The sequence below is a fragment of the Microbacterium sp. K24 genome (assembly GCF_004794465.1).
In the GTDB taxonomy this organism is placed as follows: Bacteria; Actinomycetota; Actinomycetes; order Actinomycetales; family Microbacteriaceae; genus Microbacterium.
The window spans coordinates 1-92,829 of sequence record NZ_SSDJ01000146.1; the positions used below are offsets into that span (position 1 = coordinate 1).

General features: G+C 69.1%; 89 protein-coding genes and 1 pseudogene. 47 read left to right on the forward strand and 43 right to left on the reverse strand.

Annotated features, from left to right (window positions below; all coding sequences use genetic code 11):
* Positions 1 to 54 precede the first annotated feature (54 nt).
* Positions 55 to 1,248, forward strand: coding sequence for a DUF4185 domain-containing protein (locus tag DW306_RS17770; RefSeq protein ID WP_240747260.1), 1,194 nt, complete (start codon positions 55 to 57; stop codon positions 1,246 to 1,248).
* Complete coding sequence (locus DW306_RS17775) at positions 1,245 to 1,973, forward strand: SGNH/GDSL hydrolase family protein (RefSeq protein ID WP_136056918.1); 729 nt, start codon at positions 1,245 to 1,247, stop codon at positions 1,971 to 1,973. The genes DW306_RS17770 and DW306_RS17775 overlap by 4 nt, the downstream gene beginning before the upstream one ends.
* Here DW306_RS17775 and DW306_RS17780 read toward each other — a convergent pair whose 3' ends face one another.
* The 5 genes from DW306_RS17780 to DW306_RS17800 all read right to left on the reverse strand — a co-directional run bounded on the left by DW306_RS17780 (position 1,974) and on the right by DW306_RS17800 (position 6,857).
* Positions 1,974 to 3,185 carry an MFS transporter gene (locus DW306_RS17780; protein ID WP_136056919.1) on the reverse strand — a complete coding sequence of 404 codons (1,212 nt, stop codon included), beginning with the start codon at positions 3,183 to 3,185 and terminating at the stop codon, positions 1,974 to 1,976.
* A gap of 141 nt (positions 3,186 to 3,326) precedes the next feature.
* Positions 3,327 to 4,691 (reverse strand): NAD-dependent succinate-semialdehyde dehydrogenase, encoded by a 1,365-nt coding sequence (locus DW306_RS17785; RefSeq protein ID WP_136056920.1) that lies wholly within the window; start codon positions 4,689 to 4,691, stop codon positions 3,327 to 3,329.
* Positions 4,692 to 4,732: 41 nt separating this feature from the next.
* A complete protein-coding gene (locus DW306_RS17790; protein ID WP_136056921.1) occupies positions 4,733 to 5,857 on the reverse strand; it encodes a Zn-dependent alcohol dehydrogenase in 1,125 nt (374 codons plus the stop codon).
* A 196-nt stretch (positions 5,858 to 6,053) separates the two neighbouring features.
* Complete coding sequence (locus DW306_RS17795) at positions 6,054 to 6,512, reverse strand: VOC family protein (protein ID WP_136056922.1); 459 nt, start codon at positions 6,510 to 6,512, stop codon at positions 6,054 to 6,056.
* 78 nt (positions 6,513 to 6,590) lie between these two features.
* Entirely contained in the window at positions 6,591 to 6,857 is a 267-nt protein-coding gene (locus DW306_RS17800) for a peptide methionine sulfoxide reductase (protein ID WP_240747261.1), read from the reverse strand.
* A gap of 105 nt (positions 6,858 to 6,962) precedes the next feature.
* Between DW306_RS17800 and DW306_RS17805 the strand changes: the two genes are divergently transcribed.
* The 5 genes from DW306_RS17805 (at position 6,963) to DW306_RS17825 (ending at position 13,050) form a co-directional block, all read left to right on the forward strand.
* Entirely contained in the window at positions 6,963 to 8,084 is a 1,122-nt protein-coding gene (locus DW306_RS17805; protein WP_136056923.1) for an epoxide hydrolase family protein, read from the forward strand.
* A gap of 39 nt (positions 8,085 to 8,123) precedes the next feature.
* On the forward strand, positions 8,124 to 9,080 hold the full coding sequence (locus DW306_RS17810; protein WP_136056924.1) for a WYL domain-containing protein: 957 nt from the start codon (positions 8,124 to 8,126) through the stop codon (positions 9,078 to 9,080).
* A gap of 108 nt (positions 9,081 to 9,188) precedes the next feature.
* Complete coding sequence (locus tag DW306_RS17815) at positions 9,189 to 10,157, forward strand: ATP-binding protein (protein WP_168429368.1); 969 nt, start codon at positions 9,189 to 9,191, stop codon at positions 10,155 to 10,157.
* Positions 10,158 to 10,295: 138 nt separating this feature from the next.
* Entirely contained in the window at positions 10,296 to 12,530 is a 2,235-nt protein-coding gene (locus DW306_RS17820; RefSeq protein ID WP_136056926.1) for a S8 family peptidase, read from the forward strand.
* 325 nt (positions 12,531 to 12,855) lie between these two features.
* Positions 12,856 to 13,050, forward strand: a complete 195-nt coding sequence (locus DW306_RS17825; RefSeq protein WP_136056927.1) for a PIN domain-containing protein — start codon at positions 12,856 to 12,858, stop codon at positions 13,048 to 13,050.
* 2 nt (positions 13,051 to 13,052) lie between these two features.
* Here the strand turns inward: DW306_RS17825 and DW306_RS21385 are convergent, their stop codons facing one another.
* Positions 13,053 to 13,208, reverse strand: coding sequence for a hypothetical protein (locus tag DW306_RS21385; protein ID WP_168429369.1), 156 nt, complete (start codon positions 13,206 to 13,208; stop codon positions 13,053 to 13,055).
* 118 nt (positions 13,209 to 13,326) lie between these two features.
* Here DW306_RS21385 and purL point away from each other — a divergent pair, with 118 nt between their 5' ends.
* The 3 genes from purL to DW306_RS17835 all read left to right on the forward strand — a co-directional run bounded on the left by purL (position 13,327) and on the right by DW306_RS17835 (position 16,761).
* Complete coding sequence (gene purL, locus DW306_RS17830; RefSeq protein ID WP_136056928.1) at positions 13,327 to 15,663, forward strand: phosphoribosylformylglycinamidine synthase subunit PurL; 2,337 nt, start codon at positions 13,327 to 13,329, stop codon at positions 15,661 to 15,663.
* A 14-nt stretch (positions 15,664 to 15,677) separates the two neighbouring features.
* Complete coding sequence (locus DW306_RS21390; RefSeq protein ID WP_168429370.1) at positions 15,678 to 15,824, forward strand: hypothetical protein; 147 nt, start codon at positions 15,678 to 15,680, stop codon at positions 15,822 to 15,824.
* Between the two features lie 220 nt (positions 15,825 to 16,044).
* Complete coding sequence (locus tag DW306_RS17835) at positions 16,045 to 16,761, forward strand: DUF2786 domain-containing protein (RefSeq protein WP_136056929.1); 717 nt, start codon at positions 16,045 to 16,047, stop codon at positions 16,759 to 16,761.
* Between the two features lie 197 nt (positions 16,762 to 16,958).
* Here the strand turns inward: DW306_RS17835 and DW306_RS17840 are convergent, their stop codons facing one another.
* Complete coding sequence (locus DW306_RS17840; RefSeq protein WP_136056930.1) at positions 16,959 to 17,555, reverse strand: TetR/AcrR family transcriptional regulator; 597 nt, start codon at positions 17,553 to 17,555, stop codon at positions 16,959 to 16,961.
* 68 nt (positions 17,556 to 17,623) lie between these two features.
* Here DW306_RS17840 and DW306_RS17845 point away from each other — a divergent pair, with 68 nt between their 5' ends.
* The 4 genes from DW306_RS17845 to DW306_RS17860 all read left to right on the forward strand — a co-directional run bounded on the left by DW306_RS17845 (position 17,624) and on the right by DW306_RS17860 (position 21,523).
* Positions 17,624 to 20,248 (forward strand): MMPL family transporter, encoded by a 2,625-nt coding sequence (locus tag DW306_RS17845; RefSeq protein ID WP_136056999.1) that lies wholly within the window; start codon positions 17,624 to 17,626, stop codon positions 20,246 to 20,248.
* Positions 20,249 to 20,298: 50 nt separating this feature from the next.
* The gene (locus DW306_RS17850) at positions 20,299 to 20,649 is read left to right on the forward strand and encodes a TraR/DksA C4-type zinc finger protein (RefSeq protein WP_136056931.1); all 351 of its coding nucleotides are present in this window, start codon (positions 20,299 to 20,301) and stop codon (positions 20,647 to 20,649) included.
* A 68-nt stretch (positions 20,650 to 20,717) separates the two neighbouring features.
* Positions 20,718 to 21,041 carry a cupin domain-containing protein gene (locus DW306_RS17855; RefSeq protein ID WP_136056932.1) on the forward strand — a complete coding sequence of 108 codons (324 nt, stop codon included), beginning with the start codon at positions 20,718 to 20,720 and terminating at the stop codon, positions 21,039 to 21,041.
* A gap of 44 nt (positions 21,042 to 21,085) precedes the next feature.
* Positions 21,086 to 21,523: a VOC family protein gene (locus DW306_RS17860; protein WP_136056933.1), complete on the forward strand. Its 438-nt coding sequence runs from the start codon at positions 21,086 to 21,088 to the stop codon at positions 21,521 to 21,523.
* Positions 21,524 to 21,532: 9 nt separating this feature from the next.
* On the opposite strand, the gene DW306_RS17865 is transcribed toward DW306_RS17860, so the two are convergent.
* From DW306_RS17865 to DW306_RS17920, 12 genes are all read right to left on the reverse strand, one after another.
* Positions 21,533 to 22,177 carry a TetR/AcrR family transcriptional regulator gene (locus DW306_RS17865; RefSeq protein ID WP_136056934.1) on the reverse strand — a complete coding sequence of 215 codons (645 nt, stop codon included), beginning with the start codon at positions 22,175 to 22,177 and terminating at the stop codon, positions 21,533 to 21,535.
* A gap of 5 nt (positions 22,178 to 22,182) precedes the next feature.
* Positions 22,183 to 22,950: a tyrosine-protein phosphatase gene (locus DW306_RS17870; RefSeq protein ID WP_136056935.1), complete on the reverse strand. Its 768-nt coding sequence runs from the start codon at positions 22,948 to 22,950 to the stop codon at positions 22,183 to 22,185.
* Positions 22,947 to 23,798 (reverse strand): phosphonate ABC transporter, permease protein PhnE, encoded by an 852-nt coding sequence (gene phnE, locus DW306_RS17875; RefSeq protein ID WP_136056936.1) that lies wholly within the window; start codon positions 23,796 to 23,798, stop codon positions 22,947 to 22,949. The genes DW306_RS17870 and phnE overlap by 4 nt, the downstream gene beginning before the upstream one ends.
* Entirely contained in the window at positions 23,782 to 24,534 is a 753-nt protein-coding gene (gene phnC, locus DW306_RS17880) for a phosphonate ABC transporter ATP-binding protein (RefSeq protein ID WP_136056937.1), read from the reverse strand. The genes phnE and phnC overlap by 17 nt, the downstream gene beginning before the upstream one ends.
* 95 nt (positions 24,535 to 24,629) lie before the next feature.
* Entirely contained in the window at positions 24,630 to 25,532 is a 903-nt protein-coding gene (phnD, locus tag DW306_RS17885) for a phosphate/phosphite/phosphonate ABC transporter substrate-binding protein (RefSeq protein ID WP_136056938.1), read from the reverse strand.
* A 155-nt stretch (positions 25,533 to 25,687) separates the two neighbouring features.
* The gene (locus tag DW306_RS17890) at positions 25,688 to 26,773 is read right to left on the reverse strand and encodes a tartrate dehydrogenase (protein WP_136056939.1); all 1,086 of its coding nucleotides are present in this window, start codon (positions 26,771 to 26,773) and stop codon (positions 25,688 to 25,690) included.
* A 134-nt stretch (positions 26,774 to 26,907) separates the two neighbouring features.
* Positions 26,908 to 27,900, reverse strand: coding sequence for an oligopeptide/dipeptide ABC transporter ATP-binding protein (locus tag DW306_RS17895; protein WP_168429372.1), 993 nt, complete (start codon positions 27,898 to 27,900; stop codon positions 26,908 to 26,910).
* Positions 27,897 to 28,862 (reverse strand): ABC transporter ATP-binding protein, encoded by a 966-nt coding sequence (locus DW306_RS17900; RefSeq protein ID WP_205814207.1) that lies wholly within the window; start codon positions 28,860 to 28,862, stop codon positions 27,897 to 27,899. Before DW306_RS17900 ends, DW306_RS17895 begins: the two co-directional genes overlap by 4 nt.
* A 38-nt stretch (positions 28,863 to 28,900) precedes the next feature.
* Entirely contained in the window at positions 28,901 to 29,803 is a 903-nt protein-coding gene (locus tag DW306_RS17905) for an ABC transporter permease (protein WP_136056942.1), read from the reverse strand.
* Positions 29,800 to 30,765 carry an ABC transporter permease gene (locus DW306_RS17910; protein ID WP_136056943.1) on the reverse strand — a complete coding sequence of 322 codons (966 nt, stop codon included), beginning with the start codon at positions 30,763 to 30,765 and terminating at the stop codon, positions 29,800 to 29,802. Before DW306_RS17910 ends, DW306_RS17905 begins: the two co-directional genes overlap by 4 nt.
* A 56-nt stretch (positions 30,766 to 30,821) precedes the next feature.
* Positions 30,822 to 32,534 carry an ABC transporter substrate-binding protein gene (locus DW306_RS17915; RefSeq protein WP_136056944.1) on the reverse strand — a complete coding sequence of 571 codons (1,713 nt, stop codon included), beginning with the start codon at positions 32,532 to 32,534 and terminating at the stop codon, positions 30,822 to 30,824.
* Positions 32,535 to 32,640: 106 nt separating this feature from the next.
* Positions 32,641 to 34,500 carry a prolyl oligopeptidase family serine peptidase gene (locus tag DW306_RS17920; RefSeq protein WP_136056945.1) on the reverse strand — a complete coding sequence of 620 codons (1,860 nt, stop codon included), beginning with the start codon at positions 34,498 to 34,500 and terminating at the stop codon, positions 32,641 to 32,643.
* A gap of 167 nt (positions 34,501 to 34,667) precedes the next feature.
* Here DW306_RS17920 and DW306_RS17925 point away from each other — a divergent pair, with 167 nt between their 5' ends.
* Positions 34,668 to 35,384, forward strand: a complete 717-nt coding sequence (locus tag DW306_RS17925) for a TetR/AcrR family transcriptional regulator (protein ID WP_136056946.1) — start codon at positions 34,668 to 34,670, stop codon at positions 35,382 to 35,384.
* Positions 35,385 to 35,490: 106 nt separating this feature from the next.
* Here DW306_RS17925 and DW306_RS17930 read toward each other — a convergent pair whose 3' ends face one another.
* From DW306_RS17930 to DW306_RS17940, 3 genes are all read right to left on the reverse strand, one after another.
* The gene (locus DW306_RS17930) at positions 35,491 to 36,588 is read right to left on the reverse strand and encodes a M20 family metallopeptidase (RefSeq protein ID WP_136056947.1); all 1,098 of its coding nucleotides are present in this window, start codon (positions 36,586 to 36,588) and stop codon (positions 35,491 to 35,493) included.
* Positions 36,585 to 37,463 carry an alpha/beta hydrolase gene (locus DW306_RS17935; protein ID WP_136056948.1) on the reverse strand — a complete coding sequence of 293 codons (879 nt, stop codon included), beginning with the start codon at positions 37,461 to 37,463 and terminating at the stop codon, positions 36,585 to 36,587. The genes DW306_RS17930 and DW306_RS17935 overlap by 4 nt, the downstream gene beginning before the upstream one ends.
* Before the next feature lie 100 nt (positions 37,464 to 37,563).
* Positions 37,564 to 38,505, reverse strand: a complete 942-nt coding sequence (locus DW306_RS17940; protein WP_136056949.1) for an AraC family transcriptional regulator — start codon at positions 38,503 to 38,505, stop codon at positions 37,564 to 37,566.
* A gap of 81 nt (positions 38,506 to 38,586) precedes the next feature.
* Here DW306_RS17940 and DW306_RS17945 point away from each other — a divergent pair, with 81 nt between their 5' ends.
* On the forward strand, positions 38,587 to 39,054 hold the full coding sequence (locus DW306_RS17945) for an anthrone oxygenase family protein (protein ID WP_136056950.1): 468 nt from the start codon (positions 38,587 to 38,589) through the stop codon (positions 39,052 to 39,054).
* Here DW306_RS17945 and DW306_RS17950 read toward each other — a convergent pair.
* The gene (locus DW306_RS17950; protein ID WP_136056951.1) at positions 39,035 to 39,550 is read right to left on the reverse strand and encodes a hypothetical protein; all 516 of its coding nucleotides are present in this window, start codon (positions 39,548 to 39,550) and stop codon (positions 39,035 to 39,037) included. The two genes, DW306_RS17945 and DW306_RS17950, sit on opposite strands and share 20 nt — an antisense overlap.
* A 112-nt stretch (positions 39,551 to 39,662) precedes the next feature.
* Between DW306_RS17950 and DW306_RS17955 the strand changes: the two genes are divergently transcribed.
* The 4 genes from DW306_RS17955 (at position 39,663) to DW306_RS17970 (ending at position 42,745) form a co-directional block, all read left to right on the forward strand.
* Positions 39,663 to 40,178, forward strand: a complete 516-nt coding sequence (locus DW306_RS17955) for a gluconokinase (RefSeq protein ID WP_136056952.1) — start codon at positions 39,663 to 39,665, stop codon at positions 40,176 to 40,178.
* A gap of 12 nt (positions 40,179 to 40,190) precedes the next feature.
* Positions 40,191 to 41,027: a hypothetical protein gene (locus DW306_RS17960; protein ID WP_136056953.1), complete on the forward strand. Its 837-nt coding sequence runs from the start codon at positions 40,191 to 40,193 to the stop codon at positions 41,025 to 41,027.
* Entirely contained in the window at positions 41,024 to 41,884 is an 861-nt protein-coding gene (locus DW306_RS17965) for an SDR family NAD(P)-dependent oxidoreductase (protein ID WP_136056954.1), read from the forward strand. The genes DW306_RS17960 and DW306_RS17965 overlap by 4 nt, the downstream gene beginning before the upstream one ends.
* A gap of 66 nt (positions 41,885 to 41,950) precedes the next feature.
* The gene (locus DW306_RS17970) at positions 41,951 to 42,745 is read left to right on the forward strand and encodes an SDR family oxidoreductase (protein ID WP_136056955.1); all 795 of its coding nucleotides are present in this window, start codon (positions 41,951 to 41,953) and stop codon (positions 42,743 to 42,745) included.
* A 4-nt stretch (positions 42,746 to 42,749) separates the two neighbouring features.
* Here DW306_RS17970 and DW306_RS17975 read toward each other — a convergent pair whose 3' ends face one another.
* Positions 42,750 to 43,097, reverse strand: a complete 348-nt coding sequence (locus tag DW306_RS17975; RefSeq protein ID WP_136056956.1) for a hypothetical protein — start codon at positions 43,095 to 43,097, stop codon at positions 42,750 to 42,752.
* 361 nt (positions 43,098 to 43,458) lie between these two features.
* Here DW306_RS17975 and DW306_RS17980 point away from each other — a divergent pair, with 361 nt between their 5' ends.
* Positions 43,459 to 44,460 carry a magnesium and cobalt transport protein CorA gene (locus DW306_RS17980; RefSeq protein ID WP_136056957.1) on the forward strand — a complete coding sequence of 334 codons (1,002 nt, stop codon included), beginning with the start codon at positions 43,459 to 43,461 and terminating at the stop codon, positions 44,458 to 44,460.
* Positions 44,461 to 44,610: 150 nt separating this feature from the next.
* Here the strand turns inward: DW306_RS17980 and DW306_RS17985 are convergent, their stop codons facing one another.
* Both DW306_RS17985 and DW306_RS17990 read right to left on the reverse strand, forming a co-directional pair.
* Positions 44,611 to 45,183, reverse strand: a complete 573-nt coding sequence (locus DW306_RS17985) for a dihydrofolate reductase family protein (RefSeq protein ID WP_136056958.1) — start codon at positions 45,181 to 45,183, stop codon at positions 44,611 to 44,613.
* 39 nt (positions 45,184 to 45,222) lie between these two features.
* Positions 45,223 to 45,723, reverse strand: a complete 501-nt coding sequence (locus DW306_RS17990; RefSeq protein WP_136056959.1) for a cytochrome C5 — start codon at positions 45,721 to 45,723, stop codon at positions 45,223 to 45,225.
* An 88-nt stretch (positions 45,724 to 45,811) separates the two neighbouring features.
* Here DW306_RS17990 and DW306_RS17995 point away from each other — a divergent pair, with 88 nt between their 5' ends.
* A complete protein-coding gene (locus DW306_RS17995) occupies positions 45,812 to 46,204 on the forward strand; it encodes a VOC family protein (RefSeq protein WP_136056960.1) in 393 nt (130 codons plus the stop codon).
* Between the two features lie 10 nt (positions 46,205 to 46,214).
* Here DW306_RS17995 and DW306_RS18000 read toward each other — a convergent pair whose 3' ends face one another.
* From DW306_RS18000 to DW306_RS18025, 6 genes are read right to left on the reverse strand one after another with little or no spacing between them, the layout of a single operon-like run.
* Positions 46,215 to 47,180, reverse strand: a complete 966-nt coding sequence (locus DW306_RS18000; RefSeq protein WP_136056961.1) for an acetylxylan esterase — start codon at positions 47,178 to 47,180, stop codon at positions 46,215 to 46,217.
* Positions 47,181 to 47,212: 32 nt separating this feature from the next.
* Positions 47,213 to 48,364, reverse strand: a complete 1,152-nt coding sequence (locus DW306_RS18005; protein ID WP_136056962.1) for an ROK family transcriptional regulator — start codon at positions 48,362 to 48,364, stop codon at positions 47,213 to 47,215.
* Between the two features lie 4 nt (positions 48,365 to 48,368).
* On the reverse strand, positions 48,369 to 49,226 hold the full coding sequence (locus DW306_RS18010) for a carbohydrate ABC transporter permease (RefSeq protein ID WP_136056963.1): 858 nt from the start codon (positions 49,224 to 49,226) through the stop codon (positions 48,369 to 48,371).
* A complete protein-coding gene (locus DW306_RS18015) occupies positions 49,219 to 50,154 on the reverse strand; it encodes a sugar ABC transporter permease (protein WP_136056964.1) in 936 nt (311 codons plus the stop codon). Before DW306_RS18015 ends, DW306_RS18010 begins: the two co-directional genes overlap by 8 nt.
* Positions 50,151 to 51,410 carry a sugar ABC transporter substrate-binding protein gene (locus DW306_RS18020; protein WP_136056965.1) on the reverse strand — a complete coding sequence of 420 codons (1,260 nt, stop codon included), beginning with the start codon at positions 51,408 to 51,410 and terminating at the stop codon, positions 50,151 to 50,153. The genes DW306_RS18015 and DW306_RS18020 overlap by 4 nt, the downstream gene beginning before the upstream one ends.
* Before the next feature lie 43 nt (positions 51,411 to 51,453).
* A complete protein-coding gene (locus tag DW306_RS18025; protein ID WP_168429373.1) occupies positions 51,454 to 53,889 on the reverse strand; it encodes a glycoside hydrolase family 97 catalytic domain-containing protein in 2,436 nt (811 codons plus the stop codon).
* Between the two features lie 66 nt (positions 53,890 to 53,955).
* Here DW306_RS18025 and DW306_RS18030 point away from each other — a divergent pair, with 66 nt between their 5' ends.
* Positions 53,956 to 56,121, forward strand: coding sequence for an alpha-galactosidase (locus DW306_RS18030; protein ID WP_136056967.1), 2,166 nt, complete (start codon positions 53,956 to 53,958; stop codon positions 56,119 to 56,121).
* Positions 56,122 to 56,187: 66 nt separating this feature from the next.
* Here DW306_RS18030 and DW306_RS18035 read toward each other — a convergent pair whose 3' ends face one another.
* Positions 56,188 to 58,899 carry a glycoside hydrolase family 97 catalytic domain-containing protein gene (locus DW306_RS18035; RefSeq protein ID WP_168429374.1) on the reverse strand — a complete coding sequence of 904 codons (2,712 nt, stop codon included), beginning with the start codon at positions 58,897 to 58,899 and terminating at the stop codon, positions 56,188 to 56,190.
* A 203-nt stretch (positions 58,900 to 59,102) separates the two neighbouring features.
* Between DW306_RS18035 and DW306_RS18040 the strand changes: the two genes are divergently transcribed.
* The 4 genes from DW306_RS18040 to DW306_RS18055 are packed head-to-tail and all read left to right on the forward strand — an operon-like array spanning position 59,103 to position 61,367.
* Entirely contained in the window at positions 59,103 to 59,459 is a 357-nt protein-coding gene (locus DW306_RS18040) for a PadR family transcriptional regulator (RefSeq protein ID WP_136056969.1), read from the forward strand.
* A 2-nt stretch (positions 59,460 to 59,461) separates the two neighbouring features.
* Positions 59,462 to 59,827: a DUF1048 domain-containing protein gene (locus DW306_RS18045; RefSeq protein WP_136056970.1), complete on the forward strand. Its 366-nt coding sequence runs from the start codon at positions 59,462 to 59,464 to the stop codon at positions 59,825 to 59,827.
* Between the two features lie 2 nt (positions 59,828 to 59,829).
* Positions 59,830 to 60,603, forward strand: a complete 774-nt coding sequence (locus tag DW306_RS18050; protein ID WP_136056971.1) for an ATP-binding cassette domain-containing protein — start codon at positions 59,830 to 59,832, stop codon at positions 60,601 to 60,603.
* Positions 60,600 to 61,367 (forward strand): ABC transporter permease, encoded by a 768-nt coding sequence (locus tag DW306_RS18055; protein WP_136056972.1) that lies wholly within the window; start codon positions 60,600 to 60,602, stop codon positions 61,365 to 61,367. The genes DW306_RS18050 and DW306_RS18055 overlap by 4 nt, the downstream gene beginning before the upstream one ends.
* Positions 61,368 to 61,532: 165 nt before the next feature.
* On the opposite strand, the gene DW306_RS18060 is transcribed toward DW306_RS18055, so the two are convergent.
* The 4 genes from DW306_RS18060 to DW306_RS18075 are packed head-to-tail and all read right to left on the reverse strand — an operon-like array spanning position 61,533 to position 65,264.
* The gene (locus DW306_RS18060) at positions 61,533 to 62,741 is read right to left on the reverse strand and encodes an ABC transporter permease (RefSeq protein WP_136056973.1); all 1,209 of its coding nucleotides are present in this window, start codon (positions 62,739 to 62,741) and stop codon (positions 61,533 to 61,535) included.
* Positions 62,738 to 63,448: an ABC transporter ATP-binding protein gene (locus DW306_RS18065; protein WP_275092157.1), complete on the reverse strand. Its 711-nt coding sequence runs from the start codon at positions 63,446 to 63,448 to the stop codon at positions 62,738 to 62,740. The genes DW306_RS18060 and DW306_RS18065 overlap by 4 nt, the downstream gene beginning before the upstream one ends.
* Entirely contained in the window at positions 63,445 to 64,488 is a 1,044-nt protein-coding gene (locus DW306_RS18070) for a peptidoglycan-binding protein (RefSeq protein ID WP_136056974.1), read from the reverse strand. The genes DW306_RS18065 and DW306_RS18070 overlap by 4 nt, the downstream gene beginning before the upstream one ends.
* Positions 64,489 to 64,496: 8 nt before the next feature.
* The gene (locus DW306_RS18075; RefSeq protein WP_136056975.1) at positions 64,497 to 65,264 is read right to left on the reverse strand and encodes a hypothetical protein; all 768 of its coding nucleotides are present in this window, start codon (positions 65,262 to 65,264) and stop codon (positions 64,497 to 64,499) included.
* A 137-nt stretch (positions 65,265 to 65,401) separates the two neighbouring features.
* Between DW306_RS18075 and DW306_RS18080 the strand changes: the two genes are divergently transcribed.
* The 3 genes from DW306_RS18080 (at position 65,402) to DW306_RS18090 (ending at position 67,890) form a co-directional block, all read left to right on the forward strand.
* A complete protein-coding gene (locus DW306_RS18080; RefSeq protein ID WP_136056976.1) occupies positions 65,402 to 66,067 on the forward strand; it encodes a response regulator transcription factor in 666 nt (221 codons plus the stop codon).
* Positions 66,068 to 66,072: 5 nt separating this feature from the next.
* Positions 66,073 to 67,356: an ATP-binding protein gene (locus DW306_RS18085; protein WP_168429375.1), complete on the forward strand. Its 1,284-nt coding sequence runs from the start codon at positions 66,073 to 66,075 to the stop codon at positions 67,354 to 67,356.
* 90 nt (positions 67,357 to 67,446) lie between these two features.
* Positions 67,447 to 67,890: a hypothetical protein gene (locus DW306_RS18090; protein WP_136056978.1), complete on the forward strand. Its 444-nt coding sequence runs from the start codon at positions 67,447 to 67,449 to the stop codon at positions 67,888 to 67,890.
* 106 nt (positions 67,891 to 67,996) lie between these two features.
* On the opposite strand, the gene DW306_RS18095 is transcribed toward DW306_RS18090, so the two are convergent.
* From DW306_RS18095 to DW306_RS18110, 4 genes are all read right to left on the reverse strand, one after another.
* Positions 67,997 to 68,917 carry a glycine betaine ABC transporter substrate-binding protein gene (locus DW306_RS18095; RefSeq protein WP_136056979.1) on the reverse strand — a complete coding sequence of 307 codons (921 nt, stop codon included), beginning with the start codon at positions 68,915 to 68,917 and terminating at the stop codon, positions 67,997 to 67,999.
* Positions 68,910 to 69,872 (reverse strand): ABC transporter permease subunit, encoded by a 963-nt coding sequence (locus DW306_RS18100; protein WP_136056980.1) that lies wholly within the window; start codon positions 69,870 to 69,872, stop codon positions 68,910 to 68,912. The genes DW306_RS18095 and DW306_RS18100 overlap by 8 nt, the downstream gene beginning before the upstream one ends.
* Positions 69,872 to 71,206, reverse strand: coding sequence for a glycine betaine/L-proline ABC transporter ATP-binding protein (locus DW306_RS18105; protein ID WP_240747262.1), 1,335 nt, complete (start codon positions 71,204 to 71,206; stop codon positions 69,872 to 69,874). Before DW306_RS18105 ends, DW306_RS18100 begins: the two co-directional genes overlap by 1 nt.
* A 287-nt stretch (positions 71,207 to 71,493) precedes the next feature.
* A complete protein-coding gene (locus DW306_RS18110) occupies positions 71,494 to 72,606 on the reverse strand; it encodes a methyltransferase (protein ID WP_136056982.1) in 1,113 nt (370 codons plus the stop codon).
* A 90-nt stretch (positions 72,607 to 72,696) separates the two neighbouring features.
* On the opposite strand from DW306_RS18110, the gene DW306_RS18115 reads away from it, so the two are divergent.
* The 12 genes from DW306_RS18115 to DW306_RS18170 all read left to right on the forward strand — a co-directional run bounded on the left by DW306_RS18115 (position 72,697) and on the right by DW306_RS18170 (position 86,529).
* The gene (locus tag DW306_RS18115) at positions 72,697 to 73,686 is read left to right on the forward strand and encodes an ABC transporter ATP-binding protein (protein WP_136056983.1); all 990 of its coding nucleotides are present in this window, start codon (positions 72,697 to 72,699) and stop codon (positions 73,684 to 73,686) included.
* Positions 73,686 to 75,308, forward strand: a complete 1,623-nt coding sequence (locus tag DW306_RS18120) for a polyketide antibiotic transporter (RefSeq protein WP_136057001.1) — start codon at positions 73,686 to 73,688, stop codon at positions 75,306 to 75,308. The genes DW306_RS18115 and DW306_RS18120 overlap by 1 nt, the downstream gene beginning before the upstream one ends.
* A 23-nt stretch (positions 75,309 to 75,331) precedes the next feature.
* Positions 75,332 to 75,838: a helix-turn-helix domain-containing protein gene (locus tag DW306_RS18125; protein ID WP_136056984.1), complete on the forward strand. Its 507-nt coding sequence runs from the start codon at positions 75,332 to 75,334 to the stop codon at positions 75,836 to 75,838.
* A 116-nt stretch (positions 75,839 to 75,954) separates the two neighbouring features.
* Positions 75,955 to 76,734: a carbon-nitrogen hydrolase family protein gene (locus DW306_RS18130; RefSeq protein WP_136056985.1), complete on the forward strand. Its 780-nt coding sequence runs from the start codon at positions 75,955 to 75,957 to the stop codon at positions 76,732 to 76,734.
* 49 nt (positions 76,735 to 76,783) lie between these two features.
* Entirely contained in the window at positions 76,784 to 78,241 is a 1,458-nt protein-coding gene (locus DW306_RS18135) for an APC family permease (RefSeq protein WP_136056986.1), read from the forward strand.
* A 27-nt stretch (positions 78,242 to 78,268) separates the two neighbouring features.
* Entirely contained in the window at positions 78,269 to 78,979 is a 711-nt protein-coding gene (locus DW306_RS18140) for an FCD domain-containing protein (RefSeq protein WP_136056987.1), read from the forward strand.
* Positions 78,980 to 79,143: 164 nt separating this feature from the next.
* Positions 79,144 to 79,533 carry a GntR family transcriptional regulator gene (locus tag DW306_RS18145; protein WP_136056988.1) on the forward strand — a complete coding sequence of 130 codons (390 nt, stop codon included), beginning with the start codon at positions 79,144 to 79,146 and terminating at the stop codon, positions 79,531 to 79,533.
* Positions 79,530 to 80,459 (forward strand): ABC transporter ATP-binding protein, encoded by a 930-nt coding sequence (locus DW306_RS18150; RefSeq protein ID WP_136056989.1) that lies wholly within the window; start codon positions 79,530 to 79,532, stop codon positions 80,457 to 80,459. The genes DW306_RS18145 and DW306_RS18150 overlap by 4 nt, the downstream gene beginning before the upstream one ends.
* A complete protein-coding gene (locus tag DW306_RS18155; protein WP_136056990.1) occupies positions 80,459 to 81,145 on the forward strand; it encodes a hypothetical protein in 687 nt (228 codons plus the stop codon). Before DW306_RS18150 ends, DW306_RS18155 begins: the two co-directional genes overlap by 1 nt.
* Positions 81,146 to 81,362: 217 nt before the next feature.
* Positions 81,363 to 83,975, forward strand: a complete 2,613-nt coding sequence (locus DW306_RS18160) for a PKD domain-containing protein (RefSeq protein ID WP_168429376.1) — start codon at positions 81,363 to 81,365, stop codon at positions 83,973 to 83,975.
* Positions 83,976 to 84,056: 81 nt separating this feature from the next.
* Positions 84,057 to 85,142 (forward strand): aromatic acid exporter family protein, encoded by a 1,086-nt coding sequence (locus tag DW306_RS18165; protein ID WP_136056992.1) that lies wholly within the window; start codon positions 84,057 to 84,059, stop codon positions 85,140 to 85,142.
* Between the two features lie 52 nt (positions 85,143 to 85,194).
* Positions 85,195 to 86,529 carry a low temperature requirement protein A gene (locus DW306_RS18170; RefSeq protein ID WP_240747263.1) on the forward strand — a complete coding sequence of 445 codons (1,335 nt, stop codon included), beginning with the start codon at positions 85,195 to 85,197 and terminating at the stop codon, positions 86,527 to 86,529.
* On the opposite strand, the gene DW306_RS18175 is transcribed toward DW306_RS18170, so the two are convergent.
* Positions 86,526 to 87,116 (reverse strand): helix-turn-helix domain-containing protein, encoded by a 591-nt coding sequence (locus DW306_RS18175; RefSeq protein WP_136056993.1) that lies wholly within the window; start codon positions 87,114 to 87,116, stop codon positions 86,526 to 86,528. The two genes, DW306_RS18170 and DW306_RS18175, sit on opposite strands and share 4 nt — an antisense overlap.
* Before the next feature lie 74 nt (positions 87,117 to 87,190).
* Here DW306_RS18175 and DW306_RS18180 point away from each other — a divergent pair, with 74 nt between their 5' ends.
* Entirely contained in the window at positions 87,191 to 88,489 is a 1,299-nt protein-coding gene (locus DW306_RS18180; protein WP_136056994.1) for an MFS transporter, read from the forward strand.
* 103 nt (positions 88,490 to 88,592) lie between these two features.
* Here DW306_RS18180 and DW306_RS18185 read toward each other — a convergent pair whose 3' ends face one another.
* Positions 88,593 to 88,811, reverse strand: a complete 219-nt coding sequence (locus tag DW306_RS18185) for a hypothetical protein (protein WP_136056995.1) — start codon at positions 88,809 to 88,811, stop codon at positions 88,593 to 88,595.
* Between the two features lie 90 nt (positions 88,812 to 88,901).
* Here DW306_RS18185 and DW306_RS18190 point away from each other — a divergent pair, with 90 nt between their 5' ends.
* The 4 genes and pseudogenes from DW306_RS18190 to DW306_RS18205 all read left to right on the forward strand — a co-directional run.
* Positions 88,902 to 89,525 carry a sigma-70 family RNA polymerase sigma factor gene (locus DW306_RS18190; protein ID WP_240747264.1) on the forward strand — a complete coding sequence of 208 codons (624 nt, stop codon included), beginning with the start codon at positions 88,902 to 88,904 and terminating at the stop codon, positions 89,523 to 89,525.
* Entirely contained in the window at positions 89,522 to 89,977 is a 456-nt protein-coding gene (locus tag DW306_RS18195; RefSeq protein ID WP_136056996.1) for a hypothetical protein, read from the forward strand. Before DW306_RS18190 ends, DW306_RS18195 begins: the two co-directional genes overlap by 4 nt.
* A gap of 57 nt (positions 89,978 to 90,034) precedes the next feature.
* Entirely contained in the window at positions 90,035 to 91,594 is a 1,560-nt protein-coding gene (locus DW306_RS18200) for a S8/S53 family peptidase (RefSeq protein WP_136056997.1), read from the forward strand.
* A gap of 204 nt (positions 91,595 to 91,798) precedes the next feature.
* Positions 91,799 to 92,829 (forward strand): annotated as a pseudogene (locus DW306_RS18205) (hypothetical protein); the annotation flags it as partial.

The following is a 92,829-nucleotide window of genomic DNA, read 5'->3' on the forward strand; positions in this document are numbered from 1 at the left end:
CGACCAGTTGCGCGATTCGAAAGCCGGACACACGAACACGAAGGAGTGATCGAGATGAGAAGAAGGACAATCACCGCAGGGCTGGCCGCCGCCGGAGTGGCTGCCGCCCTCCTCGCTGCCGCGCCGGCGACAGCATCCGTCCCCATGGGCGGCGGACAGGGCGGCGGACACGGCGGCGGACACGGCGGCGGGCCCGGCCACTGCTCGCTGGTCGACAAAACGCTCACGGCGACGGCATCCGTGAATCAAGGGCTGACCGACACCTTCACGACCTACGGCAACACCGGCGGCGCGTGGACCGGCGGCGACAGCACGTATTCGCTGCCGCTCGGCAAGGGCGAGACCGGGTGGTTCTTCTCGGACACGTTCCTCGGCACGGTGAACTCCGACGGCTCGCGTCCGACCGACTCGCCGTTCGTGAACAACTCCGTGGTCGTGCAGGATCGCCGCGGCGGCCTGACGACGATCACCGGCGGCACTCCCGAGGCTCCGGCTGGCATCATCCCGCCCGAGGCCGACGGCAGCTGGTACTGGATCGGCGATCCGACGCCCGCGAAGCACGGCGACGTGCAGGTGCCGCTGCTGCAGTTCGAGCGCACCGGCACCGGCAGCTTCGACTTCCAGTGGGTGGCGAACCGCCTCGCCACCCTCGACGGCGACACCCTGCAGCTCGAATCGATCACCGACTCGCCCTCGGCGACCGGCATCAACTGGGGTTCGTGGACGCTCGAGGAGGGCCGCACGACGTACATCTACGGCGTCGCCGACCCTGGCGGTGTGCGCTCCGGGTACGTCGCGAAGGTGGAGGGACGCGACGGCATCGCCGGGGCGTGGACGTTCTGGAACGGCTCCGGCTGGTCGGCGGCCGAAGCGGATGCCGTGCCGGTCGTGCCGTACGTGGCGAACGAGTTCAGCGTCGCGAAGTTCAGAGACGGCTACCTGCTCGTGACGCAGGACACGTCTGAGCTGTTCAGCACGCGCATCGTGGCGCGCACGTCGTGCTCGCCCACGGGTCCGTTCACCGAGCCGGTCGAGCTGTACCGCACGCCCGAGACGGGTGCCGCGGGCTCGTACGGCGACCCCGACGTCTTCACCTACAACGCGCACGAGCACCCGAACCTGCGTCAGGGCAACCGGATCCTCGTGTCGTACAACGTGAACACCTTCGACAACGTCGGCGATGTCTACGACGACGCCTCGATCTACCGCCCGCGGTTCGTCGACGTGCAGCTGACGGTGGGGCATTGAGCGATGACCGCTCGGTGCTCCGGGGGCTGCTGGCCTCCGGAGCGCCGGTCACGTGGGTGCTGACCGGCGACTCGATCACGCACGGGCTCATCCACACTCGCGGCGCGCGCAACTACGTCGATCACCTGCACGAGCTGATCCGCGGCGACCTGGGGCGCGTGCAGGATGCCGTGATCAACACCGCCGTCACGGGGTGGCGGGCCGACCTGATCCTCGACGACTTCGAGCGTCGCGTGGCCGTCTGGCGCCCGGATGTCGTCACGCTCATGATCGGCACGAACGACTGCACGACCGAGTGGCTCGACCCTCCGATCGAGGTGGCGGCGTTCGCGGCTTCGATCACGGAGTTCGCGCGGCGGGTGCGAGCGCTCGGCGCGATCCCCGTGCTGCAGACCCCGCCGACCGTCGACCTGCTGCATGCGCCGGACCGGGCGCGGATCGGAGAGTTCGCGCAGGCGATCCGCGACGCGGCCGAGCGGGAGGGCGTGATCCTCGTCGATCAGCACGCCCGCTTCGAGGAGTTCTCGGTGGGCACGGGCCCGGGGAACGAGCGGATGCCGTGGGGCCTGCTCGATGACGCGTTCCACCCCGGCGCCGCAGGTCACGCCCTCCTGGCGCTCGGTCTGGCCGAGGGTCTGGGCCTCGACGCCCCCGGTTCCCGCGTGCTGACGGCCCTGTCGGCCCAGGTCGCCGTGGCGCGGCATCCGTCCTGGCCGCCGCACTGATCACATGCGCGAGTCCGGCGTGAACGACTCCTCACGCCCGTACCGGGGGGCCTTCAGGAAGCTCGTGGCCCACGCCACGGCGATCGCGAGCACGGCGATACCCATACCGGTGAAGACCGCGAAGCCGACGCCGCGCTGATCGAGCGCGATGCCGCCGGCCAGTGATCCGCACGCGATGCCGGCGTTCACGGCGGATGCCGGCAGCGACGCGGCCAGCGGAGCGCCAGGGCCTGCCAGGCTCACGACCCGGTGCTGGATCGAGGGCGCCGTCCCCATCCCCAGCATCCCGATGCCGAGCACGGCGAACCCGGCGACCCAGGCGTTCCCGCCGAACGCGAGCAGGATGCCGAGCGAGATGAGCACGCCGATGGCGCCGATGATCAGCATCCGGGCGGCGTTCGCATCGGCGAACCGTCCGCCGAGTGCGGAGCCGACCGTGGTCGAGACACCGTAGACGAGCAGGTACAGGGTGACGAGCGGTCCGCTCAGGCCGGTGACCTGGTCGAGGAACGGCACGAGATAGGTGATGGCCGCCAGCATCGCCGCGAAGGTGAGGAAGCTCACGCTCAACACGGCGAGCACGCGCGGGGCGAACGCATGTCGGGCCTGGCCGAGGGCGCCGCTGCCGGCGTCCGTCGGGACCGACGGCAGCACGAAGACGAGCAGCACGAGCACGACCGCGGCGCCGCCCACCACGGCGACGAAGGATCCGCGCCAGCCGACCGCCTGGCCGATCAGCGTCCCCAGCGGAAGCCCGAGCGCGCTCGCCGTCGCGAAGCCCGAGATCACGACCGACATCGCGCGGCCGGTGCGTTCGGGCGGAACGATCGACGTCGCCGTGACCATGGCGGCCGCGATGAACAGTCCCTGGGCCGCGCCGATCACGACACGCGCGACGAGGAACACCGGGTAGTCCGCGACGAGCGCGGGCAGCAGGTTCGCGACCAGGAAGACGGATGCCGTGGCCAGCAGCACGTGGCGCCGGTCGAAGCGCGTGGTGAGGAAGGTGAGCAGCGGTCCGCCGAGCGCGAGGCCGAGCGCGTTCGCGGTGACGAGCGCACCGGCCGCCGCGAGCGACACGGACAGGTCGTCGGCGATGAGGTCGATCATCCCGACGACCAGCATCTCGGCGCAGCCCATCACGAAGGCTCCGGCGAACAGCACCGTCAGGACGGCGGCGGGACGGACACGGGTTCGGGTCGTCGTGGTCATGATCTCTCCTCCGGTTATGTGCAACTCCAGAGTTGCACAGTTACGAAAGACGTGCAACCCGTAAGTTGCACCAATGGAGAGTAAGCCGGACACGACGATGCCGGCCCCGAACTCGTCGGGGCCGGCATCGTCGGACGGCACTCAGGCCTTGCGGATCAGCTTCTTGTTCACGAACTCATCCGCGCCGAGGAAGCCGAGCTCGCGCCCGATACCGCTGCGCTTGACACCGCCGAACGGCAGCTCGGGGCTGTCGGCGAGCACGAGGTTGACGTAGACCATGCCCGCCTCGATGAGGTCGGCCACCCGCTCCGCCTGCGCGGGATCGGTCGTGAACAGGTACGACCCGAGGCCGAATCCGGTGCCGTTCGCGATGCGCACGGCATCCGCCTCGTCAGCAGCCCGGTAGACCGCGGCGACCGGGCCGAAGAACTCCTCGCCCCACGCCGCCATGTCCTCGGTGACGCCGGTCAGGACCGTCGGCTCGAAGAACGCGCCGCGACGACCGCCGCCGAGCGCGACCGTGGCGCCGTCGGCGATGGCCGTCGCGACCTGCTTCTCCAGCGCCTCTGCCGCTCCCTCCGACGAGAGCGGGCCGAGGACGGCGTCGTCGGCGAGCGGCTCGACCGCCGCATGCGCCCCCATCCCGGCCACGAACTTCGCGAGGAACTCCTCGTACAGGTCGTCGGCGATGATGAAGCGCTTCGCGCCGTTGCACGACTGTCCGCTGTTGTCGAGGCGGGCATCGACCGCCGACTGCACGGCGGCATCGAGGTCGGTGGTCGAGAGCAGGATGAACGGGTCGGATCCGCCGAGCTCGAGCACCACCTTCTTGAGATGCCGGCCGGCGACCTCGGCGACACTCGATCCCGCACGCTCGGATCCCGTCAGCGAGACGCCCTGCACCCGCGGGTCCGCGATGATGTCGGCGGCCTGATCGTTCGAGATGTAGAGGTTGGTGTAGGCGCCGGCGGGGAAGCCCGCGTCGTGGAAGATCTGCTCGATCGCCGCCGCCGACTCGGGGCACTGTCGGGCGTGCTTCAGGAGGATCGGATTGCCGATGAGCAGGTTCGGTGCGGCGAAGCGGGCGACCTGGTAGTACGGGAAGTTCCACGGCATGATCCCGAGAAGCGGCCCGAGAGCGGAACGACGGATGACGGCCGTGCCGTCTCCCTGGATCGCGAGCTGCTGGTCGCGGAGGATCTCCTCGGCGTTGTCGGCGTAGTACTCGATGATGTCGGCCGCGAAGTCGACCTCGCCGAGTGCGCCCTCGAGGACCTTGCCCATCTCGCTGACGATCAGCCGCGCGAGCTCCTCGCGGCGCTCACGGTGCAGTCGTGCGACCTCGCGGAGCAGTGCGGCACGCTCACCGACCGTGCTCGTGCGGGACCAGCCGCGGAATGCGGCATCCGCGGCTGCCACCGCCTCTCCGACCTGCGCGTCGGTGATCTCGTCGTAGGTGCGGAGCTCGGTTCCCGTCGAGGGATCGGTCACGGAGTAAACGGCCATGTCGTGATGCCTGCTTTCGTCGTTCGGTGGGAGGTCTCTGGTCACGCCGCGCCGGAGGGGCGCAGCCCGGGGATGAGGAGCTGCCGGAGGGCGTCGCCCGACGCGAGCAGGTCGAGGCTCGCCTCTGCCTCCTCCAGCGGTCGATGCGCGCTGATCATCTCGTCGACGAGCAGGTTGCCCTCCATGTACTGGTCGACCAGCCAGGGGATGTCGCGCGAGGGCTTGATGCCGCCGTAGTTGGAGCCGATGATCCGCTGGTCCAGGTCGACGAGCGTCTGCGGTTCGAACGACACCTGCGAACCGGCCGGCGGGATGCCGACGACGACAGCGCTTCCTCCGATCGCGAGGCTGCGGATGCACTGGTCGGTGACCGCCCCCTTGCCGATCGCGTCGAACGCGTAGTCGACGCCGTCGGAGCTCAGCCGTCGGATCTCGGCCACGACATCGGTTCCCGACGCGACCAGGATCGTGTCGGTCGCGCCCATGCGTCGCGCGAGAGCGAGCTTGTCGTCGCGCACGTCGACCGCGATGATCTGCGCGGCCCCGGCCAGGCGGGCGCCCTGCACGATCGAGAGGCCGACGCCGCCGCACCCGATCACGGCGACGGTGGCTCCGGCCGGCACCTGCGCCGAGTTGACGACCGCTCCGACACCGGTCGCGATGGCGCAGCCGATGATCGAGATCGCCTCGAGCGGAGCGTCGTCGCGCACCTTGATAGCCCCGGATGCCGGAACGACGGCGCGTTCAGCGAAAGCAGAGGTGCCGAGATAGTGATGGATGGTCTCGTCGCCGATGCGGAGACGGGAGGTGCCGTCGTTGAGGGTGCCGCCGAGGGCGACGATCCCGGCCGCGACCTCGCAGCGCACCTCGCGGCCCAGCAGACAGTTGCGGCACTCGCCGCACGGCGCGACCCACGAGAGCACCACGTGGTCTCCGACGGCGAGGTCGGTGACGCCCTCGCCGACCGCGGAGATCGTGCCGCTGCCCTCGTGGCCGAGGACGAGCGGGAGCGGCAGGTCCCAGTCCCCCTTCCGCACGTGCAGGTCGGAGTGGCAGACCCCCGCGGCCGCGATCGTGACCTCGACCTCGTTCGGTCCCGGCGCCTGCAGCTGCACGTCTTCGACGCTGATCGGGGTGGCGCTGTCTCTCAGGACGACTGCTCTCATGGTGGCGTCATCTCGCTGTCTCTCGTTGGGACGGAGCGGGCTGATCGACCGGGTCGGTCGGACGCCCCTGCGATCAGACCGTCAGGCAGTCGTCGCCCGTGAGAGCCGAGCCTAGGGAGGCGCCTGACAGAGGACAAGCGTGGTACTCCCGTTGTCTTCCATCGGCTCTCCCTATGGCTCGGATACGCCCCGCGCGTCAGCCCGCCTGCACGTCGGCCACCCAGGTCACGCCGAAGCGGTCGGTGAGCATGCCGAAGCCGGCGGACCAGGCCGAGGCCGCCAGCGGCTCGACGACCTCGGCACCCTCGGCGAGGCGCGTCCAGTAGCGGGCGAGCTCGTCGAGCGACTCCGCCTGCAGCGACTGGAAGAACGTGCGGTCGGTGATCGTGGCGCCGTTCTCGCGTCGGGTCGATCCGGCGGTGGCGGCGGCATCCGCCTCATCCGTCCCGGGGATGTCGTACGCCATCAGACGGATGCCGGACGGGCTCGCGATCTGCCCGAAGACGACCTTGTCGGCGCCGGGGACGCCGGCCGGCATGCCGAAGTCCCCGTAGGTGGCGATCGTGACCTCGCCGCCGAAGACGGACTGGTAGAACTCGAGCGCCTGCCGTGCGGTGCCGCGGAAGTTGAGGTGGGTCGTGGTCGTGATGGTCATGCTGTTCTCCCTGATTCCTGACGGCTGGAAGCGCCGCCGGAATCAACGATCACAGGGGTAGAGGTCAGATTCGGTCCGCTACTTCCACCCGTGCAGAAACGCGAGCACCTTCGCATCGGGCATCTCGCACGCCCGCAGATGATCGGCGTTCGAGGTGCGGTACACGTTCGCGCTGACGAGGTCGGTGCCGCCCAACTCTTCGGCAGTGATCGTGATGACCCGCCCGCCGAGCCGCGTGGTGCGAGACAGCCCGTACGGCCGCCCTTCGTAGGTCACGCGCGTCCACCCCTCGGGCACACGCTCGACCAGAGCCGACAGGCTCTCCGATGCTGTTCTCCGGTCCATGATGTCCTCGACGTTCACTAGGCTCGACCCGGATCGGATCCGGGAGGCTCACATGACAGCATCGTGCATCTCATCTCGAGTGGGCCTGCCGACCGGAGGGCGAGCATGACCGCGCCGTACGAACTCTCCGATTCTCCGCGCGAGGTCGACGCGCTCCGCGACCGTGTGCGGCAGACGCGCTGGGCCCCCGACTGGCCGGTGGACGACTGGCAGGCGGGCACGAGCGCGTCCGAGTTGCGGCGCCTGGCCGCCTACTGGGTTGACGGTTTCGATTGGGCGGCGAGCGCGCGCAGCATCCGTGCCCTGCCGTGGGCGAGCGCCACGATCGACGGGACGCCCCTCAGCTATCTCCGCTTCGACGCCGAGCGCCCGGGCGGTCTGCCGATCGTGCTCACGAACGGCTGGCCCAGCTCCGCGCTGGAACTCGTGGACCTCGCCCGCCGCCTCATCGCGACACCGCCCGACGACAGCACGCCGGCGGCCTCGACCGTCATCATCCCTGCTCTTCCCGGCTTCCCGTTCTCACCGCAGCGGCCCACCCTGCGAGAGCACACGCACGAGCTGTGGCACCGGCTGATGACCGACGAGCTGGGATTCGCGCGCTACGCCGCGCACGGGGGCGACCTCGGCGCCGGCATCACCTCACGGCTGGCAGAGGCGCATCCCGAGGCCGTCGCGGGCGTGCACCTCCTCGCGGTCGCCTCGCCGCAGGAGTTCGACGAGGACACCATTACCGAAGAGGAGCGGGCCTACCTCGACGACGTCGCATCCTGGTCGGCGAGTGAGGGGGCGTATCAGCACCAGCAGCAGACACGGCCGCTCACCCTCGCGCCCGCGCTCGCGGACTCTCCGGTCGGGCTCCTGTCGTGGATCCTCGAGAAGCATCGTGCATGGAGCGACTGCGGAGGTGACGTGTCGCGGAGGTTCTCCGACGACTATCTCCTCACCCTCGCCTCGCTCTACTGGTTCACGAATTCCATATCCACGTCGTTCCGCCCGTACTACGAGTACGCATCAGGACGGACCCCGCGGGTGACCCGCGTCGAGGTGCCGACAGCGGTCGCGATCTTCCCCGCCGATCTGACCCACCCGCCGCGGAGCTGGGCCGAACGCACGTACAACGTGGTGCGGTACACCGTCATGCCGCGCGGCGGGCACTTCGCTCCGCACGAGGAGACGGAACTGCTCGCAGGCGACATCGACGCGTTCCTCCGTTCGCTCCCGTAGAGGTCAGTATCCGTCCTCTTCTCGGGCCACAATGAGGGCATGACCGGAAGCTCCGCGCGCATGCTCGCGCTGCTGTCGCTGCTGCAGACGCCGCGGGACTGGCCGGGCCACGTGCTCGCCGAGCGGCTGGACGTCAGTCCCCGCACGGTACGCCGCGACGTCGACCGCCTGCGCGAGCTCGGGTACCGGATCGGCGCGGTCAAGGGACCCGACGGCGGCTACCGGCTCGCGGCTGGGTCGGAGCTTCCGCCGCTGCTGTTCGACGACGACCAGGCCGTGGCGATCGCCGTCGCGCTGCAGAGCGTGCCGTCGAGCGGCGTCGACCTGGATGAGGCGGCGGCACGGGCGCTCGCGACCGTGCGGCAGGTGATGCCGTCCCGGTTGCGGCACCGGGTCGACGGCATCCGCTTCTCGGGAACGGAGAACGCGACCCGGGTCGATCCGGCGGTGCTCGAGGCGGTGAGCGCCGCCGTGCGGGAGAAGCGGATGCTGCGCTTCGACTACGGCAGCGCGAGTGATCCACCCGCCCGTCGGACGGAGCCGCACGCGATCGTCGCCCGCGAGGGGCGGTGGTACCTGATCGCCTGGGACCTGGAGGCCGACGACTGGCGCATCTTCCGGTTGGACCGGCTGCGCCCCCGCATCCCGACCGGTCCTTCGTTCACGCCGCGCGAGCTGCCGGCAGCGGATGCTACGACCTACCTCGCGGCACGGTCGAAGGGTTCCGTCTCCGAGGACCGCTGGCCGTGCGTCGGCGAGGTGATCATCCGGATGCCGTCGCGCGCGGTCGCGCCCTTCATCGGCGACGGCACGCTCGAGGAGATCGATGCCGAGTCGTGCAGGATCACGGTGGGCGCGTGGTCGTGGGTCGGGGTGGTCGCCTCGGTCGCACGGTTCGATGCGCCGTTCGAGATCGTGGGGCCGGAGGAGCTGCGGGCGGCGGCGGGAGCGTTGGCCGGGCGCTTGGCCGGAGCGACCCGCGACCTCCCCTTCTGAAACGTCCTCGGATGTTTGCCATCGTGGACTACCGCTTTGCAATCGCGGCGACCAAATGCCGTTTGTCGCCTACGCGGAACGTCCGATACCGCGGATATGATCGAAAGTATGGCAGGACGACAGTTGAAGGACGTCGTGCGCGCGTTCCAAGCGCGTGACGAGTTGGCCTTTCGTCGAGCAGTGAACGAGATTATCGAGGAAGAAGAGGCTCGCCACCATTTCGCGATCGCGCGAGATCTTCGGGCCCTGCTGGCCATCAACGGGGCCCCACGGGCGTCGGACGAGCTCTTCACCCTGCCGCCGTCTCCCAAGTCCCGTGACAATGAATGGGATCTCATCGATGTCCGGGTTCCCGAGGTCGAACTCGGCGATCTCGTACTCGAACCAGCCGTCCTCACCACTCTTGAAGAGACATCGCTCGAGACGGCCCATTGGGAGGAGACCGACAGCGCTGGCCTTCCGAGGCGACAAAAACTCCTATTCACCGGCCCAGCGGGTACGGGCAAGACCAGCGCCGCCGAAGGACTGGCCACCGCCCTGGGGTGGCCCCTTGGACTCGTGAGTGTCGATACCGTCGTTTCTTCATACCTCGGCGAAACCGCAACGAACTTACGTCGCGTGTTTGAGTTTGCGCAGAGCCACCGCATGGTTCTCGTGTTCGATGAGTTCGACGCATTGGGCCGGATGCGAGATGACTCATCGGAGCATGGCGAGATGAAGCGCGTCGTGTCGTCTTTCTTGCAGTTCCTCGATCAGTACTCAGGGCCGAGCATTTTGGTCGCGATCACCAACTACCCCGGCATACTTGATTTCGCCCTCTGGCGGCGATTCGACCATATCGCTGAATTTAGTCTTCCAAGCGTGCATGCTATACGGCGGCTTCTGCGGCTACGAGCGCGAAACATGTCCGCAAAACCCTTCACTGTGGATACGGCCGCGTCTCAGTTGCGCGGATTGCCGCACGCCGCCGTGGAGCGCTTCATCCTGGATGTCCGGCGCGAGCAATTACTCAAAGGCATGGTCACCGAGAATCGAGTTGCGGAGCTGCTCCGACAAATCAAACATCGGCCATGGTAAGAATGCCAGGTGGCGAGTCATCCGATCCTCCCTCCCCGTCGCGAGCTTTCATCTAGACGCGTCTCGCCGGGTTATGGGCAGACACCCTCACGGAATCCGAGGCAACACGGACGGAAGTTGCGCGATCAACTCGCGTCGATGCCCGTCGTTCGAACGCGCCAAGCGGCGACCGACGGCGTAGACGCCCGATTCGTCTTCAAGATCAGGTCTGAAGCGGGGTTCCCAGACGATCAGATACTCAGCCTCCGCGAGCTTGAGGTCCTCGGTACCGACGACCAGGCAACGTACTTCGTACTGGCCGAAGATGGCGGTAGGTCTTTCGCTGAGGCACTCGACCGTTACGGTCAGGGCGACGACGTCGAGGGTGGTTCCGGGCCTTTGAAAACGCTCTATAACAAGATCGACTCGATCGACCTGTATGGGCGGGACGATCGCAGCGGACCCGGTATCGACGAATTGCCTGCATCGGGGGCCGTAGTCGTGGACGTCACTATCTGGCCGTCTAACGACATGGACGAGGCCCGTCACCGCTTGTCACTCCTCGAACTTCGAGTCAACGAGCTTCATGGTGAGATTACCGCGCGGTCCGTGCTTCCTCGGTTCACCATTGCCCGCGTAGCCATCGATGCGTCGGTGCTTCTCCAGCTCTTGGACCTCTACGTGATCGAAAGTGCGCGCACTCCACCCGTGCCATACATTGATCCGAGCGACTGGCGGGAAGCCGATGCCGACAATTTCTCCTTCGTTCACACGGATTCCGCGCCGATTGGAGTACTCGACGATCTCCCCTCGGTCGCGCACCCCGCTCTCGCGGGACGGGTGACTATCCATCCAACGCCGGTCAGCTTGCCCCGATCGTGGGAACCGCCGGGCCCACACGGGACGATGGTGGCGGGTATAGCGCTGGCGCCGGACCTCGCCGGTGACCTAATCCGAGGTGCCGTCATTCGTGTGGAGGGTCGCGTTGAGGCAATACGAGTCCTCGAACCGATCAGCGGCACCGTTGACGCGACCCAGTTCCCTCCAGAGTTTCTGCCGGGTCAATTGGTAGCCGATTCGATTCGAAAGCTGCATTCCGAGCAAAACGTGCGTGTCTTCAACCTCAGCTTCGGGTTCGACCGCGACTTCGGCGCGTCGCACGTTGGCGAGTTCTCCGAAATGCTGGACGAGCTCGCTCGCGAGCTGGACATCGTGGTGGTTGTCGCTGCTGGCAACATCTCAATCCCATACAACGGAATCTTGGCTAACGGTCAGCATGTCAGGCACGACTACCCAGACCACCTGCACGACGTGAGCAGCAGGCTGGCACAGCCAGCGAATGCGGCGAACCTCCTCACCGTCGGCGGAATCGCGATCAGCGCCGCTCCCGCTCCAAGGTTCCCCCCAAGGCTCGGCGACCGCGCGGTTGCGCCGGTGGGTCACATCTCCCCGTTCAGTCGAACGGGCCCTGGGCACGGCCGTCTCACCTCAAGAATCAACAAACCAGATTTCGTGGCGCCCGCCGGGAACGTCATCATTGATGATACGGACATGGCCAACGTTCGGGATCAAGGCACTGGCGTGCTGGGTCCTGCCACGAACCCCGCTGGTGGACTGTTCCGGATGGGGCATGGGACGAGCTTCGCAGCCCCGTCTGTCTCACGATCCGCCGCGGCTGTCTTGTATGAGTACCCCGATGCCTCAGCTAATCTCATCCGCGCCTTGCTGGCGTCGTCGGCGACCCTACCAATTGGCGCAAACGCCCTTGACCACGGAATACGCCATGCCCGCTACGGCTTTGGCATCGTTCGGCATCAAGACGCGGTCGCGAGCGGGCCCCAGCGCGTCACGATGACCTTCCAAGGCGACCTCGCCGTCGACACTTCCGTAATTCACCCCGTTCCGATCCCGCGAGGATTCTCGCTACCGCGGAGTAGTTCGCGAACGATTCGGATTGCGCTCGCCTTCGATCCGCCGGTCCGACGTACAAGACGCGAGTACACCGCCGCCACGATGGTGACGGATGCTTACCGCGCAGTGAGTATTGAGGCACTCGAAGAGAGACTGCGCCAGCAAGACCCTGACGACCCGCAGCCGCTTTACAACGACCGGCGTCGCCTCACCAAGTTCAAGCCGCCGCATACTGCCCATCGCGAGTCCACCCTTCAGGTGAAGGACTGGACTCCAACGGTGCTGGATCCTGACGACGGAGACGCCTACTTCGTCGTAGTCACACATAAGACTCGCACTTGGTTCCGCGAGCGCCCGGACTACGAGACGCAATCCTACGCACTCGCGGTCTCGTTGTTCGATGAGGCGAGGACCGAACTCGACCTGTCGATCGCGGTAACTCAAACTGTCTCGGTACAGGCAAGATCCCGCGCTCGGGTGTAGGTCGCTGAGCCGCCTGCCTGGTCGAGTGATCTAGTAGATCTAGTACCGACGTCGCGGCATCTAGATATGGAGACTGTGACGAGGACTGAACTCAATCAGCAGACTGCGCGCGTGCTGGCGCGGTCGTAGCTGGCGAGCATCTTGCGGTGACGGACCGCGGGCGACCGACCGCCGAGCTGTCGCCTCCAGCGGCCACAGCTTGGAAACGCATGATCGCCGGCGATCGCGTGAAGTTGCCCACCAGGGCCGGGGCTCTCACTCACTCGCCGATTTCCGACACCCTGTCGACCGCCGAGATCCTCGACGATTTCCGTGCGGACCGCGTGTGATCTATTTCGACACCTCAGCGGCCGGTAAGGCCCTCATCGACGAAGAAGGAACCGACGTGGTCCGAGGCGCCTTCGCAGACGGCTCGGAACTCGTCTCGTCACAGCTTCTCGCCATCGAGCTCCACGCCGCCCTGGACCGGCGACCGATCGACCGCGATGCCGTGGAAGAGCCTCTCAGGGTCTCGCGCTGATCTCACTCGACGGTGACAGGGGGACCCGCGCCGTCGACCTGCACAGCGGCCTGAGTGCGCTGGATGCCCTCCACCTCGCGACCGCTCTGAAACTCGGTGATGTGGTCAGCGGCATCCTCCCGTTCGATCGCGAGTTCGCCGCCGTGGCGGCACAGCATGGCCTGCCGGCGGCGGACCTGAGTCGAGGCCGAGCAGGTACCACCCTCCCCGAATCCGGCCGAACGCGACCGCCGGTAGACTGGAACCGCCCCGCCGGCCCCTTCCTTTGGAGTGCGCGTGACCACCGCCCCTGCACCTGTCCACAAGCACGTCCCCGACTCGGTCGAGAACGCGACCGCGACGCCCGAGAAGGAGCAGCCGTACGGCGCCCTCGGACTCAAGGACGACGAGTACGCGCGCATCAAGGAGATCCTCGGCCGCCGCCCCACCTCGGGCGAGCTGGCGATGTACTCCGTCATGTGGTCCGAGCACTGCTCCTACAAGTCGTCGAAGAACTACCTGCGCCGCTTCGGCCAGAAGGTCTCCGACGAGATGAAGGAACGCCTCATGGTCGGCATGGGCCAGAACGCGGGCGTCATCGACGTCGGTGAGGGCTGGGCCGTCACCTTCAAGGCCGAGTCGCACAACCACCCGTCGTTCATCGAGCCCTTCCAGGGCGCGGCGACGGGCGTCGGCGGCATCGTCCGCGACATCATCTCGATGGGCGCCCGCCCGGTCGCGGTCATGGATGCCCTGCGCTTCGGCGCGATCGACCACCCCGACACCGCCCGCGTCGTGCACGGCGTGACCAGCGGCATCAGCTTCTACGGAAACTGCCTCGGCCTGCCGAACATCGGCGGCGAGACCGTGTTCGACGCCGTCTACCAGGCCAACCCGCTCGTGAACGCGCTCGCAGTGGGCGTGCTCCGCCACGAAGACCTCAAGCTCGCCAACGCGACCGGCGTCGGCAACAAGGTCGTGCTCTTCGGCGCCCGCACGGGCGGCGACGGCATCGGCGGCGCGAGCATCCTGGCATCCGATTCCTTCGATTCCACCGGCCCGACCAAGCGCCCCGCCGTGCAGGTCGGCGACCCCTTCGCCGAGAAGGTGCTCATCGAGTGCTGCCTCGAGCTGTACCGCGGCGAGCTCGTCGAGGCGATCCAGGACCTCGGTGCCGCCGGCATCTCCTGCGCGACCAGCGAGCTGGCGGCCAACGGCAACAGCGGCATGAAGGTCTCGCTCGACAACGTGCTCCTGCGCGACCCCACGCTCACGGCAGAGGAGATCCTCATGTCGGAGTCGCAGGAGCGCATGATGGCGATCGTCGCCCCCGAGAAGCTCGACGCCTTCATGGAGGTCGTGAACAAGTGGGAGGTCGAGACCTCCGTGCTCGGCGAGGTCACCGGTGACGGACGCCTCGTCATCGACTGGCAGGGCGAGCGCATCGTCGACGTCGACCCGTCGACGGTCGCGGTCGACGGCCCGGTCTACGACCGTCCGGTCGCGTACCCGTCGTGGATCGACGCACTGCAGGCGGATGCCGCGGAGAACCTGCCGCGCTCGTCGGAGCCCGAGGTCCTGCGTCAGCAGTTCCTCGATCTGGTCGCTTCGCCGAACCTGGCCGACACGAGCTGGATCACGAACCAGTACGACTACTACGTGCTCGGCAACACCGCGCTGAGCTTCCCCGACGACGCCGGTATGATCCGCGTCGACGAGGAGTCCGGCCTCGGCTTCGCGATCTCGACCGACGCGAACGGCCGGTACAGCCAGCTCGACCCGTACGCGGGTGCGCAGATCGCCCTGGCCGAGGCGTACCGCAACGTCGCCGTCACGGGCGCCGTGCCGACCGCCATCACCGACTGCCTGAACTTCGGCTCTCCCGAGAACCCCGAGGTCATGTGGCAGTTCGGCCAGACGGTCGACGGCCTGGCCGACGGATGCTACGAGCTCGGCACCCCGGTCACCGGCGGCAACGTCTCGTTCTACAACCAGACCGGCGACGTGCCGATCCACCCGACCCCGCTCGTGGGCGTGCTCGGCATCATCGACGACGTCTCGCGCCGCATCCCGTCGGGCTGGCAGGACATCGGCCAGAACATCTACCTGCTCGGCACCACCTCGACCGAGCTCTCGGGTTCGGCGTGGGCCGAGGTCGTGCACCAGCACCTCGGCGGACGGCCCCCGAAGGTCGACCTGGCGGGCGAGAAGCGCCTCGCGGGTCTGCTCTCGGCCGCCCGTGACGAGTGGCTGATCTCCTCGGCGCACGACCTCTCCGAGGGCGGCCTCGGTCAGGCCCTCGCCGAGGGCGTGTCCCGCTTCGGTGTCGGCGCCCGCGTGTGGCTGAACGAGATCATCGAACGCGACGGCGTCGATGCGGCATCCGCTCTGTTCTCGGAGTCGACCGGTCGCGTCATCGTGACCGTCCCGCGCGAGGACGACGTGAAGTTCCGCGGCCTGTGCGAGGGCCGCGACTACCCGGTGATCCGCATCGGCGTGACCGACAGCGAGCCGCAGCTCGAGGTGCAGGACGTCTTCACCGTCACGGTCGACGAGCTGCGCGAGCGCTCGAACGCCACCCTGCCGTCGTACTTCGGACCCACCGTCACGGAGCCGGCAGACGCCGGTCGCTGAGCGAGACGAAGCGCATGAGTGAACTGAGCAGGCCCGACGACGACTACGGCGACCTCGGCGAGAAGCGCAGCCGCCGTCTGCGGATCGTCGCGTGGACGGTCATCGTCGCGCTGATCCTCGGCGGTGGCGGGGCGACCGTGCTGACGATCCTGCTGGGCTGAGGGGCCGCGGCGGCGACGCACGAACTTCGCAGAACGACACGAACGTCGCAGGAATCCGGCCGATTCCTGCGACGTTTCTGTCGTTCTGCGAGGTTTGATCGCGGGCGACCCCTCCTCCACAGCACGCGCCAAGACAGACTTCCCCTCAGGCCTTGAAAATCGCCCCTCGAATGTAGGCGCCCCCGCGCACCATGCAATCACCACGAACAAAGGGGATGGCATGACCGACGCGAAACTCGATCTGATCGCCAAGCTGCTGGCGAAGGCCGAGAGCACCACACCGGAAGAGGCTGAGGCTCTCACCGAGCACGCCGAGCGCCTGATGGTGAAGTACGGCATCGAACAGGCGCGCATCGATGAGCGACGCGGGCGCCTGGGGCAGGAGCGCGAAGAGATCGTCCAGGAGCGCATCCTCTTCACGGGAACATACTCCCGCGACATGCGTGAGCTCGGCGCCGGCGTCGCCCTGGCACTCGGTACGGTGTGCCCGCTCCACGCCGAGGGCACGGGATCCCTGCTCTACCTCGTCGGCCATACGTCCGACGTGCAGCAGGCCCGCACGCTCACGGCGAGCCTCGAGGTCCAGGCGATGGTGGCGATGCGCGCGTGGTGGGCGCATCATCGTGACGGCTATCGCCTGTGCAGCGAGAGCGACCGGCGTCGTGCGCGCAGCGGCTTCATCCGGGGATTCGCCGCCGGTGCCGCCGGTCGCATCCGCGACAGCCGGCAGGCGATCGTCGACGAGGCCGGCAGCGGCACGGCGCTCGTGCTGGCCTCTCGCCGCGATCGCGTGGAGGCGGCTGTCGACCGGATGACGACGCGACGCGGACGCGCCCGTCACGGAGCGGATGCCGGGGCGTTCATGCACGGCCACCGCTCGGGCAGCCAGGCGCAGACCGGGACTCGGGCCGAGGCCGTGAGCGGGGCTGCGCGGTGAGCCGGGCCGGCGGAGCGCCCTGCAGAAGGGAACCCCGGCCGCCGAGGGAGCATGGCGACGCGACGCGCCTCACCCCAGCCGGAGGCGTCTCGCGGCCACACTTCTCGCTCGACGACCGGGGGTGGGATGGAGCGACCCTCCCCAGCGTCGCCGGGCACGAAGGTAGCCCGGGCGTGACGATACCTCCATGGGGAGAACTACCCACGTCCGGGCGAAGCGTCGCCACCGGGAGCGAAGAGAAAGCGGACGAGGCTCTCCAGGGTTCCGGCCTCGCCCGATCTCCGGCCGAGGGACTGCACGATGATGGCGCCCAGGATGGCGGCGCCGATCTGATCGACCGGCGCGTCCGCGGGCAGCTGGCCGTCGCGGATGCCGGCGCGAAGGCGCTCGGACAGATGCGCTTCGACGCCGAGACTCTCGGTGAGGTGCGTGCCGACGCCGACGTCTTCCGTCGCGGCGGAGACCAGGGAGCGCAGGAGCGCGCCACCCTCCGGCGCATCGACCAACGACATGACCGTGTGCAGCCAGGCGGCGACGTCGGCGCGCAGATCGCCGGTGTCGGGCACCACGAAGTCGACCGGGATCAGGCGCCCCTCCGCCAGACACTCCCCGATCAACGCGCCGCGGGACGGCCACCAGCGATAGATGGTCTGCTTGCCGACTCCGGCCTCTTTCGCGATGCCCTCGATCGTGAGGCGGTCGTAGCCCTGATTGTGGAACAGGCGCGCGGTGGCGTCGAGGATCGCCTCGCGGGCAGCGGTGCTGCGAACGGGTCCGCTCCGATGCTCGTTCACCGTCTCAGGATAGCCACAGTTCCCTAGACGAGACGTACCGTATGATCACTTCGACCGAGGGAGAAACATTGGCTTCGCTGCTGTACCGGCTGGGTTCGTTCGCTGCGCGCAGGGCATGGACCGTGATCGTCTCGTGGATCGTGATCCTCGGGCTCGGCGTCGGTGCGTTCCTCACCCTGGGCGGCACGCTGAGCAACAGCTTCGACATCCCCGGCACCGCCTCCGGGGCCGTGACCGACGAGCTCGCCGAGAAGCTGCCCGACACCGCCGGCGGCACCGGCACGGTCGTGTACCGGACCGAAGACGGCTCCGCGTTCACCGATGAGCAGAAGCAGGCCATCTCCGAACTCGCCGTGAGCGCCGAAGGCCTCGACGGCGTCGCGTCCGTGATCGACCCGTTCGATGCACAGCAGCAGCAGGCCGCCCAGGCGCAGGAGCTCGCCGACGGCGAAGCGAAGATCGCCGACGGCCGCACCCAGCTCGAGGCCGGCCAGACCCAGCTCGACGACGGGCGGGCACAGCTCGACGCGGCGCTCACTCAGCTCACCGCGGCACGCACCCAGGCCGAACAGGCCGGCGCCGGTGCCGCGCAGCTGGCCGAACTCGACGCACAGCTCGCCGCCCTCAATGCGCAGCTCGCCGAACTCGACGCGCAGCAGGCGACGATCGACTCCAACCGCATCGAACTCGACGACAACAGCACGCAGGTCGAACTCGGCTCCACGCTCCTCGACCTGTCCGACGGCATCGGCGTCGTATCGGACGACGACTCGACCGCGATCGTCAACATCTCGTTCGTCGACCCCCGACTCGAGCTCTCCGAAGAGGTCAAGCAGGGCGCGATCGACCACTTCGCATCGGCTCCCATCGACGGCCTCGAGGTCGACTTCGGCACCGACATCGCCCAGGGCGTCCCCGAGATCTTCGGCATCGGAGAAGCCGTCGGTCTCGCCTTCGCAGCGATCGTCCTCATCGTGATGCTCGGCTCGCTGATCGCTGCGGCGCTCCCGATCGTCACGGCGATCGTCGGCGTGGGCGTCGGCGTCACGGCATCCCTCGCCTTCTCGGGCGTCGTCGACATGGCCTCGGTCACACCCGTGCTCGGCGTGATGCTCGGGCTCGCCGTCGGCATCGACTATTCGCTGTTCATCGTCAACCGCCACCGAAAGCAACTGCTCGCCGGCGTGCCGGTGCGGGAGTCCATCGGCCTCGCGACCGGCACCTCCGGCACGGCGGTCGTGTTCGCCGGAACCACGGTCATCGTCGCACTCTTCGCCCTGAACGTCACCGGCGTGCCCTTCCTCGGCCTCATGGGAACAGTCGGCGCGGTCTGCGTCGCCGTCGCCGTCCTCGTGGCGATCACCCTCGCCCCCGCGATCCTCGGACTCGTCGGCACGCGACTGCTGCGGCGCAAGACCCGTGGGACGATCGGCGAGGAGCACGCCGCCGGCACGCCGGTGAAGCGGATGTCGACGCTCCGCGCCGTCGTCACCGCCGTGGTCAGCGTCGCCGCGCTCCTGATCATCGCGGTCCCCTCGATGTCGATGCGGCTCGGGCTGCCCGACGGGTCGAGCGAACCGAGCGACTCCACCAGCTACCGCGCGTTCCAGGCCGTCGACGAGCAGTTCGGAGAGGGCGCGAACGGTCCGCTCCTCGTGACCGCGACCCTCGACGAGGCGATCAGCGACGACGATCTGCTGGCCACCCAGGTCACCGTCGCGCAGGCGATCGCCGATCAGGACGACGTCGTCGCGGTCGCCCCGATCGCGGCATCCGACGACAACACGCTCCTCGCGTTCCAGGTGCTCCCCGCCGAGGGTCCCAACAGCGCATCCACCGAGCGACTCGTGCAGGACCTCCGCTCGATGCCCGCGATCGGCGATGGGATCGTGGTGGGCGTCGCCGGCCAGGCCGCGACCAACATCGACATCTCCGAAGCGCTGGCCGGAGTGCTGCCCCTCTACCTGACCGTCGTGGTCGGACTGTCGCTGCTGATCATGATCGTCGTGTTCCGCTCGCTGCTGGTGCCGCTGATCGCGACTGGAGGGTTCGTGCTCTCCCTCTTCGCGACGTACGGTCTGATCGTCGCCGTGTTCCAGTTCGGCTGGGGCGCCGACCTCATCGGCCTGCACAGCACCGGGCCCATCCTGAGCTTCCTGCCGGTGATCCTCGTCGGCATCCTGTTCGGCCTCGCGATGGACTACCAGCTGTTCCTCGCGTCCGGGATGCGCGAGGCGTACGTGCACGGCGCCTCGGCGAAGGATGCCGTCGCGCAGGGCTTCCGTGCCGGCCGTTCGGTCGTCATCGCCGCGGCACTCATCATGGTGTCGGTCTTCGGCGGGTTCATCTTCTCGGAGTCGACGATCATCCGCTCGATCGGGTTCGGCCTCGCGTTCGGCGTGCTGCTCGACGCGTTCGTGGTGCGGATGCTGCTCATGCCGTCGCTCATGCACCTGCTCGGACGCTCCGCCTGGTGGCTTCCGCGCTGGCTCGACCGTCTCCTCCCGAACGTCGACATGGAGGGTGCCGCACTCGAGCGCGATCATCCGGGCATGAAGGCCGTCGCGATCCCGACCGGCGACTCCGCTGCCGGCGACTCCCCCGCTGGAGACGCCTCTGCCGGAGACGCCTCGTCGGCCTCCGATGTCGAGACCATCGACCGACCGCTGCTGCGTCGGGATCTCAAGCACTGAGGCTCGCCGCTTCGGGGCCGCCTGTCGCACCCCCTGCCTAAAGTGGGCACATGACCACCGACCTGCGCGCGCTGCTGGAAGAGCTGCGCGCGCAGGCAACAGCACGTGTCGCGTCCACGTCCGCCGCGCTGGCCGAGCTCACTCACGACCGCGAAGGCTCGAACGACGACGACGAGCACGACCCCGAAGGCGTCACCCTGTCGTCGGAGTGGTCGCGGCTGACCGGTCTCGCCGAGGCCGCGGCATCCGAACTCCGGCAGGTCGACGAGGCGCTGGCCCGAATGGACGCCGGCACCTACGGCATCTGCGCGAACTGCGGACGACCCATCCCGCCGGAGCGCCTCGAAGTGCGCCCGTTCGCCGAGTACTGCGTCGCCTGCGCCGAGAAGCTCGGTCGCTGAAGCTCGGTCGGCGGTGCTCGGACGCTGAATCCGGGCGGCGTACCCTGGTGGCGAGAATCGGAGGCACCATGACCATCCAACCGCGAGACGTCAGCCGCGACGAAGACATCGAGGGGTACCTGCTCGGCTCTCCGGTGAGCATCATGCGTGAGTACATCACGACTCCGGGGAGAGGGCCGCGGCTGCACCGGCATCCGTACGCCGAGACCTTCGTGATCCATCACGGCCGCGCGCTGTTCACGGTCGGCGACGAACAGGTCGTCGGCGTCGGAGGCCAGATCCTCGTCGTGCCGTCGCTCGTCTCGCACCGCTTCGAGGTGCTCGACGGCGGCACCTACGAGGCCACGCACGTGCACGCGAGCGACCGCTTCGTCACCGAATGGCTGGAGTAGGCGCGGCCGAACCCGACGTCGGGGGAGGCGAGTAGCATCCCCCCATGACCATCAGACTTGAGAACATCGGCATCGCCGTGCGCGACCTCGAAGCGACCATCTCGTTCTTCACCGACCTCGGTCTCACCGTGCTCGGACGCGACGAGGTCAGCGGCGAATGGGCCGACACGGCGGTCGGCCTCGACGGCAACCACGCCAAGATCGCCGTGCTGCAGACGCCCGACGGTCAGGGGCAGATCGAGCTCTTCGAGTACATCCACCCCGACGCGATCGAGACCGAGCCGACGCTCCCGAACGAGATCGGCATGCACCGCATCGCCTTCGCCGTCGACGACATCGACGAGTCGCTGGCGATCGCCGCGCGGCACGGATTCCACCCGCTCCGCGGGGTCGCGAACTATCAGGACATCTACAAGCTCACCTACCTCCGCGGACCGAGCGGCATCCTCGTGATGTTCGCGCAAGACCTGACGAAGAGCTGATCACCGTCCTCACGCGACCATCCCGCGCCAGATCACCTCGATCGCGGCCCGCAGGCGTGCGGCGACGGCCGGGTCGCTGATCCGATCGCCGCGCACCACCAGCTGGTAGTACGCCGCCCCCGCGATCGCATCGAAGCATGCCTCGACGTCGACGTCCTCACGCAGCTCGCCGCGGGCGATGCCGGCGCGCAGGGCGTTCTGCAGAGGCACCCGTCGTCGCGACACGTGCGACTCCCAGTACGCCTTCTGCAGCGCCCGGTCCGACATGACGAGGCGGATCCGCTGCCGGAACCGCTCCTCGGAGTACCCGGGTGCCGACGGCGCCACCGCATCGGCGCCGAGCCCCAGCCCGGTGAGCAGGATCTCGTGCAGGTCGGCATCCGCAGGGTACTCCGGCGGCACCTCACGCCCGACGTCGAGCGCCGCTGCGATGAGAGTGGTGAGCGACGGCCACCTCCGATACAGCGCGGCACGACTCACCCCGCTGCGAGCGACCACCCGCGAGACGGTCACCTCTTCGCCCGAGTCGATGACCTCCAGCGTCGCCTCGACGATCTGGCCGTCGATCTCCTCGTCGCGCGGGCGACCGGGACGGCGGCGCACCGCCGCCGCCCCGGCATCCGGTGCCCCGGCATCCGCCGTCGGAGACGTCACCAGGCTCATGCGGCCAACGCCCGCTCGCGCAACCGCGCGATCGTGGCATCCGACAGCCCCGCGGTGCGCAGCGGCGTCAGCGGATCGCCGTACTGCTGTCGCAGCGTGTCGAGCAGGCTGCGCATCGACACGTCCATCGACCCTTCGAGCAGCGACGACGAGGTCGAGAGCATGTCGGAGTCGAAACCCAGCGCCTTCCACATCGCCCCCATGACCGGGGCCGTGCGCTTCATGATCGCGACCATGTTGGCGCCGGTGAGCGCGTAGTCGGTCACGATGTCGTCGTCGGCTGCTCCCAGTGCGAGCAGCAGCATCGCCGCCAGCACGCCGGTGCGATCCCGCCCCGCGGCGCAGTGGAACGCGGATGCTCCGGGAGTGTGTGCGATCACGTTGAGCGCGGTGACGAGCTGCGGGGCGGCGCTCTCGACCATCCGCAGGTACATCAGCCCCATGGCCTCGTGACTGAACGCGGGAGCATCACGATCCATCGACTCGCCGACGTTCGCGATGAGCGGGAGGTGGTGGTACGAGATCGGATGCTCGCCGAGCGGGCCACGTCCCGTCACCGACACCTCGGCGGGCGAGCGCAGGTCGATGATCGCCGTGAGACCGTCGGCGACGAGCTGCGCGGCGACGTCCTCGGTCACGTACGCGAGGTCGTCGGTGCGGATGGCGAGCCCCGGCCGGAGCACGCCGCCGTCGATCGCGATGCCGCCGAGGTCGCGCAGATTGACGGGCGCGCTGAGCACGAGGTCGGTGTCGATGATGGTCATGTGATTCTCCTTCGGATGAGGGCGCTGCCCTGGTCGATCACCGTGACGAGCACGATGATGCAGATGATGATGGCGCTGAGGTGGCCGTAGTCGTACATGCGCATCGCGGTCGTCAGCTCCAGACCGATACCACCCGCGCCGACAAGGCCGAGGATGGTCGCGCCGCGCACGTTCCCCTCGAACAGCAGCAGCGTGTATGAGGTGAGCAGGGGCGCCGCCTGCGGCAGGATGCCGTACTGGATGACCTGCCGCTTCGATGCGCCCACGGCCTCCATCGCGACGACGGGCCCCCGATCGACCTGCTCCATCGCCTCGGCGAAGATCTTGCCGATCGAGCCGATGGAACCGAGCGTCATGGCGAGGATGCCGGCGAACGGACCGAGTCCGACCGCGGAGACGAACATCAGAGCGAAAACCAGGTCGGGCACCGAGCGGATGATGTTCATCACCCAGCGCGTCGGGTAGTACAGCCACCTCGGCGCGATGGTCGAAGATGCCCCGAACGCGACGATCAGCGAAAGCACGGCGCCGAGCACCGTCCCGACCACGGCCATCTGGAAGGTCTCGAGCAGCAGAGCGAGGATCGTGCCGATCTTCGAGAAGTCCGGCGGGAACAGGCGCGACAGGAATTCACCCATGTTGACCGCGCCGTCGCCGAGCTTCACGAAGTTGAACTCCGCGCCGTTGAACGACCACAGCAGCACGAGGAACGCGACCGGCAGACCGATCAGGAAGCGGGCGCGCGGCACCCGGAACGCGCTCTCGAGGCGTGCGCGTTCGGCGGCATCGAGGGCAGGTCTGGTCGTCGAGGCCGACCGTCCGGTGCGGGGTTCAGTGGTGGTCGTCATCGCCGTGCTCCTCATCGTCGTAGAGGGGCGCCAGAGCCGCGGCATCCAGCTGGGAGGTCGCGCCGGAGACGAGCATCTCGCCGTGCCGCAACCCGACGATGCGATCGCTGTGCGCGAGCGCCAGCGGGAGCACGTGCAGACTCACCAGCACCGGGATGCCGTCCTCGGTCGCGATCTCGCGCAGGAGCTCCAGCACCGAGTCGGCCAGCTTCGGGTCGAGCGACGCGACCGGCTCGTCGGCGAGGATCACCTGGGGCTGCTGCATCAGCGCCCGAGCGATCGCGACCCGCTGCTGCTGCCCGCCCGAGAGCGACCGCGCCGGAGCCGTCGCCTTGTGCGCGATGCCGACGCGGTCGAGCAGTTCGAGCGCACGACGGCGGTGCGCGCTCGAGAACCCGCCGGCGACGTTGATCGCGCCGGCGCCGCGCAGAGCGCCGGTGAGCACGTTGGTCATGACGCTCAGCCGTGGGATCAGGTTGAACTGCTGGAACACCTGCCCGACCTCCGACCGCAGGGTGCGCAGCTCGCCACGACGGAGGTTCGTCACGTCGTGACCCGCGACCCGCACCGAGCCGGCGGAGATCGGGGCGAACCCGGTGAGGCTGCGCATGAGGGTCGACTTGCCCGACCCCGAGGCGCCGAGCAGAGCGACCATCTCGCCGGGGAACAGGTCGAGATCGACACCGTCGAGCACGTTCTGCCCGTCGTAGGCGACCTCGAGTCCGCGCACGGACACGAGCGGGAGCGTCTGACGGAGCGACGCGGGCGTGGGCGTTTCGGTCGTCGAGAGAGCCGAGCGAGACGAAGCGCCCTCCGCTACCGCGACTCTCGTCACTTCAAGTCCTTGAGCTCGACGCCCGCGACGGCCGCGATCTCGGCGAAGGACTCGAACTCCGAGGTCTTCGGATCGACGGTCTGCGGGGCGGCCGCGAACGCTCCGTAGGCGCCCAGCTTCTCGGCGTTCGCGGGCGAGAACACCTCGGCGATGCCCTTCTGGATGAGCTTCCGCGTGTCGTCGTCGAGCGACTGCCGGCCGAGCACGGCGCCCTGAATGCTCATCGCCGGGCTCTCTCCGACCGCGCGCCACTCGCCATCGGCGAAGGGGAACATCGGGGCGCCCAGCTCGGTGAGCATGATCGCCGTGCACGCGGCATCCACCTGTCCCTGCTCGAGAGCGGCGAAGCTGCCCTCGTGACCGCCGGCGAAGATCGCTTCATAGTCCGTTCCCTGCTCGAGGCCCGCCTCGTGCAGCATGTACACCGGCATGAAGTAGCCCGAGCTCGAGGCCTGGTCGGCGAACGCGACCGTCTTGCCCTCGAGATCCTCGACGGTCTGGACCGGCGAGTCCTCCAGCACCACGCAGGTGGAGACCGGCTTGCCGTCGCCCTGGAAGGCGACGAGCGCGTCGACCTCGCCGGTGTTCACGGCCAGCGCCGAGGGGAAACCGCTCATGATGCCGATGTCGACGTGATCGGCCCGGATCGCCTCGACGACGCTGAGGTAGTCGGGCACATCCGTGATCTCGACCGTGCGACCGGTGGCCTCTTCGAGCAGCTCGGCGAAGACCTCGATCGGGTTCTCGGCGGTGGGGTCGTCGCCGACGGGGAGGGTGGCGATGGTGATGGGGGCGTCGGGGTCGGCGGGGGCCGCCTCGGCGGTGGGGCTCTGGCATCCGGTGAGCGCGAGGGCGGCGACGCCCAGGAGGCCGACGGCGGGCAGGGTGAAGCGGCGCATGATGACCTTTCGGGAGGGATGTTCCCGAATTCCGAGAACACCGGTATTCCAACTCCCGAAGGTGACAGGCAATTACGAGACCGCCGTACTCCGAATGGAACGCTTCGTGAACGGCGGGTGACGAGGCCGCGTCGGCGCCCCGGACTTCGCAGCCGTCACACCGCCGCGACAGCCTCCGCGATCGCGGCGCCGAGCTCGACCGTCGTGGCCGAGCCGCCGAGGTCGGGGGTGAACGGCGCGGCATCCGCTCCCCGGGCGAGCACCGACTCGATCGCGGCGAGCACGGCGGCACCGGCATCCGCATACCCGAGGTGATCGAGCATCATCGCGCCGCACCAGATCTGTCCGATCGGGTTCGCGATGCCGCGACCGGCGATGTCGGGCGCCGAGCCGTGCACCGGCTCGAACAGGCTCGGGAAGTCGCCCTCGGGGTTGATGTTCGCGCTCGGAGCGATGCCGATCGTGCCCGTGCAGGCCGGACCGAGGTCGGACAGGATGTCGCCGAACAGGTTGCTCGCCACGACCACGTCGAACCAGTCGGGGTGCAGCACGAAGTTCGCGGTGAGGATGTCGATGTGGAACTGGTCGCGCCGCACGTCGGGGTAGTCGGCGCCGACCGCCGCGACGCGCTCGTCCCAGTAGGGCATCGAGATCGAGATGCCGTTGCTCTTGGTGGCCGAGGTGAGGTGCTTCGCCTCGCGGCGCTGCGCGAGGTCGTAGGCGTACCGCAGCACCCGGTCGACGCCGGTGCGCGTCATCACGGTCTCCTGCAGCACGAACTCGCGGTCGGTGCCCTCGAACATCCGGCCGCCGATCGAGGAGTACTCCCCCTCGGTGTTCTCGCGCACGACCCAGAAGTCGATGTCGCCGGGCGCCCGTCCGGCGAGCGGCGAGACCACACCGGGCATGAGCCTGACCGGCCGGAGGTTCACGTACTGGTCGAACGCGCGGCGGAACTGGATCAGGCTTCCCCACAGGCTCACGTGGTCGGGGACGACGTCGGGCCAGCCGACCGCACCGAAGTAGATCGCGTCGAAGCCGCGCAGCGTCTCGAACCAGTCGTCGGGCAGCATCTGCCCGTGCTGCTGCCAATATGCCGCGCTGGCGAAGTCGAACTCGGTGAATTCGAGCGAGATGTCGAAGACGGATGCCGCGGCTTTCAGCACCCGCAGCCCTTCCGGCATCACCTCGGTGCCGATGCCGTCGCCGGCGATCACGGCGATGCGGTGCGTGGTTGTCATGGGGTTCCTTCCGGTTGCCGGTCGTTCCGGTCGCAGTTTCTGCCAGCGCCGGGTACTCCGGTCGCAGTTCGTGCCGGTTGCCGCGGGTTCGAGCGGCAGGAAGTGCGACCGGAACGCGGGCGGGGCGGGCGGGGCTAGAGCACGTCGAGCTCGGCGGGGTGGTGGCACGCGACGCGGTGGGCGCCGTCGGCGGGAACGGTGGCGACGAGCTCCGGAACCACCTCGGCGCAGACCTCGGTGGCCTTCCAGCAACGCGTACGGAAGCGGCATCCGCTCGGCGGCGAGACCGGACTCGGCACGTCGCCGGTCAGCACGATGCGCTCGCGCGCCCGCTCGGCCCGCGGGTCGGGAACCGGGATCGCTGACAGCAGCGCCTGCGTGTACGGATGCCGCGGCCGCTCGTACAGCTCGTCGACGGGCCCTTCCTCCACGAGCTTTCCGAGGTACATCACGCCGACGCGGTCGCTGAGGTGTCGCACGACCGACAGGTCGTGCGCGATGAACAGATACGTGAGCCCGAGATCGCGCTGCAGGTCGTCGAGCAGGTTCAGCACCCCGGCCTGCACACTCACGTCGAGGGCGCTGACCGGCTCGTCGAGCACGATCACCTCGGGCTCGACGGCGAGCGCCCGCGCGATGCCGAGCCGCTGGCGCTGTCCGCCGGAGAACTCGTGCGGGAACCGGTCGGCGTGCGCGGGATTCAGTCCGACCTGCGCGAGCAGCTCCTCCACCCGGCGCTCGTGCTGACCCCGGTGCAGCCCGTGGATCACGAGCGGTTCGGTCAACGTCGCCCGCACGGACTTCCGCGGGTTCAGCGAGGCATACGGATCCTGGAACACGAACTGCACGCGACGACGCAGCGCCCGCAGCCGCCCTCCCTCGACGCTCGTGACGTCGTCGTCGCCGAGCCGGATCGAGCCTCCGTCGCTGGACTGCAGCCGTGCCACGCTGCGGCCGAGCGAGGACTTGCCGCAGCCGCTCTCGCCGACCAGGCCGAACGTGTGCCCGCCCTCGATCGAGAGGCTGACGTCCGACACCGCCTGCACGACATCGCGCGTGCGGCCGAAGAGTCCCCCGCCGACCTTGTACTCCTTGACGAGGTTCTGCACGGTCAATCCGGTGCTCATGACGCCGCCTCCTTCTGCCATTCGCCGACCCGCACGCAGGCCGCCGTGTGCCCGGAACCCACCACGACGGCCGGCGGCACGACGGCGTCGCACAATCCGGCCACCGCGTGCGCGCAGCGCGGGGCGAAGCGGCATCCGTCGGGCCATGCCGTCGCCACCGGCGGCTGCCCCGCGATCTGGTACAGCCTTTCGTCGCGCGAGGCACGCCGGTCGATGCGCGGCAGCGACGCCAGCAGCCCCGCCGTGTACGGGTGCGCGGTCTCGTAGAAGAGCGGATCGACGTCGGCCGTCTCGACCAGCCCGCCCGCGTACATGACCATGACCCGGTCGGCGGTGCCCGCGACGACGCCGAGGTCGTGCGTGATGAGCAGCACGGTCGTGCCGGTGCGGCGCTGCACCTCGCGCAGCACCTCGAGCACCTGCGCCTGCACGGTCACGTCGAGGGCGGTCGTGGGTTCGTCGGCGATCAGCAGGTCGGGTTCGTTGGCGATGCTCATCGCGATCATCACGCGCTGCCGCATGCCGCCGGAGAACTCGTGCGGGTAGCGATCCACGCGCAGCTCGGGCGAGGGGATGCCGACGATGTCGAGCAACTCGATCGCCCGGGCGCGCTGCTCCGCCGAGGTGGTGTCGGGCCGGTGCACGCGCACGGCCTCGACCAGCTGTTCGCCGACGCGCATGACCGGGTTCAGCGCGGTCAGCGCGTCCTGGAACACGACGGCGATGTCCTTGCCGCGGATCTCGCGCAGCGCGGCATCCGACATGCCGACGAGCTCCTGACCACGGAACCGGATCGACCCCGTCACCACGGCCTTCTTCGGCAGCAGCCCCATGATCGCCATCGCGGTCATCGACTTGCCCGAGCCGGACTCCCCGACGATCCCGACGGTCTCTCCCTCGCGCAGCACGAACGAGACGCCCTCGATCGCGCGGGCGAGCCCGGCATCCGTCGGGAAGCTCACCGACAGATCCTCGACTTCCAAGAGGACCTCCCGCCCGCTCACAGGTTCTTCCCCTGCGGGTCGAGCGCATCGCGCAGTCCGTCGCCGATGAAGTTCACGCACAGCACCGTCACGAGGATGAACAAGCCGGGGAAGTACAGCAGGTACACCTGCGGGGTGCCGACGTAGCCGGCGGCCTGGCTGAGCATCGAGCCCCAGCTGGTCTGCGGCGGCTGCACGCCGAACCCGAGGAAGCTCAGCGTCGACTCCGCGATGATCGAGGATGCCACGGCCAGGCTCATCGCCACCACGATCACGCCGGCGAGATTCGGCAGCAGGTGCGAGACGACGATGCGGAGTCCGGATGCTCCGATGCCGCGTGCCGCGTCGATGAAGTCCTTCTCCCGCAGCGACAGCACCTGTGAGCGCACGACGCGGGCGATGTAGGTCCAGCCGAGGGCGGTGAGGGCCAGCACGATCGTGGTGGGCGACGGCCCGAGCCCCTGCAGGATGACGGCCAGAAGGGCGATCGCGGGGACGATGAGGAACAGGTCGGTGATGCGCATGATGAGCTCGCCGATCCAGCCGCCGACGTAGCCCGAGATCGCGCCGAGCGCGGTGCCGACGACGGTCGCGAGCAGGGCGACGGCCAGGCCGATCGCGAGCGAGATCTGGCCGGAGAACAGGATCTCGCTGAGATAGTCGCGGCCGAGCTCGTCGGTGCCGAGCCAGTGCGCGCCCGAGGGCGGGGTGGGTCCGGTGAGCAGGTCCTGCTGCCCCTGCGGATACGGCGCGATCCAGCCGGCGCCGAAGCACGCGATCAGCAGGATCACCAGCACGATCAGACTCACGACGCCCAGTCGGTGCCGGAGGAACCCCTTCAGGAGCTGTCTCGTCGGAGCCTTCTGCGGATCCTGCTCGGCGAGCAGCTCCTCGCTCCCCGCGATACCGGCGCCGCTCATGACAGTCTCACTCTCGGGTCGAGCACCGCGTAGGCGATGTCGGCGATCAGGTTGCAGATCACGACCGCGACGGCGACCACGATCATCCAGGGCAGCAGCACGAACACGTCGCCCGCGACGAGCGACTGCAGGAACAGGCGCCCCATGCCGGGGATCGCGAAGATCTGCTCGGTGACGACCAGGCCGCCGATGAGGATCGCCGCGTCCAGCGCGACGACCGTGACGAACGGCGCGAGCGAGTTGCGCACCGCGTGCCGCCAGATCACCTGGCGGCGCGGCACACCCTTCGCACGAGCCGTGCGCACGTAGTCGCTCGACAGCGCGTCGAGCATCGCGGCGCGGCCGAAGCGGCTCCACGAGGCGACGAGCGCGATCATGAGGGCGGCCACCGGCAGGATCAGATGCCGGATGTAGTCGAGCACGCCGGTCTGTCCCGGCGAGTTCAGCCCGATGAAGAACAGCGGCGGCTCACTGAGCCCGAACGCCTCCTTCGGCCAGACGGCGAAGGTCTGGATGAGGATGAGGCCGAACCAGAACGCCGGCATCGCGATGCCGAGGTACGAGGCGCCGGTGAGCAGGTTGTCGCCGAGCGAGTACTGCCGCACGGCCGAGTAGACGCTGATGCCGCCGGCGATGAGGATCGCGATCAGCAGCCCCCAGAACGCCAGCTGCAGTGTGGGCCACAGCGCCTCGCCGATGAGGGGCAGCACCGGGGTGCCGGTGCGCGTGCTCGTGCCCCAGTCGCCGACGATCATCGATCGCAGCCAGAGGAAGTACTGCTCGGGGATGGAGCGGTCGAGCCCCAGCCTCTCGACCTCGCGGGCGAGCGCCGTCGGGTCCTGCGCCAGGCGCAGCTTCGCGAGCGGATCGAACGTCGCCCGCACCGCCCAGAAGAGCACGAAGGAGGCGACGAGGATCACCGGGATCGAGTACAGCACCCGTCGTGTGATGAACGTGATCATCTCATCGCCTCCTTCCTGATCGGATCATCGGATGCCGCGGATGCGGCCCCGCGGACTCAGCCCGCAAGGCCCCACTCGGCGAGGTTCCAGAACGGGCCCTCGATCGGGTTGATCTGCAGCGGGCCGCCGACCTTCTCGCTCCACAGCAGTACGTTCGGCACGGCATCGAGCGGCAGGGACGGCACGTTCTCCGCGATCAGCGCGTCGCCCTCGTGCGAGGCGGCGATACGAGCATCCGTGTCGATCTCGCTGTCGACCTGGGTGAGCAGGTCGTCGAGCCCCGGGATGTCGGCGCGGTAGAAGTTGATGCCGGAGAAACCGTTCGCCTCGCTCGGGATGTTGGTCGACGCGAACGTCGCGCTGAGCGTGGGATCCGGGAACGTGTCGACGAGGGCCCAGATGCCGGCCTGGAAGTCGCCCTCCGGCGCGATCGTGCCGAACAGGTCGGCCGGGGTCACCTGGTCGATGGTCATCTCGAAGCCGGCATCCGCCAGCTGCGACTGCAGCACCTGCACGGTGAGGTCGCGGCGCTTGTTGCCGGCGAGCGTCTTGATCGAGAAGGTCGCCGTCTCGCCGCCCTTCGCCCAGACGCCGTCGCCGTTCTTCTTCCAGCCGTCGCCCTCCATGAGCTCGTCGACCTTGCCGAGATCGAGCGTGTACTGCGAGAAGTCGTCCGACGCGAACGGCGCGACCATGGGCGAGTTGAAGCTCTGCTGTGCCTTGTCGACGCCGAGGCTGCCGAAGAGACGCTTCACGATGGCGTCGCGGTCGATCGAGTAGGCGAGCGCCTGGCGAACCGCGACGGAGTCGAAGGGAGCGACGGAGTTGTTCAGCCAGATCGCCTCGAGGTTGCCGCTGCGGGCGTCGACCTGCGATTTAATGCCGGGGAGGCCGGCGTCGATCTGGGTGAGCGCGTCGAGCTGGGGAGTCGGCGCGAGCACGCTGACCTGTCCGCTCTTGAGCGCCTGGAACGCGGCCGTGGTGTCGGGCAGGAACAGGAAGGTCACCTTGTCGAGGTGCGGCTTCTCGCCCCAGTAGTTCTCGTTCGGCACGAGCGTGACCGACGTGCCGCGGGTCCACTTCTCGATCTTCCACGGACCGCCGCTGAAGTCGTAGCCGTCGGCCATCATCGCGCTGCGATCCTGACCCTCGAGGATGTGCGCGGGCATGATGCCATACACGCTGAACAGCGTGCGCCATCCGGCGTAGGCGGAGTCGAGGGTGACGACGGCCTTCTTCGGGTCGCTGACGTCGACGGCCGTGATCCGGTCGTACCCGGTCTTGTCGAAGATGTCGTCGCCGTCACGGATCTGGAGGGCGGTGTACGCGAAGTCGGCCGAGGTGATGGGCTCGCCGTCGGACCACACGGCATCCGGATTGATGTCGTAGGTGACCGTCTGGGTGCCGTCGTCGGCGACCTCGGTGGCCGGCTCCCCCGTGACGAGGTCGGACGGCACCGGCACCCACTCGTCGTCGACGAGGCGGGTCTCGAACACGGCCGGCATGGTCGGGATCTGCATGACGTAGGTGCCCCAGATCGAGCCGCCGCAGGTGGCGATCCAGTCGGCGCAGTCCGGCTCCTGCTCGGCGCCGATGACGAGCTCGCCGCCGTCGACGACGGCGACCTCCTCGTTCGTCTCGGCCGGGGTGGGCGTCGAGGTGCAGGCAGCGAGCGAGCCGATGAGTGCGGCGGCGGTCAGAGCCGCGAGGATGCCGCGCCGGGAGAGACGGGAAGAGGGTACAGCGGTGCGAAGCAATGATTTCGACATGGACGGATCTCCAGTGAGCGTGCGACGAAGGAACAGTGCAGAAGTGCTGTGGTGCGGGTGGTGGTCTGACTCTAGAACCGACCGGAAAAGATAGCAAGCCTTTTAGTCAATGTTCCTGACTAGGCGTGAGGCCGGTGTTGTCCCAGCGCTCTCCGGCGAGCGTTCGGCGCGTCATCTCGTGCATGCGGCGCTGGCTGATCGCCGCCCCCTCGAGGCCCGTGGGCTCATGCCCGCCCTCGAAGATGTCGAGCACGACGTCGCCTCCGCGGGCGCGCAGACGGTCGACGTAGCCCTGCACGCCGACGACGGGTGTGCGGGTGTCGATCGACCCCTGATTGATCCAGACGGATGCCGTGACGTCGTCGAGGTACGTGATCGCCGAGAAGCGGGAGACGAGTTCGGGCGGCACCCACGAGCTCCACACCGTGCGCACGGCCGGGTTCATGGCCTCGATGGTCACCGACCAGTCGGCGACCGCGACGTGTGCGAGTCCGCCGGCGAAGAGTTCCGGGAGCCGGCCGACGCTGAGCAGCGTCATGTGCCCGCCGTACGAGGCGCCGGTGATGAACGTGGATGCCGGGTCGGCCAGCCCCTGCCCCCGCAGCCAGTCGATCGCCGCGGCGACGTCTTCGATCTCGCGGTCGCCGCCCACGTTCCAGAAGCCCTCCCGGAACGCGCGCCCGAAGGTCACGGAGCCCCGATAGTTGAGCGACGCGAACGCGTAGCCGGCCTCGAGCCAGGCCTGGGCGGAGGGGTCGTAGCGATCGACCGTCACGAGCATCGGCCCGCCGTGGATCTCGAGGACCGTGCCGAGCGGCTCGCGACCGGCGGGGCGCGCCGACCACAGCTGCACGGGCGTGCCGTCGACGCTCGTGACGAGCGTCGAGGTCAGCGGCACACCGGGCGGCACGGCTGCCGGGTCGATCAGGGTCGTCTCGGTGCCGTCGGCGACGACCTCCGTGACGTGCAGCGGGACCGCCCAGCTCGAACGCATCGCCCGGACGGCACCGCTCGGCGCGTAGTACGAGGTCCAGTAGTACGGATGCAGGTTCGCGACGTCGGGTTCGGCGAAGCTGCCGCCCTCGAGCACCGTGCGCACCGCGGCATCCGCCTCGTCGAGTTCGATGAGCCGGTGGATGCCGCCGTCGACGTGCAGTGCGAGGATGCGGCCGCTCGGGGCGTGCCAGTCGAGGGCGAGCACCTCTCCGGCGAGCTCCGGCAGGTCGAAGTCACGTCGCTCGCCGGTGCGCGGATGCCAGATCGCCGGACGCGAGAAGCCGCTCCGCTCGGTGTTGAGGAGCAGGCGGTCGTCGCCGGCGACGGAGGAGAAGCGCACCCCGCGGACGGGCCCGTCCGGCAGGTCGTCGAGCGTCGCGACGGTCGTGCCCGACGCGGCATCCACCACCGTCAGCAGCGGACGACGGATGCCGGGATTGTGAGCCGTCGTGTCGATCGACACGAGCGAGGCATCGGAGGAAGGAAGGCCGAACCAGGCCTCCACGGGGTTCGAGTAGACGACTCGCGGCTCACTCCAGGGGGCGGCGGGGATGGAGAGGACGTGGAAGCCCTCCTCGTCCACGACCGTCGCGATGAGGGCCGAGCCGTCGAACGACATCGCGAGTCCGCGCAGGACGTAGGGCTCGCGTCCCGGGGTGAGCGCGACGCGCTCCGAGCCGTCTGGGGTGATCGCGACGAGGGCGCCGACCTCGGACCCGCCGCCGTCGTCGAGGTCGACGATCCACCGGCCGTCCGGGGTGACGATCGCCCCCATGCTGACGTCGAACGGCAGCAGCTCGCCCGGGGCATCCGGGGCGCGCCAGAGGCGTCCGCGCGCGCCCTCGGGGTGGTTCTCGATCACAAGGGCGAGGTCGGACGCACCCGCCGCGGGGCGCACCGTCATGAGGTACGGAACGGCGAAGCGCTCGTCCAGGGCCTTCGTCGTCGAGTCTTCCGGGGTGTGCAGCATCCTTGCTTCTCCTCGTCGTCGCCAGTGTCGTTGACTATAGCATTGGCTAAGCGATGAAGACCAGGGTTCGCGGCATTGTCGATGAGCATGACAGGAGCCGTGACGACGGTGAGGTACCGTGAGTCTGCGTGACCGACGCACGGCACGACAGCAGACGGAGGAACTCGATGGCGACTCGGAAGGCCGCAGGTCAGGCGAAGGCGCCGACCCGTACGACCGGCACCCCCGCACGCCCCCGCCGCGCGCGCGACTCGCTCAGCCGCGACATCATCGTCGCCGCCGCCGATCGCGTCGTCGAGCGCGAGGGCCTCGACCGTCTGACGTTCCAGGCGATCGGCGAAGAGCTCGGTGCGCACCCCACCTCGATCTATCGGCACTTCCGCGACAAGGACGAGCTTCTGCTCGCCCTCATCGACACGCTCCGCGCCCGCTCCTACAGCGGCGGCATGGTCGCGACCGACGACTGGATGGCCGACCTGCGCACCCAGGCGCACCTCATCCACGACCACTACATGCGCTACCCGGAGTTCGCGCTGCAGATGGCCCTGCGCCGCCCCACCGACTTCTCGTCGATGGAGTTCTCGATCGGCGCCCTGCGCCGCGGCGGGTACGACCAGGAGCAGGCGGCCCTGTACGCCCGAGCGCTCGGGCAGCTGATCCGCTCGGCATCCAGCATCCAGGCCGCACTCACCGCGATGCCCGCCGACGTGCAGGACGCCGACGAGCTCACGTGGCAGATGGACTACCGGCGCCTCGACCCCGCCGAGTTTCCGAACATCGCCTGGGCGGGCGACAGCCTTCCCGGGGTGCGCGACCCTCGCGCCTGGGAGTCGGCGCTCGACCTGCTGCTGGAGAGCATCGAGCGGCACGCGCCCGGCGCCTGACTCATCCGGCCGCGAGGTTCATCGCGTCGGCGCTTCGGAGGAGATCGGCGCTTCGGAGGATCATCCGCCCCGATATCGACCTCCCGAACGCAGATATCCTCCGCAATCAGGCCGATCCGGCCGTGAGCTCGTCGAGCATGCCGGTGAGCAGCTCGATCCGCTCCATCATCGAGTCCATCGACACCCACTCGTGGTCGGCGTGCGCCCCGGCACCGCGCGGGCCCAGTCCGTCGAGCGTGCGGGCTCCGACGGCGGCGGTGAAGTTGCCGTCGGATGCTCCGCCCGCAGAGACCGCCTCGATCTCCGGATGCCGAAGGCGCGCGGCCACGCGACGCGCGCAGTCGAGCAGCTCGGCCGAGACGCTCTCCTCCATCGGCGGGCGGTTGATGCCGCCGGTGACGTCGACGGTCACCCCGTCGGTGTGCGCGCCGAGGCGCTGCATCGCGGCATCCACGCGTTCGAGTTCGCCGAGCGTCCACGCGCGCACGTCGACGCGCACCTCCGCGTGCTCGGGGATGACGTTGGTCACGGTCCCCGCCTGAGCGACCGTCGGACTCACCGTCGTACCCGCGTCGTCGTCCGCGAGTTCGGGCAGCGCGAGCACGTGATGGGCGAGCTCGGCCAGAGCACTCCGGCCCTTCCATGGTTCGAGCCCGGCGTGCGCAGCCCGTCCGGTGAAGGCGATGCGGTAGATGCTGCCGCCGCGACGGGCGATCTTGAGGGCGCCGTCGAGGCTCGGCTCGAGCACCAGCACGGCGCCGGCGCGCCGCGCCTCTCGCTCGATGAGCGCGCGCGACGTCAGGGAGCCGATCTCCTCGTCGCTCGTCAGCAGCACCGCGACCGCACCCGGCCGGGCGATCCGCGCGAGGGCCGCAGCCATGATCACGATGCCGGCCTTCATGTCGAAGACACCGGGGCCCGTCGCGCGGTCGCCGTCGATGCGGAACGGGCGGTCGACGATCGTGCCCTTCGGGAAGACCGTGTCGAGGTGGCCGATCAGCAGCACCGCGGGGGCCTCGCCGCCTGACCAGCGCAGGTGCTCGACGCCGTCGACGGTCTCGATGATCCCCGCCTCGCCGACGACCGGGTCGAGCCACGAGCGCACGAGCTCCTGCGCAGCCCGAAGACCCGCGACATCACCCGTGGGCGTCTCGAGGGAGACCAGTTCGGCGAGGCGCTGGGCGGCCTCCTCCCGCGGGGTCACGCGCGCACCTCCGCGGCGGCGAGGAACGCACGCAGCGCGGCCGCGGTGGCATCCGGCGCTTCTTCGGCCAGATAGTGGTCGGCTTCGATCGACGCACCGGCGACCCCGGGAGCGTACGTCTCCCAGGTCGCGAGCACGTCGAAGTGGCGACCGACATAACTGTGAGCGCCCCACAGGGCGAGGGTCGGGCAGGCGACCGTGCCTCCGGCCGCCCGGTCCTCCCGATCGTGCTCGAGGTCGACCGTCGCTGCAGCGCGGTAGTCGGCCCCGGAGGCGAACACGGTGTCGAGGTCGAAGCAGCGGAGGTACTCGTCATAGGCGTCGGGCAGCCGGTCTCCGTCGTGCCGTCGGCCGGTGAAGCGGCTGCGCAGCCAGGTCTCACGGTCGGCGCCGATCAGCGCCTCCGGCATCCCGTCGTCTCGCGCGAGGAAGAACCAGTGGAAGTACGCCGTCGCCATGGCCCGGTCGACGTTCTCGAACATGTGCAGGGTCGGCACGATGTCGAGAACGGCCAGTGCGGTGACGGCATCCGGATGGTCCAGCGCCATGCGGTGCGCGACGCGGCCTCCGCGATCGTGCCCGACGACGGCGAAGCGCGTATGGCCGAGTTCGCGCATGAGGGCCACCTGGTCGCGGGCCATCTCGCGCTTGGCGTAGTGCGGGCCCCGCGGCTTCGCGGAGTCGCCGTACCCGCGCAGGTCGGCGGCCACGACGGTGTGATCGACCGCCAGCGCCGCGGCGACGTCGTTCCACATGGCCTTGGTCTCGGGGTAGCCGTGCAGCAGCAGCACGGGACTTCCCGATCCGCGCACCTCGGCCGAGATCTCGACGCCGTCGCAGTCCACGGAGACCGGCGTGCGGGGTGTGGTCATCATCGTCCAACTCTCGATCCAGTCAGCAAGTCAATCACGTTGACTATAGCAATGACCATCGATCGGGGATAGGGGCGGCATCCCGAGCAGCGGATGCCGGCGCTCAGGCCCCCGCGACCCTGGCGCGGTAGTCGCGCGGGCTCTCTCCCCGCTCGCGGCGGAACGCGGCGCTGAGCGCGAACGGCGTGCTGTAGCCGACGGCGTCCGCGATCGATGCGAGCGTTCGGCCCGGGTCGCGCAGCAGGTCGGCTGCCGTCTTCAGCCGCCATTCGGTGAGGTACGCCATCGGCGGCTGTCCCACGAGCTCGGCGAAACGTCGCGCGAAGGTCGCACGCGAGACGTTCACGGCCGCGGCCAGGGCGGCGAGGGTCCAGGGGCGTGCCGGGTCTGCCTGGAGGAGGCGCAGCGCCGGCCCGACGACCGGGTCGGCCTGGGCGCGGGACCATCCGTTCTGATGTTCCGGATCGGCGAACCACGAGCGGATCGCGCCGATCAGCAGCAGGTCGAGCAACCGGTCGAGCACGACCTCCTGTCCGGGCAGATCGCGGGAGATCTCATCGGAGAGCACCCGCACGAGCGCGGCGCTTCCCCCGTCCGCGCGCACCAGCGCCACCGGCGGCAGCATCCCGAGCAGCGTGTCGCTCACCTCGCCGCGCACCTGATAGGTGCCCGTCAGCATCTCGGTCGCGCCTTCGGGATCGTTCCCCCAGGTGCGCACCCCGACCTCCGTCAGGTAGTGCCAGTCGACGCCGGGGCGGAGGGTGGGATTCTGCGCCGGGTCGATCACCACATCGATCGGACTGGCCGGGTCGTCGGCGACGGTGTAGCGGTGGCCGGGCCCGCGCAGCAGCGCCATGTCGCCGGGGGCGACCTCGACCGGGTCGCCGTCGTCGGGCACGATCCATGCCCGTCCCTGGGTGAGCACCAGAAGAGTGAGGGGCGCGTCATCCTCGATGCGCATGGCCCACGGCGGCGACAGCACCGAGCGCAGGATGAAGGCCCCGGCGGCGCGGGAACGGTCGAGGAGGGCGGTCATGCTGTCCATGGTCGACAATCTAGACGATCGCGTATGCTCACGCTGGTTCTGGCCATTCCTCGTCTCGTGCGGGCGCGCTTCACTGGACGCATGACACTCACAGATCTCGTCGCCGCCGGATTCCTCATCGCCGTCGTCGCCACCGCCGTGGTGAGCGGGGTGTTCTTCGCGTTCTCCTCGTTCGTGATGCCGGCGCTCGCGCGACAGGCATCCCGCGACGGCATCGCCGCGATGCAGTCGATCAACATCACGGCCGTGCGGCCCGCCTTCATGAGCCTGCTGTTCGGCACCGCGGCGCTCACGGCAGCGGTCGGCATCGCGGGATTCGGCGACCCGCGTGTCGTGATCGGTGCCGCCCTGTATCTGGTCGGCGTCATCGGCGTCACGATCGCCGCGCACGTGCCGCGCAACAACGCCCTCGCGGCGATCGACCGCGATGCCCCGCAGGCCGAGTCCGCCTGGCGCCGCTACCTGACCGGGTGGCGCCGGTGGAACCACGTGCGCTGGATCGCGGCCGGCGCGAGCTCTGCAGCCTTCCTCACCGCGGTCGCGGGGTGAACGCCTCGGCCGCAGCGAGCAGCGGCGCCAGGTCGTGGGCCGAGGTGTTCACGCGGAGCCTGGTGCCGTCCGCGGCCTTCACGACCAGCATCCGCCGCCTCCCCCTGCCGCTCGTGCGGTGCGACACGATGTCGCGATAGCGGATCACCCGCTCCGCGCCGAGCATCGTCCGGAAAGCGACCGCCTCCGCACCGGGCGCGACGTACCAGTTGCGATAGGCCAGCACTACGACCAGGCCCACGGCCACCAGCACGACCGATGCAATGCGGAACGGCACCGGGTCGCGCATGTCGCCGCTGCCGAAGCCCAGCATTCCGGCGAGCAGGCCGAGCGCCAGCAGGGCTGCCGCGGCATACGCGACGTACCGGGGCAGGCGGATGCGCGTATCCCGGGCCTTCGCCTGGCTCGGCCTCACGAACAGCGAGCGCACGAGGACCACCACGACCACCAGCGCCACCGCGAGAAGGACGATCTTCAGCACGACGGCGGGGATCATCCTCCGACCGTACCAACCCGTCGCCGCGACGAGCACCGCTCCGTTCGTGGTTCGATAAGAGGGACCATCCGTCGCGCGGGGCCGCTGACGCGCAGCATCCGAGGAGCATCCGATGACCACCGACCGTCCGATCGTCGTGATGGGGGTCAGCGGTGTCGGCAAGACGACCATCGGCCAGGAGCTCGCACGCCGGCGCGGCGCGGCCTTTATCGACGCCGACGACCTGCACAGCCCGGCGAACGTCGCGAAGATGAGCGCCGGCATCCCGCTCGTCGATGCCGACCGCTGGCCCTGGCTCGACCTCGTCGGCGCGGCCCTCCTCGCCGAGCCCGGCGTCGTCGTCGCCTGCTCGGCGCTGCGGCGCATCTACCGCGATCGGCTGCGCGCGACCGCACCCGAGACGCTGTTCGTGCACCTCGCCGCCGCGCCGGCGCGGGTGGCCGCACAGGCCGAGGCGCGCGAGGGCCACTTCATGCCGCCGGCGCTGCTGCGGTCGCAGATCGCGACGCTCGAACCCCTCGAGCCCGACGAGCGGGGCATCACCGTGATCGTGGATGCTGCACCGGACGCGCTCGTGGACCGCATCGTCGCACTGCTGCCAGGTGAGCCGGAGGGTTCCGAGAAGTAGGCTGATCCCATCATGCAAGAGTTCTGGCAGTGGGCGGGCAACTTCTGGTGGCTCATCTTCCCCATCATGGGGATGGCCGGTGGTGCCGCAAAGGCGTGGGAGCGCAACTCGAGGCGCCGGCATGAGCGCCGCCTCGAGACCCTGAAGGTCAAGGCGCAGCTGAAGACCGCCGAGATCGAGGCGCGGGCACTGAACCAGCAGATGAAGCGCCGCGGGCCGTCGATCGTCGACACGCGAGCCTCCGTCGCTCCGGACGATCTGCTCGTGCGCCTGTTCTCCGAGCACGACGAGATCACCGCGCGCTGGCTGGACTACGAACTCGATGTCGCGAAGCTCATCGCGTTCCCGGCGATGAGCGACGGCCGCCAGCCGCTGACGGCCGCGTTCCTGCGGGCGAAGAAGACGGCGGATGCTCTGCGCCCGGCATCCGCCGAGGCCAAGGTCAGCGAGCACCAGGTCGCCGAGTACCTGCAGGCCGTCGGCGACTACGCCGTCGCCTTCGAGATCGCCGAGAAGGACGCCCGGCGCCTGCGAGACTCGACCTTCACCGAGCCGGAGCGCAAGCGCCTCGAACGCGCGCAGCAGCTGCTCAAGGTCGCGGTCGACGAGTCGGCCACCCAGGCCGAGCGGAACGTCGCGTACAAGCGGGTGCGCGAAGAGCTCGACGGGCTCATCCTGCTCTCCGACGACGCGGTGACCGCGCTCGAGAAGCAGGTCGCCCGCGAGATCTCGGCGGCGCCCGCACCAGAGCCCGCACCAGCACCGGAGCCCGAGCGGATGCCGGAACCCGAGCGCATGCCGATCGCCGACCCGCTGCGCCCCGCCCCGCCGCAGCGCGAGGGCGCGTGACCCCCGAGAGCACGACCGGTCGTCGCCAGACGATCGTCATCACCGGCGCCTCCGACGGGATCGGCGCCGCTGCCGCCCGCCAGCTCGCGGCATCCGGCAATCGTCTGATCCTCGTCGGGCGATCGCCGGAGAAGACCGCGGCCGTCGCGAAGGAGGCGGGTGCCGAGTTCTTCACGGCCGACTTCGCCCGGCTCGACGACGTGCGCGAGCTCGCCGCGAAGCTCGCCGACGCGGTCGGAGATGACGGCATCGACGTGCTGGCGAACAACGCGGGCGGCATCTTCGGAGATCAGACCCCGACCGTCGACGGCTTCGAGAAGACGATCCAGGTGAATCACCTCGCGCCGTTCCTGCTGACGAACCTGCTGCTCCCGCAGCTGCTCGCGGCGGAAGCCGCGGTCATCAACACCTCCAGCGTCGGCCACCGGCTCTTCGGGCACATCGACGTCGACGACCTCGACAATCGCCGCAAGTACAGCGCGAACAAGGCATATGGCGACGCGAAGCTCGCGAACGTGCTGTTCACGAAGAGTCTGCACGCGAAGTTCCACGGTCTCGGCCTGAGTGCCGTGGCCTTCCACCCCGGAGTCGTCGGCACGAACTTCGCGGCGGGGTCGTCGAGCGTCATGCGTCTGATCTACCGCACACCGCTGCGGCGCCTCGTGACCATCAGCTCCGACAAGGGCGGCGAGACGCTGCGGTGGTTCATCGAGGGCACGCCTGACGAGACCTGGCAGTCCGGGGCGTACTACGACGAGCGTGTGCTGACGACGCGCGTGAACCCCCAGGTCGAGGATGAAGCCCTCGCCGAGGCGCTCTGGCAGAAGAGCGCCGAGCTCGTCGGGGTCGACGCCTGAATCGGGCATGAACGCGCGGCGTCCGCGGCTGCACCAGCGGTCAGCATCCACCACGGAGGGAACACCATGCAGATCGACCTCACCGGCAGGACCGCTCTCGTCACGGGTTCGACGCAGGGTATCGGGCGGGCGATCGCCACGGCGCTCGCGGATGCCGGGGCACGCGTCGCCGTCAACGGACGAAAGCCCGACACCGTGGCATCCGTCGTCTCCGAGCTGCAGGGCGAGCGGGCCGAACGCGACCTGGTCGCGGCTGCCGGCGACGTGACCGATGCGGCCGGTGCGGATGCCGTGCTCGCGGCCACCGGCGACATCGACATCCTGGTCAACAACCTCGGCATCTTCGGCGCGACCCCCGCACTCGACATCACCGACGACGAGTGGCGGCGCTACTTCGACGTGAACGTCCTCGCCGCCGTGCGGCTGATCCGCGCGACGCTGCCCGGTATGAAGGAGCGCCGCTGGGGCCGGGTGCTCAACATCGCCAGCGACTCGGCGGTCGTGATCCCGGCCGAGATGATCCACTACGGCATGTCGAAGACCGCGCTGCTCGCGGTCTCGCGCGGGTTCGCGAAGGATGCCGCCGGCACAGGCGTCACGGTCAACTCCGTGCTCGCCGGCCCCACCCACACCGGCGGCGTCGAGGACTTCGTCTACGAGCTGGTCGACAGGTCGCTGCCGTGGGACGAGGCGCAACGCGAGTTCATGAAGCTGCACCGACCGCAGTCGCTGCTGCAGCGGCTCATCGAGCCCGAGGAGATCGCGAACATGGTCGCGTACCTGTCCTCCCCGCTGGCCTCGGCGACGACCGGCGCCGCGGTGCGCGTCGACGGCGGATACATCGACTCGATCGTTCCGTAGCCGCTCAGGGAGCCGCGCCTTCCGACTGCTGGGTCAACCAGTGGAAGACGGCGGTCGGGTCCTCCGCCAGCAACGTACCGCCCTGCGCGCTGCCCGCCATCGCTTCGGCGAGCGGTCTGAAGCCGTCCGCGCGATCCGCGACGTGCACGCCATCCGAGCGCCCTCGCTCCATTCCGAAGCGGACGCTGCACGCTCCGCGGTCGAGCAGGAGCTGCCAGACGTCCATCTGCAGCGGGCCGTCGAGCCGGCGCACCGACCATCCGGCCTCGAGCAGCTCGCCGGCCAGCCACGCCGCCGCCTGATCTCGCGCCGACAGCCGAGCGAGGAAGTCCGCGATCCCTGGGCTGCTCACGCTCGTCAGAGTAGCGCGACGCCCGGCGAGCCGATGCTGGATCGAAAATACCGCGCGGCGGCCCCCGCGCGATGCATTTCTGATCCAGCATCCGTAGGGCCTCTGCGTGACCGCTCCGGTTTCGAGGAGTAACATGGCCCCTCGGGTCGTGTGGCCCCCGAGAGTCCGAAAGGCGGTGATGGCGATGTCCGGTGATAGTTACGACGCCGCCACCGCTGCGTCGCGACTCCCTGCGCTTTCGCGTTGAGCATCCGCTCCGCGTTCCCGCACGTCCTTCCGCAGCGTCGGCGGCGTCATCCGCCCCTGACTGATCTGCGCACCCGCTGACTGCGGCGTGCGCCTGCGAGAACGGATGCGCATCATGGCGCTCATCGACAACGGCGTGTACGTCCACGGACGTCGCGTGGAGACCCCGAAGAACCTGGACGAGACCTACCGGATGATGGATGCCGCGGGCGGCACCGCCTGGATCGGCCTGTACCGTCCGAGTCCCGAGGAGCTCACGTCGGTCGCGCGCGAGTTCGACCTGCATCCGCTCGCGGTCGAAGACGCCCTGTCGGGTCACCAGCGCTCGAAGGTGGAGCGGTACGGCGACACGCTCTTCGCCGTGCTGCGCCCCGCGCGGTACCGCGACAAGGAGGAGTCGATCGAGTTCGGCGAGCTGCACCTGTTCGTCGGCCCCGACTTCGTGGTGACGATCCGGCACGCCGAGTCGCCCGACCTCGCTGCCGTGCGGCGGCGGATGGAGGCGAACCCCGACCTGCTGGCGATGGGACCCGAGGCCGTGCTCTACGCGATCCTCGACGAGGTCGTCGACGGCTACGAGCCGATCGTCGCCGGACTGCTGAACGACATCGACGAGATCGAGGACCAGCTCTTCGGCGACAGCGACGACGACGCGCTCTCACGCCGCATCTACGAGCTCTCGCGCGAGGTCATCAACTTCCAGCGGGCGGTGCATCCGCTCGCCGGGATGCTGGAGTGGCTGCGTCGCGGATCGCAGAAGTACCGCATCGACGAGGAGTTGCAGCGGTCGCTGCGCGACGTGCTCGACCACGTGATCCGGGTGAACGAGCGGGTCGACTCGTTCCGCGCGATCCTCGAGAACGCGCTGACCGTGCACTCCGCGCTCGTCGCGCGCCGCCAGACGGATGCCGGACTGGCGCAGAACGACGAGATCAAGAAGATCTCCTCGTGGGCGGCGATCATCTTCGCCCCGACGCTCGTCGGCACGGTGTACGGCATGAACTTCGAGGTCATGCCCGAACTGCACTGGGCCTTCGGCTACCCGATGGCGATCGGCGCGATGGCCGCGTTCGCTGTGGCGCTGTACGGGGTGTTCAAGTACAAGAAGTGGCTCTGAACCGGGTACGGCCGGTACAGATGTCGGGCGACACGCCAGATGTCGGACCAGAAGGGACATTCGGTCCGACATCTGGCGTGTCGTCCTGCAGGTGTACCGCCTACCGCCGGATGCCGGATGCCGGATGCCGACGGGCCGGGCGGCATCCGATCAGTGGTTCACGTCGTAGACGACTTTCACGACCCCGTTGGCATAGGCCGCAGACTCCCGCAGGGACAGCTTCTGGTCGCGCTGCGCCGACGGGAAGATCGTCTTCCCGGAGCCCAGGAACACCGGGAACACCAGCAGGTTGTACCGGTCGATGAGGTCGGCCTCGGCGAGGCGCCGGGCGAGCTCCGCACTGCCGTGGATGAAGATGCCGCCGCCGTCACCGTCGCGCAGCGCCGCGACCTCATCGGTCGAGCGCAGGATGCGGGTCTCGCCCCAGCCGTCGAAAAGGTCATCATCGGTGATGGTGGTGGAGACGACGTACTTCGGCAGGTCGCGGTAGGCGGCGTGGTCCTTCGACTCCCGCCAGAACGGCGCGAAGGCTTCGTAGCTGCGGCGACCGAACAGCAGCGCCGTGGTGTCGGCCAGCTCCTCGCCCTTGAGGGAGTAGGCACCGGCGTCGAACGGCGTGCGGAACACCCATCCACCGTTCGGGTGTCCTTCGGATGCGCCGCCGGGAGAGTCGACGATGCCGTCGGCAGTGATGAATCCGGTGTAGACGAGTTCGCGGGTCATGGTCTTCCTCCTGATCGGGGTCGCCGTTCGACCCTCTCATCAGGACGTCGAACGGGAATCCCCGGAATCGACATCGAGGGCGTCCCGATCCCTGACCTCGATGTTGGCGACCTCGAGCTCGTCGTCGAGCTGCACCAGGATGCGGGAGTCGGGGAACTGCTTCGGGGCGTCGAAGGCGAGGAGCACGGCATCCGCGAACACGACGACCGACGTGGCCTCCAGGTCGTCGCGCAGGTCGATCTGCTCGACCACGGGCTCGTCGTCGACCGCCTCGTCGATGTCGTCGGCGACCTCGTCGATGACGGCCCGCCAGCGGGACTCGCCGATCGAGAGGATGCGGGTGATCGCGGCGAGGAGCGCGTCCTCATCGATCGTGTCGTCATCGTCTTCGAGCTCGGGGTCGACGTTGACCGTCACCACGGTGCCGGCGGCGTCGATGCTCGCGCGCCCGTAGATCAGTCCGTTCTCGGCGACGGGTTCATCGATCAGGCCGCTGTCGACGATGCGAGCGAGGAGAGTGTCGAGCAGAGCGGAAGTCATGACACCAGTCTTTCGCATCCGACGGCGTCTCGGGGGCTTGCACCGGCAGACTCTGGACAGGCCGCCCGCACGAGCGCATGCTGAGGGCATGACCGCATTCCAGACCACACACGCGTTCAGCGGATTCAGCGTCGACTCGATCGACGAGGCCCGCTCCTTCTACGGCGACACGCTCGGCATGGACGTCTCGGACAACGCCATGGGCTTCCTCGAGATCTCGCTGCCGCAGGGCGGCTCGATCCTCGTCTACTCCAAGCCCGACCACACCCCGGCGAGCTTCACGATCCTGAACTTCCCGGTCGAAGACGTGGAGGCCGCGGTCGACGAGCTCAACGCCAAGGGCGTCGTGACGAAGATCTACTCGGATCCCGACCTCGGCACCGATGCGAAGGGCATCTCGCACGGCGCACCCGGCAAGGGCCCGGACATCGCCTGGTTCAAGGATCCCGCCGGCAACGTGCTCGCCGTACTCGCGGGCTGAGTCCGGCCGGCTAGACCCGCGCGGCCAGCCATTCGGTCTGGCGCAGCCACTGCACGGCCTGTCCGCCCTCGTGCCCGTTGAACTCGTACACCGCGATGTCGGCATCCGTCGACGCGCAATGATTGAACGCCGCGAAGACGCTCGACGGCAGCACGATGGGGTCCATCAGCGCCACGGAGAACAGCACGGGAGCCGTGATCCGCCGAGCGAAGTTCACGCCGTCGAAGTACGACAGCGTCTCGAACACCTCGTCGACGGCCCCGCGATGCACCGACAGATAGCGCCCGATCTCGACGAACGGGTTGTCGGGGGTGAGCTGCACCGACCGGCGGAAGTGGCACAGGAACGGAACGTCGGGCATCACGGCCGAGACGCGCGGATGGAGGGCCGCGGCCGCCAGGCTGATCCCGCCTCCCTGACTGCCGCCGGTCACGCTGATCCGGTCGCCGTCGACGGCATCCAACCGGCTGACGGCGTCGATCAGCAGGACGGCGTCGGTGAAGACACGGCGGTAGTAGTAGGTCTCCGGAGCGCGGATGCCGCGGGTCATGAAACCCGGCGTCGCGCCGTCGGAGCCGTGCGGATCCGGGGTGTCTCCGCCCGATCCCCAGCCGGCGCCCTGACCGCGGGTGTCCATCAGCACGTGCACGTACCCCGCGGCCGCCCACTGGAGCCGTTCGCCCGGCAGGCCGCGACCGCCGCCGTACCCGATGTACTCGACGACGGTCGGCAGCGGGCCGTCGACGCGGGGGCGGGTGATCCATGCGCGGATCGACTCGCCGCCGAAGCCGCTGAAGGTCAGATCCTCGATGATCAGCTGCGTGATCGGTGTGCCGACGGGCTCGACGGTCGGGGCGGTCGCGAGAGCACGCGATTCGGTGAGGGTGTGCGCCCAGAAGTCGTCGAAATCCGCGGGCTCGGCCACGTCGGGCCGGAAGGAGCGGAGCTGGTCGAGGGGGAGATCGGTGAGAGCCACGGCGTCAGGCTAGCGGATCGGCGCGCCCGGACTCACCCGTGCGCGGCGATGCCGCTCGCGATGACCTCGATCACACAGGCGGCGGCGCCGCGCGCCCAGTCGTCGAAGACGTGAGGCCGCAGCACGATGGTGCAATCGCTCGCGGCGCCGAAGGCGTGCTCGGCGAAGGTCTCGCGCAGCCGTTCCTCGTAGAGTCCGTACTCGGTGACGTTCTCGCCGGCGATGACGACCAGCTCGGGGCCGGTGAGGTTGACCAGCGCGGCGAGCGCGGCGCCGATCACGCCGCCCGCCTGCTCGAAGGCTGCCCGGGCGATCGGGTCGTCGGCGTGCGCGAGCGTGAACGCGTCCTCGATCGTCAGCGATGGGTCGTCGTGGCCCGCTCGGACGTCGTTCAGGATGGCTGCGGTGGATGCCACGGCCTCCACGCACCCGCGTCGCCCGCAGCTGCACAGCGCATCGCTCGGCGCGAGCGGCAGGTGGCCGATCTCACCGGATACGCCGTGCGTACCCTGCACGATCTTGCCGTTCAGGTAGAGCCCGCAGCCGATGCCTGTGCCGATGGTGACAACGGCGAACGAGTCGGCGTCGCGCCCCGAGCCGAAGAACACCTCGGTCGTCGTGAGGGCGCGCACGTCGTTCTCGAGGATCGTGGGGATGCCGAGGGCCTCCTCGAGAATGCTCGCCAGCGGCACGCCCCGCCATCCGAGCAGGGGCGAGTCGCGGACGATGCCGGACTCGCGGTCCACGTCGCCCGAGACGGCGATGCCGATCCCGTCGACCGTGGTCGTCGACGCAGCACGGAGCGTCTCGACGACCAGCCCGACCGCGCGGACCACATCGTCGACCGCGGCGGAGGCGTTGAGCTCGTCGGTGCGCGCGAGCACCGTCGCACCGAGGTCGGTGAGCACACCATAGGTGCGTTCCGCGGTGACTTTCACTCCGATGATGTGGGCGCGATCGCGCGCCACCGCCAGAGGACTCACCGGGCGGCCGATGGAGGGAGTGGAGCGCTCGTCGGTCTCGACGACGAATCCCGCGCCGATGAGCGGTGTGACGGCCTTCGTCACGGCCGCCTGCGACAGACCGGTGGCCCGGGAGATGTCCACACGTCCGAGCGGCCCATGGGTGAGGATGCGACGGAAGACCGCCACCGAGGCGGGTGAGGTGACCGGTATGCGATTCACAGAGTCAGCCTTTCAGACCACTGGATGCGATGCCTGCGAAGAACTGACGCTGCAGGGCGATGAAGATCACGACGAGAGGAAGGGATGCGATGAACGATCCTGCCATCAACGTGGGGTAATCGGTGCCGTACTGTCCCTGGAGGTTGGCGAGACCGACGGGAAGGGTCATCGTCTCGGGCGACGAGGTGACGATGAGCGGCCAGAGCAGATCGTTCCACGAATAGAGGGACGTGAGCACGGCCAGGGCGGCGACGGTCGGACCGACCATCGGCAGCATGACCCGCCAGAACACCTGGAACGCGTTCGCGCCGTCGAGACGTGCTGCCTCCTCGTAGTCGGCGGGGAGCGCGAGGAACGCCTGCCGCAGCAGGAACGTGCCGAATGCCGAGAAGATTCCCGGTATGGCGATCGCGGGCACCGTGTTCAGCAGCCCGAGCGCCTTCATCAGATCGAACTGCGCGATCAGGAACAGCTGACTCGGCGCCATCAGCATCACCAGGAAGAGGAGGAACAGCGCGTCTCTGCCGGGGAAGCGGAAGCGGGCGAAGCCGTACGCCGCGAGCGTGCAGACGACGAGCTGGCCCGCCACCCGCAGCAGCAGCGAGAGGACGGAGACGCCCAGCATGCTCCCGAACGGGACCGTCGCGAAGAATCGCTCGAACGCCCCGAAGTCGAGGACGCTCGGGAACAGGACGGGCGGCACCGCCCGCGACTCCGCCACCGTCTTGAACGCGGTCAGCAGCTGCCAGACGAAGGGGAGGACCATCAGTGCGGCGCATGCGATCAGGATCACATGGAGCGGCCACTGCGACCGGCGTCGCCGCCGAGGCGCGCGCGCGGGGAGAACGGCGGTCTCAGCCATAGAACACCGCCTTCCGCTGCAGCCGGAACTGCAGGGCCGTGACGAGCATGATGACGAGCAGCAGCACGATCGCGATGGCCGCGCCGTACCCGCGGTCGAACCGCAGGAAGGTCTGCTGGAAGAAGAAGTAGACGATGGTCTGGGATGCCGTCTCGGCCTGAGAGCCGCGCACGAGCATCACGTAGATCAGGTCGAACATCTGCAGGGAGGAGATCACCGAGAGCACCGTGACGAAGAAGATGCTGGGCGACAGCAACGGCAGGGTGACCGCGAAGAACTGCCGGACGGGACCTGCGCCGTCGAGCGACGACGCCTCGAGCAGCTCCGGCGGCACGCCCTGAAGCCCCGCGCCGAGGATGATGATGCTGGTTCCGAGGCTCATCCAGATGCCGACGATGGCCACGGCGAAGATCGCGACGCTCGGGTCTGCGACCCAGCTCGGGCCGTCGATGCCGATCACTCCGAGCGCCTGATTGAGGAGACCGAACTCCCCGTTGAAGATGTACCGCCACACCATGCCCACCGCCACGGGGAGCGTCACGATCGGCAGGAAGAACAGCACGCGGTAGATGTTCTTGCCGCGGCGCACCGCGTGGATCAGCGTGGCGATGACGATGCTGATCGGAATGCCGATCAGCACGATGGCCGTGTAGACGGCGCTGTTGCCGAGTGCGGCCCAGAACTGCGGGTCGGCGACGAGCTTCGCGTAGTTGTCGATGCCGGTGAAGGTCTCGCCGCCGAACGGCTTGGTCTTGGTGAAGCTCAGGTAGACCGTCGTCAGCAGCGGGATGATGTACAGCGCGAGCAGTCCGATCAGACCGGGCGCGATGAAGGCCAGTCCCGGTGCGTTCTGCCGGAACCGGCCGCGAGACCTGCGGGTGCGGGCGGAGCGCTCGGCAGCGCTCCGCCCGATCGTGAGAGTGCTCATTCTTCCTTCGCGAGGGCGTCGTTCATGGCGCCGGCCAGCTTGTCGGCAGCATCCTGCACGCTCTCCGCGCCGCTCCATGCCGCCGGGAGGTACTCGTCCTCCAGCGTGTTCCACGCCGCCGTGTCCGCGGACACCGGGTAGACGACACCGTAGGGGACCTCGTCGATGAACGCCTGCAGATTGAACTCGGGCATCGCGTCGACCCACGCCTGCTGCGTGCCTTCGTACGCGGGGATCACGGCGCCCGTCGCCGCCTGGATCTCGGCGGCTTCCTTCCCGCCGAGGAACAGCAGGAACTTCTTCAGCTCTTCGGGGTGCTTGGTGCCCGCGAAGCCCACGTTCTGGATGCCGTTGATGACAGTGGCGCGCTCCGCGCCCTGCGGGAGCACGGTGACGTCGATCTTCGCGCGCAGATCGGCGTTGTCGTAGAAGCGCTGCGCGTAGAACGAGCCGCCGTAGTACATGGCCACGGTGCCGTTCTCGAACTGGGCGACGGCCTCGGTGTCGGCGAACTGCTCGAGCGTGGGTGACGAGCCGTCCGCGACGAGGTCGGTCCAGAACTGGATGCCCTCCTGCGTCTTCGGGTCGTCGTAGCCGGATGCACCGTCTTCGATGATGTGGCCGCCGGCCTGTGCGACGGTGTTGTAGAAGCCCTCCTGGCGGTTCAGCGGAGCGGCGATGCCGTAGACGCCCGCCGCGGGGTCCGTGAGCTGAGCCGCGGCCGTCGAGACATCGTCCCAGGTCCAGTCCGCCGTCGGGTACCCGACGCCCGCAGCGTCGAACAGCTCCTTGTTGTACCAGAGCCCCACCGTGTCGAAGTCCTTCGGAAGCCCGTAGAGCTCGTCGTTCAGCGTGAAGAGGTCGACCAGCGCCTCAGGGTAGACGCCCAGGTCGATACCCGCCTCGTCGATCGCGTCGCCGAGCGGGAGCAGCTGGTCGTTCGCCGCGTACACCTGGAACCGGTCGCCGAGCATCCAGAACGCGTCCGGGGCGGTGCCGCCCTGGGCGCCGACCTGCAGCTTGGTCCAGAAGTCGTTCCACGGGTTGACCTGCAGGTCGACCGTGATGCCGGGGTTCTCCTCCTCGAACGCATCGATGAGGGCCTGCATCGTCTCGTCCTGGCTCCAGACGCCGTAGGTCAGGGTCACGTCTCCGCCGCCGGCCTCCTCTCCGTTTCCGGCACCGGAGGAGCATCCGGCGAGCAGGGCGATGGCGGCGAGAGCTGCCACACCGGGAACTGTGGTCGATCTGCGCATGTGTTCTTCTCCTCTAGGTCAGCCTGGCGTCTCTGCCAGGTCGTCATTCAGCGAGTCGCAGCGTGAGCCAGTCGACGTGCGTCTCCTCCGCCGCACCGGGCGAGGTGCGGAGTTCCAGCGAATCGGCGCCGGTGACGTCGATATCGAACGGGGTCGGGGCGTCGCCGCCCGCGACGGCGATGGTCGCCGCGACGACGCCGTCGATGACGATCTCCGCGGTGGCGTCGGCCGTCGGCGTCTCGTCGTCGACCGCGACCGTCCCGGTGAGGCGGCGCATGCTGCCGGGGATCGCCACGACGACCGACGAATCCTGCGAGACGCCGAGTCCGTCGGCGAAGACCTCGCCGCGCACCGTGAGGGCCGCGCCGTCGCGGGGGTCGCCGCCGCCGTTGGCCAGCCCGCGCTCGACCGGTCCGACGGCGTTCCGTGCGGCGACGAAGGGAAGGGCTGAGACGTCGTGCGGCCCGGCGACGAGGGGGACGACGATGCGGACATGGGACACGGCGGGGACGCCGTCCTGGCCGGACTTCTCCAGGGTCACCACGGCGAGCGCGCCCGGCGCGGGCACCTCCGTCGGCGCCACGCTCCATCGGCTCTCGTTCTCGCGAGCCGCCGTCCATCCGACCGGAACGCGGATGCCGTCGGCATCCGTCTCGATCAGGACGCGCTCGCCGCGGAGGACCACGAGTCCGGCGTCGTGCGTCGGCACGGGCACCACGGGCCGAGGCGCTGCGCGGTGCAGGGCAGTCCCGGCGGGCGTGACGATCGCGACGAAGCCGCCGCGCGGAGCCAGCGTCACCTCGACCGGTCCGCCGATGCCGTGGACGGTGTCGGCGACGAGTCCGTCATCACCGTCGCGGACGGTCCAGACGTCTGCCGGCGCACCCAGCAGCGCGTGCGGATCGAAGGAGACTCGCGTCGGGGTCTCCTGGGCGCCGATGCAGCCGATGAACCAGCGGTCGCCGTGGCGTCGGGCGACCGTCGCGTGCGTGTCGGGGTGTCCGTCGAGCAGACGCACCTCGTCCCAGGTGGCTGCCACCTCGGCGAGGAAGCGCGCGGCGAGCGGGCGGGCCCGGTACTGGTCGGGATCGTCGGCGAAGTGCGTGATGCCGCTCTCGTACACCGCCCCGAGCGCCAGCTCGTGCGCATCGCTCGTCTCGCGTTCCGGTGCGCTGAAGGTCACGGGCGTGTAGTCCATCGAGCCGACGACGTTCCGCGTGAACGGCTGGATGACGTTGTGGGCCGCGGTGAGGGGATGCCCGTAGAAGACGTAGTACTCCGCACCGCGGATACCCTCGTAGCTGACCACGTGCGGGTGGGTGCGAGCCCAGCCGCGCGGGATCACCGAACCGTGGAAGTTCACGGCGAGTCCGACCCGGGCTGACTCGGCGATGATCGCGTCGTACCAGCGGTACCTCTCCTGCGCCTCCGACTCCATGAAGTCGACCTTGATGCCGGCCACTCCCCAGGAGCGCCAGAGGGCGAGCTTACGCAGGCTCTCCTCTCCGTCGAGGTCGCTCCATGAGCTCCACAGGTGCACCTGGATGCCGCGAGCGCTGGCGTACGACACGAGCTCCGGCACCCAGGCCGGGTCCCATCCGCAGTCGACGAGCACATGCTCCCAACCCTGCTCGGCCGCGAAGTCGGTGAAGCGCTTCTGCACGTCGAGGTACGCCCCCGAGTACTGGCTCGACCACCACGACCACGCGGCGCGACCGGGGCGGGCGGCGACGGCATCCGGTGCCGCGGCGGGGGCGAGTTCGTCGACGAGCGTCGACGCGACGATCTCCGCCGTCGTCCCCGCGATCGCGACCCGCCAGGGGGTCAGGTGCCCGCCGGCGACGGCGACCTCCCGGTCGGCGGGCACGATCGCGAAGTCCTCGCCATCGAACGCGGTGTGCGCACCGGAGCTGCGACCGTCGATGTCCGATTCCGAGAGCAGCACGAAGCGGCCGGATGCCACCTCGAGGAGCAGCGGGAAGCCATAGTCGGCCGGCGCGAGGGCGCTGAGGTCGGAGCCGAAGCGGGGCGTCTCGTACCAGGTCTGGTACTCGAGGACCCAGGCCCGCGCCTGCGGCCCCACCTGGATGCGGGTGTGCTCGGCACCCAGCACCTGGGCGTCGGACGGGAGGCGGTACCGGAACGCGAAGCCGTCGTCGGCGATCCGGATGATGACGGCCCATTCGCGCAGCCCGGTGCGCAGCGCGACGGTGGCTTCGTGGTGCGTGGCGCGTCGCATGCCGCTCGCCTTGCCGAACGCGGCGATCCACTCCTCATGCACGATCCGCTCGTCGATCGCGACGATCTCCGCGGCAGAGCCCAGGTCGTCTCCGTCGGCGTCGATGCCGAGCGCGACGGTCGCGAGCCGCTCTCCCGCGATCTCCCACGCGAGGGCAGGGCGCCCCGTCGCGACGGTGAGAAGAGCACGGCGATCGCCGCGGACGACGTCCACAGCGGTCTGGGAAGCAGCAGATGTCACAGCAGGGACTCCATTGTCGATCAGATTCGGGTTGCGGTCTTCGACGAGAATACGCATCATTAATTCATGACGTCAAGTATTAAACTTCACGATGCTCAGAAAGTCGGCGAAGCGTCCACCGTGCACCTGCGCAACGGCGGCGTGAGCCTCCTGTTCACGGTCGACTCGTTCGGCGCGCCGAGCATCGCCCACTGGGGCGCGGCACTGAGCGACGCGGACATCCCCGGCCTCCTGGCGACGTCGAGCCCCGCCCTGCTGAACAGCTCGTTCGACATCCCCCGGTCGTTCTCGATCGCCGCCGGACGAGCCCACGGCTGGTCGGGAACCCCGGCCATCGAGGCGCAGTACGACGAGCGCCCTGTCGAGGGCTTCTCTCTCGTCGAGAGCACCGCGGGGGAATCGCAGGCCCGTTTCGTCCTGGCGGACGCCGACTCCCTCGCCCGCTCGACCTTCTCCTACCGGCTCGACGACGCCGGCGTCCTGCACGCCTCCGTGGTCGTCGACAACACCAGCGTCGACCGTCGTCTCGACGTGGCCGCCGTGCGCACCCTCCTGCCGCTGCCGGGCCGGGCCGTGGAGGTCATGGACTTCACCGGCCGCTGGACGCACGAGCACCGGCCGCAGCGGATGCCTATCCAGGACGGCACATGGCTGCGTTCATCGCGGCGCGGGCGGCCCGGGCACGACTCCTCGTACCTCACGCTCGCCGGCACCGAGGGCTTCCGCTTCCGCAGCGGCGAGATCTGGGCCGCGCATGTCGCCTGGAGCGGCAACCAGGAGATGCTCGTCGAGCGCCTTCCGGAGGGCGCGGGAGTGCATCGCGCGATCATCGGCGGCGGAGAGCTCGTGGATGCCGCCGAGATCCGGCTCCAGCCCGGCGAGACCTACGCCTCGCCGGAGGTCGTCTTCACCTGGAGCGATCAAGGGATCGACGGGATCACGGCGCGGCTGCACGCATCGATCCGTTCCCGGCCCAGTCACCCGCGGACGCCGCGGCCGCTGCTGCTGAACACATGGGAGGCCGTCTACTTCGACCACGACCTCGAGACACTCACCCGGCTCGCCACCACGGCCGCCGAGCTCGGGGTGGAACGGTTCGTGCTCGATGACGGCTGGTTCCACGGACGGCGCGATGATCACGCCGGCCTCGGCGACTGGCACGTCGACGCCGACGTGTGGCCCGACGGCCTGAAGCCCCTGTCGGACCGGGTGCATGCGCTGGGCATGCAGTTCGGACTGTGGTTCGAACCCGAGATGGTCAATCCCGACTCCGACCTCGCGCGACAGCATCCGGAATGGCTGCTCCGCGAGTCGCCGTCGCTCGAGTGGCGGCACCAGTTCGTCCTGGATCTGTCCCGCGACGACGTCGTCGCCCACCTGCTCGACCGGCTCGACCGGGTCATCTCCGAGAACGGCGTGGACTTCGTGAAGTGGGACCACAACCGCGACCTGCATGCGGCCATCGGCGCAGGGGGTGCGCGGCGCGTGCACGCGCACACCCTCGGCTTCTACCGGCTTCTGGACGAGCTTCGGCGACGGCATCCGCTTCTGGAGATCGAATCGTGTGCCAGCGGCGGCGCGCGCGCCGACCTCGGCGTGCTGGCGCGCACGGATCGCGTCTGGGCCTCGGACTGCAACGACCCGATCGAGCGACAGCAGATCCAGCGCTGGACGCAGACCCTGCTTCCGCCCGAGCTCATCGGAGCGCACATCGGCCCGACCGAGTCGCACACCACGCACCGTCACGCCGACTTCTCGTTCCGTGCCGTCACCGCCCTCTTCGGGCACGCCGGACTCGAGTGGGACCTCGCCGCGACGAAAACGGAGGAACGCACCGCGATCGCAGCGTGGGCGGCGCTCTACCGGGAGCTCCGCGGACTGCTGCACTCGGGTGTCACGGTACGCGGAGACGACGTCGATCGCGGCGCGCTGCTGCACGGCATCGTGCGTCCCGACGGCGGCGAAGCCGTCTTCGCCTGGGTACGCGTGCAGACGAGCGCCACGGCGAGCACGGCGCGGGTGCCGATCCCTGGTCTCGACCCGACGTCCTCGTATCGGGTGCGGGTGCGAGACGAGCTCGGTACCGTGAGCCGTCACGAGGTGGCCGACCCCGCGTGGCTGCGCTGCGACGACGATCTCGTCTGCACCGGCGCGGTCCTCGCCGAGGGCATCCCCCTGCCTCTCCTGAACCCCGGCCACGCGATGCTGCTGCACCTCACGGCAGTCGGATAGGCGTCCGACGCGAAGAAGCCGGGGGCCGCGTTATCGCGACCCCCGGCTTCTCCGTCCCTGCTTCCCCTATTGCCGGACGATGATCCGGTCGATGTCCGGACCGCTGCCGCCGGCGGCATCGAACGTGAGAGTGTTGGCACCCGCGGCCAACGGCAGGTGCACGGTCTGCGTGCTGACGTCGTTCGCGTTCGCCGTCACGGGGAACGAGACCGTGATCGGAGTACCGCCATTGACCTTGATCTGCACGGTTCGCGCCGTCGCCGCGGTATAGCGGATCTGGACCGTGGTGGATCCGGCCTGCTGCGCCTGGATGCCGTTGAACACCAGGGTCGAGGAGCCCGAGAGACCCGAGACCTTCGATCCCGAGCATTCAGTCCCCGAGCACGTCGCGACCGCGGCCGTTCCCGTTCGCGTGTTGCTCGACGATTCCGCCTCGTAGGAGCGGAGCACGATGATCCGGTCGATGTCCGGCGCATAGCTGGTGCCGCCGATCGTGATCGTGTTCGCCCCCGCCGCCAGAGTCACCGGGACCTCGACATCGCGCACGATGTCCCACCCGCTCGGGTTGCCCGCATTGCCCTTCCCCGATCGCGGCGGCGACACCGTCTGCGCGGCGCCGCCGTTGACCGACACCGTGAACGACCGCGGATCCTCGGCCAGGTACCCGACGCGAAGCACGTACGCCCCCGCGACCGGAGCCTGCACACCGTTGAAGCGCACCGTGGCGCCGTTCCCGAGGCTGCCGACCTTCGAGCCGCCGGAGCAGCCCGGGCACGCCGCGACACTCGCCCCGCCCGCCAGCGTGTTACCGCTCGCCTCGGCTTCGAGCACACGATCGCTCGTGCCGTCGAAGGCGAGAGGCGTCGCACTGATGTGCACGGTGAGCCCGCCGTGCGCACGGATCGGAACCGAGAGGGTGGAGGCGGAGGTCACCGAGAGCGTCTGCGTCACGATCTGTCGATCGTTCGCGCCGTCCTTGAAGAGCGTCGCCGTGTAGGTGCCGGCGCCCAGGAACGTCAGCGGGATGCTGGTCGTGCGCGCCGCATCCGACACCGAGCCGATGTACCACTCCGAGCCCGATCGCCGCGCGATGGTCGCGAAGTCGTCGGGGAAGCCCTCGACCAGCCTGCTCTCGTCCCAGACGGTCGGCACTCGACTGAGCAGGTGACGACCGACCCAGGTCTCGTACGCCGCGGCCGAGTCCGCGAAGTGCTGCATCGACGAACTGAACAGCACACTCTGGGCCAACTGGTGCGCATGCGTGGTCAGCAGATTCGGGTTCGAGAAGATGACCGGGGTCATGTCCATCCCGCCGATCGCGTTCCGGGTGAACGGGTATGTCGCGCTGTCGACCGCCGTCGGAGGCCGCCCGTACTTGTACTGCTCGTTTCCCAGGATCGCTTCCGTCGTGATGATGTTCGGATACGTGCGGTTCTCACCCGCGGGCTTCGTGCTGCCGTGGAAGTTGACGAGCACCTTCGCCTTCATCGCCGCCTTCGCGATGCGGTCGTACAGCGCGATCGTGTCGAGACGGTCGGACTGCATGAAGTCGATCTTCACCCCCGCGACGCCGCGGTTCGCGATCGTCTGCATCGCGGTGTCCAGTTGCGACTGGGAGAAGTAGCTGCCATCGGTGTTGACATAGTCGCCCTTGTTCTTCCAGATGAAGACGCCGATGTCGCGCTTCTTCCCGTACGCCACGAGCTGCTCGATGGAGCCGTCCGTGTCGTTGTAGCAGCAGTCCACCGTGACGTACTGCATGTTCAGCTGCTCGGCGATGTCGATGTACTCCTTCTGGGACCGCACCATGTCGTCGCCCTCCGATGCCTTCTCCTCGTTGGACCACCACGACCACAGCGCCTTGCCCGGCCGGATCCATGACGTGTCGGTGCCGGCGGCGGGCGCCGGGTTGAGGTCGGTGATCAGGCTGGTGTTGACGATGTCGTCGAGCGACGAGCTCACGGCGATCGCACGCCACGGCGTCACGAAGGATCCACTCGTGGCGACCTGCGTCGACGCGGTAGAGGTGTTGAAGACGTCGGTGTCGGGTCCGGGGAGCTGAACCTTCAGCGTGCGGTTGCCGTTGCCTTGAGCGTCGAGCCTGACCGCGGGATACGTCGGGTCGACGTAGACGGCGGCCTCGGAGATCAGGGCCCACTTCGCGTTGTTCGCGATGCTCGCGAGCGTCGGCATCGAGAAATGCCGCGTTCCCATCGAGGCGGCGGAGACGTACGGGTAGGCGTCCTCGTAGTCCTTCGCGGACCGGTAGTCGCTCGCCCACAGACCGGTGTCGACCGGGAGCGCGAACGTCGTCGCCTCGCGTGTGATGGTCGTCGCACCGACCCCCGACACCTCGTAGCGGAACGCCACGCCGTCGTCGTGCGCCTGCACCACGACAGCAAGCTGTGCGCTGCCTCGGTGGTAGCGCAGTGTCATCTGGTTGGCGCTGGACGACACCGGCCCGTCGAAGTGCTCGACGAGCGTGTAGTTCTGCGTGATCGGTGTCGTGGTCTCCGAATCGAAGGCGAGCGACGTCGACAGGTCTGCGGCGGCCGTGACGACTCCCATCTTCGAGGAGGCGATCACCGTGGTGGACCCCTGTACCACGGTGTAGGTGAGGGTTCCGTCGTTCTCGTTCCGAACGGTGAGAGTGGTGCCGCCGTCGGGCGACGTCACGGTGTGGTCGGTCACCGCCTCCGCCGGCGAGGCGAGCACCAGACCTCCGGATAGGACGATTGCGGCCACCGTGGCCAACGACAAGCGTCTGATTGCAGCCATCATGACTCCTTCCGCCCCCGCGTCGTCGCGGCGGCGGCATTATCTTTCCAAGGTTAAGTTACGCCGTCAAGGAAATCGGAAGATCCCGATCGCCCCGCTCCGAAGAATTTCAGTATTCGGTGTTGCTAAGTACCGGTACTCAGTGTTACTTTGTACCGGTACCCAGCAACACTGAGTACCGAGACAAGAGAGAGGAGGACCTGATGGGCAAGCAGATGACCGAGATGCTCAAGGGCACTCTGGAGGGCATCGTTCTCGCCCTCCTGGCCGAGCAGCCGGCGTACGGGTACGAGATCACCGCGCGAGTGCGCGACCACGGGTTCACCGACATCGCCGAGGGCACGATCTACGCACTGCTGGTGCGGATCGAGCAGAAGAACCTCGTCGACGTCGAGAAGGTCCCGAGCGAGAAGGGCCCGCCGCGAAAGGTGTACAGCCTCAACGCCGCGGGCACGCAGGAACTCGAGGACTTCTGGAACACCTGGAGCTTCCTCAAGAAGCACATCGAACAGCTGAACACGAACAACACCGACACGAACAACGAAAACAAGGAGAACTGACCATGGTCGCGAAGTGGATCGAAGTCCTCACCGGATCGCTCGAGCAGAAGAAGCAGTACAAGCAGGCGAAGGCCCGTATCGAGGCTCTCCCCGAGCCGTACCGAGCCGTCGCGAACGCGCAGCACCGCTACACCATGTACTACGGCGGTATCACCGACGGCGACACCCTCGTGCAGATCTTCCTCGATCTCGCCGATCTGTGGGAGCGCGCGGCGATCGACGGCACCCCGATCGACGCCATCATCGGCGACGACCCCGTCGAATTCGCCGAGACCTACGCCGAGGCGTACGGCGGCACCCAGTGGGTCGACAAGGAGCGCGCCCGCCTCGTCAAGGCGGTCGACGACGCCAAGAAGAAGGAGAACTGATCATGTCGAACGCAGCCATCAGCGTGAAGGGCTTGCAGAAGTCCTTCAAGGACCTGCATGTCCTGCGCGGCGTCGACTTCGAGGTGGAGCGGGGAAGCATCTTCGCCCTCCTCGGTTCGAACGGCGCCGGCAAGACCACCGTGGTGCGCATCCTCTCCACCCTGCTGAAGGCGGATGCCGGAACGGCGACCGTGCAGGGCGTCGATGTCACCACCGATCCCCTCGGAGTCCGCGAGAAGATCAGCCTCACCGGGCAGTTCGCCGCGGTCGACGAGATCCTCACCGGCCGCGAGAATCTCGTGCTCGTCGCGAAGCTGCGGCACCTGCCGAACGCGGGGAAGGTCGCCGACGACCTGCTGGCGACGTTCCGTCTGACGGATGCCGGCGCCCGCAAGGTCGGCACCTACTCCGGCGGCATGCGCCGCCGGCTCGACATCGCGATGAGCCTCGTCGGACACCCCGAGGTCATCTACCTCGACGAGCCGACCACGGGTCTCGACCCCGAAGCCCGCATCGAGGTGTGGGACGTCATCAAGGAGCTCGCGAACACCGGCACCACCGTGCTGCTCACCACGCAGTACCTCGACGAGGCGGAGCAGCTGGCCGACCGCATCGCGATCCTCCACGAGGGCCGCATCATCGCCGACGGCACCCTCGCCGAACTGAAGAAGCTGCTCCCGGCCGCCAAGGTCGAGTACGTCGAGAAGCAGCCCACCCTCGAGGAGATCTTCCTCACCCTCATCGGTCCGTCATCCACGAAGGAGAACGCAGCATGACCACGCACTTCGCCGCCGACACGGCGACGCTCACCGGCCGCTCCATGCGGCACATCTTCCGCAGTCCCGACACGATCATCACGACCGCGGTCACCCCGATCGCCCTGATGCTGCTGTTCGTCTACGTCTTCGGCGGCGCGCTCCGCCAGAGCACCGGCGCCGAGAACTACGTGAACTACCTGCTCCCCGGCATCCTGCTCATCGCCATCGCATCCGGCATCGCCTACACGGCGTTCCGGCTGTTCACCGACATGCAGAGCGGCATCTTCGAGCGGTTCCACTCCATGCCGATCGCCCGATCGAGCGTGCTGTGGGCCCACGTGCTGACCTCGCTCACCGCCAACGCCATCACCCTCGCGATCATCTTCGGCGTCGGATTCCTCATGGGCTTCCGCACCGGGGCGAGCGTCGGGGCATGGCTCGCCGTGATCGGCATCCTGATGCTGTTCACGCTGGCGCTCACCTGGCTGGCCATCATCGCCGGCCTGAACGCCAAGACGGTCGACGGCGCGAGCGCCTTCTCGTACCCGCTGATCTTCCTGCCGTTCATCAGCTCGGCCTTCGTGCCCACCGACACGATGCCCGGTCCGGTGCAGTGGTTCGCCGACAACCAGCCGGTCACCTCGATCGTCAACACCATCCAGGCGCTGTTCGCCGAGAAGCCGGTCGGCGACGACATCTGGGTCGCTCTCGCCTGGTGCGTCGGCATCCTCGCGGTCGCCTACGTGTTCGCGATCATCTCCTACCGGAAGAAGGTCCGTTGATCTCTTCGAGCGGGACGGGACGCTCCGTCCGGGGTTCATACCCCGGCCGGGGCGTTTCGCTGCGCTCGGCGCCGGCATCCGTCTCCTGCTTCCGGTCGCAGTTTCTGCCGTCCGGAATGCCCGGAGGCGGCAGGAACTGCGACCGGAACGACAGCAGGCGACGCCTCACACCGTCCGCAGCGCCGTCGTCGGCGACAACCGCGCGGCGCTGATCGCGGGATAGAGCCCCGCGATCACACCGACCACGAGGGCCACCAGCGGACCGCCGACCAGCACCACCGCGGGTATCGTCGCCGCCTGCCCCTGGATCGCGGCGTACACGATGACCCCGAGCGCCCCGCACACCGCCCCGGCGACGCCCCCCAGGCCGCCGAGCACGATGGCCTCGGCCACGAACTGCCCCGCGATCTGCCCCGACCGCGCGCCCAGCGCCCGTCGGAGTCCGATCTCGCCGCGACGCTCCAGCACCGCGACGACCATGGTGTTCGCGATGCCGATGCCTCCGACCAGGAGCGCGATCGCCGCGAGTCCGACCGCGAGGCCGGACAGCGCGTCGTCGGCGGTCTCCCTGGCCCCGGCGAGATCGCCGAGTCCGGTGACCTGCACGTACGGCGAGCCGGGGTTCGCGGCACGGGCGATCGCGTCGCGCACCTTCTCGCCGATGTCGCCGTCGGCCATGCGCACATAGATCGCGGCGATGGTGTCGTCACCGTCCGCCGAGACATGCTCCGCCGCCCAGCGGTCGCCGAGGAACGCGCTCGCATCGATCGATTCGGCGAGGCCGGCCGAATCGAGGATGCCGATCACGGTGAACCACTGCTCTCCGATCCACACCCGCACGCCGGGCTCGGTTATGCCCATCCGCGCGGCCGCGGCCGATCCGAGAACGGTCACCGGCAGTGAGCGGTCGGTCTCGTCGAACCAGCTGCCCTTCGCGACCGAACCCTCGACCGAAGCGAGGAAGTCCGGACTCGCCGCATACGCGGTCAGTCCGTTGCCCTGGCTCTTCGGCATGAGGTCGTTGCGGTACACCCCGATGCCGTCGGGCACCTTCTCGAGCACGCCGAACCGCTCGACGCCGTCGACGCGGCCGATCATCTCCGCCGCCGTCTCGGGCAGCGCGACCGGCTTGTTGTCGGGGCCGTAGCCGGGCTGCACCACGACCATGTCGGCGCCGAGCGCGTCGAGCTTCGCCAGCAGTTCGGCCTGGTTCGATGCGGCGATGCCGGTGATCGCGGTGAGCGCGGCGATGCCGACCGCGACCCCCAGCGCCGACAGCGCCGTGCGCATCTTCCGACTGCGCGGTCCGATGAGCGCCGTGCGGATGCTGTCCGCGACGCTGAGCCTCGGCATCCGCTCTCCCCGGCGTCTCATGCGGCGACCTCTTCCCGCACACGCGCGCCCGTGTCGCTCACGATTCGGCCGTCGTGGATGCTGACCTGCCGCTCGGTGCGGGCGGCGATGCTCGCGTCGTGCGTGATGATCACGACCGCCGTGCCGGAGCCCGCGATCGACGTGAGCAGTTCGAGGATGCGCTCGCCGGTCGTCGAGTCGAGCGCCCCGGTCGGCTCGTCGGCGAACAGCACCGACGGCTCTCCGACGATCGCCCGCGCGATCGCGACGCGCTGCTGCTCTCCGCCCGAGAGCTGCCCCGGCCGATGCTTCATCCGCTCGCCGAGACCGACGCGCTCCAGGGCGGCCGCCGCACGCGCGGCACGCTCGGCAGCCGGAACGCCCGAGTACAGCAGTCCGAGCGCGACGTTGTCGACCGCGCTGAGCGCCGGCAGCAGGAAGAACTGCTGGAACACGAAGCCGATGCGGCGAGCGCGAAGGGCCGCGCGTTCGCGTTCGGCGAGGAGCGCGGCATCCGTCCCGTCGATGAGCACCGTGCCGCTCGTGGGATCGTCGAGGGTGCCCATGATCGAGAGCATGGTGCTCTTCCCCGATCCGGATGCTCCGACGACCGCCACGAGCTCGCCGCTCTCGATCGCCAGGCTCATCCCGTGCAGCACCCGCAGCGGCGGACTGCCGGGATACTCCTTCACCACGTCGACGAGCTCGACCACGGTTCCGGGGTTCACTGGGCCACCACCACGGCGTCGCCCGCGGCGAGCTTCCCCCCGACGATCTGCACCCGGGTGTCGGCGATGAGGCCGACCTCGACCGCGACGCGCTCGACCTTGCCGCCCTTGCGCAGCACGTCGACCGCATAGCCGCCATCGGTCGTGGCGACGAGAGCGGTGACGGGCACCACGAGGGCGTCCTTCACCTCCGAGGTCGCGAAGACGACCTTCACCGCGCGCAGCCCGATGCCCTCGGCGACCGCAGGATCGGCGAACTCGATGTTCGCGGTCGGAGGCGTTGTCTCACCCTCCTTGTCGGTGGGCTGACCGCCGGGATCGACCGCGGTGATCGTCGCCGGCACCTCGGTGCCGTCGGGGAGGACCACGGTGACGGCAGTGCCCGGCAGGATCTCGCGCGCCTGCCCGTCGGTGAGCTTCGCGACCACCCGCAGGGCGGTGCTCGTGTAGGTCAGCGGACTCGCACCCGCCGAGTCGCCCAGCTGCGCCGTGACCGATTCGACGCGCACGGATGCCGCCGTGATGGCGACGACGTCGCCCAGCTTCACGACGCCGTCCTTCGTCACGCCCAGGGCCTTCTGCCAGGCCTTGACGTTGGCCTCGGTGACCGCGGTGAACTCGTCGTCGATCGTCATGTCCTTGCCGAAGCCGAGATCGGCGAGCGCCTGCTCCAGCTGCCGCACGTCAGGACCCTTCTCGACGCCGATGCCGAGGTCACGCCAGAACGGCCGATCCCCGCGCATCGCGATCACGGGCTTGCCGTCGACCTCGTAGACGGCCTGTCCCACGCCGATCACGTCGCCGGCCTTGGGCAGGCGCGTGATCGTCCCGCCGCGCCCGGGCAGCGCGATGGACGCTCCGTAGCTGAGGCTGCCGTTGATCCGGAGGTCGGATGTGAGCGTCGTGAGCTCGGCCTCGGCGGTCACGGGCTTCCGGCGGTCGTCGGGAGCTTCGGCGACCGAGCTCCACGGCTGCAGCACCGCCAGCGTCACCGCCGCCACCACGAGCAGCACTCCGACCGGCACCAGCACGCGCGTCATCCGGCGGCTCATTCGTCGCCCCCGGAAGGGATCGTGGTCGCCGCCATGACGCCGCCCTCGAAGTACTCGCCGAGAACGGCGTAGAAGTCGAAGTCGACCGATTCCACGCTCTCGGGGGTGAACATCGGGGGCATGTCCTCCACGGTGTCCTGGCAGGCCTCGAACAGCGTCCGCGCCTCGTCCTCGGTGATGCCCACGGGCAGCTCGAGCATGCCGTCGGCATCCGGATCGGCGAAGTCGGTGAACCCGTTCTCCCGGGCGCAGGATGCGAAGGCGAGCGCCGTCTCGATCATCTCCTCAGCGGAGAGCATCTTCGTCTCGGAACCATCGGCCGCCGAGATGTCGGGTTCCGGCTGCTCGAACTCGGGGACCTCCTCCTCGCACTTCTCCCAGGCGGCGCGCTGGCCGCCCTCCTCGGGATAGCCCGACGCTTCGGTCGAGGCGAGCCAGGTGCCGTCCTCGTCGGAGAAGACCATCATCATCGGCATCGATTCGCCGTCACCGGCGCCGTCGAGCGACCCGGCGTCGGCGCTCATCGTGCCCATCTGACCTTCGCCGGGAGCATCCGGCATGAGCAGGCCCACCTGCCCGCCCTCGACGATCTTGGCGGTCTGGCCCTCACCCGTGAGGCAGGTCACGAAACGCGTCGCGGCGGCATCGTTCCCGCCGCCCTTCGCCTTGTCGTCGGCCGACGGTGCGGAGCAGGCGGCGAGCGCGACCACGGCCAGGATCACCGGGATCACCGCCACGGAACGGCGGATCTTCACATCGAACATGACATTACCTCTCTTCCGGCCGCGGGTCGTCCGCGACTCTGCAGTCCGTTCTATGGAGGCGATGGTTTGCTGTCGGTATGACGGCGCCTAACCGGAAACTAACCTCGGGCCCCGCATCCTCGGATGCAGGAGGTGCCATGCGTCTGCTGCTGGTCGAGGACGAGGCCGATCTGGCCGACACGCTGGCCGACGGCCTGCGACGAGAGGGATATCTCGTGGATGTCGCGCGCGACGGATCGAGCGCGCTCACCGCAGCCGCCTCGGCCGATGTCGACGTGATCGTGCTCGACCGCGACCTCCCCGTGCTCAGCGGCGATGCGGTCTGCCGCACCCTGGTCGCGCAGGAGTACCCGGCGCGCATCCTGATGCTCACGGCAGCCGGCACCCTCGGCGATCGGGTGGCGGGGCTCGACCTCGGGGCCGACGACTACCTCGCCAAGCCCTTCGCCTATGTCGAGCTGCTCGCCCGCATCCGCGCCCTCGGGCGGCGCGGGGGCTCCGGCCGGCAGCGCGCGGTGCTGGAGTTCGCCGGCGTCCGTCTCGACACCGTGCGACGCGTCGTCGAGCGCAACGGCACACCGATGCGCCTCACGCTGAAGGAGTTCGGGGTGCTCGAGACCCTTCTCGCCGCGGAGGGCGGCTACGTCAGCTCGGACGATCTGCTCGACGAGGTGTGGGACGAGCCGCTCGAACGGACACGCGGCGTGGTCAAGATCGTGGTGCACACACTGCGCCGCAAACTCGGGGAACCCGCGGTGATCCAATCCGCGGCCGGCCACGGCTACCGGATGGGGACGACATGAGACGGATGAGCTTCCACAGGCGGCTCGTGATCATCATCGCGGGCGCGTTCATCGCGGTGGGCGCGGCGCTGCTGACCGTGCAGTACCTCGTCGTGCAGCAGCTCTTCGCCTCGGCGCTCTCGGTGACCGCGGCGAGCTGCGTGCCGGTCTCCGGCGTGGCAGCCCTCACCGAGGGAACGAGCCCGGCCGAGACGACGAGCCCGACCGACGGCACGGACGTCACCGACGTCTCCCCGCTCACCGACGACGGCCTCACATACGGGACCGCCAGCACGGGGTGCGCCTTCGTCGCCGATTCGGTCGACTTCCAGCTGGCCACGCCGATGGAGACCGTGTCGGTGGATGCCGTCGGCGGCGCCGTGCTGCAGCAGTCCACCTTCCTCGCGGACGAGGTGGGCGGCGGTCTGCTGCTGTGGTCGGTCGTGGTGCTCGTGGCGTTCACCGGTGTCGCCGCCGCCATCGCGTTCTGGCTCGCGAGACGATCGCTCGGACGCATCGGCGAGGTCACCGCCACCGCGCGCGACATCTCCGAGCGCGACCTCGGGCGCCGCCTCGCCCTGCCGGGCCCCGACGACGAGATCAAGGAGCTGGGCGACACGATCGACGGCATGCTCGACCGCCTGCAGTCGGCGTTCGCGGCCCAGGACCGCTTCGTCGCGAACGCCTCGCACGAACTCCGCACCCCGCTCACGACGACGCGCACCGCACTCGAGATCCCGCTGGAGCAGGGCAGCGTGCCCGACGACCTCCAGCCGAACATGCAGAGGGCGCTGCGGGCGACCGAGCAGAGCGAACGGCTCATCACGGCGCTCCTCACGCTCGCCCGATCGCGCACCGGACTCGAGCATGTCGAACCCGTGGCTCTCGACGAGGTGATCGCCGAGGAGATCGAGGAGCTCGATGGGCAGGACGTCACGGTCCACACCCGCGTCGAGGCGGTCTCCATCGACGGCGACGGGATGCTGGCGGCCCGGGCCGTGCGCAACCTGCTCGAGAACGGCATCCGCCACAACGTCCCCGGCGGGGAGCTGTGGGTGCGCTGCCGACGCGAGGGCGAGCACGCGGTCATCGAGGTGGAGAACACGGGCGCGCGGATCGCGGCCGAGACCCTCGCGCTGCTCACCGAGCCGTTCTATCGCGGTGATGCGAGCCGCACCTCGGCCGGGCCCGACGGCACCGGCCTGGGACTCGCGATCGTGCAGAGCATCGCCCAGTCGCACGGCGGTCAGCTGCACCTCGCGGCGCGGAGGAACGGCGGGTTGGTGGCGACGCTGCGGCTTCCCGTCTGAGCGCGGAAGCTCGAAGACCCCTCCTGCGATGTAGTCGTCGTCACCCTCCGGACTGACGACGCCCGCGCCGGTGGTGGCGAGAGTGGAAGCATGAGAAATACCCTCCTCCCTCGACTCGCCGGCGCAGGCCTCCTCGTGACTGTGATGCTGACGGCATCCGGCTGCGGCGTCGTCGATGCCCTCGTCTACAAGCAGAAGTCCGCGGAGTATCCGGATGCCGCCGCTTTCGAGACCGACGCAGACCTCGACGTCCCGTGGCTGCCGGCCGACAGCACCGCCATCCGTGTCACGCAGTCGACCCAGGCCGACGATGCGGCGATCGCCCTCGACAGCGACGAGGCGCTCGACGACGCGCTGTGCGCCGAGGTGCCCCGGCAGTCCGCTCCGGCATACGTTCTCGACGACACGATCGACGTCTACAAGGTCGCGTCGGTCTTCGCGTGCGGGGCGTGGAGTGTGGCGCAGACGCCCGACGGGTGGCTCGGCTGGACGCCCAACCACCCCGACGAGGCGGCCCAGAGCCCGACATCCTGACTCCGGTCGCAGTTAGCGCCGGTTGCGGGCGTTCCGGTCGCAGTTCCTGCCGCCCGAACGCTCGGGAGGCGGCGCATACTGCGACCGGAACGGCGGATGCTGCGCGTCAGCTGCTGACGACCCAGTCGAACTGGTCGCCGTTCTCCTCGAGCCAGGCGTCGACGGCTTCGGCCTCGCGACCCTCGCCGTACTCGTTCACGACGAGGTCTTCCAGCGAGCCGTACTGCTCGTCGTCCAGCACGATCTGCGAGATCAGCTCGGCGGCCTCGGGGAACTCCGACGCGAACCCCTTCGTGCCGAGGAAGTGCAGGCCCTCGGCCTCTCCCATCGCGCCCTTCGGGTCTTCGAGGTCCTTCACGGGGAAGGCATCGTTGGCCCAGAACGGACGCCACAGCGTGACGGCGATGTCCTCCTTCTTCTCGGTCGCGGACTTCAGCTCGGTGAGCATCGCGGCGGTAGACGAGGTGACGAGCTCGTACTGGCTGTCGAGACCGTACTCCGGCAGCATCTTCTGCGTCTGCGCGGTGAGACCGGCGCCGGGTTCGATGCCGTAGATCTTGCCGCCGAGATCGGCATCCGCGAGGTCGTCGATCGTCTCGAGGTCGGAGTACTCCGGCACGGCGATCGTCAGGCGGGCGTTGTCGTAGTACGTGCCGAGGTCTTCGATCGAGTCGCCGTAGGTCGCCATGTACTCGGCATGCGTGACCTCGGGCCACGCCGACGGGAACAGGTCGACGTCGCCCTGCGCGAGTCCCGTGTAGAGCGGGCCCGCCTCGGTCAGCGTCTTCAGCTCGACGTCGTAGCCGATCTTCTCGAGCTGGTCCTGCAGCAGGTAGGCGGTGCTGAGACCGTCGGTCCACGACGGGAGGAACCCGAGCGTGATGGTGCCCTTGTCGCCTCCTCCGCCGGTGCTTCCGCCGCCGCCGAGCTCGATGGTTCCGCCGGCGCCGTCGCTCGCGCATCCGGAGAGGGCGAGGGCTCCTGCGGCGCCGAGGGCCGCGATGGACATGATCGTGCGCTTACGCATTCTGGAGCTCCTTCTCTTCGACGGGCTTCTCGGGTGTCTCGACGACCGGAGCGGATGCCGCGGCGGCCGCAGTCGCCTGGCGCTGCGCGCGCCGACGACGGATCACGGCGAGCAGCGACGCCGGGTTCTGACCCAGCGTGCCGAGCGCGGCGGTGACGCGGTCGAGGAAGACGGCGATCAGCACGACGCCGAGACCGGCCTCCACGCCCTTGGCGATGTTGACGGTCGAGATGGCCTCGACGACCATCTTCCCGAGGCCGTCGGCTCCCGCCATCCCGGCGATGACCGCCATGGAGAGCGCGAGCATGATGACCTGGTTGATGCCGGCGAGGATCGTCGGCATCGCGAGCGGAAGCTGGATGCCGCGCAGGATCTGCCCCGGCTTCGCGCCGAAGGCCTGACCGGCCTCGACGGTCTCGGAGTCGACCCCGCGGATGCCGAGCTCGGTCAGGCGCACGCCCGGAGGCAGCGCGAAGATGACCGTCGCGACGAGTCCGGGAACGACGCCGATGCTGAAGAACACGATCGCGGGGATGAGGTACACGAACGCCGGCATGGTCTGCATGAAGTCGAGCACGGGCTTGAGCACCGCGCGGACCGTGGCGTTGCGCGCCGACCAGATGCCCAGCGGCACGGCGATCAGCACCGCGACGAGCGCGGCGACCAGCACGAGCGCGAGCGTCTGCATCGCGGGGACCCACAGGCCCATCGCGACGATCAGCGCGAACGAGATGATCGTGCCGATGGCCAGCTGCCATGAGCGCACCAGCCAGGCGATGAGCGCGGCGAGCGCGATCACGACGAAGAAGTAGGGCAGCAGCAGCAGCGAGGTGAGCCCGTCGACGAGGAACGTCACGACGAACGAGACGACGTCGAGCAGACCGTCGAGGTTGACCTTGACCCAGTCGACGCCGGCTTCGACCCAGCTGCCGAGGGGGATGCGGAAACCGTCCATCAGCGCACCTCCTCGATCACGTCGGTTCCTGAGCCCGTCGAAGGGCCGGGATCCGTCCATCCGTCGTCGAGCACGGCGTCGATCTCGGCCTGCGGCATCGGCATAAGGGGAAGGATGATCTCCTCGGTGGCACCCGGTCCGGGGCCGAGGGCGGCGAGCAGCGTCACGCGGGGGATCACGCCGGTGAGGCGGCCATCGGCATCCACCACGGCGAGCGGCAGCGGCGACTCGACGGCGGGGACGAACAGGTTCATCAGCACCTCGTCTTCGCGCACGCTCTGCAGCACGGGCTTGAGCACGGAATTCAGCGTCGTCGCGCCGGAGCGCACGAGCTTCACGGCATCCCGGTCGGTGACGACGCCGAGCAGCTGGCGGTCGCGGCCGACGACGTAGGTCGCCGACATGTACGCGTCGCGCATCTGTCGGAGCGCGGTGCGGGGGCCGGCGGTCTCGGGGACGACGGGGCGCGGCCGCTCCATGACGTTCGCGGCGGTGAGCACACGGGCCCGGTCGACGTCCTGCACGAACTGCTCGACGTAGTCGTTCGCCGGATCCATGAGGATGTCCTCCGGCGTGCCGATCTGCACGATGCGGCCGTCGCGCATCACGGCGATGCGGTCGCCGAGGAACATGGCCTCGTTGAGGTCGTGGGTGATGAAGACGATGGTCTTCTGCAGCTTCTCCTGCAGTTCGAGCAGCTGCTCCTGCATCTCGCGGCGGATGAGGGGGTCGAGGGCGCTGAACGCCTCGTCCATGAGCAGGATGTCGCTGTCGGCGGCGAGCGCGCGGGCGATGCCGACGCGCTGCTGCATGCCGCCGGAGAGCTCGGACGGCATCTTCTCGCCCTGGCCCTCGAGGCCGACCAGCGAGAGGATCTCCTCGGCCTTCGCCAGGCGGGTGGTCTTGTCGACGCCCTTCAGCTCGAGCGGGTAGGCGACGTTCGCGGCGACCGTGCGGTGCGGCAGCAGGGCGAAGTGCTGGAACACCATCGAGATGCGGTCCCGACGGATCTCGCGCAGCTGCCCGTTGGGGATGCCGGTGATGGGATCGCCGGTGACGGTGACCGAGCCGGAGGAGGCGTCGTGCAGGCCGTTGAGCATGCGGATGATGGTGGACTTGCCCGATCCGGACAGGCCCATGATCACGAAGATCTCCCCACGGTTGACGGTGAAGCTGGCGTCGATGACGGCGGCCATTCCCGCGTCGGCGACGTCGGTACGGCTCTCACCGGCCTTCAGCCGACGGACGGCCTGGCTCGGATTCTTCCCGAACACTTTGAACAGATTGCGCGCTTCAAGAGCGATTTCGGACACGTTTCCCCCGCGGCTCAGCATGGGGTGGCTGAGCCTGCTTCGGTTACGCCCGGGTGATGCTCACGGGGCCGTTCGACATGACTGCTGTGGCGGCGCGGGCAGCGGATTTCGGATCCGCCGCAGAGAGCATCGACCGTACGTCCACGCCTCTTCGCAGCACAGCTCATCGAAAGAAGGACGTGGTCGCGGACTGGTCTTTCGGGCCATCAGGCCCACAGACCAACGTAACGAAATGGCTGATCAGGGGCAAATCCGCAAACCCGAACGCGCCCGGGTTTCTCCCGCTGACCGGGGAATTGGTCATATGTTCAGCGGCGGATGCTGCGCGTCACGGTGAACTTGGATGTGCGGTGCAGCTGCTCGGTCGGGCCGACGATCCGAGTGAGTTCGGCCCGGTATCCGAGCGAGGAGTTGAACACCGTGAAGAGCTCTCCACCGGGGCGGAGGATGCGCGCCGCAGCCTCGAAGAGTCGGGTCGCGGCACCGGTGTGGATGCTGTTGCCGAGGTGGAACGGCGGGTTTAGGAGCACCACATCGGCGCTCGCGTCCTGGAGGTCGGAGCCGGCATCATCGTGCGTGACCGCGACACGATCGCGGACGCCGTTCGCGGCGACGGTCTCGCGAGCGGATGCTGCTGCCGCCGCCGACCGGTCGGTCGCGATGACGCGGGCGTCGGGGTGCGCAAGCGCCCACGACACGGCGAGCGCGCCGGTGCCGCAGCCGAGGTCGATGACATCCGCGGGCCCCGGAGTCGGCTCCAGCCGGAGCACATCGAGCAGCGCACGCGTGCCGATGTCGAGGCGCGCACCGGCGAAGGCGCCGCCGTGGGCCACGAGCGTCAGTCCGTCGTGCTCCGCCGTCACCGGATACGGGGGTTCGGCCGGCACCGGAAGCGGCTCCGACGCCACGACCAAACGGGACTTCCGCTCGGCCCGCTCGGCCTGCACGTGCGCGAAGCTCCGCGCGAGCACCTCGTTCTGCCCGAGAGTCATGTGCTTCACTCGCCCTCCGGCGACGAGCACCGCATCGGGAGCGGCCCAGCGGGCGACGGCATCCGCGATCTCCTCGAGCTCGGCGAGCGCCTTCGGCAGCTGCAGCAGCACCACTCGGGCGCCGGTGAGCAGGTCCGCGTCGAGCTCGTGCGATGCGAATCCCCCGAGCCCCAGCTCTCCCGCGTTCCGCGCGAGAGCCCGGCGCCCGGTCGCCAGGTCCTGATGCACGCGGATGCCGTGGCGCCCGGCATCCGTCAACGCCAGGGTGATCGCGCCGTATTCGTCGCCGATCACCGCGATCTCGTCGCCGGGAACACCGAGCGCGAGCGCCCGCTCGACCAGCAGGATGTCGGTGGCGTCGGAGGCCTGCAGATTGTCGGCCTCGACGTCGGGCCAGCGGCGCAGGCGGCTGTAGGGGAACTCCGGCACCAGCCCACTGTACGCGGCGGCCGTAAGGATTCCGCATGAGTTTTTTTCGCAGTATTCACAAATTCGTGAAACGGGCGTAGCGTCACCGCCATGACCACAGTCATCGACACCCGGAGCCTGACCAAGCACTACGGTCACGTGCACGCCCTCGACGGACTCGACCTCACCGTCGAGCAGGGGCAGGTGCACGGCTTCCTCGGTCCGAACGGGGCGGGGAAGTCGACGACGATCCGCATCCTCCTGGGGCTCGCGCGGCGCACCGGCGGCACGGCTTCGGTGTTCGGCGAGGACCCGTGGAACCGCGCCGTCGATCTGCATCGCCGCATCGCGTACGTGCCCGGCGATGTCAGCGTCTGGCCCACCCTGTCCGGCGGCGAGGCCGTCGATCTGCTCGCCCGGCTGCGCGGTGCGCACACGAAGGATGCCGCCTACCAGCACGAGAAGACGCGGCTCATGGACGCGTTCCAGTTCGATCCGCGCAAGAAGGGCCGCGCCTACTCGAAGGGCAACCGCCAGAAGGTCGCGCTGATCGCAGCCTTCGCGGTGCCGGCCGACCTGTACATCCTCGACGAGCCGACGAGCGGCCTCGACCCGCTGATGGCGGTGATCTTCCAGCGCGAGGTCGCCCGCGCCCACGCGAACGGCGCGACCGTGCTGCTGTCGAGCCACATCATGAGCGAGGTCGAGCAGCTCTGCGACCGGGTGTCGATCATCCGCGCGGGTCGGATCGTCGAGAGCGGCACCCTCGCCGAGCTGCGGCACCTCACCCGCAGCGACGTGTCGTTCACGGCATCCGGCATCTCCCTCGACCAGGTCGCCGCCATCCCCGACGTGCACGATCCGACGGTGCAGGGTGATCGCCTCCGCCTCGCCGTCGACAGCGATCGGACGGCGACGGTGCTCCCGGCTCTCGCATCCCTCGGCATCAGCGACCTGCGCGTCGCGCCGCCGTCGCTCGAGGAGCTGTTCCTGCGCCACTACGGCGACGACCTCGCCGCGCTCGAAGCGGCGGAAGAGGGCCCGGCGGGCGACGCGAAGCCGCAGACGCGTCGCGGCCGTCGCGCGAAGGAGCAGGCGTGATGTCGACCTTCGGCGTGCTGCTGCGGCAGCGCATCCGGCGCGACTGGCTGCAGCTGACCCTGTGGATCCTCGGCACCGCGGCGATGGCCGGCGCGGGATACGCCGGCGTCTCCCAGTCGTATTCGACGCTCGAGGATCGGCAGAATATCCTGGCAGCCGCCCTCGCGAACCCGGTGATCCTGATGTTCCGCGGGCTGCCGTCCGGCACGTCCGAGGGGGCGTTCATCGCGTTCGAGATCCTGCCGTGGCTCGCGCTGCTCGCTGCCCTCATGAGCACCTTCCTCGCCGTCCGGCACACCCGCGGAGACGAGGAGGCCGGACGCTCGGAGCTCGTCTGGGCGACCCCGGCCGGACGGCGACTGCCGACGGTCGTGACGATCGTGCATGGCGTCCTGGCCGATCTCGTCCTTTTCGCTCTCACCACGCTCGCCCTCCTCGCGAGCGGACTGCCCGCAGCCGGCTCGGTGCTCGCCGGAGCCGCGGCAGGCGCCACCGGCATCGCCTTCCTCGGCATCGGGCTGCTGGCCGCGCAGCTGATGCGCACCTCCCGCGGCGCGAACTCGCTGACCGTCTGGGTGCTCGTCGCGACGTTCCTGATCCGCGGCATCGGCAACGCGGCCGGCACGCCGAACGACGACCTGTCCGGGATGACGAGCGCCTGGTTCGCCTGGATCTCGCCCTTCGCCTGGGCCGAGCAGGCTCGCCCGTACGATGCGGACCTCGTCGGCCCGGTGCTCCTCGGCCTCGGTCTCGGACTCGTGCTCGCCGCGGCATCCGTCGTCCTGCAGTCGCAGCGCGACATCGACGCGAGCTTCGTGGCGGAGCGTCCCGGCCGGGTCTCGGCCCGGCCCGGCCTCGCCACCCCGCTCGCCCTGGTGTGGCGGCTCACCTCGGGCTCGATCGTGGGTTGGGCGGTCGGCGGGGCGGTCACCGGCATCCTCGCGACGACGCTGAGCGGGCTCGTCGATCAGATCTCCGGCGAGAATCCGGCCGTCGCCGACATCCTGGAGAAGATCGGCGGCGCCACCGGCGGCCTCGACGAGGTCGTCGTCACGGTGTTCTTCACGCTGCTCGGCATCCTCGCGGCCTGCTGCGCCGTGCAGACAGTGGTGCGCGCCCGGCAGGAGGAGGCGCGCGGCACCGCGGAGGCCGTGCTCGCGACACCGGTCGGCCGCGTGCGCTGGCTCGCCGACTACGTGATCGTCGGGACGTGCGCGGTGCTGATCGTCGTCGCGGCGGCCGTGCTGGCCGGGTGGGCCGGGATCTGGTCGCAGGATGCCGATGACTCGCTCTACCGGATCGTCGCGGTCGCCGGCCTCGGACAGGCGGTCGCGGCCTCGGTGTTCACCGTGCTCACCGCGCTCGTGTTCGTGCTCGTGCCGCGCGCCACGATCGGCCTGGCCTGGACCCTCGTGCTCGTCGCGACCATGCTCGGGATGTTCGGGCCCCTGTTCGGCCTGCCGGAGTGGACCGCGAACATCTCTCCGTTCGCGGTGACCCCGGTCGTCGACGGCGACGGCGTCGACGTGCGCGGACTCTGGTGGCTGGTGCTGGCCGTGGGCGCCGGGCTCGCGGCATCCCTGTCGCTCATGCGCCGCCGCGAACTGACGTCGGGCGGCTGAGACGTGCGGGCGAGAGGAGCGTGATGGCGGACGACGAGAGAGCGGATGCCGAGGCATCCGATTCCGGCGCGCACCGCGCGATCCAACCCGCCGAACAGGCCGCGGCGATGCTGACGGCCGCGGGGATGTCGCGCATGCCCGCCCGCGTCATGATGGCCCTCGTCGCCGCCCCCGACGGCGGCTACACGGCGGCGCAGATCGGCGACCGGCTCGGCGTCTCGGCGGCAGCGGTGTCGGGAGCCGTCCGCTACCTGCAGCAGCTGCATTTCATCCAGCGCCGCTCCTCGCCGGGGGATCGACGCGACCGCTACGAGTTCGTGCACGACACCTTCGCGAGCTCGATGGCAGGGAACGTGCCCGTGTACACGAGCCTCGCCGGGTACATCGACGACATCGCCGCCCAGCACGGGGATGACCCGGGGGCGCAGGACCGTGCCGTCGAGCTGGCCGAATTCTTCCGCTACCTCGCCACGCGGATGCCGCAGATCGTCGAGGAATGGCGCGCGCAGCGACGCGACATCGCGGACTGATCGCCGCGGCATCCGAGCAGGGCCTTGCGGATGAGACGCGATGGAAACACAATGGACATCAAATAGATCACTTTGAGCTGTTTGAATGATCGCAACGACGCGCGAGGAGCATCCGCATGACCCTGACCATCGCCGGACTTCAGCACCACGGCGAGCCCGGAGACGTCGATGCCAACCTCGCCGTCGTCGCCGCGGCCGCCGGCGAAGCCGCTGAACGAGGCGCGGGGATCCTCGTCACTCCCGAGATGTTCGTCACGGGCTACAACATCGGCGACCGCCTGGCGCCGCTGGCCACTCCCGACCTCGTCGACCGGATCGCCCGCATCGCCCAGGACAGCGGGATCGCCATCCTCGCCGGCCTCCCGGAGACGCTCGAGAACGGCGACATCACGAACTCCGTGGTGATGATCGACCGCGACGGCGCCGAGCTGCTGCGCTACCGCAAGACCCACCTCTTCGGCGCGCTCGACCGCCGCCTCTTCGTGCCGGGCGCCGCACTCCCCGGCATCGTCGAGATCGACGGCGTGCGCCTGTCGGTGCTCATCTGCTACGACGTCGAGTTCCCCGAGACCGTGCGACGGGCAGCCCTCGGCGGTGCGGATGCCGTCATCGTGCCGACCGCGCAGATGGAGCCGTACGCGCACGTCGCCGAGCGACTCATCCCGGTGCGCGCCTGGGAGAACCAGATCCACGTCGTCTACGTCAACCGCGTCGGCGGCGAAGGCGACCTCACCTACGTCGGACGCAGCAGCATCGTCGCCCCCGACGGCGAGGTGCTCGCCTCCCTCGGCGCGACCGACGTCGGACTCCTGATCGCCACGATCGATCCCCAGGCGACACGACGAGCGAGGCAGGAGAACCCGTACCTCGCCGACCGCCGCCCCGAGCTGTACTGAACACCCTCCCTCCGTCGTCCTTCACCGGACCTCTGCGAAAGCGAATCCCATGACCGTCTCCCCTCTGGTCGAGCCGCATCAGCGCCTCGACGGCCGTCTCGGCACCGGCGCCATCGTCTTCATGGTCATCGCGGCAGCCGCCCCGCTCACCGTGATCGGCGGCAACGTGCCCATCGCGATCGGTGCGGGCAACGGGCCGGGGGCGCCGATCGGCTTCGCCCTCGCCGCCGTCATCCTGCTCGTCTTCTCCGTCGGCTTCGTCACCATGACCCCGTTCGTGAAGGAGGCCGGGGCGTTCTTCTCGTACGTGACCGCGGGCCTCGGCTCTCGCCTCGGACTGGGGTCGGCGTTCACGGCGCTGATCGCGTACACGGCCATCCAGGTCGGCATCTACGGCTACATGGGCTGGGCTGTCGACGACCTCGTCACCTTCTTCGGAGGCCCGAGCCTGCCCTGGTGGCTCTACTCCTTCGCGACGATGGCGATCGTCGCCGTGCTCGGCTACCGGCACATCGACCTGAGCGCCAAGGTGCTCGGAGTCGCGCTCGCGCTCGAGATCCTCGTGGTCGTCGTGCTCGACGTCGTGATCTTCGCCACCGGGGGCGCCGAGGGCATCGCCCTCGAGACCTTCGACCCGTCCTATGTGTTCACCGGCGGAATCGGCGTGGCCGTGCTGTTCGCGCTCACCGGGTTCATCGGCTTCGAAGCGACCGCGGTGTTCCGCGATGAGGCGCGGGAGCCCGAGAAGACCATCCCCCGCGCCACCTACCTCGCCGTCATCATCATCGGCGTCTTCTACGCCCTCTCCTGCTGGGCGCTGGTGACCGGCGTCGGTGCCGGAAACGCGGTCGCCGTCGCGCAGCAGACGCTCGCCGGCGAGGGCAACCTGCTGCTCGACACGACCACGCAGTACCTCGGCCCCATCCTGCGCGACGTCGTGCAGGTGCTGCTGATCACGAGCCTGTTCGCCTGCGTGCTCTCGTTCCACAACGTGATCGCGCGGTACCAGTTCACGCTCGCGCAGAAGGCCGTGCTGCCGGCGCGACTCGGTCGGCGGCACGCCGCGCATCACTCGCCCGCCTTCTCGTCGATCGTGCAGACCGTCACGGCGGCGATCCTGCTGGCCGTCCTCGCCCTGCTCGGCCTGGACCCCCTCGTCGGCGTGTTCGGCTCGATGGCAGGCGTCGCCACCGTCGGCATGGTGCTGCTCATGCTGACCACCTCGATCGCCGTGCTGGTGTTCTTCGCGCGACGGCCCGAGCTCGCCGCGGGCCGCCGGGTGCGCGCCGGCGTCTTCCCGATCCTCGCGGTCATCGGACTCGCGTTCGCCCTCTGGCTCGTCCTGTCGAACTTCACCCTGGTGACGGGCGGCAGCGTGGCGGTGAGCGCGGCGCTGGCACTCATTCCCGTCGCAGCCGTGGTCGTCGGTATCGTGTTGGGCAGGCGCTTCCGACTCGACACCCCCCGTTTCGAGGAGTCCGCGGACGAGGAAGCTCCAGCCGCCTAGCCGACGACGAAGAGACGAGGGAGACCGATGGACCTGGGCTCCCCCGCGCTCGGAGCGATACGCCGCACGACCGCGGTCGACACGGTGCGCGCCCGCATCTCCTTGGCCGTCGAACTGGGCATGCTCATCCCCGGGCAGCGACTGCCGAGCTCCGAAGACACCGCGCGCGCGTTCGGAGTCAGTGAGATGACGGCGCGACGCGCCTATCGGATGCTCAGCGACGAAGGAGTCGTCGTGCGGCGCCCCGGAAACGCCGGCGGCACCTTCGTCGCGGACGCCCCCTCGGTCGGCACGGTGGTGGAGATCGACGCCTATCGAGCGGATGCCGCGCACGTGCACTCCCTCATCGATCAGCGGGCCGCGCTCGAGGCCGGTCTCGCGACTCTGGTGAGCGCGCATCCGAGCGAGAAGGTGCTCGCGCAACTGGAAGCCCTGGTCGACGAGATGGGCAGTGCTCCCGACTGGACGGGTTTCCGCACGGCCGACAGCGCCTTCCACGCCACCCTCGCCGAGGCGTCGGCGCTTCCCGGAGCGATCGAGCTGCACCACCGCGTGTCGCACGAGCTCTACGCGTACTTCATCCCCTATCGCATCGACTACCTGCGGGCCTCGAACGAAGAGCACGCGCGATTGGTGGAGGCTCTACGTTCGGGCGATGCCGCCGCTGCGGGCCGCCTCGCCTTCGAGCACGTCGCCGAGCTGCACACCTCGATGTACATCGGACTCCCGCCGGCCTGACGCACCCTGGGGCACCCGTCCCCGCAGCATCCGCCCGCGCAGCACCCGCTCATCCGCGTCCCTGATCCGGCATGCGCCTGTCCGCGACGTCGGGGGGTTGACACCTTCCGAGGTTCTATGGTTAGTTACTCATGTAAGTAACCCATGAACCACCTGGAGGACTCGTGATCGAAGAAGGCAAGCCGCTCTTCCTCCAGATCGCCGAGCAGATCGAGGACTCGATCGTCGACGGCTCGCTCGCCGAGGAGGCACAGGCACCCTCGACGAACGAGCTCGCCTCGTTCTACCGGATCAACCCCGCCACCGCAGCCAAGGGAGTCGCCATGCTCACCGACAAGGGAGTGCTCTACAAGCGCCGAGGCATCGGCATGTTCGTGGCCGAGGGCGCCAGGGACATGCTCCTCGGCGAGCGCCGCTCGGCCTTCGCCGACCGCTACATCGACCCGCTCCTCGCCGAAGCCCGCACGCTGGGCCTCGGCCCCGACGACCTCGCGGACCTGCTCCGGCAGCGCGCCGCACAGACCCCCATCGCAGAAGGGAAGACCCCCGCATGACCGCCGTCATCGAGGTGCAGAACCTCAGCAAGCGCTACAAGGAGAAGCGAGCGCTCGACAACGTGTCGCTCCGCATCGAAGGCAACGCCATCTACGGTCTGCTCGGCCGCAACGGCGCCGGCAAGACGACCCTCATGTCGATCCTCACCGCGCAGAACTTCGAATCGTCCGGAACCGTGAGGGTCTTCGGCGAGCACCCCTACGAGAACGCCCATGTGCTCGGCAGGATCTGCTTCGTCCGCGAGAGTCAGAAGTACCCGGACGACGCCCACCCGCGGCACGCGTTCAAGGCCGCCAGCCTCTTCTTCCCGAACTGGGACCAGGCCCTCGCCGACGAACTCGTCGCCGAGTTCCAGCTGCCGATGAAGCAGACGATCAAGAAGCTCTCGCGCGGTCAGCTCTCCGCGGTCGGCGTGATCATCGGTCTCGCCTCCCGCGCCGAGATCACCTTCTTCGACGAGCCGTACCTCGGACTCGACGCCGTCGCCCGGCAGATCTTCTACGACCGTCTCCTCGAGGACTACGCCGAGCACCCGCGCACGATCATCCTGTCGTCGCACCTGATCGACGAGGTGTCGAACCTCATCGAGAAGGTCATCCTGATCGACGACGGCCGGATCCTCCTGAGTGAGGACACGGATGCTCTGCGCGAGCGCGCCGTCACCGTCGTGGGCGACGCCGCCAAGGTCGATGCCTGGGTCGAGGGCCGCGAGGTCCTGCATCGGGAATCGCTGGGGCGCGTGGCATCCGTCACCGTGCTCGGCGCCCTGTCGGCGACGGAGCGCGCCGAGGTCACGGCATCCGGTCTGGATCTCGCTCCGGTCTCGCTGCAGCAGCTGGTCGTCCGGCTCACGCAGAAGGCGGAGCACTCCGCGGCGACGGGCACCGCCACGAGAGCATCCGCCACGAAAGAGGAGGTCCGCTGATGCGACGCACCGTCAACGTCATCCGTCTGCAGCTGATCAACAAGGGCACCTTCGTCTGGTATCCGCTGATGATCCTCGGCGCGGCGACCGTGATCTCGATCCTGATCTACGCGATGATCCCGGTCGACACCCCGAAGTACGGCGGCGGCGGCCAGGCCCCGCTCTGGTACTTCTTCGCCATCGGACTGTCGGCGATGACGCTCACCTTCCCGTTCTCGCAGGCGATGAGCATCACGCGGCGCGAGTTCTTCTTCGGCACGATGCTCACCGCGATCATCGGCAGTGCCCTCATGGGCGTGCTGTTCCTGATCGGCGGCGGCATCGAGGTCGCGACGAACGGCTACGGGGTGAACGGGTACGTGTTCTACCTGCCCTGGCTGTGGGATGCCGGGCCCCTCGGCGCCTTCATCGTGTACTTCACCCTTGCACTGTTCTTCTTCGTGGTCGGGTTCACCGGCGCGACGATCTACAAGAGCTGGGGGCAGCTGGTGCTGCTCATCGTCGGCATCGGGCTCACGCTGCTGCTGGTCGGCCTCGTCTTCCTGGCGACCCGGCTCGAGCTCTGGCCGCACGTCGGCGCGGCGATCAACGATCTCGGAGCGCTGGGTCTGGCGCTCTGGGGCCTGCTGATCACCGCGGTGCTCACGGGAGTCTCGTTCCTCGCCTTCCGGAGGGCGATCCCCTGATCCGATCCATGGCGACGGATGCCGCGACTGCACACTGTGCGGTCGCGGCATCCGTCTTCCGCATCCGTCGAACGAGTGTTCACGGAGTGGAAATCGAGTGTGAACGCCGTTCCTTTAGAGTTCATGGCGGGAAATGCGTGCCCGCCCACGGGGGTGGTCGGCCGCGATGGGGATACCGTGCGTCGAGGCGCGCTGTGCTGATTCTGGGGAGAACGACATGCACGTCACTGGGGACCGCCGCTGGGGAGCGGCCGACGATCGCGGAATGCGCAAGCGGCGGAGGGCGACGCTCTGGGGAGCCGTCGCCACCGTTGCGGCGCTGGCCTTCGGCGGGCTCGCCGCACCTCTCGCCTCCGCCGACACCGCGCCGGCGGCCGGCACTCCGGAGACCTACGCCTCCGACGCGCTGCCCACCGTGCAGATCGACGGTGTGGTGTACGCGCAGGAAGTGGTCGGGAACACGGTCTACGTCGGCGGAAGCTTCGCCAAGGCCCGCGCCGCAGGTTCGCCCGTCGGTTCGAACGAGACGCCGCGGGCGAACCTGCTCGCGTACGACCTGACGACAGGCGCCCTGATCAGTTCCTGGAACCCGGGCACCAACGGCACCGTCCTCGACATCAAGAAGTCGGCCGACGGCTCCCGCATCTACGTGGCCGGCATGTTCTCGCAGGCCGCCGGCGCCTGGCGCTATCGCGTCGCGGCCTTCGATACGGCCACCGGCGCGCTGGTCACGTCGTGGGCGCCAGAGGCGAACGGCAAGGTCGAAGCGATCGCCGTGAGCGGATCGGCGATCTACCTCGCCGGCGAGTTCACCACCATCAACGGCGCGCAGCGCCCGAAGATCGCCGCAGTGTCACCGTCCACCGCCGCCGTGACCTCCTTCACGGCCGCTGTCAAAGGCGGATACGGCGCGAAGGCCGTCGTCGTCTCACCGGACTCCAGCAAGATCGTGATCTCCGGCTCCTTCACGTCGGTCAACGGCTCGACCAATCCCGGGCGGGGGATCACCGCCCTCAACGCCAGCACCGGGGCGATCATGCCGTGGGCGATGAACAGCATCCTGCGCAATGCCGACAGCTACGACGGCATGTACGCGACCATGTACTCCTTGACCTCTGACGGCGAGAGCGTCTACGGCACCGGCACCGCCCATGGGCCGATGCCCGAGGGCGGTTTCGAAGGCGCGTTCCGCGCGAACTGGAGCGACGGGAGTCTGCAGTGGTTGGAGGACTGCCACGGCGACAGCTATGACATCGCGCCCGCAGGCGACGCTGTGTACGTGGTCGGCCACCCGCACGACTGCAGCAGGAACGGGGGCTTCCCCGATGCCAGATCCACGTACAAGAACTCGATCGCCTTCTCCAAGTCGCCGACCGGACCGATCACCGCGAAGAACACTGTGCCGGGCGGGTATCGCAACTTCGAAGGCAACCCGGGACCTTCGCTGCTGCATTGGTTCCCGGATTGGACACCCGGCACCTACACGGGCCAGTCGCAGGGTCCGTGGCAGATCACCGCCGCCGGCGACTACCTGCTGATCGGCGGGGAGTTCCTCAAGGTGAACGGCACACCGCAGCAGGGCATCGTCCGGCTGGCGAAGAAGAACGTCGCCCCGAACAAGCAGGGTCCGCAGGTGCAGGGCGGCGCGTGGACGCTCACCACGACCCCGTCCAAAGACGGCAATCTCCTCTCCTGGAGCGCGAACCACGATCGCGACAACCAGAGCCTGCACTACCAGGTGTTCCGGCAGGACAAGGGAATGACCACGCCCCTCTACGAGACCGACCAGCTCTCGAACTTCTGGACCCGACCCGCGATGTCGTACCGCGACGCGACGGCCGTGCCGGGCGCCGTCTACAACTACCGCGTCAAGGTGATCGACGCCTTCGGCAACAGCACGCAGAGCGACTGGACTGCCGTCACGACAGACCCCAACGGAACCCCGCCGAACCAGGCTCCGACCGCGGCCTTCACGCCGACGCCGAGCGGCCTCTCGGTGACGGTCGACGGTGCGGCCTCGACGGATCCCGACGGCACGATCGCGTCGTACGCGTGGACTTTCGGAGACAGCAGCACGGCCACGGGCGCGAAGGCGTCGCATACCTACGCCGTCGCCGGGACCTACTCGATCACGCTCACCGTGACGGACAACCGGGCGGGCACGACCTCAGTGACCAGGCAGGTGACCGTCGCGAAGGCATCGGCGGGCGGACCTCTCGTGTCCGACACCTTCACCCGCACGGTCGCGGCCGGGGCGTGGGGGGCATCGGATGTCGGCGGCGCATGGATGCTCACCGGTGGATCCGCCGCGTTCTCCGTCGCGAACGGCAGGGGAACAGTGGCGCTGACGCCATCAGCCACGCGGACCGCCCGACTCGGCCTGTCGATGACCGACACCGTGATTCGCGTCTCCGTCGCCGCCGACCAGGTCGCGACCGGCGGAGCGGCGACCGCGACCGTCATCGGACGCCAGGTCGGCGCGTCCACCTACTCGGCACGCCTGCGCTTCGAAACCGGTGGTGCCGTGCGGCTGTATCTGCTGCGTGATGAGGTGGCTCTCGGCTCGTACCTGATGCCCGGAGCGACCTACACGCCGGGCACGGTGCTCACCGTGAGCTTCTCGGTCACCGGCACCGACCCGACCACGCTCGCCGCAAAGGTCTGGAAGTCGACCGACACCGAGCCGGTGACGTGGCAGGTCACGGCGACCGATACAACCGCCGGGATGCAGACACCGGGCACGATCGGGCTGACCAACACCGTTTCGGCGGCCTCGACTCTGCCGACCACCACCTTCACCTGGGACGATCTGACCGTCGTCACGCCCTGACGTCTCGGCACCGATACCCGCCGACGTCTCCGAAGACAACCCGTTGGCCGCGGCGCGCGGCGACCGGTACCGTCGCTGCACGTGAAGACCTCTACCACTCGCACGCGTCGTGCGAGTATCTCCCTCGCCCTCCGCGAAGCCGTGCACCCGGCCCGACTGCTGCTCGTCGCCAAGACGACTCTCGCCGTCGGCCTCGCCTGGACGATCGCCCCGCACATGCCGGGCGTGACCGACGACTACCCGTACTACGCACCGCTCGGCGCACTCGCGAGCATGTACCCGACCCTGATGGGCTCGGTGAGATCGGGCCTGCAGACCCTGATCGGCCTCGTCACGGGGATCGGCCTCGCGACCCTGGTCGTGATCACGGTCGGGCCGACCTGGTGGACGGTTCCGCTCGTGATCGGCGTCGGAGTCCTCCTCTCAGGCACGGGCTGGTTCGGCGCCGGCCGCGAGTACGTGCCGATCGCGGCGCTGTTCGTGCTCGTCGTCGGAGGGCAGGATGCCGAGGACTACTCCCTCGGCTACCTCACGCAGATGGCGGTGGGAGTCGTGATCGGGCTGCTGGTGAACGTGCTCATCGCCCCCGCTCCGCTCACCGTGGCTGCAGAAGCGCGTGTCGAGGCCTTCCGCGCCCAGCTGGGTGCGCACCTGCACGACATCGGCTCCGCGGTGTCGGAGTCGTGGCCACCCGAGCATGAGCAGTGGGCTGACGACGCGGCATCCCTCGCCGACACGTCGGCGGCTCTGCGGGCCGCGCTCGCCGAGGCCGACGAGAGCCGGCGCGGGAACCTGCGGGCGCGAGGACGCCGCGGGGAGACGCAGCACATCCACGAGCAGCTCGCCACGCTCGATCGCGTCGCCCACCTCATCCGCGATATCTCGGATGCCACGGCCGACACGATCTGGGAGCGCCCGGCCGCGCTGCCCCTCGACCCCGCCCTGCCGGAGCCGCTGTCGGAGGCCTGCCACGCGGTCGCCGACGTGATCGCGCAGGAGGATCCGTCGTCGAGCGAGGGCCACCGGCAGCGGAGCGAGGCCGCGGGCGCCGTCCGTCGGCTGCTCGAGCTCGTCGACGACCGCACGCTCGATGTGGGCCGATCGATGGGCCCCGGGGTGCTCACGTCCATGCACCTTCGTCGCATCCTCATTTTGAGCGGGGACTAGGCGGCGCGAACTCCCCCTGCCCTGCGGCACTCCGCGTCGCTACTCTGTGTGCGTGAGCGCATCCGATCCTGCGGAACTCCCCGACAGCGTCCGCACGCGCCTGCGCGACGAACTCCACCACCGTCTGCGACCGATGTCGGGCAACGATCCTCACGACCGCAGTCGACGCTCGACTCCGCTCGAACTCCTCTACGACCTGGTGTACGTCATCGCCTTCGGGCGCGCGGCCGAGGAGCTCGCCCACCAGCTCGCACAGGGCGACCCGGGCCCCGCCTTCGGCGCGTTCCTCTTCGTGATCTTCGCGATCAGCTGGGCGTGGATGAACTTCACCTGGTTCGCATCCGCCTACGGCAACGACGACGCGCTTTTCCGCGTCGCGACGATCGTGCAGATGGTCGGCGCCGTGCTGCTGACCTTCGGCCTCCCGGTGGCCTTCGAGACGGCGCAGCACGGCGAGAGCCCGAACAACGCCCTGCTCGTCGCCGGATACCTGGTGATGCGGGTGCCGCTCATCGCGCTCTGGCTGCGAGCGGCGCGTGGTGACGCCGCCCGGCGCTCCACCGCACGGGCCTACGCCCTGACGATCGCCGTCGCGCAGCTCGGGTGGGTCCTGACCGTCGTCGTGCCGATCCCGACGCCGGTCACCATCGTCCTCCTGGTGCTTCTCGCCTTCGCGGAGATGACGGCTCCTGTCATCATCGAACGCCGTCTCGGACGCGCACCGTGGAATCCGGGACACCTCGGCGAGCGATTCAGCCTGCTCACGATCATCGTCATCGGCGAGGTCGTGTGGGCGACGACGACGGCCGTCGGAGCCCTCGTCGAGGAGCACGGATGGAGCGCCTCCGCAGTCATCATCGCGGCATTCGGGCTGCTGCTCGCCGCGAGCATCTGGTGGGCGTACTTCCTCGTCCCCTCCACCACGGTGCTCGAGCTCGAGCCTGCGAGGGTCTTCGCCTGGCGCTATGCGCACCTCCCGATGTTCGGGGCCATCGCGGCAATCGGCGCGGGTCTTCGCGTCGCGGCGGAGGGCGTCGGCGAAGGACATCTGTCGCTCACGCTCATCGCCCTGTCCCTGGCGATCCCCGTGTCTGTCGTGCTCCTGTCGATCTTCGCCACCTGGAGTCTGCTCGTGCGGTCGTACGACTTCTCGCACGTCCCGCTCCTGGCCGCGAGCCTCACGCCCATGATCGCCGCGGTGGTGTTCGCTCTCTCGGTCGACGGGGGCGGAGAGGTCGAGGCGGCCGACTCGGTGACCGCCCTCACGATCATCGTCTCGCTGGTCGCCCTGTCGTTCGTCGTCGAGGTCATCGGGCACGAGCGTGTGGGTTTCCGGCACACGGTGCGCGCCCTCGCGCGGGGGTCTGCGAGATTCGCGCGCAGCTAGATCGTGTCGTCGGCCGCGACGAGGTCGAGCTGCCAGTACCGGCCGTCCGGGTCGGCCTCGTCGTGCGCCTTCTCGGCTGCTTCGAGAACCTCGTTGAGCGCGGTCATGGCCGCGTCGAACTCGCTCTCCGTCAGCCGGATGGTGCGCTGCGTGAAAGCCGCGTGCACCTCGGTCGTACGGCCGGTGACGTACTCGGGCGTCCAGGCGAGCACGCGACGCACGAGGTCGTGATGGTCCTCCGCAAGCGCGCCGACGACGGCTGCGCCGAGCGTCTCGTCCGGCACGGGGTTCTCGGGACCGCCGAGGTTGAGCGCGCCCTTGCGCCCGGTCCAGACCCGGTCGCGTCGATCGCGCGCCTTCTCCGGCGCCTCTTCGATGAGGCCGGCATCCGCGAGGGTGCGCAGGTGGAAGCTGACGCTGTTCGCCGGCACGCCCAGCTCGGCGGCGACGTCGGCGGCGCGCAGGAATCCGCGGCGCGCGATCAGCCTGAGGATCTGGCGGCGCAGCGGGTGGGAGTAGGCCTTCAGCATCGCCGAGGTCATCCATACGGTGTCTTCGCTCGAGCGACGCGGCTTCTGCTCCTCCATCCCCCGATCCTACCTGCACCGATAGTTGCGCAATGAGACTTGCGCAACTGTTCTTGCGCATATACGCTCAAGCCATGAGCACCGCGACCGCCCCGCACCGTCTCTGGCGCAATCGCCGCTACCTCACCTGGCTGGTGAGCGACACGAGCAAGGGCCTCGCCGCATCGCTCTTCGCCTTCGCGATCCCCCTGCTCGCCCTCATCGTCACGAACGACCCCGCACAGGCCGGCATCATCGGCGGCGCGGGCATGGTCGCGCGTCTGCTCACGACCCTCGTCGGCGGCATCCTCGCCGATCGCCACCGGCGCATCGTGCTCATGCTGCTCGGCTCGCTCCTCGGCATCCTGCTCGCCGGCGCCTTCACCCTGCTCGCTCTCGCCGACGCGCTCACGTTCGGGTCGCTGCTCGTGATCGACGTGCTGCTCGCCGCCCGCAGCGGGCTCTTCGACGTCGCCGGCGAGAGCGCGATCAAGGAGATCGTCCCGGATGAGGCGATGGGCCGGGCGCAGGCCGCGAACCAGGGAAGGGATGCCGCGCTGCAGCTGGCCGGCGGACCCATCGGCGGACTCCTGCTCGGGGTCGGCGGCTGGCTCGTCGGCGTCGCGATGACCGTCTGCCACCTGGTCGCCGCCGTGACGGCCTGGATGCTGGGACGCGAAGCCCGCCGCGCCGGGATCGTCGACGTCGGAGCGGATGCCGACGATTCGGCGACCGCCTCGGCCGGGAAGCCCGATGCCTGGGCCGAACTGCGCGAAGGCTTCGCCTGGCTGATGTCGCGCCCCGACCTCGGCGGCGTGCTGCTGATCATCACGACGATCAACCTCGGCTTCAACGCGGCCATCACGACCGTGATCTACGCGCTGCAGCAGGACGGGTACCCCGAGGTGCTGATCGGCGCGATGACCGCGGGGGTCGGGGCGGTGATGCTCGTCGGCGCTCTGTTCGCACCGCTGCTCGTGCCCCGAATCGCGTCGGGCCGCCTGGCGATCATCGGACTGTCGATCGCCGCGATCGGCGCCATCGTCGTCTCGATGGTGACCGAGCCCTGGGCCATCGTCGCCGTGCTCGGCGTCGCGGTGCTGATGATCCCCGCCCTCAATGCCGGGATGATGGGCTACTTCATGGTCGCGACGCCCACCCAGCTGCTCGGCCGTGCGAACAGCGCCGCGGGAGTGCTCGGCATGGGCGCCCTGCCGCTCGCGCCGCTCATCGCCGGCTTCGGCCTCACGTGGATCGGCCGCGAGTGGACGCTGCTCGTGTGCGCCGGACTCTGCGTGATCGCCGTCGCCCTGGCCCTCGGCAACCGGGCGCTCCGCGCGCTGCCCGTCGAGTCGCGCTGGGCGGAGCACGCGAAGCAGTACGAATCGGCCTGACCCACGGCATCCGGGGTTCGGGACTTCGCAGAACGACGCGAACGTCGCAGGAATCCTCCGGGTGCCTGCGAATTCCGTGCTGTTCTGCGAATTCCTCGCGTGACTAGAGCGCGCCGGCGAGCGCGGCGATGCCGAGGATCACCGAGACGAGCGCCAGCACGAGGGCGATCGAGATCAGCACCACGTGCACCCGGAGGAACGCCGTCGCCCTGCCGTTCTCGTCCCTCGCCCGCGGATCCTTGGCGACCCGCTTGTAGAACTGCGGCCAGACGATCGCATTGAAGGCGGCGTTGAGGAAGAGCACGATGGCGAGGGGGATCACCCCTCCACGGTAGCCGCCGGATTCTTGGACTCGAACATGTATCAGGATGCTCTTGCCGTGCTCCTGGTAGGTGTGATCACAATGGGCTTCATGATCGACGGTGCACCCGGCGCCGCTCTCGATCCTGCTTCGGGCGGGGGCCCGGCGCGCTGGCAGCGAGCCGCAGACCTCTTCGACGCATGGCGCGAGGGTGACGGTCGCGCGATGGACGAGCTCGTACGTCTGATGACGCCCGTGCTGTGGCACGTCGTGCGCGCGTACGGGCTCGAGCGCACCCTGGCCGAAGACGTGCTGCAGACGACCTGGCTGCAGCTGGTGCGGGGGCAGTCGTCGATCGCGGATCCGCGGGCGGTGTCGGCCTGGCTCACGACCACCGCACGTCGCGAGGCCTGGAAGATCGGCAAGGCGCACGGCCGCATCGACACGACGGATGCCGACGACCTCGACGCCCTGCTCCCCGAGCAGGTGTCCGCCGAGGAGCATGCGGCCATCGGCGACGAGAACCGCCGGCTGTGGCTGGCGGTTCAGCGTCTCGCCGAACGCTGCCAGCGACTGCTCCGCGTCATCGCGTTCGAGGATCGTCCTGACTACGCGCGCCTCGCCGCGGACCTCGGGATGCCGGTCGGCAGCATCGGCCCCACCCGGAACCGGTGCCTCGCCAAACTGCGCGCCCTGCTGGACGCGCCGACGCCGCGGACGGAGGGACTGTCATGACCGAGCACGACGACGCCGAGGTGTTCGCCCGGCTCCGCTCGCTGTGGCGCGCGGTCGATCCGGTGCCCGCGGGACTGATCGATCGCATGGTCGCCGCGGTCGCCTCCGACGACCTCTCCCACGAGTACGCCCTGCTGACGCTCGTGGAAGGCCCCCTCGGCGCGGTGCGCGGAGACGCCGACGCCCTCACTCTGCAGTTCAGCGACGGCACCACCAGCATCCTCCTCCACGTCACGACGACGGGTTCCGGACGCCGCCGGGTCGACGGCTGGGTCGACACCGCGACGGCGGAGATCGTGCTGACGCAGGGCGAGCGCTCGATCTCGAAGTCTCCGGCGGAGACCGGCCGGTTCGTGTTCGACGAGGTCCCGCCCGGTCTCACCCGCGTGCGCCTGACCGCCGGCGACGGCGACGAGACGCGCACTCTCGCGACGCCGCAGTTCGAGTTGTGATCACGGGCGCTGCCCGTCGATGATGCCGCGGGGCGACCCGCAGGGAGAGGATGATCCATGGAGCAGCCCAAGGGATGGACCTGGCAGGACCGCGCGGAGGGTTCGATCCGTCGCGGCACGGCCCTCGATCCGAGCCTGGAGCCGGTCGACGGCATCCGCGCCTTCCCCACCGCCTACCTGCCGCAGCGCCTGCTGATCACCCGGAGCGAGGGCGACCAGGAGGAGTACGACCAGGAGGTGCGCACTCTGCGCGATGCCGCCGACACGTTCGGGTGGCAGCTCGTCGTCGAGCCGGACGCACGTGCGGCACGGTCGATCCTCCCCGGGGTTCCGGGGTTCCTGCGCGCCTACCTGACGACGCCCGACGAGCCCGCCCGCGGCGAGTCGCCGGTCGCCCCCGACGCCTGGCGGGTGCTGCAGCGCGCCCGCCGCATGTCGCATTCGACGATGCCGCGCACCAGCCTGGAGCACGTGCTGTCGATCGACCCCGTCGGCCTCAATCCGTTCACCCGCACGAACCCGTTCACCCGCACCAACCCGTTCACGCGGACGAATCCGATCCGCGGGGCCGGAGCAGGCGGCAGCGACGACTACCTGGAGCCCGGCCGGGGCGCACGGCAGCCGGTCAGCTGGCTGGGTCCGGCACCGCAGCGCGGACCGGCCCCGAAGCGCGGCAGACGTCCTGTCGTCGCAGTGCTCGACAGCGGATGCGGGGAGCACTCCTGGCTGCCCGCCGACATCGTCACCCGCCACGTGGAGCTCGACGGCGTACCGGTCGGGTTGACCGACGACGCCGATCCGGAACGCTACCCCGACCTCTACGGCCAGCTCGACGGCGAGATCGACGCGGTTTCGGGGCACGGCACGTTCATCGCGGGCATCGTGCGGCAGGCGGCGCCGGATGCCGACATCCTCTCGGTGCGCGTCGCGGGCGCGCTCGGCATCATCGATGAGAGCTCCCTGCTGGAGGCGGTCACCCAGGTCGTGGAGCTGCTGCGTCGTCACCGGGAGAATCCGAAGACCGGGTTCCCGATCGACGTGCTGAACCTCTCGCTCGGCTACTACCACGAGACCCCCACCGACGGACTCTTCAGCCTGACCCTCTTCGGGCTGCTCGCCGCGGCGCGGGAGCTCGGCTGCGTCGTCGTGTGCTCGGCCGGCAACGACGCGATCGACCGTCCGTCCTTCCCCGCGTCGCTGTGGCCGTGGCCGGGCGCCGACAACGGCATCCCGGCGGACAAGGGCGCTCCCCTCGTCTCGGTCGGAGCGCTCAATCCGTCGGCGCAGTCGGTCGCCCTGTTCTCGAACGTCGGTCCCTGGGTGCAGACCTATGCGCCGGGTGCCGCCGTCGTCAGCACGTCGCCCGCGTTCGTCGGCGGAGAGCAGGCCACGACCAGGGCCGATGTCGACGGCCTGCGCCGTGAGACTCTCGACCCCGACGACTACCGCGGAGGCTTCGCGGTCTGGAGCGGCACGTCCTTCGCCGCCCCCTACGTCGCCGGACGCATCGCCGCGCAGCTCGGCACGGTTCCTCTTGAAGGGGTGAAGGCGGATGCTGCGGCGAAGGCCGTCGCGGCCGTGCTGAAGACCTTGCCCGCCCCGGTGGACCGGGGCTGACGCACCGCGTCCGTTCCGGAAGGCCTCGCCGCCAGCATCCGGTGGGCCGTTTGTCGGTCGAGAAGTCAGATGCAGGTCGAAACGGCCCGAATCGACCTGCAGTTGTGATCTCGACCTGGATTGTGTCGCCGCGTCGACCCGATGACGGACGGGTGCCGGAACCGCACTCTTCCGCGCGACCCCGGCGCACGGCATCCTGGACGGATGCCCCTGTCCGCGAGCGAGCTGCACCGGCGCGGCGTCGAAGCGGCGAACGCGCGGCGGTTCACGCAGGCGCGGCGCGCGCTCGACGCGGCATCCGCTCGCACCGACGATCCCGATCTGCGGGCGCGCATCGACGGCACCGTGGCATACGTGCTCGCCCAGACCGGTCAGCCGGCCGCGGCGGAGCAGCTGTGCCGCGCGGCGCTCGGACGGTCGGGGCTCGGCGCCGAGACGATCACGGTGCTCAGCGGGCAGCTCGGCACGCTGCTCACGCACGCCGGGCGGTTGGACGAGGCCGAGACCATGCTCACGCGGGCGATCGACACGTTCACGGAGATCGGCGTGGAGTCGATCGAGCTCGCGAACTGCCTGATGAACCGTTCGGTCGTGCGGATGCAGCGGCACGAGCTCGACGCCTGCACCGCCGACCTGCGCCGCGCGGTCGCCGTCTATGAGGCGACGGGGGATGAGGAGCCGCTCGCCGAGGCGCGGCACAACCTCGGCTATGCGGCGCTGCTCGGCGGCGACCTCGTCACCGCCCTCACCCTGATGACCCGCTCGCGGCCGACTCTGGCCGCCACCAGCGACCTGGCCGCCGCGATCAGCGATCAGGACCGCGCCGAGGTGTTGCGTGACGCCGGGCTGACCACCGAAGCCGAAGCGTTGCTCGGCCAGGTCGCACGCGAGTTCGGTGCGCAGCGCATGCGGCAGGCCCGCGGGGAGGCGGAGTTCCATCTCGCGCGCTCTCTGCTGCGCCACGATCCACTCGCCGCCGAGCGTGCTGCGCGCACGGCGGCTCGGCGCTTCCACGCGCTCGACAACGCCGCCTGGGCGGCCCGTGCCGACGCGGTGCGGCTGGAGGCGCAGCAGCGCGCTCGACCGCAGCGCCCCATCGCCTCCACGGAGTTCGCCTCCACCGCGAAGGCCCTCGACCGCAGCGGCTTCCGCACCGAGGCGGCGGGCCTCCGGCTGAGCGCGCGAAGAGACGGGAGCGGACGGATGCCGCGGCTCGACGCCGCGGCCCCCACACC

Excerpts from the sequence above, each read along its gene's own strand:
- DW306_RS18175 (WP_136056993.1), bottom strand. The coding sequence starts at position 87,116 with ATGGAGGAGCAGAAGCCGCGTCGCTCGAGCGAAGACACCGTATGGATG.
- phnE (WP_136056936.1), bottom strand. The coding sequence starts at position 23,798 with ATGACGACCACCACTGAACCCCGCACCGGACGGTCGGCCTCGACGACC.
- DW306_RS18030 (WP_136056967.1), top strand. The coding sequence starts at position 53,956 with ATGACGTCAAGTATTAAACTTCACGATGCTCAGAAAGTCGGCGAAGCG.
- DW306_RS18150 (WP_136056989.1), top strand. The coding sequence starts at position 79,530 with ATGACCGCCGTCATCGAGGTGCAGAACCTCAGCAAGCGCTACAAGGAG.
- DW306_RS18090 (WP_136056978.1), top strand. The coding sequence starts at position 67,447 with ATGAGAAATACCCTCCTCCCTCGACTCGCCGGCGCAGGCCTCCTCGTG.
- DW306_RS17955 (WP_136056952.1), top strand. The coding sequence starts at position 39,663 with ATGACCACCGACCGTCCGATCGTCGTGATGGGGGTCAGCGGTGTCGGC.
- DW306_RS17770 (WP_240747260.1), top strand. The coding sequence starts at position 55 with ATGAGAAGAAGGACAATCACCGCAGGGCTGGCCGCCGCCGGAGTGGCT.
- DW306_RS17860 (WP_136056933.1), top strand. The coding sequence starts at position 21,086 with ATGACCATCAGACTTGAGAACATCGGCATCGCCGTGCGCGACCTCGAA.
- DW306_RS17990 (WP_136056959.1), bottom strand. The coding sequence starts at position 45,723 with ATGACTTCCGCTCTGCTCGACACTCTCCTCGCTCGCATCGTCGACAGC.
- DW306_RS17790 (WP_136056921.1), bottom strand. The coding sequence starts at position 5,857 with ATGAGAGCAGTCGTCCTGAGAGACAGCGCCACCCCGATCAGCGTCGAA.
- DW306_RS17915 (WP_136056944.1), bottom strand. The coding sequence starts at position 32,534 with ATGTCGAAATCATTGCTTCGCACCGCTGTACCCTCTTCCCGTCTCTCC.
- DW306_RS18085 (WP_168429375.1), top strand. The coding sequence starts at position 66,073 with ATGAGCTTCCACAGGCGGCTCGTGATCATCATCGCGGGCGCGTTCATC.
- DW306_RS18115 (WP_136056983.1), top strand. The coding sequence starts at position 72,697 with ATGACCACAGTCATCGACACCCGGAGCCTGACCAAGCACTACGGTCAC.
- DW306_RS18060 (WP_136056973.1), bottom strand. The coding sequence starts at position 62,741 with ATGAGACGCCGGGGAGAGCGGATGCCGAGGCTCAGCGTCGCGGACAGC.
- DW306_RS18140 (WP_136056987.1), top strand. The coding sequence starts at position 78,269 with ATGGACCTGGGCTCCCCCGCGCTCGGAGCGATACGCCGCACGACCGCG.
- DW306_RS18120 (WP_136057001.1), top strand. The coding sequence starts at position 73,686 with ATGTCGACCTTCGGCGTGCTGCTGCGGCAGCGCATCCGGCGCGACTGG.
- DW306_RS17810 (WP_136056924.1), top strand. The coding sequence starts at position 8,124 with ATGACCGGAAGCTCCGCGCGCATGCTCGCGCTGCTGTCGCTGCTGCAG.
- DW306_RS17970 (WP_136056955.1), top strand. The coding sequence starts at position 41,951 with ATGCAGATCGACCTCACCGGCAGGACCGCTCTCGTCACGGGTTCGACG.
- DW306_RS18130 (WP_136056985.1), top strand. The coding sequence starts at position 75,955 with ATGACCCTGACCATCGCCGGACTTCAGCACCACGGCGAGCCCGGAGAC.
- DW306_RS18050 (WP_136056971.1), top strand. The coding sequence starts at position 59,830 with ATGTCGAACGCAGCCATCAGCGTGAAGGGCTTGCAGAAGTCCTTCAAG.
- DW306_RS18040 (WP_136056969.1), top strand. The coding sequence starts at position 59,103 with ATGGGCAAGCAGATGACCGAGATGCTCAAGGGCACTCTGGAGGGCATC.
- DW306_RS17910 (WP_136056943.1), bottom strand. The coding sequence starts at position 30,765 with ATGATCACGTTCATCACACGACGGGTGCTGTACTCGATCCCGGTGATC.
- DW306_RS18045 (WP_136056970.1), top strand. The coding sequence starts at position 59,462 with ATGGTCGCGAAGTGGATCGAAGTCCTCACCGGATCGCTCGAGCAGAAG.
- DW306_RS17920 (WP_136056945.1), bottom strand. The coding sequence starts at position 34,500 with ATGCTGCACACCCCGGAAGACTCGACGACGAAGGCCCTGGACGAGCGC.
- DW306_RS18015 (WP_136056964.1), bottom strand. The coding sequence starts at position 50,154 with ATGAGCACTCTCACGATCGGGCGGAGCGCTGCCGAGCGCTCCGCCCGC.
- DW306_RS18200 (WP_136056997.1), top strand. The coding sequence starts at position 90,035 with ATGGAGCAGCCCAAGGGATGGACCTGGCAGGACCGCGCGGAGGGTTCG.
- DW306_RS17815 (WP_168429368.1), top strand. The coding sequence starts at position 9,189 with ATGGCAGGACGACAGTTGAAGGACGTCGTGCGCGCGTTCCAAGCGCGT.
- DW306_RS18100 (WP_136056980.1), bottom strand. The coding sequence starts at position 69,872 with ATGGACGGTTTCCGCATCCCCCTCGGCAGCTGGGTCGAAGCCGGCGTC.
- DW306_RS17855 (WP_136056932.1), top strand. The coding sequence starts at position 20,718 with ATGACCATCCAACCGCGAGACGTCAGCCGCGACGAAGACATCGAGGGG.
- DW306_RS18075 (WP_136056975.1), bottom strand. The coding sequence starts at position 65,264 with ATGTTCGATGTGAAGATCCGCCGTTCCGTGGCGGTGATCCCGGTGATC.
- DW306_RS17925 (WP_136056946.1), top strand. The coding sequence starts at position 34,668 with ATGGCGACTCGGAAGGCCGCAGGTCAGGCGAAGGCGCCGACCCGTACG.
- DW306_RS17950 (WP_136056951.1), bottom strand. The coding sequence starts at position 39,550 with ATGATCCCCGCCGTCGTGCTGAAGATCGTCCTTCTCGCGGTGGCGCTG.
- DW306_RS18180 (WP_136056994.1), top strand. The coding sequence starts at position 87,191 with ATGAGCACCGCGACCGCCCCGCACCGTCTCTGGCGCAATCGCCGCTAC.
- DW306_RS17905 (WP_136056942.1), bottom strand. The coding sequence starts at position 29,803 with ATGAGCGGCGCCGGTATCGCGGGGAGCGAGGAGCTGCTCGCCGAGCAG.
- DW306_RS18055 (WP_136056972.1), top strand. The coding sequence starts at position 60,600 with ATGACCACGCACTTCGCCGCCGACACGGCGACGCTCACCGGCCGCTCC.
- DW306_RS17805 (WP_136056923.1), top strand. The coding sequence starts at position 6,963 with ATGACCGCGCCGTACGAACTCTCCGATTCTCCGCGCGAGGTCGACGCG.
- DW306_RS17850 (WP_136056931.1), top strand. The coding sequence starts at position 20,299 with ATGACCACCGACCTGCGCGCGCTGCTGGAAGAGCTGCGCGCGCAGGCA.
- DW306_RS18010 (WP_136056963.1), bottom strand. The coding sequence starts at position 49,226 with ATGGCTGAGACCGCCGTTCTCCCCGCGCGCGCGCCTCGGCGGCGACGC.
- DW306_RS18190 (WP_240747264.1), top strand. The coding sequence starts at position 88,902 with ATGATCGACGGTGCACCCGGCGCCGCTCTCGATCCTGCTTCGGGCGGG.
- DW306_RS18135 (WP_136056986.1), top strand. The coding sequence starts at position 76,784 with ATGACCGTCTCCCCTCTGGTCGAGCCGCATCAGCGCCTCGACGGCCGT.
- DW306_RS18035 (WP_168429374.1), bottom strand. The coding sequence starts at position 58,899 with ATGGCTGCAATCAGACGCTTGTCGTTGGCCACGGTGGCCGCAATCGTC.
- DW306_RS18195 (WP_136056996.1), top strand. The coding sequence starts at position 89,522 with ATGACCGAGCACGACGACGCCGAGGTGTTCGCCCGGCTCCGCTCGCTG.
- DW306_RS17895 (WP_168429372.1), bottom strand. The coding sequence starts at position 27,900 with ATGAGCACCGGATTGACCGTGCAGAACCTCGTCAAGGAGTACAAGGTC.
- phnD (WP_136056938.1), bottom strand. The coding sequence starts at position 25,532 with ATGCGCCGCTTCACCCTGCCCGCCGTCGGCCTCCTGGGCGTCGCCGCC.
- DW306_RS18125 (WP_136056984.1), top strand. The coding sequence starts at position 75,332 with ATGGCGGACGACGAGAGAGCGGATGCCGAGGCATCCGATTCCGGCGCG.
- DW306_RS17995 (WP_136056960.1), top strand. The coding sequence starts at position 45,812 with ATGACCGCATTCCAGACCACACACGCGTTCAGCGGATTCAGCGTCGAC.
- DW306_RS18095 (WP_136056979.1), bottom strand. The coding sequence starts at position 68,917 with ATGCGTAAGCGCACGATCATGTCCATCGCGGCCCTCGGCGCCGCAGGA.
- DW306_RS17835 (WP_136056929.1), top strand. The coding sequence starts at position 16,045 with ATGACCGACGCGAAACTCGATCTGATCGCCAAGCTGCTGGCGAAGGCC.
- DW306_RS17820 (WP_136056926.1), top strand. The coding sequence starts at position 10,296 with ATGCCCGTCGTTCGAACGCGCCAAGCGGCGACCGACGGCGTAGACGCC.
- DW306_RS17870 (WP_136056935.1), bottom strand. The coding sequence starts at position 22,950 with ATGACCATCATCGACACCGACCTCGTGCTCAGCGCGCCCGTCAATCTG.
- DW306_RS18080 (WP_136056976.1), top strand. The coding sequence starts at position 65,402 with ATGCGTCTGCTGCTGGTCGAGGACGAGGCCGATCTGGCCGACACGCTG.
- DW306_RS17980 (WP_136056957.1), top strand. The coding sequence starts at position 43,459 with ATGGCGCTCATCGACAACGGCGTGTACGTCCACGGACGTCGCGTGGAG.
- DW306_RS18020 (WP_136056965.1), bottom strand. The coding sequence starts at position 51,410 with ATGCGCAGATCGACCACAGTTCCCGGTGTGGCAGCTCTCGCCGCCATC.
- DW306_RS17890 (WP_136056939.1), bottom strand. The coding sequence starts at position 26,773 with ATGACAACCACGCACCGCATCGCCGTGATCGCCGGCGACGGCATCGGC.
- DW306_RS18155 (WP_136056990.1), top strand. The coding sequence starts at position 80,459 with ATGCGACGCACCGTCAACGTCATCCGTCTGCAGCTGATCAACAAGGGC.
- DW306_RS17945 (WP_136056950.1), top strand. The coding sequence starts at position 38,587 with ATGACACTCACAGATCTCGTCGCCGCCGGATTCCTCATCGCCGTCGTC.
- DW306_RS17780 (WP_136056919.1), bottom strand. The coding sequence starts at position 3,185 with ATGACCACGACGACCCGAACCCGTGTCCGTCCCGCCGCCGTCCTGACG.
- DW306_RS18105 (WP_240747262.1), bottom strand. The coding sequence starts at position 71,206 with ATGCTGAGCCGCGGGGGAAACGTGTCCGAAATCGCTCTTGAAGCGCGC.
- DW306_RS18070 (WP_136056974.1), bottom strand. The coding sequence starts at position 64,488 with ATGACGCGCGTGCTGGTGCCGGTCGGAGTGCTGCTCGTGGTGGCGGCG.
- DW306_RS17785 (WP_136056920.1), bottom strand. The coding sequence starts at position 4,691 with ATGGCCGTTTACTCCGTGACCGATCCCTCGACGGGAACCGAGCTCCGC.
- DW306_RS17985 (WP_136056958.1), bottom strand. The coding sequence starts at position 45,183 with ATGACCCGCGAACTCGTCTACACCGGATTCATCACTGCCGACGGCATC.
- DW306_RS17800 (WP_240747261.1), bottom strand. The coding sequence starts at position 6,857 with ATGGACCGGAGAACAGCATCGGAGAGCCTGTCGGCTCTGGTCGAGCGT.
- DW306_RS21390 (WP_168429370.1), top strand. The coding sequence starts at position 15,678 with ATGAGTGAACTGAGCAGGCCCGACGACGACTACGGCGACCTCGGCGAG.
- DW306_RS18160 (WP_168429376.1), top strand. The coding sequence starts at position 81,363 with ATGCACGTCACTGGGGACCGCCGCTGGGGAGCGGCCGACGATCGCGGA.
- DW306_RS17795 (WP_136056922.1), bottom strand. The coding sequence starts at position 6,512 with ATGACCATCACGACCACGACCCACCTCAACTTCCGCGGCACCGCACGG.
- DW306_RS21385 (WP_168429369.1), bottom strand. The coding sequence starts at position 13,208 with ATGCTGTGCCGCCACGGCGGCGAACTCGCGATCGAACGGGAGGATGCC.
- DW306_RS17935 (WP_136056948.1), bottom strand. The coding sequence starts at position 37,463 with ATGATGACCACACCCCGCACGCCGGTCTCCGTGGACTGCGACGGCGTC.
- DW306_RS17960 (WP_136056953.1), top strand. The coding sequence starts at position 40,191 with ATGCAAGAGTTCTGGCAGTGGGCGGGCAACTTCTGGTGGCTCATCTTC.
- DW306_RS17940 (WP_136056949.1), bottom strand. The coding sequence starts at position 38,505 with ATGGACAGCATGACCGCCCTCCTCGACCGTTCCCGCGCCGCCGGGGCC.